The following is a 112,555-nucleotide window of genomic DNA, read 5'->3' as shown; positions in this document are numbered from 1 at the left end:
CGGGCATGGCGGCCATGACGATGCCGATGGTGGACATCCGCCAGCGCCCGGCCATGCTGGAGCGCACCTCCAGGCCGACGAGCTTCTCGGACTCCTCGGAGAAGGCGTCGGTGAGGGACTGCGAGCGGCCCATGGTGCGGCCGAGCAGGATGCCGCTGACCGAGAGGGACTCGGTGACGGTCGCGGCCATGGCGGCCATCTGCTTCTGCCGCTGCATGGTGATCTTCTTGCGCTCGTGCCCGACCCGCCGGCTGATCCACACGAACACGGGCAGCAGCAGGAGGGAGACCACGGTCAGCCGCCAGTCGAGCGCGAGCATCGCGACGACGGATGCGATCACGGCGGTCAGGTTCGACACGAGCGAGGTCGCCGTCGAGGTGACGGTGGCCTGCATGCCGCCGATGTCGTTGGCTATCCGGGACTGCACCTCGCCGGTGCGGGTGCGGGTGAAGAAGGCCAGCGGCATCCGCTGGAGCTGGGCGTAGACGGCGGTGCGCAGGTCGTGCATGACGCGCTGCCCGACGGTGGTGGAGATCAGCGTCTGGAGCACGCCGAAGACGCTGGTCACGACCGCCGTGAGGATCATGCCGAGCGCGAGCAGGCTGAGCAGCCCGGTCCGGCCCTGGGGGATCGCGACGTCCAGGATCTCCTTGAGCAGGAACGGCGATGCCACACCGACCAGCGAGGACGCGGCGACGAGTGCTCCGACCACGGCGAGCCGGCCGCGGTAGGGGCGGAACAGGGCGAGGATGCGGCGCAGCTCGCGGGGGCGCTCAGCCGGGGCCGGGCGGGTGGGGTCGAGGGCTTCGTTCGATGGGATCCACTTCGGTTCGTCGTGGGGCATGGGCCTCCTTACAGGCGGGACTGTGATGAGCTTAGCTCATTGTTACCTACGCTCACAATGAATCCGGTCCTGATACTGTTCCCAGTATGAGCACCGGTTCCGAGACCGACACCCGCGATTCCACCGACGGCGTCCTCGCCGAGCAGCTGCTGCGCCTCACGCGCCGCCTCCACCGCATCCAGAAGCGCCACATGGAGCCGCTCGGGATCACCCCCGCCCAGGGCCGTCTGCTGCGCCTCGTCTCGCACTACGGCGGCGACCAGCCGCCCCGAATGGCCGACCTGGCAACGCGCCTTGAGGTCGTACCGCGTGCCGTCACCACCCTCGTGGACGGTCTGGAGGGCGCCGACTGCGTGCGCCGCGTGCCCGACCCCGCGAACCGCCGCGTGATCCGGATCGAGCTCACCGAAACCGGTCGCGCCACGCTGCGCCGTCTGCGCAACGCGCGGACCGACGCCGCAGAGGAGATCCTTGCTCCATTGACCGCCGGACAGCGCGAGGTGCTCGGCGGCCTGCTGAACGCGCTGGCCGACGCTCCCGCGGAGCGCCGCTGCTGAGACGGGAGGGGCGGGCGCCGGCACCGGCGCCCGTGCCGCACCGCGACCGACAAGGGGCTGCTCATGCCGCTGCTCGAACCGAAGCCGGGAGCCCTGCGCCCGCGCGGCATGCGCGCCCCCGCCCCCGACCGGATCCCCGACCGGCTGGCCGGCGGCACCCCGCCCGCCCTGCGCGCCGAACTGAGCGAGCTGCTCGGCGCCGATAAGGTGCTGTGGAAGGTCTCCGACCTGGTCCGCTACGCCGCCGACGCCTCCCCGTACCGGTTCGTCCCGCAGGTCGTGGTGGTCGCCGAGGACATCGACGACGTCTCCGCGGTCCTCTCGTACGCCCACGGGAAGCAGCGCGAGGTGGTCTTCCGGGCCGCGGGGACCTCCCTGAACGGCCAGGCGCAGGGCGAGGACATCCTCGTCGACGTGCGCCGCCACTGGGCCGGGATCGAGGTCCTGGAGGAGGGCCGGCGCGCCCGGATCCGGCCCGGCACCACCGTCTTCCGGGCCAATGCCGCCCTGGCCCGGCACGGCCGGATCCTGGGGCCCGACCCGGCCAGCGCCGTCGCCTGCACCCTCGGCGGGGTCGTCGCCAACAACTCGTCCGGCATGACGGCCGGGACGACGAGGAACTCGTACCGCACCCTGTCCTCCCTCACCCTGGTCCTGCCGACCGGCACCGTCGTGGACACGGCCGACCCGCTCGCGGACGAGGAGCTGGCCCGCGCGGAACCGGGCCTGTGCCACGGGCTGATGGAGCTCAAGCGGGAGATCGAGGCGGATCCGGCCCTCGTCGCCCGGATCCGGGCCAAGTACGAGATCAAGAACACCACCGGCTACCGTCTCGACGCCTACCTGGACGGCACCACGCCCGTCGAGATCCTGCGCGGGCTGATGGTCGGCTCGGAGGGCACGCTCGGCTTCATCGCCGAGGTCGTCTTCGACACCCTCCCCCTGGACCGGGAGCTCACGAGCGCGCTGCTCTTCTTCCCGTCCCTGCCCGCCGCGGCCGCCGCCGTACCGCTCTTCAACGACGCGGGCGCCCTCGCCGTCGAGCTGATGGACGGCAACACCCTGCGCGCCTCGGTCAGCGTCGCGGGCGTGCCCGCCGACTGGGCGGAGCTGCCCAAGGACACCGCCGCGCTGCTGGTGGAGTTCCGGGCCCCGGACGCGGCGGGCCGCGCCGAGTACGAGCGCCGCGCGGCCGCGGTGCTGCCCGCGCTGGAGCTGGTGGCGCCGGTCGCGTCGATCACCAACGCCTTCACCGGCGACCCGGCCGCCATCGCCGGGTACTGGAAGGCCCGCAAGGCCTTCGTCACCGCCGTCGGCGGGGCCCGCCCGCCCGGCACCACCCTGATCACCGAGGACTTCGCGGTGCCGCCGTCGCGGCTGGCGGAGGCCTGCGAGGCCCTGCTCGCGCTCCAGGCGGAGCACGGCTTCGACGCGGCCGTCGCCGGCCACGCGGCCCACGGCAACCTGCACTTCCTGCTCGCCTTCGACGCCGCCGAGCCCGCCGACGTCGACCGGTACGCGGCCTTCATGGACGCCTTCTGCCACCTCACCGTGGAGCGGTTCGACGGCTCCCTGAAGGCCGAGCACTCCACCGGCCGCAACATGGCCCCCTTCCTGGAACTGGAGTGGGGGCCCGCGGCGGCCGACCTGATGTGGCGCACCAAGCGGCTCGTCGACCCCGACTCGGTGCTGGCCCCGCGCATCCTCCTCGACCGCGACCCGCGGGCCCACCTGCGCGGCCTGAAGACGATCCCGAGGGTGGAGGACGTGGCCGACCCCTGCATCGAGTGCGGGTTCTGCGAACCGACCTGCCCCAGCGGGGACCTGACGACCACTCCGCGCCAGCGGATCGTGCTGCGCCGCGAGATGACGCGCCAGCAGCCGGACTCGCCCGTGCTCGCCGAACTGCTCGACTCCTACGGCTACGACGCCGTCGACACCTGCGCGGGCGACTCCACCTGCGGGCTCGCCTGCCCGGTCGGGATCGACACCGGCGCGCTGATGCGGGACTTCCGCCACCGGCGGCACGGTGCGCGCGAGGAGCGTGCCGCCGAGCTGGCCGCCCGGCGGTTCCGTACCGTCGAGGCCGGGGCCCGGCTGGCCGTGGCCGCCTCCGAGAAGATCACGCACGCCCTGGGTGACCGGGTGCTGAGCGCCGTCACGGGGGCGGCGCGCAGAGCCGTACGCCCCGATCTGGTGCCCCAGTGGCTCCCGCAGCTCCCCGGGGCCGCCGCGCGGCGGCTGCCGGAGACCCGGCGGGTGGGCGCGGCCGCCGTGTACTACCCGGCCTGCGTCAACCGGATCTTCGGCGGGTCCCCGGGGGACTCCGGCCCGTCGCTGCCGGAGGCGGTGGTGGCCGTGTCGGAGCGGGCCGGCAAACCGGTGTGGATCCCCCGCGACGTCACCGGGACCTGCTGCGCGACGATCTGGCACTCCAAGGGCTACGAGGCCGGCAACCGGCTGATGGCCAACCGGATCGTCGAGGCCGCCTGGGGCTGGACGGCCGGGGGCCGGCTCCCCCTGGTGGTGGACGCGTCCTCCTGCACCCTGGGCCTCGCGCACGAGGTGGTCCCCTTCCTGACCCCGGACAACCTCGCCCTCCACGCCGAGCTGCGGATCGTCGACTCCGTCGTCTGGGCGGCGGAGGAGCTGCTGCCGCACCTGGACGTACGCCGTACCGTCGGCTCGGCGGTCCTCCACCCGACCTGTTCCACGCGGCACCTGGGCGACGAGGCGCAGCTGCGCGCCGTGGCCGAGGCCTGCGCCGCGGAGGTGGTGGTCCCGGACGACGCGGGCTGCTGCGCCTTCGCGGGCGACCGGGGGATGCTGCACCCGGAGCTGACGGCCTCGGCGACGGCCCGGGAGGCCGCGGAGGTGACGGCACGGCAGTTCGACGCGCACCTGTCGGCGAACCGGATGTGCGAGGTGGGCATGGACCGGGCCACGGGCCGCCACTACCACTCGGCGCTGATCGAGCTGGAGCGCGCGACGCGCCCCTGAACGCGCCCGGCGCACAAGGAGGCGCGTGCGCCGGAACAGGCGCTGTACGCGCGCCCCCGGGCCGGAAAATCGATTGCCCCGGCCCGGCCCGGAGGACGAACCTTGCGCGGGTTGCAGTCATCGACCAGTTCGTGGGGCGTCATGCAGATCAGCGATCTTCCCTATCCGGATCCCGGGGTACCCGACGCCCGCTCCGGGCCCCGTTTCCTCTGGTGGCTGGGCCGGGGACAGCTCGGAGGCCAGGCCCGGAGCCTGGCCTGGGGGCTGGTGCACTTCTGCGGGATCGCCGGACTCCCGTACACGGTCGGCCTGGGCGTCGAGGCGGTCGTGGACCGCGACGGCGCCGGGCTGCTGCTGGCCGGCGGGCTGCTCCTGCTCTTCGGCGCGGCCATCTCGGTCGGCGACGCCATGCTCCACCGCACCGCCGTCACCAACTGGATCACCGCGGCCGCGCGGGTGCAGCAGCTCCTCGCCCGGAAGACCGCCGAACTGGGCTCCGCACTGACCCGGCGGGTCGCGGCGGGAGAAGTCACGACGGTTTCGACGGGTGACGTCGAGAAGATCGGATGGTTCGTCGAGGCGGTGTCCCGCTTCCTCGCCGCCGCCTTCGCGGTCGTCGCGATCTGCGTGGGCCTGCTCTTCTACGCGCCGGCCATCGGCGTGGTCGTCGCGGCGGGCGTACCGGTGCTCGCCCTGTCGGTGCTGCCGCTGTTGCCGCGTGCCACGCGGCGCGCGGACCTCCAGCGTGAGAAGGCAGGCAAGGCCACCGAGCTGGCCTCCGACACCGTGGCGGGCCTGCGGGTACTGCGCGGGATCGGCGGCGAGGAACTGTTCCTGGGCCGGTACCGGGAGGCCTCCCAGGAGGTCCGCGAGGCGGCCGTGCGCAGCGCCCGGATGTGGGCCCTGATCTCCGCGATCCAGGTGCTGCTGCCGGGCGCCCTGCTGATCACCGTGGTCTGGTACGGCGCGCTGCTCGTGCGGGACGGCCGGCTGGCGGTCGGCGAACTCGTCGCGGCCTTCAGTGCCGTGGCCACGATGCTCTACCCGCTGCGGCACTTCGAGGAGATCGCGCAGGCGTACTCCTTCTCGCGGCCCTCCGCCGCGCGGGCGGCCCGCGTGCTGTCGCTGACGCGTACGGAGGACGGGGCGGAGGGTGCCGCCGCCGGGGAGGCGGCCGCCGCTCCGGCGGCGGGCGGGGACCTGTACGACCCGGGCACGGGGCTGCTGGCCCCGGCCGGGCGGTTCACGGCGGTCGTGTGCGGGGACCCGGACCTGGCGGGACGGCTCGCGGAGCGGCTCGGCGGGCACCCCGTGGACGGTGCGGGCGGGGCGGCCCCGGTGCTGCTGGGCGGGGTCGCGCTGGACGGACTCGCGCTGGACGCGGCGCGCGGGCTGGTCCTCGTGCAGGACAAGGATCCGGTGCTGCTGTCCGGGACGCTGCGGGAGCTGTTCGACGTACCGGCCTCCGGGGCGGTCACGGCGGAGGCCGCGCTGGCCGCCGCCCAGTGCGGCGACGTCCTGGACGCCCTGCTCCAGTCGGTTCCCGACGGCGTGCAGGACCCGATGGACGCGCGGATCACCGAGCGCGGACGGTCCCTGTCGGGCGGGCAGCGCCAGCGCCTCGCGCTGGCCAGGTCCCTGGTCGCCGACCCGGAGGTGCTCGTACTGGACGAGCCGACGTCGGCGGTGGACTCGCACACCGAGGCGCGGATCGCCCGGGGCGTCGCGGAGCTGCGCGCCGGGCGCACGACGGTGGTACTGGCTTCCTCGCCGCTGCTGCTGGACCGCGCGGACCGGGTCGTCCTGGTCCACGAGGGCCGGGCGCTGGCGGCGGGCACCCACCGGGAGCTGCTGCGCGGCGAGCCCCGCTACCGGGCGGTCGTCACCCGGGAGACGGAAGAGGAACAGCGGTCGGCCGCGTCCGGCGCGGGCGTACCGGCCGAGGAACTCACAGGGATCGAGGAATCCGCATGATCGGCGTGGTGCCGCCGCAACACGATCCGGCGGCCCCCGAGACGGCCGCCACCCTGCCGGTGGGCACGTCGGCGACCGTACGGGGCTATGTGCGCGGGCTGCTGCGGCGGCACCGGCGGGCGTTCGTGGTGCTGGTGACGGTCAACGCGGTCGCGGTGGTCGCCTCCATGGCCGGCCCGTACCTGCTGGGGCGGGTCGTGGACGACCTGTCGGCGGGGGCGCGCGAGCTGCATCTCGGGCGGGTGGCTCTGCTGTTCGCGCTGGCGCTGGCCGTGCAGACCTGCTTCGTGCGGCTGGTGCGGCTGCGCGGGGCGATGCTCGGCGAGGAGATGCTGGCCGATCTGCGCGAGGACTTCCTGGTCCGGTCCGTGGGACTGCCGCCCGGGGTCCTGGAGCGGGCCGGCACCGGGGACCTGCTGTCGCGGATCACCACCGACATCGACCGGCTGGCCAACGCGATGCGCGAGGCCGTGCCGCAGCTGGCGATCGGCGTGGTGTGGGCCGGGCTGCTCTACGGCGCCCTCGCGGTCACCGCGCCGCCGCTGGCGCTGGCCGCGCTGGTGGCGCTGCCGGTGCTGGTCCTCGGGTGCCGCTGGTACTTCCGTCGGGCTCCCTCGGCGTACCGCTCGGAGGCCGCCGGGTACGCGGCGGTCTCGGCCGTGCTGACCGAGACCGTCGACGCCGGGCGCACGGTCGAGGCGCACCGTCTGGGCGGGCGCCGGATCGAGCTGTCGGAACGGCGGATCAAGGAGTGGACGGCGTGGGAGCGGTACACGCTGTTCCTGCGGACGGTCCTGTTCCCCGTCGTCAACGTCACCTTCGTGACGATCCTCGGCGCGGTGCTGATGATCGGCGGGTACTGCGTGCTGCGGGGCTGGATGTCGGTGGGCCAGCTGACCACGGGGGCGCTGCTGGCACAGATGATGGTCGATCCGATCGGCCTGATCCTGCGCTGGTACGACGAGCTGCAGATCGCCCAGGTGTCGCTGGCGCGGCTGGTGGGCGTGCGGGAGATCGAGCCGGACGCGGGTGACCGGGCGGTGGCCCCGCAGGGCCGGGACGTGCGGGCGGAGGAGGTCCGTTTCGGCTACCGGGAGGGCGTGGACGTCCTGCACCGGGTGTCGATGTCCGTGCCGCCGGGGACCCGGATGGCGCTGGTGGGGCCTTCGGGCGCGGGCAAGTCCACGCTGGGCCGGCTGCTGGCGGGCGTCTACGCGCCGCGGACGGGCGAGGTCACGCTCGGCGGGGCACGGCTGTCGCGGATGCCGGCGGAGCGGGTGCGCGAGCACGTGGCGCTGGTCAACCAGGAGCACCACGTGTTCGTGGGGACCCTGCGTGACAACCTGCGCCTGGCCCGGACGGGCGCGGAGGACGCCGAGCTGTGGGCGGCGCTGGGCGCGGTGGACGCGGACGGCTGGGCGCGGGCCCTTGAATCGGGGCTGGACACCGAGGTGGGCTCCGGCGGGAGCGCGCTGACTCCGGCGCAGGCCCAGCAGGTCGCGCTGGCCCGGCTGGTGCTGGCGGATCCGCACACGCTGGTGCTGGACGAGGCGACCTCGCTGCTGGACCCGCGTGCGGCACGGCACCTGGAGCGTTCGCTGGCGCGGGTGCTGGACGGCAGGACGGTCATCGCGATCGCGCACCGGCTGCACACCGCGCACGACGCCGACGTGATCGCGGTGGTGGAGGGCGGCCGGATCAGTGAACTCGGCTCGCACGACGAGCTGGTGGCGGCCGACGGGGCGTACGCGGCCCTGTGGCGGTCCTGGCACGGCTGACGCTCCCCGCCGGACGGAAGGATCCGCCCCGTCAGCGGCCCCGCCCGGGGCCGCTGACGGGGCGGATCCCTGCGGGCGGGCGGGGGCTCAGATGAAGCCGAGGGCCGCCGCGCCGCCCATGCCGCCGAGGAGCATGAAGACCGGCATGAGCACCTTGAGCTCGACCCAGCTGCCGGCGCGGAAGCGCATCATCTTCGGCGGGCCCACCGCGTACCAGCGCTTCCCGGCGATGGGCAGGGGCCACAGGATCGGGCAGCCGGAGACCGTCAGCGCGTCGCCGATGTCGTGGACCAGCGCGCCGAGCATGATCGGCAGGCCGAGCCAGAGATACTCCTGGCCCGCGCCGGTGAACAGCCAGCCCGCGCCGTTGCCCGGCTCGTCGAGCACCCCGGCGAGGATCCACGCGCTGGTCGCGCCGAGCAGCCAGACCAGGACGTCGCTGGACATCCGGGCGGCCCGCCACAGCAGTCCTTCGACGGCCAGCACCAGGTGCACGAAGAGCAGCGCCAGTACGCCCCAGCGGTCGAAGCCGACCGCGACGGCCGAGGATCCGGCGCCTATGAGGACGGCCCAGAGCCAGGTGTGGGTCAGGGTGCGGTGGCCGCCGCTGCGGCGGGCGTCGCGCGGGGAGCGGGTCGCCTTGTAGACGGCGTAGGAGATCTTGTCGACCACCTCGCACAGGCCCCGGGAAAGGGGACCGAAGGCGCGCGAGATCGTCGCCGACTTGTGGTCGAGGTCGGGGGCGAGGGCCGCGCCGGCGCAGATGAGGGCGCCGACGACCAGTACGGGCCACGGCATCGGGTGTCCGAACGCCGCCGCGGCCGCGCCCACCCCCAGCCAGGCCGCCGCTCCGGACAGTGAGTGCGCCGGACCCATCATGCTCGTTTCCCGCCCCGGTCCTGTCGTGGTGGGCCCTGTGGAGGGATTCGGTCGGGCCGCCTCGACGGCCCAGCGTACCGGCGATGATCTTCGTTCTGTCCGCCGGTTCCCTCTTCCGGGGGGAATCCAGGCAAGATGGGGGGCGTGACCCTCATTGATCAGCTCCCGCCGACCGCCGACCCCGACGCCCTCTTCGAGGCCTTCTCCTCGTGGGCGGAGGACCAGGGCATCACCCTGTACCCGGCGCAGGAGGAGGCGCTGATCGAGGTCGTCTCCGGCGCGAACGTGGTCCTGTCCACCCCGACCGGCTCCGGCAAGAGCCTCGTCGCGGCCGGAGCGCACTTCACCGCGCTGGCCCAGGACAAGGTCACCTTCTACACCGCGCCCATCAAGGCGCTGGTGTCGGAGAAGTTCTTCGACCTGTGCAAGCTCTTCGGCACCGAGAACGTCGGCATGCTGACCGGCGACGCGTCCGTGAACGCCGACGCCCCGGTGATCTGCTGCACCGCCGAGGTCCTGGCCTCCATCGCCCTGCGCGACGGCAAGTACGCCGACATCGGCCAGGTCGTGATGGACGAGTTCCACTTCTACGCGGAGCCCGACCGCGGCTGGGCCTGGCAGATCCCGCTGCTCGAACTGCCCCAGGCGCAGTTCGTCCTGATGTCGGCGACCCTCGGCGACGTGAAGCGGTTCGAGGACGACCTGACCCGCCGGACCGGCCGCCCGACCTCGGTGGTCCGCTCCGCGACCCGGCCCGTCCCGCTCTCGTACGAGTACGTGACCACGCCGATCACCGACACCATCACGGAGCTGCTGGAGACCCGGCAGGCGCCGGTCTACATCGTGCACTTCACCCAGGCCCAGGCGGTCGAGCGGGCGCAGTCGCTGATGAGCATCAACATGTGCACCCGCGAGGAGAAGGACAAGATCGCGGAGCTGATCGGCAACTTCCGCTTCACCACCAAGTTCGGCCAGAACCTCTCCCGCTACGTCCGCCACGGCATCGGCGTCCATCACGCGGGCATGCTGCCCAAGTACCGGCGCCTCGTCGAGAAGCTGGCCCAAGCGGGCCTGCTGAAGGTCATCTGCGGCACCGACACCCTCGGCGTCGGCGTCAACGTCCCGATCCGCACGGTGCTGTTCACCGCGCTCACCAAGTACGACGGCAACCGCGTCCGCACGCTGCGCGCGCGGGAGTTCCACCAGATCGCCGGCCGGGCCGGCCGGGCCGGGTTCGACACCGCCGGCTTCGTGGTCGCGCAGGCGCCCGAGCACGTCATCGAGAACGAGAAGGCCCTCGCGAAGGCCGGCGACGACCCTAAGAAGCGCCGCAAGGTGGTCCGCAAGAAGGCCCCCGAGGGCTTCGTGGCCTGGTCGGACACCACCTTCGAGAAGCTGATCGCCGCCGACCCGGAGCCGCTGACCTCGCGCTTCAAGGTCACCAACATCATGCTGCTCTCCGTGATCGCCCGGCCGGGCGACGCCTTCAAGGCGATGCGCCACCTCCTGGAGGACAACCACGAGCCGCGCAAGGCCCAGCTGCGCCACATCCGCCGGGCCATCGCGATCTACCGCTCGCTGCTGGACGGCGGTGTCGTCGAGAAGCTCGACACCCCGGACGCCGAGGGCCGCACGATCCGGCTGACCGTCGACCTCCAGCAGGACTTCGCGCTGAACCAGCCGCTGTCGACCTTCGCGCTGGCCGCCTTCGACCTGCTGGACCCGGAGTCCCCCTCCTACGCCCTGGACATGGTCTCCGTCGTCGAGTCCACCCTGGACGACCCGCGCCAGATCCTGGCGGCCCAGCAGAACAAGGAGCGGGGCATCGCGGTCGGTGCGATGAAGGCCGACGGGATCGAGTACGAGGAGCGGATGGAGCGCCTCCAGGAGGTGACCTATCCCAAGCCCCTCGAAGAGCTGCTCGTCCACGCCTACGACGTCTACAGCAAGAGCCACCCGTGGGTCCGGGACCACCCCGTCTCCCCGAAGTCGATCATCCGCGACATGTACGAGCGCGCGATGACCTTCACCGAGTTCACCTCCTTCTACGAGCTGGCCCGTACCGAGGGGATCGTGCTGCGCTACCTGGCGAGCGCGTACAAGGCGCTGGACCACACCATCCCGGACGACCTGAAGTCCGAGGACCTCGAGGACCTCATCGCCTGGCTGGGCGAGCTGGTCCGCCAGGTCGACTCCAGCCTCCTCGACGAGTGGGAGCAGCTGGCGAACCCGGAGGTGGAGACGGCGGAGCAGGCCCAGGAAAAGGCCGACCAGGTCAAGCCGGTCACGGCCAACTCCCGCGCCTTCCGCGTGCTGGTCCGCAACGCGATGTTCCGCCGGGTCGAGCTGGCGGCCTTGGACCACGTCGACCAGCTGGGCGAGCTGGACGCCGAGTCCGGCTGGGACGCCGACGCCTGGGGCGAGGCCATGGACGCGTACTGGGACGAGTACGACGACCTCGGCACCGGCCCCGACGCGCGCGGCCCGAAGCTGCTCCAGATCGAGGAGGACCCGGCGCACGGCCTGTGGCGCGTCCGCCAGACCTTCGCCGACCCGAACGGCGACCATGGCTGGGGCATCAGCGCCGAGGTCGACCTCGCCGCGTCCGACGAGGAGGGCCGGGCCGTCATCCGGGTCACCTCGGTCGGCGAGCTCGGCGAGCTCTGACCGGAACCCGCAAGCCACCGCGGGCGGCCCCGCCCGGCCCGCCGGACCCGACAGTGGAGAACCTGTGATGACGAACCCCGCCGAGAGACTGGTCGATCTGCTCGACCTGGAGCAGATCGAGGTCAACATCTTCCGGGGGGCGAGCCCCCAGGAATCCCTCCAGCGCGTGTTCGGCGGGCAGGTCGCCGGCCAGGCGCTGGTGGCCGCCGGCCGGACCACCGAGAGCGACCGGCCGGTCCACTCCCTGCACTCGTACTTCCTGCGCCCGGGCATCCCCGGGGTGCCGATCGTGTACCAGGTGGAGCGGGTCCGTGACGGGCGCTCCTTCACCACGCGCCGGGTCACCGCCGTCCAGCAGGGCAAGACCATCTTCAACCTGACCGCCTCCTTCCATCACCCGGAGGAGGGCAGCATCGAGCACCAGCTGCCTCCCCGCCTCGACTTCCCGCACCCGGACACGCTCCCGAAGGTCGCGGACGAGATCCGCGAGCACCTGGGCACCCTGCCCGAGGCGCTGGAGCGGATGGCCCGCCGCCAGCCCTTCGACATCCGGTACGTGGACCGGCTCCGCTGGACCCCCGAGGAGCTCAAGGACGCCGATCCGCGCAGCGCGGTGTGGATGCGGGCGGTCGGCCCGCTGGGCGACGACCCGCTCGTGCACACCTGTGCCCTCACCTACGCCAGTGACATGACCCTCCTCGACGCCGTGCGCATCCCCGTGGAGCCGCTGTGGGGCATGCGCGGTTTCGACATGGCCTCGCTGGACCACGCCATGTGGTTCCACCGGCCGTTCCGGGCCGACGAGTGGTTCCTGTACGACCAGGAATCGCCGATCGCCCACGGCGGACGCGGGCTCGCCCGCGGCCGCATCTACGACGTCGAGGGCAGGCTGCTGGTCTCCGTGGTGCAGGAGGGCCTCTTCCGCCCCTACCCGGCCGAGAAGGCCCGGCCCGCCGTCTCGCCCCAGTGACTCCCGCGGCGCCCGCGGCATCCCGGGTGCCGTGTGCGCCGTACGCCCGCTCCCGCTTCCCCGTCCCCCTCACCGAAGAGCTGATCGCACCGATGCCCACCCCGGCCCTCCCCTGCCCCTGCGGGCTGCCCGCCTCCTACGCGGACTGCTGCGGCCGCTTCCACTCCGGCGCCCGGCAGGCGCCCACCGCCGAGCTGCTGATGCGTTCCCGCTTCAGCGCCTTCGCGGTCGGCGACACCGCCTACCTCATGCGCTCCTGGCACCCGTCGACCCGCCCGGGCCGGCTCGACCTGGATCCGGACCAGCGATGGGAGCGCCTGGAGATCCTCGCCACCGAACGCGGCGGGATGTTCGAGACGGAGGGGGCGGTGGAGTTCCGCGCCCACTACCGCGAGGGCGGCCACACCGGCTCGCTGCACGAGCACAGCTCCTTCTCCCGCGAGGGCGGGGCCTGGGTCTACGTGGGCCCCCTCTCCCCCGTCGCGTTCGACTGACCGCGCGCGCCGGCCAGGGCGGAGTCCAGGCCGGCGCGGTAGCCGCGGACCTCCTCCGGCGGCTCCGCCAGCAGCAGCCGCCGGGCCACGGCCTCGGCCGCCGCAACCCGGGGGTGGCCGTAGGGCGGTGGCGGGGCGAGGGCGGCGAGCACGATCCGCTCCGCCGGGTCGGGCACGGCCGCCCGCACCTCCTCCTCCGGGAGCACGGACGCCAGTACGGCCGCCCGCTCCCAGGGATCCGCGGTCCGTCTCAGCAGCAGCCCCACGTGCCTCCCCCGCCACCTGCGCGGCCGCAGGTCCGCCCCGGCCGCCATCAGCTCCCGGTCCCCCGGGGGCGCGGCCCCGCTCAGCATCCCGGGCTCCCTGGCGGCGAACTCCCGCAGCTCCGCGGCCAGGTAGAGCCAGACGACGGCCCGGTAGCGGTTGATCCGGTAGCCGACGGGCGTGAGGTGCCCGCAGCGCGCGAGCCGGGTGAACCGGCTCGGCCCCACCTCCAGCACCCGCGCCCCCGCGTCCGCGCCGGCCGTGGTCTCGACCCGCGCGCGCAGCTCCCGCGGGAACCCCTCCCCCGCCCTGACCCGGTCCAGCTCGGCGCGGGTGAAGCGGGCGGCGCCGCTCCCCGACCGGGGGCCCGGCCGTACCAGCCCCAGCTGTACTGCCCGGGCGAACTCGCCCCGGCTCAGCCCCAGTTCCCCGGCCGCGCGGATCCCGCTGAGCGGCGCGCACGCCTGCATGTCCACCTTCATCACAGTCCTCCCCCACGAGTGGCGATCACTCCGTGTGAAGACCGTAACCAAGTGTGACGAAGCCCCGCGAGGCCTGTGGATAACTCGCGGACCGGGACGGAAACCTGGGCGCGGTCACCCCCCGGTGATCCGCCGCTCCGCGACGCCCAGGTGCTCCCCGACCCGGTTGACCAGCAGCGTCATCTCGTAGGCCACCTGCACGATGTCGGCCTCGGCGGCGCTCAGCGCGCACAGGCAGCTGCCGGAGCCGGCCGCCACCACGAAGAGGAACCCCTCGTCGTACTCGACCATCGTCTGGCGCACCTCGCCCGCCCGGAAGTGCCGTCCCGAGCCCTTCGCGAGGCTCTGCAACCCGGCGGCGACGGCGGCCAGGTGCTCCGCGTCCTCCCGCGCCAGCCCCGCGCTGGCGGCCGTCACCAGCCCGTCGTTCGAGAGCACCACCGCGTGCCGGACCTGCTGGACCCTGCGCGTCAGATCGTCCAGCAGCCAGTCGAGCTGCTTGTCCAGTGCCATTTCCAGCCCCTCCCCGTTGACCCGGCCGACGTGGCCGCGCCCCACCCCGCTCGGTCGTGCCGCAAGCCTTCCCCACCAGGGCCTTTCCGGCAAGGAGGATGGACGCATGGCACGGAAGATGACTCAAGAGGAATGGCGGGCCTTCGGACGGCACTCCACACACACCTCGACCCCGTCCGCGGCCGGCGAGGACGGAAGCCCGCACACCGCTCCCATCTGGTCCGTTCCCGACCGGCGCCCTGTCGTCTTCACCACCGGCGAGAAGGCCGTCAAGGGGCGGAATCCGGCCCCGGCCTACGGCCCGACGGCGTCGAGCAGCCGGGCGGTGTGCACCCGGCCGGCGTACTCCACCAACCTGATCAGCACTTCCTTCCCCGAGTCCTTGTCCCGCGCGTCACACAGCACCACCGGGGTCCCCTGCTCCAGGTCCAGCGCCCGCGACACCTCGTCCGAGGCGTAACCGCGCGCCCCGCTGAAGCAGTTGACGGCCACCACGAAGGGGATCCGGCGGTGCTCGAAGTAGTCCACCGCCGGGAAGCAGTCCTCCAGCCGCCGGGTGTCGGCGAGGACGACCGCCCCGAGCGCGCCCTGCGACAGCTCGTCCCACAGGAACCAGAACCGGTCCTGGCCCGGCGTCCCGAACAGGTAGAGCGACAAGCCCGCCCGGATGGTGATCCTGCCGAAGTCCATGGCCACGGTGGTCGTGGTCTTCTGGTCCACCCCGCCCGTGTCGTCGACCAGTTCGCCCGCCTCGCTCAGCAGCTCCTCCGTGCGCAGGGGCCTGATCTCGCTGACCGCGCCGACGAGCGTGGTCTTGCCGACCCCGAAGCCGCCGGCCACGAGGATCTTCAGGGCGAGCGCGGCGAGTTCCTCCTCGGCCGCGGCGCCCGCGCCGGAACCCCCGGGACCCGTCGTGCCGTTGTCGTGCAGTCCCATCACAGTGCTCGCAATCCCTCGATGACTTCCCGCAGAATCCGCTCGTCCGGCAGCTGCGCGGGCGGCACCGGCCCGCTGACCCGCACGTGCCCCGCCTCCAGCAGGTCGCCCAGCAGCACCCGCACCACGCCCACCGGCAGGTCCGCCTCGGCGGCGAGCTCCGCGACCGACTGGGTCTCGGAGCGGCAGAGCCCGAGCAGGGTCCGGTGCTCCGGGCCCAGCAGGGCCTCGTCCCCCGCCCCGGCCGCCTCCGGGTCCACCACGACCAGGGCGATCAGGTCGAACCGGACCCCGTGCGGGCCCGGCTTCGTACGCCCTCCGGTCATGGCGTACGGGCGGACCAGCGGGCCCGCGTCGGCGTCGTACCACTGGCCCTCCATGCGCCGGACCGCCGTCCTCACCCGGCGGCCGGCGGGCGGACCGCGAACCGGGGCGGCGTGTAGAGGTGCTCGCCGACCCGCTTGACCAGCCGGGCCATCTCGTAGGCGATCAGCCCGATGTCGGCGCCGGCGGTACTGAGGACGGCCAGGCAGGAACCGTCCCCGGCCGCCGCGACGAAGAGGAACCCCTCGTCCATCTCGACCATCGTCTGGCGCACGCTCCCGGCGTGGAAGTGCCGGCCCGCGCCCTTGGCGAGGCTGTGGAAGCCGGAGGCGACCGCCGCCAGGTGCTCGGCGTCCTCCCGGCCCAGGGCGCTGGAGGAGCCCACCGCCAGCCCGTCGTTGGACAGCACCACGGCGTGGCGGACCTCCCGGACCCGCATGACGAGCTCGTCCAGCAGCCAGTCCAGTTCGCCGGATCTGCGGATGCCGTCGAGGGCGGTCCTGTGGTGTTCGATCATCACACTTCTCCTTCGCTGCCTGCGTGGGGGGAATCGTCCTGGGAGCCGCGCGCCCACCCGGCCCGGTACGCGGCCATCCGGTCGCGCGCCTGCTCCGGGCTGCGCTCCGGGGGGGCCGCCGGGGGCCGCGCACCGGCCGGGGCCCGGGCGGCGGCGGGGGCCTCGCGCAGCTGCGGGACCAGGCTGGCCTGGCGTACGCGGCGCGGCAGTTCGGTCACCGAGGCGGCCGGAGCGGCCGGCCCCGGAGCCGCTGCCGTCACCGGGGCGGCCGGTGCGGTACGGATGACCGTGCCGCCGGGGCCGCGCGGCCGCAGCGGCGCCACAGGGGCGGGCAACGGGGCCGGCCGCGGTCCGGTACCGGGCGCGGGCGCGGGCGTGGTCACGGGCGCGGGCGCGGGCGTGGGCGTGGTCACGGGCTCGGAATCGGGCGCGGGCACGGATTCGGGCGCGGGCACGGATTCGGGCGCGGGCACGGATTCGGGCGCGGAGCCGAACGGATGCTCCGGCTCCGTCCTGTCGGCGGACGGGGCCTCGATCGCCCCTTGGAGGAGGGAGTTGGGCAGCAGCACCACGGCGGTGGTGCCCCCGTAGGGGGAGGGCCGCAGGTGAACCTGGATCCCGTGGCGAGCCGAGAGCCTGCTGACCACGAAGAGGCCGAGCCGGTCGCTGTCGAACAGGTCGAGGTCCTCGCAGTGCTCGATCCGGCGGTTGGCCTCCGCGAGCGCCTCGCGGCCCATGCCGAGTCCGCGGTCCTCGACCTCCAGGACGTAGCCGGCGCCGACGGGTTCGCCGCTGACGCGGACCCTGGTGTGCGGCGGGGAGAACTGGGTGGCGTTCTCGATCAGTTCGGCGAGGAGGTGGGTGAGGTCGGCCACGGATCCGCCGCTGACGGCCGCCTCGGCGAGCCGGCGGACCTCCACGCGCGGGTAGTCCTCGATCTCCGAGACGGCGGCGCGCACGACGTTGGTCAGCGGCACCGGCATCCGCCACGCCCGGCCAGGGGCCGCGCCCGAGAGGATGATCAGGCTTTCGGCGTGGCGCCGCATCCGGGTGGTGAGGTGGTCGAGGCGGAAGAGGTCGCCGAGTTCGCCCGGGTCGTCGGCGCGGCGCTCCATCGAGTCGAGGAGGTCGAGCTGCTTGTGCACCAGCACCTGGCTGCGCCGGGCGAGGTTGACGAAGACGCCGCTCACCCCGCCGGCGAGTTCGGCGCGCTCGACGGCGGCGCTGAGGGCGGCCCGGTGGACGGTCGACAGGGCCTCCCCGACCTGGGTGATCTCGTCCTCGGCGGGCGGCCCGAACGGGGCCTCGGCCTCGACGTCGATGCCCGCGGCCCGCCCGGCCCGCAGCCGTTCCATGGCTTGCGGGAGCTTGCGGTGGGCGATCTCCAGCGCGGTGTTGCGCAGCGACACCAGCTCCACCACGAGGGCGCGGCCGATCCGTACGGAGATCACCAGCGAGGCCGCGACCGCCACCAGGCCCAGCAGCACCGCGGCGCCGGCCGGGCCGAACGCGCCTTCGGCGAGCGGGTCGGCGCGTCCGGCGGACCGGGCGTGCGCGGCCTGCCGCACTTCGCGCATCGAGCCGCTCACGGCCGCGTGGGCGGTGTCCCAGCCGGCCGGCGCCCCGTGCACCTCGCGCGCCGCCGAGGCGGCCGCCGAAGCCGCGGGGGCGGAGGTCGCGGCGGCGGGGACGGGGTTGGCGGCGGCCGGTGCGGGGGCCGCCGCCAGGGCCCTGTCCTCGGCGGCGGTGAGCTCGGCGTACGGGGTGCCCTTCGAGACGGCCTCCCAGACGGACCGCTGGGCCGCCGGCAGGTCCCGCGAGGCGGCGGCGGTGAGGGTGCGGCGGGTCTCCACGGCGCCGGCCAGGCGGCGCAGCGCTTCGGCGGTGCGGGGGCCGGGGAGGGCGAGCAGGGCGTCCTCCCGGGACAGCAGCTCGCCGGCCCGGGCGAATTCCAGCAGCACCCGCGCGTCGGGGCCGAGTTCGGCGTCGGACCCCCCGGAGAGGGCTCCCTCGGCGGCGAGGGCGGAGTCGGCCACGCGGGTGTAGGTCTCGTACGCGCCCTCCGGGGTGGCGCGGCGGGCGGCGATGTCCTTGCGGGCGGGGCGGAGCGCCTCCGCGGCGGCGACGAACGCGCCGAGCCGGGCGACGGTGTCGGTGCGGTAGTCGCCGGAGTCGGCGACGGTGTGCCGGTCGCCGAGGCGCAGCCGGCGTACGGCTTCGTCGGTGCGGCGGGCCTGCTGGTCGAGGGCGGAGGCCTCGCCGGAGGCGGGGTCGGCGAGGAAGCGTACGGCGGCCCGGCGCTCGGCCTGGATCTCGGTGAGGGCGGCGGCGACGGGGGTGCGTATCTCGGCGTCGACCTGGCGGACCCTGCTGAGCCGGGCCATGTCCTGGGCGGTGCTGACGGTGGCGAAGCCCCAGAGGGCGAGCAGGGAGACGACCGGGACCATCAGCAGGGAGACGATCTTCGCCCGGACGGTGGCGGGCCGCAGCCGGTCCCACGGACCGCCGGGCCGGCCGCCGTCGGCGCCCGCGACGGGGGCGGGCCCGGGGTGGCGGGATTCGGGTCCGCGCGGTCCCGGCGGTTCCGGTGGCTCCGCCGCGGGGGGACCGGCGTGTGCGCGGCGGCCTCGGGACGCGGGCCCGGGGTGCCGTGGCGGCGCTGCTTCCGGTCTTCTGCGGGGTCTGCGCATGGGCTCCTCGTTCCGGGGCGGTACGGATCCTCAGGGGGCGGCGGGGGTCAGCGCGGGGTGAGGGGGCCTTCACCGGGCCGCCGTGCTGCTGCTCCGGCGGCGGCCGGGGTGAAGCCGGGACCGGCACCGGGACCCGCCACGGAGCCGGGCCCCCGGCCGGCCGCCGCGGGAACCCCCGGCGCGGAGGCCGAGACCGACGCCGCCCGCTCGTCCGCCGTCGGGGAGAGCGCCACGAAGGCGGCGGTGATGAAGAGGTAGGAGCCGAGCCCGACCGCGAGCGGGAAGATGAACTGCATGGCGGTGGCTCCGGGCAGGGCCGCGTCCGAGGGGGTGACGCGCACGGAGACGGCGGTCATTCCGGTGTAGTGCATGCTGCTGACGGCGGCGCCCATGACGAGGGAGGCCACGGCGACGGCCAGCGGCGACTTGATGTTGAGGGCGGCCCACAGCGCGGCCGTGGCGGCGACGACCGCGATGGCGACCGAGAGGCCGACGGTGAGCGGGTCGTACTCGATCCGGCCGTGCAGGCGCAGGGCGGCCATGCCGAGGTAGTGCATGCTCGCGACCCCGAGTCCGGTGGTCAGGCCGCCGAGGACGAGGGAGCGGCCGCGGTCCTTGCCGTAGCCGACGGCGAAGACCCCGGCGCCCACGACGAGCATGGCGACGAGCAGGCTCAGCAGGGTCATCGGCACGTTGTAGTGGATCTCGGTGCCGGTGACGTCGAAGCCGAGCATGGCGATGAAGTGCATCGTCCAGATGCCGGTGCCGATGGCCGAGGCCGCGGTGAGGAGCCAGTTGCGGCGGGAGGCGCCGGTCGCGGCGAGCGCGCGGACGGTGCAGCGCAGGCCGAGGGCGGCGCCGATCGATGCCATCACGTATGACAGCGCGGGTGTCAGCCAGCCATAGGCGGCGTGGTCCAGGTGTCCCATGGCCACGGGACGCTAGTGCGGGTGAGGGCGCGAACAAGGGGCGCATTTCGAAAGACGCTGTAACTGCTGGAATATGACAGAGAGACGTTCATCTCCGATCACACCGCGCGCCACCTTGCACACGGTCCGCAGCGACCAGGACGGTGCGGGATCATGTGCGCATGAGCCGTATGAGTCGTACGAACGAAGACCACACGCGTGTGCAGGAGTTCTTCGGGGCGCGCGCAGCCGCCTGGGACGGCAAGTTCCCGGAGGACGGGCCCGCCTTCGCGACGGCCGTGGCGGAGTTCGGCGTGGGGCCCGGGGACCGGGTGCTCGACGCGGGCTGCGGTACCGGCCGGGCGCTGGTCCCGCTCCGCGCGGCCGTCGGGCCGTCCGGAACCGTGCTCGGCGTGGACCTGACCGAGGAGATGCTGGCCGAGGCGCGGCGGGCCGGACGCGACCGCGAGGGGACCCTGCTGCGCGCCGACGTGGCCCGGCTGCCGTTGCGCGACGGGGCGCTGGACGCGGTCTTCGCCGCCGGGCTGATCGCCCACCTGCCCGAGCCCGCCGAGAACCTGCGCGAGCTCGCACGCGTGGTCCGCCCGGGCGGCCTGCTCGCGCTCTTCCACCCGATCGGGCGAGCCGCGCTCGCCGCGCGCCACGGCCGCGAGCTGACGCCGGACGACCTGCGGGCCGAGCACAACCTCGGCCCGCTGCTGTCCGGTGCCGGCTGGCGGATGACCTCGTACGCCGACGAGGACACCCGCTTCCTGGTCCTGGCCGTGCGCGGCTGAGCGGGCCGCACGGGCCCCGGCCGGGAACCTTTCGTACGTCGGCCCGCGCGCCCGCACCCGCCCGGCCCCGGGGGTTACGTCGGGGGCTGGGCCTCGGCTCCGGCCGGGCGGCGCGGGTGCGGCACGGGGCAGCCGCCGGCGCCGGGCACGGGGAAGGTGCCGAGCTCGCCGACGTCGTAGCCCCCGCGGTAGCCCTTGATCTCCGGGTTCTGGCGGGCGTAGTGCGGGGCGGTGCGCGGGGGCAGCAGCCGTACCGCCCGGCCGCGCAGCCGCAGCGCCCCCCGCACCAGCCGCCGCAGGCCGGGGCGCGGGGTCTCGTACCGGAAGGCGTCCAGCAGGGGCTCGTCGAGCAGGGCGAGGCTCGCGCCGCGCACGGCGGGGGCGAGCGGCGCCGGGTACCAGGAGGCCATCAGGTCGAGGGTGGAGTCGGCGACCTCGCGGCCCCCCTCGTCCCAGCCGAAGTGGGCTTGCTCGTACGCGTCCAGGGTGCTCTCGAACTCCTCGTAGGAGCCCGGGATGTCCGTGATGCCCATGTGCCGGCCGAGGGTGGCGTAGTAGTTGGCGCAGGCCCGGCGCTCGTGGTGGGTCAGCGGGCGCCAGCCGTAGGCGTCGAGCCAGCGTGCCGGAATCACCACGAACGTGGACAGGACGTAGCGCATGTCGTCGTCGGAGATGTCGTAGCTGCGGTGCATCTGGTTGACGCGGCGGATCGCGGTGCGCGCGGTGTCGCTCTCGAAGCCGTGCTCCACGACCGCGTCGAGGAGCAGCGAGGTGTCGTCGTACCGCTTCTGGGCGCGCTCGGTGAACTCCGCGGTCTCGGCGAGGAGGGCCCCGATGGAGGGGACGGCGTAGGTCCTGAAGAGTGCGAGCTCCAGGGCGCGGGTGAAGTCCCAGGGGAACTCGTAGGTGGCGGTGAGCCGGTAGATGGCGAGGAAGTCCTTGTCGGGGTCGAGCCGGAGGATTTCCCTCAGCCGGTCGTAACGCTGCACCGGTCTCCCTTTCTGTGGCGGGTCCCCAACTCTACGTGCAGGTAGCGGGCTTGGAAATCGATCCCCGTCGGGTCTCGACGTGCGAGTTACCCGCTGGTTAAGGTGCGCCGACGAGAACGCGATCGGGAGGCACCGGGAGGCCACGTGTCCGATGAGGAGGACGGGGGCTCGCTGTACGTGCTGACGGCCGTGCTGCTGACCCCCGCGCAGTTTCCGGCGGTGCTCGGGGACGACTTCCCCGAGGCGTGCGCGCAGCTGGGCGTGGAGCCGGTCGCCGACGGGTACGGGCTGGTCCTGGGCCAGGACGAGGAGGGCGCGCGCTGGACGGTCGTCGTGGACGACGTCTCGCTCGTGGCCACGGCCATCGCCTCCTGGGACTGCGGCATGGAGTACGACCTGTCGCCCGACGAGCACACGATCGTGGTCTCGCTGGCGGGCTGGCCGCTGGAGCTGACGGTGTCCACGGCGGGCATCCCGGAGCCGCACGACCCGGAACAGGGCGCGGACGGCACGGGGCGGGTACCGCTGGCGCCGCCCTCGGCGGAGGTCTGGGGGCCGGTGCAGCGGCGCCTGGGCGCGGACCAGATCGCCCGGGAGTGGACCGACTGGCGCGAGCGCCTCGCGGAGGACGGCGGGGCGGCGGCAGCCGCGCACCCCGGGCTCGCGCGGGCGCTGGGTGAGGCTTCCCGGTACGAGCGGGAGACACCGCCGCCGGGGCGGGTCCGGTCGGCCTTCGCGGGCGAGGGCGTACGGACCCTGCGGGCCGACGGGCCCGGCTGGTCGCTGGTGGCCCGGACGGGCGGCCCGGCCTTCGTCCTGCTGGACGAGGAACCGGGCGGGGTGCTGGCCGTCCCCCGCGACGGGGACGCCGAACTGCCGGAGCTGTCCGGCCTGCTGGCGGCACTGGACGGCGTGGCGGTACGGCCCGCCTGAGCACACGGAGTGCGGACGAGTGGACGACGGAACACGGGGGAACGGGATGGCGGAGTCTCAGGAGCCGGTCGAGCAGGTCGCGCCGGCGGAGTCGGTGGAATCGATGGAGCCGGTGGAGTCGCGGCCGGTGGGTGTGGTCGTGGGCGGCCGGGCGGAGGTCGTCGACGACGACTGGGGGCGCGAGCGGGCGGTGATCCGGCTGGACGCCGGGCGGTTCGGCCCCGAAGCCCTGTACGGGCTGGAGGACTTCTCCCACGTCGAGGTGGTGTACCACTTCGACCGGGTGCCGGTGGAGAAGGTCGAGACGGGCGCCCGGCACCCCCGGGGGAACCAGGACTGGCCGCTGGTCGGGATCTTCGCCCAGCGCGGCAAGAACCGCCCCAACCGCATCGGCCTGTCACGGTGCAGGGTGCTCGGGGTCGACGGCCTGGACGTGCACGTGGAGGGCCTGGACGCGGTGGACGGCACCCCCGTGCTCGACCTGAAGCCGTACATGACGGAGTTCGCCCCCCGCGGCGAAACCCGCCAGCCGGAATGGGCGACGGCCCTGATGCGGGACTACTACTAGTCCACGCACGGGTCCACTACCGGTCCGCCACCCGGCCCTGGCGCAGGTCGGGCTGCGTCGGGTCCTGCGCCACGCGCGAGCGACGCTCGACCGTGAGGCCGCCCCAGGCGACCGGACTGGTGCTTCCGCCTTGGCCAACGCTCGGACCCGGCCGCGTGTTCCCGGCCGGGTTCCGGCACTTACTGGCCGACACGGCGCTTGCCGGGGTCCGGGAGCCGCATGACGATGGGGCCCTCCGCGTACGCGGCTCCACGACCCCTCGGGAGGGTGACATGGGCGATCCGTCGTTGGCGCTGCCGGGCGGGGCCGATCCCGTCGAGCACACGCGTGTCCTGCGGCGGGCGCACGAGGCCTTCACCCGCCACGGGCGGGTCGAACCGCCGGTCCGGGCCGTGATCGCGCAGTCCTGGCGGAGGTGCGCCCGGGCGCGGGTCAGTCCGGAGTGCGCGCCCCGGCAGGCCCGGGCGGAAGCGGAACTGCCGGCCTACCGCGAGCAGCATCCGCTGGCCCGGGTGATGCCGCTGTTCCGGGATCTGGTGGGGGCGTTCGCGGCGCACGGGGCCCATCTGCTCGCGGTGTGCGACGCCGGCGGCGAGTTGCTCTGGGTCGAGGGGGAGGCGGCCACCCTGCGCCGCGCCGAGCGGCTCGGCTTCGTTCCGGGCACGCGCTGGGCGGAGTCGGCGATGGGGACCAACGCGCCCGGCACGGCGGTCGCCGTCGGGGAGCCCGTGCAGGTCTTCGGGGCCGAGCACTTCAGCCGCCTGGTCCACCCCTGGACGTGCGCCGCGGCCCCGGTGCGGGACCCCGGCACGGGCCGGGTGCTCGGGGCGGTCGACATCACCGGCGGCGACGGGCTGGCCCACCCCCATTCGCTGGCGTTCGTCCAGGCGGTGGCGCGGGCGGCCGAAGCCCAGCTGGCGCTGCTGGCACCGCAGCCGCCGGCCTCCCGCGACACCCTCGCCGCCCTCGGACGGGACGAGGCGCTGCTGGTGCTCGGCGGCCGGCGCATCCCGCTGGGGCGGCGCCACAGTGAGATCGTGACGCTGCTCGCGCACCACCCCGAGGGGCTGTCCGGGGAGGAGCTGGCCATCGCCCTGTACGAGGAGGAGTCGGTGGCGGCGGTGACGCTGCGGGCGGAGATGTCCCGGCTGCGCGCCGTGCTCGGTGCCGGGAACCTGCGCTCCCGCCCGTACCGGACCGCCGCTCCCCTGGAAGCCGATTTCACCGCCGTGACCCGGCACTTGGCGGCGGGAGCCGTCTCGGCCGCCCTCACCCGCTATCCGGGCCCGCTGCTGCCGGCCTCCTCCGCGCCCGGCATCGTCCGGCTGCGGCGGCGGATCGAGGAGCAGGCGCGGGCCGCGGTGATCGCCCGGGCGGACCCGGGGCTGCTGGCCGACTGGGTGTGCAGCCCGTGGGGCGCGGAGGACCCGGCGGTGTGGCGGGCGCTGGCCGGGGCCCTGCCGCCGCAGGGCCGGCCGGCCGCGCTGGCGCGCGTACGCTCCCTCGACGAGGAGCTCGGCGCGGGCCGTGCAACGTACCCGCAACCTGCCCGCCCCTAGCCTCCTCGCCGAGCGCTGTCCGACGGCGGACGGCGCCCGGCAAGGGGAGGACACCCATGGCCCGTTACGCGGCACCCGGTACCGAGGGCGCGCTCATGTCGTACGCGTCCCGCTACGGCCACTTCATCGGCGGGGAGTACGTGGAGCCGGCCCGCGGCCGGTACTTCGAGAACCCCTCCCCCGTCACCGGGCGGCCCTTCACCGAGGTCGCGCGCGGTACGGCCGAGGACGTGGAACGGGCCCTGGACGCCGCGCACGCGGCGGCTCCGGCCTGGGGCCGCACGTCGCCGACCGAACGCTCAGCGGTCCTCCTGCGCATCGCGGACCGCATGGAACAGAACCTGGAGGCGCTGGCGGTCGCGGAGACCTGGGAGAACGGCAAGCCGGTCCGTGAGACCCTGGCGGCGGACCTGCCGCTGGCCATCGACCAGTTCCGCTACTTCGCGGGCGCCCTGCGCGCCCAGGAGGGCGCGCTCAGCCAACTCGACGAGGACACGGTGGCGTACCACTTCCACGAGCCGCTGGGCGTGGTCGGCCAGATCATCCCGTGGAACTTCCCGATCCTGATGGCCGTGTGGAAGCTGGCCCCGGCGCTGGCGGCGGGCAACGCGGTGGTCCTCAAGCCGGCCGAGCAGACCCCGGCGTCCGTCCACTACTGGCTGAGCCTGGTCGCCGACCTGCTCCCGCCCGGCGTGGTGAACATCGTCAACGGCTTCGGCGAGGAGGCCGGCAAGCCGCTGGCGTCGAGCCCGCGCGTGGCGAAGGTCGCCTTCACCGGGGAGACCTCCACGGGCCGCCTGATCATGCAGTACGCGGCGGAGCACCTCAAGCCGGTGACGCTGGAACTCGGCGGCAAGAGCCCGAACCTCTTCTTCGACGACATCTGGGCGACGGACGACGACCTGCGCGACAAGGCCCTGGAAGGCTTCACGATGTTCGCCCTGAACCAGGGCGAGGTGTGTACCAGCCCGTCGCGCGCGCTGATCGAGCGCGGCCGGTACGGCGACTTCCTGGACGCGGCGGTGGCCCGCACCGAACTCATCGTCCCGGGCCACCCCCTGGACACCGACACGATGATCGGCGCCCAGGCCTCGGAGGAGCAGCTGCGCAAGGTCCTCTCGTACGTGGAGATCGGCCAGCGGGAGGGCGCGAAGATCCTCACGGGCGGCGGCCGCATCGACCACGGCGGAGAACTGGGGGGCGGCTTCTACGTGGAGCCGACCATCTTCGAGGGCGACAACCGGATGCGGATCTTCCAGGAGGAGATCTTCGGCCCGGTGGTGTCGGTGACCTCGTTCCAGGACTTCGACGACGCCATCCGCATCGCCAACGACACGGCGTACGGCCTGGGCGCGGGCGTCTGGAGCCGCGACATCAACACCGCCTACCGCGCGGGCCGCGCCATCCAGGCGGGCCGCGTCTGGACGAACTGCTACCACGCCTACCCGGCCCACGCCGCCTTCGGCGGCTACAAGCAGTCGGGCATCGGCCGGGAGACCCACAAGATGATGCTGGAGCACTACCAGCAGACGAAGAACCTCCTGGTCAGCTACTCGCCGAAGAAGCTCGGCTTCTTCTGAGCGCCTTAGAGGGTGTCTCATGTGGCAACCCTTGACCGTGCGGAGTTTGACGAGTTGACGCCACCCTGGTCCGCGGCTGAGCCGGACGGCGGTATGGCGCGGATGAGCGGCTCGAGGGCGAGGCTGTCGCACATGTTCGCGTCGAACACGGCGGGTTCATCAGGAACCAGACGCTCCGGTTAGATCAGCACCCACGACTAAAATCGTGCCGCACGAACATCAAGTCGCCTGAGAGATTCTCTGAGCCTTGACTGGTGCGGCCGACCTGGCGGCCATCTCGATCTTCGCGCGGTAAGCCGCACGGGCTTCCTCGTCGATCCGCTTCTCGTGTTCGGGGCTCACCCCGGTCCGGCCGTCGAGGCCCTCGCGGAGGATGTCGGCGTGCCCGGCATGCCGGTTGGACTCGCCGAGGACGTGGACCATGACGGCGAACAGGTTCGTGTTGGGAGCGGGGTCCGGCCACCACGGCACGTGGCCGGGGGCGTCGAGGGGAAGCTCGTTGATCGTCGCGTCCGAGTGTTCCCACGTGCGCCGGTAGAATCCGATGATTTGATCGCGGGTCTCGTCCTCGGTCGCCCACTGATCGCTGCCGTCGTAGTCCTGCCACCGGCACAGCGGTTCCGGGGAAGGTCGGTCGAAGACCTCGCCGAAGTACCTGGCCTCGACGGTGGCCACGTGTTTGACCAGGCCGAGGAGGTTGGTCCCGGTCGCCGTCAAAGGTCGGCGGGCGTCGTATTCGGACAAGCCGTCGAGTTTCCAGAGCAGCGCCTCGCGGTCCCGCCGCAGTCTCACGTGCAGGTTGTCCTTCGCGAATTCATCGATCATGCGGCTTGAGCCTTCCATGGGTTGTTCGTGGTCTCAAGATCCTGTACGTGGTCCGCGACGGGCGGCAGAGCCGAGGTGGGCCGGTGCCAGGTGAGGATCCAGCCGGCGGTGAGCGCCGCCGCGCCGCCTGCCAGGGCGATCGCGCGGCCTGTTCCGATGCCTGCGGCCACCGAGCCGAAGCAGGCCGGTCCGACGCCCTGAAGCGTCATGCCGCCGGAGCCGAGCAGGCCGAAGGCCTGGCCCTGGCCATCCTGCGGCAGGGCGTCCAGGAACGGCCGTTGCAGGCCGAGACCGTAGGCAAATCCGAAGCCGCAGAGCAGCAGCAGACAGGACGAGACACCCACTCCGGGCTCGGCGGCGAAGCCGACAAGCGGCAGTCCCATCAGCGCAGTCAACGGGACTACCAGTCGCTCCCGGGTGGGTGGCCGTAGCAGTCGACCCACCAGCAGGTCACCGACGAGCATGCCGACCGGCAGACAGCCCATCAGCACGGCGTACCAGCCGGGCGCGAAGTGGTGTCCTCCCGCGTAGGCGACGATCAGGGCTTCCGCGCCCGCTACTAACGCGGGTGGCAGCCACTGGGCCAGCATCAGTCGTCGCACCCTGTGTCCGCGCCGCAACAGCAGGCCGGTGCCGTGCAGGCTGGCCCGGACGGCCCCGCCACCACCCCGGGCGCTGCCGGGTGTGCCGCCGAACTCTCCCGGCTGCAGCCGGGGTAGCCGGATGCGGAGGGCGAGCGCGCAGCCCAGGTAGAGGACGGCGCCTACCGCGAGCGCCCGGTGCGGGCCGAGTACCGCGACGGCCGCACCTCCCAGCGCCAGACCGAACAATTGCGCGCCGGAGGCAGCGATGTTGTTCAGTGAACGGCCCAGTACATAGGCGTCGCCCTCCAGCCACTGCGCGACCAGCCGGCTCGACGCGCCGCTGAACACCGGTGTGGCGAGGGTGACGAGCGCCACGACAGCGAGGCTTGCCGCGATCGGCATCCGCACCAGGGCGAGCAGTAGGGCGGCGGCGCACTTCAAGGCGTAGCCGCCGGCGATGAGCGCGCGGGGCGGCAGTCGGTCGGCCAGTGAGCCCAGCAGCAGCGAGCCGAACAGCTGCGGGAGGAAGCCGATGCCGAAGGCCAGTGCGCTCAGCAGCGGGGAGCCGGTGGCCGAGAAGACCAGCACCGAGAACGTGGTGATCCGCAGCGAGTCCGCGGTGATCGCGACGGTGCGGGTCGAGAAGAGCAGCCGGAATCGCGGCTCGGCCAGCACCTCCCGGTAGGTGGCCCGGTGGTTGCCCGGCGCGGGTTCGGCGGTTGGGATCATGACGCCCAACCTCGCCGTGCGCCCACGCCACTCACCAATGATTCGTCGCTGGACGAATCGGAACGGACGTCCCGCGGTAGCATCGCAGGGTGCTCCGCTTCGAAGTCTCCGTCGAGGACCTGCTGCGCAGCCGCTTCGCGCTGTCGCCCGCGATGGACCTGTGCTTCCTGCTGCGCTCGCTCGCCGGCCAGGACCGGCCGCTGCCGCGAGCCTGGGCCACCAGGCTCCTGCCGGCCTTCGGACGGCTTCGCCGCGAGAGCGAACTGGACGCCGCCCTCGCCCTGCACACGCCGCAATCCGGACCGAACTTCGTCGCCCCGCCGCCGCGCGGCCTCAACCAGACCTGGGCAGACGACCTGGCTGTGATCCGAGCCACACCACTGGAAGCGGCCCGCCGCGAATTCGCCGCCACCGCGACCGGACCGTCCGCCCGTGATCCCCGCGTACGCGCAGTGCTGGACTCGACGGACGCCGTCGCCAGGATCGCCGAGGCGATCGACCAGGCCTGGCACGAACTGCTCGCCCCGGACTGGCCGCAACTGCGCGCGATCTGTGAGCGCGACGCTATACACCGGGTGGGCGTGATCGGAGAACACGGATGGGTCACGACCATCGAGAGCCTGCACCCGAGCATCGCCTGGCAAGCCGGCGGTATCGAGATCGGCCACTTCCCTCAAGTCGGACCAGTCCGCCTCGCCGGCGACGGGCTCCTGCTGATCCCTTCGGTCTTCGTTGCGAATATCGCCGCCCACCTGGAAGACCCCTGGCCCAGGACCTTGATCTATCCTGCCCGCGGCACCGCCGCCCTGTGGGGCGAACAGGAGACCGTCCCCCAACCGGACGCGCTGACCGCTCTGGTCGGCCGGGCCCGAGCCCGGCTGCTGTTGGCTCTGCACGCCCCTGCCAGCACCAGCCACCTCGCCCGAAGCCTCGCCATGGCACCCGGCGCGGTAGGAGACCACCTCGCCATCCTGCGCGGCGCGGGCCTGCTCGTTCGCGCCCGGTCCGGACGGTCGGTGCTCTACCGGCGCACCCCGCTCGGCGAGGCACTGATCGCCGGTTCGGACTGAAGGCGCGCAGTCCACGGAGGGGGCCGGATCCGATCCCGGGGTGGAGTAGGCCAAATCTTGCTCAAGGCCGGGCCTGCGCCCGGGCCTGGGAGGCGTCTAGCTTGTCCCGACATGAGTGTCGATCGTGGCTGTGGGTCAGAGGTGCCTGTCGCGCGTCGCCGACTGGTGCGTGCGGGGTTGCGCGGGGCGGTGGCGTTAGGGGCGGGGCTGAGGTCCTGGACGAAGCGGTCCTGGGCAGCATCGCGTACGGGGTGCTGGAACTGGGCGTCCCGTTGATCGTCGTCCTGGGTCATCAGGGGTGCGGAGCGGTCGCCGCTGCAGTCCACGCCGAGGCTGGCGGCGCGCTCCCGGCGCACATCCGCTACCTGGCAGAGCGGATCCGGCCGGCGATCGATCACGGGCTTGAGGGCGAGGCCCGGATCGACGCGGCGGTCACCGAGAACGTGCGCCGGGTCCGGGCGCGCCTTACCGCTGAGCCGGACCTCGCCGCTCGGGTCGCTGACGGTTGCCTGGCCATTGTCGGTGCACGCTACGAGCTGACCAGCCAGCTGGTGCGCAAGGTGCCCTGATCAGCCATGGTCGGTGAACATCCCGGCGGACCCGCGCCAGCTAGACTTGCAGAGTTATGCAATTTACTAGTTCTGGATATGGTGGACGGGGGTTGCGGTGTGGCCGGGTTCGAGGAAGCGGCGCTGGAACGGGTCCGTGTGGCGCGGGCTCGTCTCCAGGCTGCGCACGAGGCTGACGATGCCTTCGAGGAGGCACAGGCCGCGGAGGAGCTGGAGGACGCGCTGCGCGTGGCCCATGATCACGGCGTGGCCACCGATGCCGGGGACAGCCGATGAACCTCGCGGTGCCTTCGGCGGGTCTGGGGTGTCGGTGATGGCCAGGCACCCCCGCGGGCAGACGGCTGTCGAGACACGCAGGCACGTGTGGACGGTGCCGCTGGTGCCGGGTTCCGTGCGGGCCGCGCGCGAGCGCAGCGAACGCTCTCTGGTCCTCTTCGGGCTGGAGAGCTCCTCGGCGCTCTTCGGGGCCGTGCTCTTGGTGGTCAGCGAGCTCGTGACCAACGCCGTCCGGCACGCTCAGCACTCACCGGACGCAGAAGTCACCCTCCACATGACCGAGCACCTGCTTGTGGCCTCCGTCGGGGACCTGGACTCGCGCCCGATAACGCTGGCCGATGCCGGCCGGGCCGCCGGGCAGGGGCTGCGCACGGTGGCTGACCTGGCGCGGACGTTCGGTGGTGACGTCCGTATCGAGCCTTCTTCCGGTGGGTGCGGCAAGACGGTTGTCGTGCGCTTCATCCTTCCGGAAGGCACGCCGTGACCAGCAGCAGTAGAGAGGCCGTCGAGTTGTACGAGATCACTTACCTCGGCACCGGCCCTGAGCCGGAGGTCCGCACGGTCGAGGCCGGCGAGGTCGCGGCCGTCATCGAGTACGCAGGCGAGCACGGCATGCAGGTTCTCGTCCGTCCGCGCCGCGGCCCGGTCGGGGAGCCGGGCACCGGGAAGGAAGACGCATCATGACGGACAACCCGCCAGAGAAGGACACGGCTGCGGAGCACGAGAAGTGGAAGGAGAAGGGCGTCGCGATGCGGGCCTTCTTCTACATCTTCGGCACGCATGTGTTCGCCGGGTTCATCTGGTTGCTGTTCTACCTGGGCCAGCACGCCCAGAAGTGAGACCGGGACCGAACTGGGATCCAGGCGCGCCTGGCAGTGCAGGTTCGGCATACGAGAGAGCGGCCGTCTTCCGGTGTCAGAAGCGCGTTGAACCCGCACTAACGGAAGACGGCCGCCGCATGTGGGGCGCGGGCCCTGCAGGGCCGGCACCGTGGGGCACCATCAGGTGTGGCGGCCGGCCTTGAGGTCGGCCAGGAGTTCGGCCTGGCCTTCCAGGACGCCGGAGAGGATGCCGCGGGCGACCCGCAGGAGCTCAGCGATCTGGGGATGGGTCAGGCTGTAGTGGACGTTCGAGCCTTCGCGGCGGGTGATCACCAGGTTGGCCTTGCGCAGGACGGCGAGCTGCTGGGAGAGGCTCGCGGCCTCGACCCCTACCTCGGGCAGCATCTCGGCGACCGCGTGCTCGCGTTCGGACAGGAGCTCCAGGACGCGGATGCGCACCGGGTGCCCCAGCGTTTTGAAGAACTCCGCCTTCAGCTGGTACAGCGGCGTGCTCACCTGGGTACCTCTGTCCTGACTGCCCATCTCAACACCCGGAACCGTTCCTTCGTAGGGGCATCCGTTCACCCCTCTTCATACTTCGTGACCTCTACAATTGCAGATCCCTGCAATTCATGGGCCCGGCGGGGTGCCTCCGTGACATGCGACATGCCGCTCATGATGCAGGTGCCCTTCGCCGTTCTCGTGGAGGGTGGTGCTGTTCTCAGGTGAGGGCGGGTTCCTCGGGCGACTGCGGGGTGGGCCAGTCGTCGGTGGTCCACTGCTTGACCGTCCCGCAAGCTCCGTGGGCGGCCAGCGCGGCGGCGAGGTCGCAGTGGACGGGCACGGGCGGGCAGGTCGCATCGGGGACGAGCGAGCCGTCGGCGGGGATCGCGGCGAGCTCGAGTCGGCGTCCGCTCTCGCCGAGGCGGCGGGCGGCCTGGGCGACGGCGATCTGCCCGCCGGACGACCAACCCAGCAGACCGGTCAGGTCCAGGATGACCGGGCCGGTGCCACGGGCGAGCGCCCAGCCGATCGCGCCGGCGAACCGGTCGGTGGCGTCCGCACCGAGATACCCGGCCAGGGACAACACGCCCAGGTCCTGACGGGTGGTGTAGCGCCATTCAATCGTCATCGTCAGCTCCTCGACATCACAAGGGAAGGGTGATCCAGATGGCCTTGCCACGCCCGTCCGCATCCGCCCGCACGACAGCGGTGCCGCCGAGCTCCATCGTCATCTCCACCACCATGGCCAGGCCGCTGCCGGGCGCGGTGCCGAGCGCACCGAACAGAGCGGGCTGATAGGGGTGATGGTCGTGGACGGCGAACGCAAAGGCGCCGGGGCCGTGGGCGTAGGTCACGGTGATCATCGGTGAGGCCACCGCGGCGTGACGCACGGCGTTGGTGACCAACTCGGCCACGATCAGCAGGGCCGGTCCCACGCTCGGATGGCGAAGGCCCACCCCGCATTCCACGAGGACCAGCTCGGTGGTCTCCCGGGCGATACGCACGGCGGAGCCCATGGCCGGCACGTCCAGCACGTGCCGGTAGGGCATCGCCTCGACCTGAACACTCACTGGCCCGCCCCCGAGACCGTACGGGCCAGACGGAAGCCGGACACGGACTGCGGGTGCAGGCGCAGCAGGGTGTCGTGCGGACCGTGGGCCCAGCCGGGCAGGGTGCGCCGGTAGTGGGCGGCTTCGTCGGGGTCGGCGATGACGTCAGCTGGCCCGTGAGCGCTGACCGTCCAGCCGGTGCCGGCCGGGCTGGGGATCTCGTCCACCTGGTAGGTCAGCAGCGCCCGGCCGGGAATCGTGGCGGCCTGTACGGGGGCTCGGACGACGAGGCGTCCGTACTCCATGACGTGTGCGGCGGGCCGTACGACGGCCACCTCCCGCTGGACGTAGACGAGCCGGCCCTGGGCGGAGCCTTCGAGGAGCCACAGGGCCTCGGTGCCGGAGACCTCGATCATGCGGCGGTCGGCGGGGGCGGTCATCGTGCGGCCTTCCGGATGCGGTGCGGTCGGTGATGCGGACGGGGCAGCAGTCCCGCCTGCTCCAGGTACTTACGGGCGCCGGCGATCGCCTCTGGAGTGGTGGCGTACTCGCGGCCCTCCAGGCGCAGCAGCTCGAGGGCGCCCACGGCGTCCAGGGCCTGGCGCTGGCCGGGCCGGATACCGGAGGTCATCACGGCGATGCCGCGCCGGTTCAGCTTCTCCACCGCGTCCTTCAGGACGAGGGCGCCGGTGGCGTCGAGGGTGGTCACCCGCGCCATCCGGAGGATGACCACCTTCACGTCGGCGACCTCGGAGAGTTCGAGGAGGAAGCGGTGGGCGCCGGCGAAGAAGAGCGGTCCGTCGATGCGGTAGGCCACGATGTGCTCGGCGAGCAGGGCGTGCTCTTCGTCCCTGTGCTCGCCGGGCAGGTCGGGGCGGAAGTCGACCTGCTCCATACGGGCCTGGCTCGCCACCGCCTTCAAGGCGAGGGCTCCGGCGACGACGAGGCCGATGATCACGGCGTACACGAGGTCGAGGATCAGGGTGGCGGCGGCGGTCAGGACGAGGACGACGGCGTCGGAGCGGGTCGCCTTGGCCATCGCGCGCAGCGAGCCGACCTCCACCATGCGAATCGCCGTCGCCAACAGCACGCCCGCCAGCGCCGCGAGCGGGATCTTCGAGACGAGGGGGGCGGCGGCGAACACGATCACGGCGAGGACCGCGGCGTGGGTGAGCGCGGCCAGCCGGGAGGAGGCGCCCGTACGGACGTTGACCGCGGTCCGGGCGATGGCGGCGGTGGCGGGCACGCCGCCGAACAGCGGGGCCGCGAGGTTGGCGATGCCCTGCCCGAACAGTTCCTTGTCCGGGTCGTGCCGCTGCCCCACCGTCATCCCGTCCGCCACCGTCGCGGACAGCAGAGACTCCAGCGCGGCGAGGGCCGCGACCGCGACCGCCGGCGCCAGCAGCGACCCGAACGCGGAAGCATCGAGGAAGGCCAGAGACGGGGCGGGCAGCCCGGAGGGAAGGTCACCGATCGGGGCCGCCGCGTCCAGGTGGAAGAGCTGCGCAACCGCCGTGGCGGCAATGACCGCAACGATCGAAAACGGGACCGTCGGCTTCCACCGGGCGCCGGCCAGCATCACCGCCGCGACACCCACGGAGAGGCCGATCGCCGTCCAGTTCGGGAAGGCCACGAACTCCACGAACGCCCGCCAGGCCACGATCAGGACCTTCTCGCCCTCCGGCTTCTCGACGCCGAGCGCGTTGGGTATCTGTTGGAGGCCGATCACGCACGCGATCCCCAGGGTGAAGCCCTCCACCACCGGTGCCGGCACGTACCGCATGTACTGCCCGGCCCGCAGCAGCGCGAGACCGACCAGCAGGACACCGGCCATCAGACCTACGGTGAGGACGCCGCCGGGTCCGTACTCGGCGACGATCGGCACCAGGACCACGGTCATCGCACCGGTCGGCCCGGACACTTGGAGGTTCGACCCGCCGAACAAGGCGGCGAGCGCACCCGCGACCACGGCGGTGGCCAGCCCCGCCTCCGCGCCCAGACCGGAGGAGACCCCGAACCCGAGCGCGAGGGGAAGGGCGACGATCGCCACGGTCAGGCCGGCCAGCAGGTCCCGGCGGGGGCTGCGGGCCATCACCGCGTAGTCCGCCCGGGCGGGCAGGACGGAGCGGACCCGGCCCAGCACGGCCGTCACCGCAGTGTTCACGCTCACGAGGCCGCAACCTCGGACTCGCGCAGTTCCTCCAGCAGCACGCTCTGCCCCGTCAGGACCTCGGTCAGGATCCGCCGCGCCGCCAGCATCAGCTGCGCCACGTCCCCGCCCGCCAGCTCGTAGACGACCGTCGCGCCGTTACGGGTCGAGGTGACGATCCCCGACCGGCGCAGGACCGCGAGCTGCTGGGACAGGGCGGAGGGCTCGACCTCGATCGCGGCCAGCAAGTCCCGCACCAGCATCGGCCCGTCCTGCAGCAGCTCCAGAACCCTTATCCGCACCGGATGCCCGAGCATCCGAAAGAACTCGGCCTTGGCCTGATACAGCGGAACCGGCACGGTCTCGCACCCTTCTCACCACCCCCGAACGGGGCAAACGCCTGGTGCTGCGCCCGCGGCTACCTACGAGCACAGCATATGCAGCATCTATGAAATTGCAGACTTTTGCAATTCAACGATTCTGCGACCCACCGCCGGACTGCGGGGCGACATGGGGGTCACCGGGCGGCTACGCGTGACACCCCCCGCCTGGCATGTAGCGACTTGCAGACTTTTGCAATTTGTTATTATGGCTACTCCATCGCGCGGGTGCCCGTCGGTCGGCCAACCGGTCCACCCCAGGGTGCCCCCGCTTCCCGACGTCCAGAAACCTGCGTGAATGAGCGACAACCTGCCTCCGTGTCCGAAGTGCTCCAGTGAGTACACCTACGAGATGAACGCTCTGATGGTCTGCCCGGAGTGCGGCCACGAATGGGTACCTGCCGAGAGCGCTGAAGGCGACGTCGGCGCCACCGGGGAGCGGGTGGTCAAGGACGCCGTCGGCAACGTGCTGTGCGACGGCGACAGCGTGACCGTCGTCAAAGCGCTGAAGGTCAAGGGCAGCCCCTCGGGCATCAAGGCGGGCACCAAGGTCCGCAACATCCGCTTGATCGACGGCGTCGACGGCCACGACATCGACTGCCGGATCGAGGGCTTCGGAGCCATGCAGCTCAAGTCGAGCGTGGTCAAGAAGGCCTGACCCGCGCATCGCGCATACAAGATTGCCGTCTCGGCCGCCTGGAGCACAGAGCGCACTTCCCCGCCCCCTCGGCGGGCCTGGTGACGAGCACCCCCGTAGTCGGCATAGGAGCGGGTCATGCAGCGGGGGGTGCCGTGCAGGGTCTCGGTGTCGACCCGGACGCCGAGCGCTTCACGGAACTGGGCGGCGGCGCGTCCGACGCGGGTGTCGCCGGGGCCGTTCCATCCTGCGCATCGACGCCGGCCTCCACACTCAGCACCGGTGGCAGCGACGGCAGGCAACCCCGACCAGCCAGCACCGGACCGGTCCCCTGTTCCGGTCACGGCCACGCCGGCCATGGTGTCGGGCTCGGTTCAGCAGCCGCCGGTGGAGACGGTCGCTGCGCCGATGATGATGGCGGCGGGGGCGGCGCAGCAGCTGCCACCGCTCTCCCCGGCGGCATCCGGCTCGTCGAAGAGGCCCGCCCCGCCGCACACGCCCGTTTCGGGGAGGGTGAGTTCGACGCGTTCGGCGGCGTCGCGGTCCCCGGCGAGTGCGGCGGCGATGGAACGCACCTGCTCGTAGCCGGTCATGGCGAGGAAGGTGGGGGCGCGGCCGTAGGACTTCATGCCGACGAGGTAGACGTCCTTCTCCGGGTGGGAGAGCTCGTTCACGCCGTGCGGGTAGACGGTGCCGCAGGAGTGCTGGTTGGGGTCGATCAGCGGGGCGAGCTCGGTGAGGGCCTGGAGGCGTTCGTCGAGGCCGAGACGGAGCTCGTTCAGGAAGGACAGGTCGGGGCGCGGGGACAGGTCGGGGGCGCGGGCCGGTAGGTGCTGCAACCGCATCTGGGGGATCTGGCATCGGCGTTTGTAGTGGGATCGGCGGGCTTGGGCCTGGCTTCGTCGTCGGAAGCGTGACCAGCGCAGATGGTGCTCGTTGGTCCGGTGTCGGGGCCCGACGAGGTGGCCCATGAGCCGGCGGATCTCCGGGACGCTCAGGGGTATGAGCTCCTGTTCGTCGTCAGCGTCGCCCCTTTTGCTGCCTCACGGGCGCGAAGCGCGGTCAGGTAGGCGAGAGCGGCCATGGCCAGGGTGATGTGCCGGTACCAGGCACGGTAGAGGCGGACCTGGTAGTGGCCCAGGCCGCACTCCATCTTCGCCGCCTGGAACGACTCCTCGATCGCCCACCGCGCGGCGGCCACCTTGACCAGGTCCTTCAGCCGGGTGCCGACGGGGCCGTAGCAGACGTAGTGGGCGATCTTGCTCGGGTCGCTGACGGAGCGGCGTGCGAGGACCCAGTGTCCGAAGCCGTTCTCCCACACGGGCTGGATCGCTACTCGGGCCCAGTCGTAGATCCGCTCGTCGTCGGAGCCCTGGCCTCCGGCGGCAGTGTCGCGGTCAGCTCGTCCACTCGGACTTCGGCCCAGCCCGCGGTGATCACGGTGTCGTTGACCTTGGTGGCGAGCACGTGCGCGATGCGGCGTTCCTCCAGCCAGTACCTGAGGTGCTTGACCTGGCCGTACGCCTCGTCCGCGGTCACCCAGGAGAACGGGACGCGGGCGTCGATCGCGCGCTGCAACATCCATTTGAAGTGCTCGTTCTTCGTCGCGAACGGCACCTCGTCCCCGATGCCGGCGGTTCTGTAGCGTTCCCGGTCATCGGTCCAGGACACGGGCAGATAGACCTCGCGGTCGATCAACGCGCGCCCCTTGGAGGAGGCGTAGGCCAAGAACTTGCCGATCTGGCAGTTCTCGGTGCGGCCGGCGGTACCGCTGTTTTTGCGTTGGACACCGGCCGACTGGGTGGAGCCAGAGGCGTGCGGTGGCCCAGGCGACCGGCAGCCGGTACGAGGTGAAGATCACGAGAAGGACACTGACCGTGTTGTACGGCTGCGTGTTGGTAGCGGGCACTGGGTTCTCCCGGCGAAACCTAGAAGGGTGGCTGAACGGTGCTCAGGGGCGGTTTCGGAGCGGTCGCCCTCTCGGGTAGCGGCAAGCTCGTCACCACGAATTGATTGAGGATGTCGTCGCGGTCCATGAAGATGATCTGGCTCCGCCTGGAGGCATCCAGGACATTGGCCAGCCAGTTCCTCGCAGCCTTTGTGATCTCCCCGCCGGCCACGATGAAGGCGTGGTCGACCAGCACCCGCCGGTTGGTCTCGGGGTCGAAAATCTCGTGGGCGAGCATCATGAGAGCCTGTTGATGGATCTCGGCGACGTTGGCGTTGCCCGCGCGGGACTTGCCCATCGCGTCCAGCTTTCCGCGTTTCACCTGGATGCCGAAGTACGGGAAGCGCTGGGTCGGCAGGGTGTAGCGCATCCAGATGTCCTTGCCGTACTCCAGCGCCTTGTCCCGGTGGCCGGCCGCCGTGATCCGGTGGAACCCCAGTTGCCGGAACATCGGCAGCAGCACCTGCTCAATGAGTTCGTCCTCGCTACACGTATCCAGGAACGCTGCGAGGGCCGAGCGCCGCTGCATCTCCGCGGCGCTGAGAGGCCGGTGTGGATTCTTGGCTAGTACCGAGACGGTGTTCGTCCCGACGTGCCGCAGGTAGCAGTGCTTGTCCTCTCCGTAGAAGGCTTCGAAACCCTCCCGCATCAAGGCGTCATTCAGCTGTCGCAAGGCATTGGGCCTGTCTAGCCCTTCGTTCAGCGCGTCCGCCGGGTTCATGAGGTGATCGATCACCTTGCAGAAGGCCTCCGGCGGGTGCGCCGGCCCCTCGTGCGGTTCGGCCAGCAGTTCTTCCAGCACGTCGGCCACCCACCGGTGCCGAGTCGAACCGTCGTGCTGCCAGTCCATGTCCAACTCGCCGAAAAACTCGGTGATGTACGAACTCGTCCTGTACGGAAAGCACTTCGGCGGCCCACCGTCAGCGGGATCCGATGACCCGAGATTCCCGCAGATGAGATCTCCCAGCGACTCGAGCATCCGCCTCCTGAACCTCACAGCACCCCTCCCACCCCACACAGGGCCCGTCCCGCAAGTGCGGCAGACCATCACTCTGCCCGCTGCCGCCGACACCCCGCGCTCGTCGTCGCACTCTGATCGTCGCGTTTGCCCGCAGGGTGGGCTATCAGGTACCTCGACCGACGGGACACGGTCCCGCGGCCCACCCTGCCCCTCACCGCACTCCACCTCGCCCGTGCACAGGGCCAGCTGGAGACAGACCAGAAGCTCTTGAGCTCGTGCGGTTGTCAGTGGCCCCTGTCACGATCGAAGCGGCGGCCCATCGCGGCCGCGTGGCGAGCTGAGGTCAGCATGCCCAACCGGTACGTGCGACTCACAGGGTTCGACCAACGACTGGATCTGACGGAACCGGACCTCGGAGTGGTCGGCGGCGCAGCCCTGCTCGAACAACTACTCAACGACCGTCGGTTGCCCGTACCGCTCCGCGGCCTCACGTGCGCGGAGGTATGCGAAAGGCGGGGCTTCGTCGAGCCGATGTCGGTGTACCGCCGGCTGGGTAAGGTCGTCGCTGCCCACATGCGAAAGCGACGCCGAGGACCGGCACTACGCCGGCGGAGAGCCTGACGAGCACAAGGCGTACAAGGACCGGGCGGTCCGGGCCGCGGAGGAAGGCGGGCACACTGCCGTCCAGGAACGATCGAGCAAGGACCGCGCAGTCCGCAGCGACGTCCTGATCCGTGGTGCGGACGGAGTACTCCTCGGGTTCGAGTCACAACTGTCCCCGCGCAACCCGCGTGAGATTCAGGCACGAGACGTGGCGGCCCGACGGGCTGGCGTGCTGGACGCTTGGCAGACGGACAGTCAGATCATGGCGCGGGATACGACAGTGCCGTGGTTGCGTACTGACCGGGTTCCCCTGGAACTGATCATGAAGCGGAACTCCCCCATCCCGTTCCGAGGTGGTATCCGGCGCATCGAGCTCGCCCAAGTGCGACGAGCGGTTCCCGGGACCGTGCCCGAAGAAGCGGACCGGGAAATGCGGAGGCTGGCATCCGACCACGCGACCTGCGGAACGCCCCTTCGACGAATTCATCCGAGATACCGCCTCCGGCCTTTACGTACGAGCGATCGTCAAGGTGAAACGGACGGCGTACGAGTTCTGGACCCCCACTGCCGATCACACTGCGTACCTCGACGCGACATCGGGCGAACCGCCCGCCCCATTGCCAAGGCAACGACAGGTCCGGCGCCCCATGGAGGACGGCGACCCCACGTGCCGCGTCCGGCCAGCGGCCACGCCCGACCACGAGGCCACGCCACTCCCCTACATCCCCGCACCCCGTTTGCCTGAGTCCGTAGCGAGCACGGGGCCTGCGGTGACGGAGCACCGCCGATCGCCTACCGGAACAAGTGCGGGGCAGGGGTACAGCCATGCGGGGCGCCCGCGCGCTTCTCTCCCGCCGGATGGCTCTGCGACGACCACCGGCCGTAGCCGACAAGAAAGGCCACCTGCGGGAGTCTCCTCGTTAGGCCACTCGCAGTGGTTTCGTCCGTGGCCTTCTGCCTGAGCCGGCCTCGAGCCTCGCAAGCTCGAACTGACTACGCAGACCCGGTGGTCACTCGTCTTCATCCTCGGTCAAGTGCTCCATGAGTCGCTCCAGGCTCTCCGTTGAGAGGGCCGGAGCCCGTTGCAGCCAGCGATCAAGCCACTCCGCATCCGTCATCATGCCTGGTCAGCCGCCTTTCGCATCTACGGACTCTCATCAAACTCCGCACACGCCGCCTTCGGCGGCTACAAGCAGTCGGGCATCGGCCGGGAGACCCACAAGATGATGCTGGAGCACTACCAGCAGACGAAGAACCTCCTGGTCAGCTACTCGCCGAAGAAGCTCGGGTTCTTCTAGGACGGAAGGACTTCCGATCCGAAGGTGACGGGACGTCGCGGCCGACCGGGGCAAGCAGCCCGTCCCGTCCGGCTCGCACACCTGTCAGACCGGTGTGCGAGCCTCTGGTCCGGACCAGTACCGGAAGTCAGGCCGCGGCGAGCTCCTGCTCGCGGGCAGGCGTCGTGACCTTGGGTTTCCTGTTCGGCAGGGAGAGCCGGAAGACCTTGTGCCACGCGGAGTACACCTGCTTGGGCAGCGGCCCGGTGACGTACTCCAGCTCGTACTTCTCGAACAAGGCGCGCACCTTCACCGCGACCTCGGCGTACCGGTTGCTCGGCAGGTCCGGGAACAGGTGGTGCTCGATCTGGTGCGACAGGTTGCCGGTCATGAAGTGCATGGCCTTGCTGCCGCTGATGTTCGCCGAGCCCATCATCTGGCGCAGGTACCACTGGCCGCGCGTCTCGCCCTCGATCGACCGGCGCTCGAAGACCTGCACGCCCTCGGGGAAGTGCCCGCACATGATCACCGAGTGGGACCAGATGTTGCGGACCAGGTTCGCGGTGAACGTGGCGGCGAGCGTGGTGAGGAACGACGGGCCCGAAAGGAGCGGGTGGATCACGTAGTCCTTGAGCACCTGCTTGCGGATCTTGCGGCCCACGGCCCTGGCCCGCGCGCGGAACTCCGGGTTCTTGCGGCGGCTCTTGTGCAGGTTCCTGCCGAGTTCCAGGTCGTAGGCGGCGATGCCGTACTCGAAGAAGCAGGCGTTGATGAAGTTCCACAGCGGCTGGCCGAGGTGGAACGGGTGCCACTTCTGGTCCTCGTCGACGCGCATGATGCCGTAGCCGAGGTCGTTGTCCTTGCCGATCACGTTCGTGTACCTGTGGTGCAGCTCGTTGTGCGAGTGCTTCCACTGCTCGGCCGGCGAGACGTGGTCCCAGTCCCAGGTGGTGGAGTGGATCTTCGGGTCCCGCATCCAGTCCCACTGGCCGTGCAGGACGTTGTGGCCGATCTCCATGTTCTCCATGATCTTCGCCACGGACAGGCCGGCGGTGCCGATCAGCCACGCGGGCGGGAAGAACGAGAACAGCAGGACGCCCCTGCTGACCAGCTCGAGTTTGCGCTGTGCCGAGATGACCTTGCGGATGTAGGCGGCGTCCTTCTCCCCGCGGCCGGCGATCACCTCGTCGCGGATCGCGTCCAGCTCGCGGCCGAGCTCCTCGATCTGCTCCGCGGTCAGGTGGGCGGTGGGGTCGATGGCGGTCAAGGTGCTCCTACCGTTCGATGTCGCAGGGGCCCGCAGCGGCGGACACGCAGGTCTGGATGAGGACGCCGGGGCCGGCTTCGGTGATCTCGCCGGTGCGCAGGTCGCGGACGGCGCCCGCCCTGAGCGGCGTGACGCAGCCGAAGCAGATGCCCATCCGGCACCCGGACGGCATGAGCACGCCGGCCTCCTCGCCGACGTCCAGCAACGGCGTGGCGCCGTCCGCGTCGACGGTCTTGTCGCTGGCGGCGAACGTGACCTCGCCACCGTCGCCGGTGACGACGACGGTGGGGCGGAAGCGTTCGGTGTGCAGGCGCTCCGGGACGCCGTGCGCGGTCCAGTGGTCCTCGGCGGCGTCGAGCAGGCCCGCGGGCCCGCACGCCCAGGTCTCGCGTTCGGCCCAGTCGGGGACGAGTTCTCCCAGACGGGCGATGTCGAGCATGCCGTCCGTGTCGGTGTGCAGCTCGGTGAGACGCAGCTTCTTGTCCGCGACCAGGTCGTGCAGGTCGTTGCGGAAGATCACGTCGTGCGGCTGCGGTGCGGAGTGGACCATGACGACGTCGTCGAGCTCGGTGTCGCGCAGCATGCCCATCACCGGCGTGATGCCGCTGCCGGCCGTCAGGTAGAGCACCTTGGCGGGCTTGGCCTCCGGCAGCACGAAGTCGCCGGTCGCCTGGTCGAGCTGGATCAGCGTGCCCGGTTGCGCCCTGTGGACCAGGTGGCTGCTGACCTTGCCTTCCGGGATGGCCTTCACGGTGATCGTGATCCGGCCGTCCCTGCGGTTCGTCGGCGACGTGACCGAATAGGCACGCCACAGGCGCACCCCGTCGACGTCGACCCCGATCCGCACGTACTGGCCGGCCGTGTGGCCGCGCCAGCCCCGTCCCGGCCTGATCACGATGGTCGCGGCGTCACCCGTCTCGGGGTGCACGGCCTCGATGCGCCCCCGCAGGTCACCGCCCGCACGCAGCGGGCTGACCAGGTCGAGGTAGTCCGACGGCAGCACCGGCGTCGTGACCATCTCCAGCAGCTTCCATGCCCTGCTGCGGAGGGCTGCACTCGTCATGACCCCAGCTTGATGTGCTTCAGGGGGTAAAGTCCTGTCCACAAGACGTGAATCTGATCGGTTGAATTATTCGCAGGGAACAAAAACGTGAGCCATGCTGTCCGGAGGGCCAGTGAACTGGTCCTGGATGAGACGACGGTCACCGCGCTGCGGGCCGTGCTGAAGACCACCGCCGACGAGGTCGTCCAGGCGATCATCGACGAGGTCCCGCCCTACGCCAACGCCCTTTCGGGCCGCATGGGCGCCACCATCCGCCGAGCCGTCCGCACCGCCCTGGGCCTCTACCTCGACCTCGCCAGCGGGAACGCCACGGGCGGCGACGCCGGGGACGCGGCCTACGAGCTGGGCCGCGGCGAGGTCCGCGACGGCCGTTCGATGGACGCCCTGCTCAGCGCCTACCGGGTCGGCGCCCGCGTGGCCTGGCGGGGCCTGGCCGCAGGTGCCGTACCCGCAGGTCTGCCCGCCGCTCAGGTCGCCAAGTTCGCCGAGCTGACCTTCGCCTACATCGACGAGCTCTCCGCCGCGAGCGCCGCGGGCCACGCCGACGAGCTGGCCGCGCGGGGCCGGGCCCACGAGCGCCACCTGGAACAACTGGCCCGCGATCTCCTCGCCGGCGCGAGCCCGGACATGCTCCTCGCCGCTGCCGGGCGGGCCGGGTGGCAGCCGCCGGTTTCGCTGACCGCGGTCCTGCTGCCCGCCGCCCAGGCCCGGCCGGCCTACCGCACGCTCGACCCGGGCACCCTTGTCCTCGACGATCTGCCGGACGCCTCCGGCGTGCTGCTCGTCCCCGATGCCGACCGGGCACATCTCCTGAGGCAGCTGCCCGACCGCAGCGCCGTGGTCGGCCCGGCCCGGCCGTGGACGCGTGCGTCCGCCTCGTACGCACGAGCCGTACGCGCCCGCTCCCTCTCCGGCGACATCCGCGACACCGAGGACCACCTGCCCGAGCTGGTACTGAGCGCCGACGCGGACGCGTTCGCCGACCTGCGTGCCCGGGCCCTCGCACCGTTGCGGGCCTTGCCGGCCGCGACCGCGCGGCGGCTCGAGGAGACGTTGCGGGCGTGGCTGCTGCACCAGGGCAGGCGGGACGAGGTGGCGGCGGCTCTGTTCGTCCATCCCCAGACCGTCCGGTACCGGATGGCGCAGCTGCGGGAGCTGTTTCCGGATCTCGGGTCGCCGCACCGTGTTCTCGAACTGACGCTGGCGGTCGGTCTCCGGGTGGGCTGACGTGTTCTCGCCCAAGCGCCTCGGCCTCTTCCAGCCCCCCGGGGAACGGCGCCTGAGCCGGGCCCGTACCCGTCAGAGGCGGGAGGGCAGGTAGCCCAGCTGTACGGCCCGGACGCCGGCCTGGAAGCGGCTGCGGGCGCCGAGGCGGGGAGAGCAGGCCGGTGGTCAGGCGGCGGCCGGGCCGGGTGGAGATGCCGATGCTGTTGGCGATCGACTCGTCGGTGCGGCCCTCCGCCATCAGGCGCACGACCTCGGTCTGCTGGCGGGTCAGTTCGCCGGAGGAGCGCTGGGGCGCGGCGCCGAAGGGTTCCGCGGAGTCCCAGCCCAGGTCGAACAGGCGGCACATCAGGGAGATCACGCCGGGGTCCGTGATGGCCAGGGCGCCGTCGGCGGTGCTGTCGGAGTCGGAGGCGATCAGGGCCGGGCACCGGTCGATGATGATCATGCGGTTGGCCAGGGCGGCACCGTTCGGATGTAATCGCACCCGCACGACCACCGAGGAGACCCGTATGACCGACCGCACGCCCGAACCCGTACTGATGGCCGACCCCCGCGTCGCGGCCATCCCGGTCACCGGCTCCGACGAGCCGCTCGTCGACCTGCGCACCCTCTCCGGTCTGCGCATGGACACCCGCAAGGCCGACCCCGCCGGGCACTACGCCCATGTGCGGCAGGGCGTGGCCGACCGGCTCGTGCGCGCCGCCGGCCTGCTCCCCGCCGGGATATCACTCCTCTTCGTCGAGGGCTACCGGCCGCCGGACCTCCAGCAGCACTACTTCACCGCGTACCGCGAGCGGCTGCGCGAGCTGCGGCCCGACCTGGACGAAGCCGGCCGGCACCTCGCCGCCAGCCGGTGCGTGTCACCCCCGGAGATCGCACCCCACTCGGCCGGATCCGCCATCGACCTGACCCTGTGCACCGAGGACGGCCGCGAACTGCCCATGGGCACGCGCGTCAACGCCTCCCCCGAGGCGTCCGCAGCGGGGACACCGAGCCGCCCCACCGCGGCGGACACCTGGTGCTGGCCGTGGGCGCGGACCGGAACACGGTCACGATCCACAACCCGTCGGGCTGGCACGGCACCTCGCAGGAGTTCGTCGACGTCCCCTGGCCGGTGATGCACCGCTACTACGCGCGCCGCGGCGTCCTGCTCGGCCGCCCGGCCGCCTGACCTGCACGCCCTCCCCCTCGACGCGGCGCCGGGAACCGGCGTTCCACGACCCGTTCGGGGGCAGGCCGGGTCGGCGGGGTTCGCGGGTGCGGCGGGCTGGACAGGATCGACACATGTATCCCGTGAAGACCGTCCTGACGGCCGCTGCCGCAGCGTTCCTCGCCCTCGTCTCCCCCGCCGCCGCGGTCCCCGACGCCTCCGCCGCCGCGCGACGCCCCTGCGACGCCGCCCCGACCTGCTACGTCGACGTGGCGGTCGCCCAGGTCTGGGTCAGCCCCGAACAGGTCCGTCCCGTGGACGCCCGGGCGACCACCAATCCCGCTGACGTCCGCGGCTGGCTGGCCGGCATGTCCCTGGACGAGCGGCGTGAGGTCGCCGGGGAGACCCAGGCCCTCCACGGCATCCGGGTGACCGTCGACCGCAGCGAGTGGCGCGGCGGCCTGCTCTGGGACCACGTGTGGGTGCACGGCCAGCCCACCCCCAGGGACCAGGCGGGACGGGGCGCCTACCCCGGCTGGATCCCCGACCGGCAACTGACCTCGGAGCACCGGCGCCCGCCGGGCGGAACGCACGAGGAACGCGTCGCCCGCCCCACGGCCCGGGGCTTCGCCACCGCCCGGGCCGCGCTCGACGGCCGCGGATCCGGGCAGGCCGGCGAGTACTCGTACAACACCTCCTTCCCGGTGGAGGCCGGTCCGCTGCCCGGGGTCGTCACCGCCCACTCCCCCGGCGGTGGCCGGGTGTTCTTCCGGGCCGGCGACCTGGCGCGGGTGCCGTCCGCGCCGAGCGGCACGGACGTGGTCGCCGCCGCGCGCGCCTTCCTGGGCCTGCCCTACCTGTGGTCCGGTACCTCCGGATTCGGCTACGACTGCTCCGGCCTCACCGGCCAGGTCTACTCCGCGCTCGGCGTGACGATCCCCAGGGACGCCCAACCGCAGTTCGACGCGGGCGGCGGGCAGGTGCCCGCCGGCTCGGCGGCGGGGGTGCGGATCACCGGTACGGAGGATCTCCGCCCCGGCGACATCGTCGCCTTCCGGCCCGCCACCGGCACCGGGGTCACCCACGTCGGCATCTACTCGGGGACGCGGAACGGCGAACCCATGATGATCAACTCGCCTCGGACGGGCGACCCCGTCAGGGAGGAGCCCATCGGTTCCACCGGCCGCGTCTACGTCGGCGCCACCCGCTTCCTCACGCGCTGACGCCCGTACGGCACTCCCCCGATCAGCCTTCGACGCCGGTGGTGGTGTGGGCGGCGCCGACGGGCTTGGATTCGGGGGAGCCGCGCTGGCGGAGGTAGATGGACAGGACGACCATGGCGGCGACGGCGAGGAGCTCGGACTGCCAGTTCTGCAGGGTCCGGCTCCAGAAATCGGGGGTGACCACGTACCCGGCCCAGCTGACGGGATCCTCCAGCCGGCGGAGCTGCCCGTCGTTGTAGGCGGCGGTACCGCTGATGGACTGCGCCACCCAGGACAGGATGAACAGCGTGCCCATGACGGTGCCCAGGGAGCGGGCGTAGAGGGTCTGGCGCCAGTCCTTGGTGCCCGCCCAGCGGGGCGAGTCCGGGCGTGCGTGGTCGCCCATGAGCTGCTCCTCCTCGCTTTCGTTGCCCGCTTCGTGGACCTTCTTCGACTCCGGGGAGCCGCGCTGGACGAGGTAGACGGTGCCGAAGATGTAGAGGAAGAACTGCAGGAACTCCGACTGCCAGTTCTCGGTGACGTCCACGGCGAAGTCCGAGGACGTCAGGTACTCGGCGAAGCCGAGCGGCTGGAGGCCGTCGACCGTCATCTGTTCGTTGAACTCGGCGCGCCCCGCGATGGCCTGGCAGGCGAGCACCACCAGGAAGGCGGTGCCGAAGGCGAGCGTCAGGCTGTTCTCCCGCCAGAACCCCCTGCGCGTTTCGCGGCTGTCGGTCATCGCTGGAGCACCCCGACGGTCATGAAGTAGCCGAGCCCGCAGAGGATGACCAACAGGGTGGTGACGAAGAGGATCCGCACGGGTCACGCCCCCTTGATCAGGCAGTCGTAGGGCTGGTCGGGCCGCGGTGCGCAACCCGCGGCCACGACCTTCCAGCCGGCGGTGAACAGCGACAGGAACAGGGTGTCGCCCGCCATGCGCACCATCGCCTGCCGCCCGTACGCCTCGACGCCCCGGACGCCTCGCGTCCTGGGCAACTCCTGCGAGGCGAACGCCGTCGGGCAGGTCTTCTGCTCGTCCTGCTCCAGCTGCCGACGGGTCTGCGGGGCCAGCAGCTCGCAGGCCCGTACGCGGTCGCCGGACGCGACGGCGGCTTCGAAGGCGGCTCCCGCCGCGGCCGCGGCGTCCTGCCGTGCCCCCGGGGCCCCGCACCCGGCCGCCGCGAGCATCGCAGCGGCCGCCAGGAGCGGTCCGCACCAGGGGCGCCCGGCCGGCCGGTACCGTGACCGGGTCACTTCGAGTCGGCGCTGGGAACGGCCAGCGGGTCGCGCGGCGCCCGCTTCTTCCCGGCCTCCAGCTCGGCACCCAGTTCCGTGAGCCTGTTGCGGCCCATCGCCTTGCGGACATCCGGGAACCAGTCCTGTTCCTCCTCCTCGACGTGGTGGCGGACCTGTTCCATGAGCACGGTCATCTTCGCCTTGAACCGCTCGTCAGCCGGATCCATGTCCTTGATCTCCGACAGCATCCACACCACCGCATGGTGCTCCTCGATGCTCTCCAGGATGTGGTCCTTCGTGTCCGGCGCGGCCTCGCGGGCGGCGGGGTAGAAGTACTTCTCCTCGATCCACGCGTGGACGGTGAGCTCTTCGACCACCTCGTCGGCGATCCGGCGGCGTTCGGCCGTGTCGTCGTCGGAGGTCTTCTCGAACCGCTTGAACAGCTTCTCGACCGTCTTGTGGTCCTCGCGCAGCAGCACGATCGCATCCATGCGGACGTCCCCCGTCAGGTGTGGACGCGGCTGTTGGCGCCGTCATGGCCGTCGGCCTGGTCGTCGTCGAACCAGTAGTCGCCGGCCGCCAGGTACCGGAAGGAGTGGCCGCTGCGGGCGGGCAGGACGACGGTCGCCGCGCGCATGCCGTCGCCCCGGACCTGCAGGGGGTGCGCGGCGGGGTTCCAGTGGTTGAAGTCCCCCACGACGCTGACCGGACCGTCCGGGCTGTCGGCGGGAAGGACGAAGGTGACCTGGGTGCGGCCCTTGAGCTGCTTGCGTTCGAGCACCGGGGACGACTCCTGACGGGTGGGGGCTGGCAGAGGCCCATGCACCGTCGCACGGTGTTCGTCACCGGAGCCCCGCACACGCCGCCGGACAGCGGGCCCGTCACTCACCTGGAGGCCGTGTCACGCACGGACACCTGCCTGGCCGAGGGGGTGACCTCCTCCAGGAAGAGCTGCCCGGAGGTGCAGAACGCGACCGCCTCCGGCCCGCGGGAAGCGATGTACTACACGCTCGCGGTCCTCGCCTGCGGCCATGGCCCCGCCGGCGGGGGCCCCGGGGAGGGCCGCGAACGGGCTGATCGCCACCGTCTGGGACCCCGTCTCCGAGCAGCCGCGGTTCAAGACCGCCGCGGCCGCCTCAGTCCGAAGGAACGTCCTCGAAGGTGATCTCGCAGCTGGGGCGGAGCTCGGCCGACATGTTCCGTTCCATCATGCGCAGGGCCGCGTCGGCGAGGCCGGCGTCGATGTGGGCGACCGCGTCGAGGGCCACGACGACGTCGAGGTGCCGGATGTGGGCGTCCAGGGCCGAGTACAGCACGCACTGCTCGGTCACCTGCCCGCACAGCACGACCCGCTGGACGCCGAGCTGGCCCAGCAGGTACGCGAGGGGCGTTTCGTAGAACACCGAATGCCGTGCCTTGACGACGAACAGGGCGTCCTCGTCCGGTGCGATCGGCTTCACCAGGTCGGCGTTGTGGCCGGCCAGGGCGGCGTCGAGGATCTCGCCGTGGTGGGAGCGCCAGCGGCCGAAGTTGTCGTTCACGTAGACGACCGGTGCCCGGGACTCCCGCGCCCGTTCGAGGAGCGCCTCGACGCCCGGAAGGGCTTCGCGGACGGACTTCACCAGCACCTCGGCGTCCTCGTGCTCGTAGGTGTTGAGCATGTCGATCACGATGAGTGCCGTCCGGCCCATGTCGCCGCCTTCCGTCACGCCGGGCGCCTGCCCGCACGGGCAGGTGTCAACCGTGTCGCCTCCCCGGTACCGGGTAGGGGCCCGGTGCGGGGTGCGGTCCTGGCCCCATGGCCGCGACGGGGGCCGCATCCCGCCCTCCCACGGCTGGGCGAGTGCCGGCGCACGGGCCGGGTAGGATTTCAGGACCTGGTACGCCACCGTCCTCACCGCGGTCGCCCTGGACGCGGGGCCGTCGAGCGCGCCGGGCTGGACCTCCTGCGCAGCGGCCGCCCGTGACCCGGGCTGCGCGACTACAGGTTCCGGAGCGCGGGCAGGAGTTTCGCCTCGGCCCAGTCCAGGAAGGGAGCCTGCCGGTCGCCGCCGATCTGGACGAGGGCGACCTCGGTGAATCCCGCCTCGGCGTAGGGGCGTACCGCCTCGACGAACGCGTCCACGTCGTCACCGCACGGAACGGACTCGGCCACGTCCTCGGGCCGGGTGTACCGGGAAGCCTGCTCGAAGCCCGCGGGGCCGGGGAGCTCTCCGTTGACCCGCCAGCCGCCCAGCGCCCAGCGGAACTGGTCGTGGGCGCGGGCCACCGCCGCGTCACGGTCGGTGTCGTAGCTGACGGGCAGCTGTCCGACACGGGGTTTGCCCGCGCCGCCGTGGGCGTCGAACTCCCGGAGGAGTTCCGCCTTCGGTTCGGTCGCGATCACGAGGTCGCCGTGCCGGCCGGCCAGCGCGCACGAGCGGGGACCCGAGACGGCGATGCCGATCGGGGGCAGCTCCTCGGGGAGGTCCCAGAGCTTGGCGTTCTCGACGTCGTAGTGGGCGCCGTGGCAGCTCACGTACCCGCCTTCGAACAGCTGCCGGATGATGCCGACGGCTTCCTCCAGCATCTCCAGGCGGACGTGCGCGGCGGGCCATCCGGCGCCGACGATGTGCTCGTTGAGGTTCTCGCCGGAGCCCAGTCCCAGACGGAACCGGCCCTGGGACAGGATCTGCACGGTCGCGGCCTTCTGCGCGACGACCGCGGGGTGGTAGCGGAACGTCGGGCAGGTCACGTACGTCATGAGCGGGATCCGGGAGGTGGCTTGCGCGGCCGCCCCGAGCACGCTCCACGCGTAGGGGGCGTGGCCCTGGGACTCCAGCCAGGGGAAGGAGTGGTCCGAGATGACGGAGAAGTCGAAACCCGCCCGCTCCGCTCCCACCACGTGGGAGACGAGTTCGAGCGGTCCGGCCTGCTCGGTCATCATCGTGTACCCGATGCGTACCGGCATGAGTGCGCGTCCTTCCTGTCGCTCGTGCGGGGCTGACCCGGGTGTGGGCCTCGTCCGGCCGAGGGTTCTCCTCCCTGCCGCCAGGTCGGCTTCCCGCCGGCTACGCGGCGCCTGCCCGGCCCACCACGCTTCAACCCCGCGAGCGCGGAGGGCGGGATACGGCCCGGCCATCGGGGTAGCCGCAGCGCGTGGACACCACGACCTCCCACGACCGGCCGCGCCTCGTCGACCCGGGAGCAGCCCGGTCGCGGTCTGCGCGACGGTTCAGAGCGCGGGCGGGAACCGGTCCCAGGCCCGGTGGCCGGCGAGGGCCTCCAACGCCGCCTCCACGGCCGCCTCGGCGTCCTCGCTCACGATGAGGCCGGGACCGTCCGGTGCGATGCCGGCGGATTCGAGGAGCTCCGGGACCCCGTTCCAGCCGCCGACGGCCTTGCCGTGCCGGTACGCCTCGGTGAGCAGCAGCAGTACGCGGGGGTCGGGCCCCTCGGCCGCCGCCCCGGCCTTCGCGTCGCGGGCGCCGTAGGCGTCGTCGCCCGGTGCGGGCGCCCCCGCGAACAGCAGGGCGTCGAATTCGACGGAGCGGGCGGTGGCGAAGGTCCGCTGGACCGCGATGGGATCGCCGGCCTTGTCGAGCGTGCCGCCGGCCGGGGCGACGACGAGGGGCACCACGCCCGCGTCCAGGACGGCCTGCCGGGCGGCCCGTACGCCGTCCGGGTCGGCCGTTCCGTCGGTGACGATCCCGATCACCCGGCCGTCGGCCGGCCAGGTGCCGCCCAACTGCGACAGTGCCGGACTGGCGTCCGCCGCGACGAGCGGAACCGTTGCTTCGGGAGCGGGCAGGCCGAGGCCCGCGGCGACCCGCTCGCACAGCTGGGGGTCGATGTTCGCCAGCACCCTGAGGGTGCGTTCCTTGACGGCCTGCTCGAAGCACTTGTTCAGCTCGAAGGTGTAGGCGGCGATGATGTGCTCGCGCTCCGGCGCGGTCATGCTCAGCCAGAAGAGCCGCGGCTGGGTGAAATGGTCGGAGAAGGAGGCGGGCGCCTCGCGGACCTTGCCGGCCTCCGGCACCGTGACCGGCGCCTCTGCGTAGGCAGCCGCGTCCGCGCCCGCCTGGAAGGGGCAGCCGCCGTCCAGGCTGTTGGGGCGGTACGGCGCGACGCCCGTGTGCACGGCGGTCTGGTGCATGCCGTCGCGGAGCATGTCGTTGACGGGGGCGTGCGGCCGGTTGACCGGGAGCTGCCCGAAGTTCGGCCCGCCCAGCCTGCTGATCTGGGTGTCGAGGTAGGAGAACAGCCGGCCGGCGAGCAGCGGGTCGTCCGTGACGTCGATGCCGGGAACCAGGTGCCCGGGGTGGAAGGCGACCTGCTCGGTCTCGGCGAAGTAGTTCTTGGTGTTGGCGTTCAGGGTCATCAGGCCGATGGGCTGCACCGGAGCCCGTTCCTCGGGCACGAGCTTGGTGGGGTCGAGGAGGTCTATCCCCTCGAACGTCTGCTCCGGGGTGTCGGGAAACACCTGGATGCCCAGTTCCCACTGCGGATGGGCGCCGGCTTCGATGGCGTCGTAGAGGTCCCGCCGGTGGAAGTCGGGGTCCATGCCGCAGATGAGCTGGGCCTCCTCCCAGACCAGGGAGTGCACGCCCAGCTTCGGCTTCCAGTGGAACTTCACCAGCGCGGTCTCCCCGGCCGCGTTGACCAGGCGGAAGGTGTGGACCCCGAAGCCCTCCATCATCCGGTAGGAGCGCGGAATGCCGCGGTCGGACATGTTCCACAGGGTGTGGTGGGTGGCCTCGGTGTGCAGGGAGACGAAGTCCCAGAAGGTGTCGTGGGCGCTCTGCGCCTGCGGGACCTCCCGGTCCGGATGCGGTTTGGCCGCGTGGACGATGTCGGGGAACTTCACGGCGTCCTGGATGAAGAAGACCGGGATGTTGTTGCCGACCAGGTCGTACGTGCCCTCGTCCGTGTAGAACTTGGTCGCGAACCCGCGGGTGTCGCGCACCGTGTCCGCCGAACCGCGGGAGCCGAGCACCGTGGAGAAGCGGACGAAGACGGGTGTCTCCACGTCCTTCGCCAGGAAGGCGGCCTTGCAGACCTCGCCGGCGGTGCCGTAGCCCTGGAAGACGCCGTGGGCGGCGGCGCCCCGGGCGTGCACCACCCGCTCGGGGATCCGTTCGTGGTCGAAGTGCGTGATCTTCTCGCGCAGGTGGTGGTCCTGGATCAGGACGGGTCCGCGCGCTCCGGCCTTCAGGGAGTGGTCGGTGTCGTACGGCCGCGCCCCTTGGGCCGTGGTCAGGTACGCGCCGCTCTGCGCCCTGCGGGCCTGGTCCGCCCCGGTGGCCTGCCCGGTCGGGCTCACCGTCTCGGGGCCGGTCTGGTCGGGCTTGGGCGGGAGCGGGTGCTCCGGCTGCGTGGGCTCCGCCATGGACGGGGACACCGGCCCCGGCTTCCCCGGCAGGCCGTCGCCCGGCTCGGGGTGCCCGCCGGAGTGGTTGGTGGTCATCGCTTCTCCTCCTCGGACGGAGACGGAGCCCGGGTGGTCCCCACCCTCAGGACTCTCGGCATCTGCACGCCGCGCCTACCCGCTGTTCCGGGATGAACCCTCCCGGCGCGCCGCGGTCGCGGGGGGGGGGGCGGATTCGGAGTGCAGGCGGCGGACGTGCGCGGATGTGCGCGGATGTGCAAAGCACGGGATCGCGGGTAGGCGCAGCCCATGATCGCCCCAGTGCCCCTGTCGGCCTCCGCTTTCCCGTCCCTCTTCGTGATCCTCGCCGGCGTGGTCGTCGTCGTGGTGCTGATCGGCGCGTTCTGGTACGGCGCCCGACGCGCGGCGGCCCGGACGGACCCCGGTGCGCGCCCGTCCGAGCAGGGCCCCGCGGCCCGTGCCCGACGCGGCTCCTGGCGGACGCCCGACGACACCGACCCCGCAGGCGACCCCCGGCAGCGCCCGTGAACCTTCGCGACCGAACAGGAGACAGCCGTGCCGAGTACCGCCCTGACGTACAGAGACCCCCTGCCGCACCTCATCGCCCTTCCGGGCGTGTACCGGCCCCAGGCCGACACCCTGCTGCTCGCCGGCGCCCTCGCCCGCGAGCCCCTGCGCCCGGGTGCCGAGGTCATCGAGATCGGGACCGGCACCGGCGCGCTCGCCCTGCGGGCGGCGGCCATGGGCGCCGAGGTCACCGCGGTCGACATCGCGTGGCCCGCCGTGCTGGCCGCCCGGCTGAACGGATGGCGCCAGCGCCTGAGGCTGCGCATCCTGCACGGCGACTTCGCGGCCCGGACCCGGGGGCGGCGCTTCGACCTGGTCCTGGCCAACCCGCCGTACGTCCCGAGCCCCGACACCCGGCTGCCCACCCGGGGGGACCGGCGCGCCTGGGACGCGGGGAGGGACGGGCGGGCCGTCATCGACCGGATCTGCGCGGCCGTGCCGACCCTGCTGCGGCCCGGAGGTGTTCTGCTGATGGTCCACTCGGGGATGTGCGGGGCGCAGGAGACCCTCCGGCTCCTGTCCCGGCACGGAATGTCCGCGCAGGTCACCGAGCGGGCCTGGGTGCCCTGGGGGCCGGTGCTGCGCTCGCGCAGGGCCTGGCTCCAGGAGCAGGGCCTGGCGGAGGACGGCGACGAGCAGGAGGAGCTGGTGATCGTCCGTGCCCAGCACCTCTGAAGGAACCCCGGCGGCCCGCCCGGGCCCGCAGGGGCCCACCGGGCCGGCCCCGACCGCCCGGCTCGCCCGGCGGGTGGCCGTGGAGCGCTCCGGGTCCGCGGACCGCTGTGGGCCGGTCCTGGTCGAGGGCCCGGTGGAGGTCGTCCTCGACGACGGGACGACCGCGCGGTCGGACCGGTTCATGGTCGCCGTGTGCACCTGCCGCCGCAGCCGTACGTACCCGTGGTGCGACACCAGTCACCGCCCCCGGGAGCGCGCCACCCCGGCGCCCGAGGACAGGAACGAGCCATGACCGCACCCGCTGACACCGCCCGCCGGGCCCCCGCGGCCGCGAGCGCTCCCGTGCTGGCCGAGGGGCGCGGGCCGCTGTCCCGTGCCGTGGTGGGCGCCCTGCGCAGCGGCCGGCCTCCCTCCCACACCACCGCGGAGGTCCTGAAGGCCGACCCCTGGGGCGAGGACCTCCAGCTCGCCCTCTACCTGCTGTACGAACTGCACTACCTCGGCTTCGCGGGCGTTGACGAGGCTCTGGAATGGGATCCGGACCTGCTGCGGCTGCGCCGCTCCCTGGAGGACCGTTTCAGCCATGCGCTGCGGACGGACACCGCGGGCTCCCCCGGGACCGTGGCGGAGGCGTTCGGCCCCCTCCTGGTCGAACCGGTGGACCTCGGCGGCAGCCTCAGCCACTACCTGGAGACCGAGGGCGAGCTGTGGCAGCTGCGCGAGTACGCGGCCCTGCGCTCCCTGTACCACCTGAAGGAAGCCGATCCGCACGCCTGGGTGATCCCCCGGCTCCGCGGCCGGGCCAAGGCGGCCATGGTCGCCATCGAATACGACGAGTTCGGCGCCGGCCGCGCCGAGCGGATCCACGCCCGCCTCTTCGCCGACCTCATGGGCGACCTCGGCCTCGACACCACGTACGGCCACTACCTGGAGCAGGCACCGGCGGCCCTGCTCGCCACCGTCAACCTGATGTCCCTCCTGGGACTCCACCGGGCCCTGCGCGGGGCGCTCGTCGGACACTTCGCGTGCGTCGAGGTGACGTCGTCGCCCGGCTCGCGGCGGCTCGCCAGGGCCATGCGCAGGTGCGGTGCGGGGCCTGCGGCCGAGCACTTCTACGCCGAGCACGTGGAGGCCGACGCCGTCCACGAACAGGTCGTACGCCACGAGGTCATCGGCGGCCTCCTGGCCGACGAACCGGAGCTGGAGGCGGACGTCGCGTTCGGCTGCGCCGCGACCGTCCTCCTGGAGGACCGCCTGGCCGCGCACGTCCGGCACGAGTGGACCCGGGGCCGCTCGGCCCTGCGCACGCCCCTGGCCGGGCCGCCGCCCGCCCGGCGCGCACCGCGGTACCCGCCCTCGTCGGCGTCCGGCGCCACCTCCCCGGACCTGTCCGGCCGATCGGGTTGATCCGCGTGACGGGCCGGGCGGGCGGCGGGCCGGGCGGGGGTCAGGCCGGGACGCCCTCCAGGCGGTTCCAGCCGTGCAGGCCTGCCTCCGCCAGCAGGTCCGGGTGGTCGCCGACGACGACCGGGTGGCCGACGAGGCGGAGCAGCCCCAGGTCCGAGACGTGGTCGCCGTAGGCGTGGCACTCCTCGGGGCCGATGCCGTGCTCGGACAGGAGTTCGCGGGCGGCCTTCGCCTTGGCGTCGCCGATCATCGTCGTCAGCACTTCCCCGGTGTACACCCCGTCCTGGATCTCCGGGCGCGTGCACAGCACCGCGTCGGCGCCGACGTGGGCGGCGACCGGGTCCAGGGCGGCGGGGAAGGAACCGGAGACGAGTACGGTGGCCAGCCCGTGCTCCCGGTGGGCCGTCTGCGCCGCGAGGACGTCCTGGTGGAAGAAGCCGCCGCGTCGCAGGTGCTCGGCGAACCACGCCCGGCCGACGGCCTCGGTCTGCTCGACCCGGTGGCCGGCGAAGCGGCGGTAGAAGAGCCGGTTGCCCTGTTCCCTGGGCATGCCGGGGCGCAGGAGGTCGAGGGAGTCCTGGTGGAGCTTCCGCTGTTCCTGCGGGGTGTGTCCGACGGCCTTCAGGAAGAAGTCGTAGAAGTCGAACATGGTCTTGACGGTGGTGAGCGTCTCGTCGACGTCGAAGAACGCGACGGCGCGCGTGGTCGTCGGCAGTGCCGTGGTCACGGAGAACTCCGGGTGTGAAGGGGGAAGAGGGAGGGGGGAGGAAGGAAGGGGAGGGGTCAGCCCAGGGTCAGGCGTACCTCCGCCACCCTCTCGTCCTGCTGGACGGCGCTCATCAGGAACGCCCCCGGGCCGTCCTCTTCCCTGTATACGGCGGTCAGACGCACCTCGTCGTCCAGTTCCGCGAACTTCAGGAAGCGGCCGTGGAGCCGGAGCACCCGTGCGGTGGTGCGCTCCGGGCCGAGCAGCAGGGCGCACTGGCGCGCCGCCTCGCTGAAGACCATGGCCGGGACGTGGTCGTACGGGTGGTCGTACATGCTGCGGTTGTCGAACGTACGGGGGCTGAGCAGGGCGGTGAGGGCGGCGGGGTCCAGCCGTACTGCGTCGAGGACGGCGTTGGCCGGGTCGAGCCGGCGCACCCGGGCCGGGTCGACCGGTGCTCCGTCGGGCTCGGCGGGCAGGGTGAACGCCGTGGGGACGGTGGTGCCCCGCTGCATGCGGCGCAGCGAGTGGTACTGGTCGGTGGGCGTGCAGTTGACGTCCATGGTGAGCCGGCCCAGGGCCCGGCCGTCGAGCACGAGGTCCATGGCGAAGGCCAGCCGGCGGAGCCGTCCGCCGCGCCGGGCGCGGTCGGTGACTTCCGCGTCCATGCGCAGCTCCCCGGGCCGGTCGCCGCAGCGGAGGGCCTCCGGGTCGGTGATGTCGAGCGTCCAGGACGTGACCATGAACGTGGTGTCGCGCGGCACCTCCTCGTGCAGGTGCGCGGCGTAGGTGACCGCCTGGCGGCAGCTCTCCAGGACGAGCAGCGCGTCGTGGAAGCCGCGTCCGGGTCCGTGGTCGCGGAAGTACGCGTGGGAGAGCGGGAGTTGCGCGGCGGCCGCGAAGGTCCCCTCGCCGGTGGCGACGGAATCGGTGAGGAACACCTCGGACAGGGCCCAGCGGTGGACGAGCGAGCGGGACACGGTCCGGTCGTAGACGGGTGTGGCTGTGGGGGTTCCCACGGTGGTGGCTTCCTTTCGTGTCAGGAGCGTTCGGAGGGCAGCGGCGCTGCCGTTCGGCGGGGTGAGGGCGTGGTGGCGGCGCGCTCCTTGCGCTCCGCCGCCACGCCGAGGCCGGCGAGGAGGAGTCCGGCGAGGGTGACGAGGGCCCCGGCCCAGTTGAGGGCGGGGTAGCCGAGGCCGGCGGCGATGATCCTGCCGCCGAGCAGGGGTCCGGCGGCGTTGGCCAGGTTGAAGGCGGCGATGTTCGACGCCGAGGCGAGCGTGGGGGCGCCGTCGGCCTTGGCCATGATCCGCATCTGGAGCGGGGCGATGGTGGCGAAGGTGGCCGCGCCGAAGAGGAAGACGGTCACGCAGGTGGCCGCCTTGTCGTGCACCGTGAAGGTGAACGCGCCGAGCACGAGGGTGAGCAGGGCCAGCGCGCCGCACATGGCGCTCCTGGGGGCGCGGTCCGCGATCCGGCCGCTGACCAGGTTGCCCACGAACATGCCGACGCCGAAGAGCACCATGATGAGGGTGACGGCGTCGTCGGTGAAGCCGGTGACCCGGGTGACCATTTCGGCGATGTAGGTGTACGAGGTCATGACGCCGCCGAAGCCGAGCACGGTGGTGAGCAGGACCAGCACCACCTGCGGGCGGCGCAGCACGGTCAGTTCGGAGCGCAGCCCCGTGCCCTCGGGCGCCGGGGTGCGGGGCACGAGCGAGGCGATGCCCGCGAGGCCCACGGCGGCGAAGATCGCGACCATCCAGAACGCCCAGCGCCAGCCGAAGTGCTGGCCGATGAACGTGCCCGCCGGGACGCCGAGGATCGTGGAGAGGGTGAGTCCCGCGGCGACCATCGACACCGCGCGGCCCTTGCGGTCCTCGGGGACGAGGTCGGCGGCGACGACCATCGCGACGCCGAAGAACGCGCCGTGGGCGAGGGCGGACAGCACTCGGCCCGCCATGAGCAGGCCGTAGCCGGGGGCGAGGGCGGAGAGGACCGTTCCGGCGAGGAAGAGCAGCATGAGCCGGATCAGCAGGCTCCGGCGTTCGGTGCGGGCGCACAGCACGGTGAGGCCGGGGGCGCCGACGACGACGCCGAGCGCGTACCCGGACACCAGGAGTCCCGCGGTGGGGATGGAGACGGAGAGGTCGGCTCCGATGTCGGGGAGGATCCCCGCGATGATGAACTCGGCGACGCCGATGGCGAAGCCGCTGAGTGACAGGGCGATGACGGCTATGGGCACGGGTGTGCTCCCGGGTCGGGCTGCGGCGAACTGGCGAAACGGGCGGGACTGCGGGGCGGGCGGGGCCGGGGCCGTGGCCCGCCGGCCGCGGTCAGGGCTGGATGTCTCCCGGCAGGCTGCGGTCGCCGGCGATCGCCCGCATGTGCCAGTACGGGTAGGGCGCGGGGCGGTCGCTCGCCGCGTCCAGCCGCTGCCGCTCCTCGGCGGTGAGCTCCCACTCGACGGTGCCGAGGTTGTCCTGGAGCTGGCCGGGGCGGCTGGCGCCGAACACCACGGACGTCACGCCGGGCTTGCTCAGCACCCAGTTGAGGGCGACCTGGGCGATCGAGACGCCGCGCTCGCGGGCGATGCCGTCGAGCACCTCCACCACGTCGTAGGCCTGCTCGCGATCGGTGAGCGGCGCGATGGAGGCGGGGCCCTCGTGGGCCAGCCGGAAGTCCGGGGAGACGTCCTGCCCGCGCCGGTACTTGCCGGTGAAGAACCCTCCGGCCAGCGGGCTCCAGACGGTGATGCCCACGCCCTGGTCGGCCGCGGCGGGCACGATCTCGTGCTCCAGCTCGCGGGCCCCCAGGTTGTAGTAGCCCTGGTAGGCGGCGAAGCGGGCGAGGTTGCGGTGGTCGGAGATGTCGAGCGCCTTCATCAGCTGCCAGCCGGGGAAGTTCGAGCAGCCGATGTAGCGCAGCTTCCCGGCGCGCACCAGGTCGTCGAGGGCCCCGAGGGTCTCCTCCAGGGAGGTCCGGGGGTCGGTGCCGTGGAGGTAGAGCACGTCGATGTAGTCGGTGCCGAGGCGGCGGAGGCTGGCCTCCACGGCGCGCACCAGGTGGTGGCGGGAGGAGCCGGCCGCGTTGACGTCGTCGGGGTCGGTGCTGAAGCGGGCCTTGGTGGCGATGACGGCCTTGTCCCGGCGGTCCTTGAGGGCCAGGCCGAGCAGTTCCTCGCACTCGCCGTCCCGGTAGACGTCGGCGGTGTCGAAGAAGTTGACGCCCGCGTCGTGGCAGGCGTGGACGAGGCGTACCGCGTCGTCGCCCGCGTTGACGCCGAACTGGGACCAGTTCGCGCCGGGCAGCCCGCCGAACGCGCCGGGGGTGCCGAGGGTGGCCGCCCCGAAGGACAGCTCGGAGACCTGGAGGCCGGTCCGGCCGAGGTAGCGGTAGCGCATGGGGAAAGTACGTCCTTACGTGGTGGTGGCGCGGTGGATCGAGGGGGTGGCGGCGGGGGCGGGGGTGCCTCAGCCGTCGGCGTGCGGGTGCAGCAGGACGGCGCAGCCGACCGAGCCGTCCGGGCCGACCGAGGTGACGAGGGCGGCCCGTTCGCCGCGGGTGTCGAGGTGGGGGTCGTGCCAGCGGGCGACGACGGCTGCGAGCTGGAGCGCGGCGCTCGCGCCGTGGGTCTCGCCGAGCACCTCCCCGACGCGCAGCAGGTGCCGGCCGCCGGGCCTGTCGGGTCCGTCGGGTCCGTCGAGTGCCGCGCGCAGGGCGCGTCGCTCCACGTCCGCCCAGCCCCGCCGGCCGGCCGCCCCGGGTGCGACGACGGCGATGTCGGCGGGCGCGACGCCGCTGCGGGCGAGGGCGTCCCGTACGCAGGTGGTGAGGCGGCGGGCGACGGCGAGGGGGCCGCCCGCGGCGAAACCGGTCCCGACGGCCATGAGGAGGGCGAGGGGGCTGTCGCCGCCGGCGCCGTCCCGGACGGTCCGCAGGGAGAACACCGCGGCGCCTTCGCCGAGGGCGGTTCCGGCCGTGAGCGCTCCCGTCCGGTGCCACGCCCAGGCGCTGTGGGGCGACAGCTCCTCCACGCCTCCGCTCAGCATGCGGCGGGCGTGGCCGGCGACGAGGGCGTTGCGGGCGAAGCGCAGTGCGTGCAGGGAGGCCAGCGGGCCTCCGGAGACGGTGGCGTTCGCGTCGGTGAGCCCGTGGCGGATGGCCGTGCGTCCGGCCACCGCGTTCATCAGGGTGCCCGGGAAGGCCGACGGGTTCACCATGTAGGGGCGTTCCCGGACGAAGGTGTCCCGGTTGAAGCGGCCGATGCCGCCGCTGCTGCCGATGGCGCTGCCGAGGACCACGCCGGTCCCGGAGCGGTCGTCGAGCGGTTCGAGCGCCAGGGTGCAGGCGGCCATGCCCAGGTGTTCGGCGCGTGTGAGGCGGCTCAGCCCCTTGGTGCCGAGGAGCTCGCCGGCGTCGAAGTCCGCCGGGCGCAGGGTGAGCGGCGGGTAGTCCTCCGCCTCGTGGGAGGCGGGCCGCGGGCCGCCGCCCGCCTCGCCGCGCCGCAGGGCGTCGGCGAGGGGGCCGAGTCCCGGGCCGGCCGCGCTGATCACGCCGGCGGTGTCCAGGGCCAGGGGGACCACGGTCCGCGGGGTGACGGTGGGACGTCGCTGGTCGTCCACGATGCTCATCCGGTGAACTCTCCGAAGATCGTCACGGCGTTGTTCCCGCCGAAGGCGAAGCCGTGGTTCTGTACGATGCGCGGCCGGGCGGCCCGGCCCCGCCCCTGGACGCAGTCGAGTCCGGGTCCCAGTGCCGGGTCCACCCGGCGGAGCGTGGCGCTCGGCGGGAGGAAGCCTTCGGACAGGGCCGCGCAGCACACCAGGGCCCCGAAGCCGGCGGCCGCTCCCATGGTGTGTCCGAGCATGGACTTGATCGAGCTGATCGGCGGGGGGCCGTCGGTGAACACCTCGCGCACGGCGGCCGTCTCCGTGGAGTCGTTCGCCTTGGTGCCGGTGCCGTGCGCGCAGATGTAGTCCACGTCGCCGGGCTTGATGCCGGCGTTGTGGTGGGCGCGCCGGATGCACTCGGCGATGGAGGCGGCGTCCGGGTTGGTCATGTGGGCGGCGTCGCAGGTCATGCCGTACCCGAGGATCTCGGCGTAGATCCGGGCCCCGCGTGCCAGCGCCGTTTCGAGGGGTTCGAGGAGCAGGGCCGCGCCGCCCTCCGCCGTGACGATGCCGTCGCGGTGTTCGTCGAAGGGGCGGGGGACGTCCGCGGCGAGGGCCCCGAGGCGGTGGAAGCCGGCGTGGGTGGCCCGGTTGGAGGCGTCGGCTCCGCCGCACAGGGCGGCGTCCGCCTCTCCCGTGCGGACCAGGTCGTAGCCGTAGCCGATGGCGTAGTTGCCCGCGGCGCAGGCGGTGCCGAGGGTGACGGACTCGCCGCTCAGGTCGAGTTCGGCGCTGACGGCGGCGGCGATCCGTCCGGCGTCGGCCTGGCCGGCGAGCACCGGGTCGAGCGCGGCGAGGCCGTCGTCGACCCATTGCCGGGTCAGTCCTTCCAGGACCAGGGACTCGCCGTTGGTCGTCCCGAAGCAGCTCGCCGTGTTCGACGCGCAGAGTACGGCCGGGTCCACCCCGGCGTCCGTGACCGCCATCCGCGCGGCGGCCGCGGCGAAGCGGCCGCTGCGGCCCCATCGCGCGGGGTCGGTTCCCCGCAGGTGCATCTCCGCGTGGAATCCGCGCACTTCACCGGCGAGGACCCGGTCGAAGCCGGTGCCGTCGAACTGGGCGATGGGGCCGATGCCGCTGCGCCCGGCCCGGATCGCCGCGGTGAGGGCCCGGGCGCCGAGCCCGAGGCTGCTCACCGCGCCGAGCCCGGTGACGACGACCCGGCGCCCGGTGGCGGAGGCCTCGTCAGACACTCAGCGCCTCCGGGGTGCTGTGCTTGGCGACCAGGCGGTAGGCGGTCGGCAGTTCGTCGAGCTCGACGAGTTCCTCCTGCGGGATCTGGATGCCGAGGTCGCGCTCGAAGCGCGAGTAGATCTCGATGATCAGCAGCGAGTCCGCGTCGAAGTCGTCGGCGAAGCTGCTCTCGTCGGTCAGCGCGTCGATGTCCGCTTCGAGGACGTCCGCCACGATGGCCCGTACCTGTGCGCGCCGGTCCTCGGATATCGCCGTGTCACTCATCTGACTGCCCTTCGGTTCGCTGGTGTGGGGGGCCGTAGCCCGGAGTTCTGCACGTCTCCGGTGCGGCCTGAACCAGCCAAACCCAGGCCTGGAGGCAGCGGCAAGCACTCCGAAAGTGACATGGGTGGTGCCTCCGCCAGGGTGCGGCCGTATGCCCATGGGGGTGTTCAGGACCGGCTGGGGGGATTTCCGGCCGGTTTTTGCCCGCGCTTTCATCGGGGCGCCCGAGGGTCCGGCCGTGAAGACGATTCGACGTGCGGACAGGTGGTGCGAGGGATGAGACCGACCGAGCCGGTGGGCATCGTGACGGCCGGGCTGTGGCTGCCCGAGGGGCGGTCCCGCGCCTCGGACGCGGTCGCCGCGGGACGGTTGCGCCGGCGCGACGCGGCGGACCTGGGCCATGAGAGCGTTCCGGACGCGGGGGCCGTCGCCCCGCCCGACGCAGCGGTCCTCGCGGCCCGCGGGGTGCTCGACTCGGCGGGCGTGGAAGCGGGCGAGCTGGAGGTGCTCGCGCACGCGTGGATGTACCACCAGGGGCACGACCTGTGGTCGCCCGCGCACTACGTCGCCCGCCGTCTCGACGCCCTGCGGGCGCTGCCGGTGGGCATCCAGCAGGTGTGCAACGGCGGCGCGGCCGCCATGGGGCTGGTGATGGCGTGGCTCGCCTCGCCGGACCCGGATCCCCCGGCGCGGCCGCGGCTGGGCCTGGTGACGACGGGAGACCGCTTCGCCGAGCCCGGCTTCGACCGCTGGGGAGGCGACTTCGGGGTGGCGTACGGCGACGCGGGTACGGCCGTGCTGCTGCGCCGGCCCGCGGCGGACGGTGACGTGCTGCTGCTGCGGTCGGTCGCGACGGTCGCGGACCCCCTGCTGGAGGAGATGCACCGGGGCGCGGACCCCTTCTCGCCGGTCGCCCGCGGACACCGCGACCGGGTCGACATGCGCGCCACCAAGCGGGCCTACCTGAGCGCCCACGGAGTGCTGCCGTTCACCACGTCCAACCGGCGGGCGATCCGCACGGTCGTCTCGCAGGCGCTGGCCGACGGCGGCATGGACGGGCGCGACCCGCGCCTGACCCATGTCGTGCTGCCCCGGTTCGGCGCGAAGACGCTGGCCGAGTCGTGGATCCCGGTCCTGGAGGAGCAGGTGGGCGGGGCCCGGCTGCTCGACCCCGGGCGGGAGACGGGGCACCTGGGCGCCGGCGACGCGGTCGCGGGGATCGCCGAGCTGACGGCCCGGGGCCTGCCCGCGCCCGGGGCCCGCGCCCTCGTCTTCAGCGCGGGGGCCGGCTTCACCTGGTCGTGCCTGCTGGTGGAGTCCCCGGCGCGATGACCTTCGCGCCGTTTCACGACGCCGGGCACGCGCCCGGTGTTCCGGAAGGAGAGCAACACATGTCACGTTCCGTCTTCGTCACCGGAGGCAACAGGGGTATCGGGCTCGCCGTGGCGCGGGCCCTGGCCGCCGACGGGGACCGGGTGGCGGTCGGCCACCGCACCGGGACACCGCCGGACGGGCTCTGGGGGGTGCGCTGCGACGTGACCGACGACGCCTCGGTCAAGGCCGCGTTCGCCGCCGTCGCGGAGCGGCAGGGTCCCGTGGAGGTGCTGGTGGCCAACGCGGGGATCACCCGGGACACCCTGCTGCTCCGCATGGACGACGCCGCGTTCGACGAGGTGGTGGAGACGAACCTGAAGGGTGTGTTCCGTACGGTGCGGGCGGCGGCGGGCGGCATGCTCGCCGCCCGCCGGGGCCGGATCGTACTGATGTCGTCCGCGCTGGGGTTCCTGGGCTCTCCCGGTCAGACCAACTACGCGGCGACGAAGACCGCGCTGCTGGGCTTCGCCCGCTCGCTCGCCTGGGAGCTGGGCCCGCGCGGCATCACGGTGAACCTGGTGGCGCCGGGGATCATCGACACGGACATGACGAGCGGGCTGACCGAGCGGCGGATGAAGGAGTGCATGGCGATGACTCCGCTGCGCCGGCCGGGTACGCCCGAGGAGGTCGCCGCGGCGGTCCGCTTCCTCGCCTCGGAGCAGGCCGGTTACGTGACCGGCGCGGTCCTGCCCGTGGGCGGCGGCATCGGCATGGGCATCTGACCCCGCCGCGCCGCCGCCGCGACCCCTAGCTCAGAACGGCCTGCGGCACGGCGTGCGGGGCGCGGGCACGGAGTACGGCGTCCGGGAGGCGGCGGACGTCCCGCACGCCGCGGGGGGCGGTCACGGGTGGAGCGATCAGGCCGCGCTCCACCGCCTTGTTGGCCGCCTCCACCCGCGATCCCGCGTCGAGCTTGTCGAAGATGTTGCGCATGTGGCGTTTCACCGTCCCTTCGGCGATGTCGAGCCGGCGTGCGATGCGGTAGTTGCTCAGTCCGCCGGCGGCCAGCTCCATGACCTGCGTCTCTCGGACCGAGAGCGGCGCGATGTCCGCGGCCGCGGGGGCGGCCAGGCTCCGGGCGGAGAGCGAGATGGTGACCCGGCTGCCGCCGGCGCAGACGTCGCGCACGGCGCCGGCCAGCGACTGGTGGCTCACGGTCTTGTGGAGGAACCCCCGGATGCCCAGCGGCAGCAGCGCCTGGACCAGCCCGGGGTCGTCGTGCATGGTCAGCACCAGGATCTGCGTCTCCGGCGCTACCCGGCGCAGGTGCCGGACGGTGGCGGCAGGGTCGTGGTTGCCGGGCATCTCGATGTCCAGCAGGAGTACGCGGGGCCGGAGTTCGGCGGCCAGGCGTACGGTCTCGGCGGCGTCGCCGGCCACCCCTGCGACCTCGAAGTCCTCCTCCGTGTCGAGGAGTTCCGCCAGCGCGTCACGCAGCAGGGTGTGGTCGTCGGCTATCAGGATGCGAATGAGTTCCATGTCTCCCCCGGGTGCGGCCCGTGGCCGCCGGTCAGCGGCACCCACAGCAGCAGCCGGGTGCCCTTTCGCGGAGCGCTGAGCAGCAGGCAGCGCCCGCCCATCTGCGCCACCCGCTCGCGCATGGCCGTCAGTCCGCCCCGGTGGCCGCCGGCGGTGTCCTGGCGGAAGCCCCGGCCGTCGTCGGCGGCCCGGACCGCGACGCGGTGGCCCGAGATCCGTACGCCGATCGTGACGGCCCGCGGATCGGCGTGGGTGAAGGAGTTGCGCAGGAACTCCCCGACGACGAGGACGATCTCGCGGCGGAGGGCGGGCGGCACGCGGGACCCGTCGCCCTCCACCGTCAGGCGGAGCGGAAGTCGGTCCAGGTTGAGCCGGTCCGCCTGGCGGCGCAGCGATTCCTCCAGGCCGTCCCGCCCGGTGGCCCCGGCGTCGCGCAGTCCGGCGACCAGGCCTCGGGTGAGGGCGGTGGCCTCCCGCAGGGCGTCGTGGACCGCGGCGAGGTGCCGCTCGACGTCCGGATCGTCCGGGCCCGCCGTCCGGGTCTTGACCCGGTGGAGCTCCAGGTGGCGGAGGGCCAGGGCGAGGCTGCCTCCGAGGTGGTCGTGGACGTCGCGGGCCATCCGGCCGCAGCAGTCGTCGCCGGGCGCCGGCCGGCGCTCCTGCAGTTCCACAGGACGTAAGCGGTCCGGGTGCCCGCGCGTCGCGGGGCCGGCGGCCGCGTCGAGGACGGGGGCGCCTTCCGCGCGTTCCGCGCCGTCCGAGCAGTCCGCCGCGCCGTGTTCGCCGCCGTGGTCCGGCACAGAGATGTCTGCCACGCAAGCCTCCCCCATCGGGCCCCCGTACCGGCCGGCCGACTGCTGTCGGCTGCCGAGGCCCATTCGCCCGTTCATCTCAGCTAACGGTCCGACCGTAGGTGCGGCCCTGCGGGCTGTCAACTAGGATTGGCCGCCGTCACCCTGCTGGTTCACGCTGGCGGACGAGAAGGAGCGTTGATGCCCTCTTTGGCAGACAAGGTCGACAAACTCTTCAGGACCATCCGCACCAACGGCCGCGAGTACACGTACGACGAGGTCGCCCGCGGCTGCAGCGAACTGAGCGGCGGCACGTTCTCCAAGACGTACGTCTGGCAGCTGCGCACCGGACAGCGCGACAACCCGACCAAGCGGCACCTGGAGGCGCTGGCGGCGTTCTTCCGCGTGCCCGCCGCGTACTTCTTCGACGACGGCACCGCCGAGCGGGTCGACGCGCAGCTCGCCCTCGCCTCGGCCATGGGCAACGCCGAGGTGCGGGACATCGCGCTGCGGGCGATGAGCATGGACGACTCCGGCCGCAAGCACCTGGCGCGCATCATCCGGGAGGTCAGCCTGCTGCACTCGGCGGCCTCGCGCGGACAGTCGGGCCGGGGCGGCGGGACGGCCGACGATCCGGAGGGCAGAGACACCGGCGGCCCGGCGGGTGCCGGGGAATAGACCGCCCATGCGATTCCCACAGCGGCTCCGGCGCCGCGGCGACCTCCGGGCGCTGCGCCGGGAGAGCCGGCAGCGGCTGGCCTCCTTCGGGCTGCCCGGGTCCTACGACCTCATGACCCTGTGCGACCACCTCAGCGGTTCCCGGGGCCGGCCCATCCACCTGCTGCCCATGCCCCTGGGCACGTCCGGCCCGTGCGGACTGTGGCTGGCCTTCGCGGACGCCGACTACGTCGTCTACGAGCAGCACACCAGCCGACACCACCAGGAGCACATCATCGCCCACGAGCTCGCGCACATGGTGTGCGGCCACCGCAGCGACACCGCCGAATCGGACGCCGTCACCACCCTCTTCCCGGACCTCGACCCCTCCTTGGTGCAGGACCTGCTGTGCCGCGACACCTACTCCGACAGCCAGGAACGGGAGGCCGAGGTGATGGCGTTCCTCCTCGGCGAGGGACTGCGCTCGCAGCCCGGCACGGCCGCCGCCGAGGCGGACGGGGTGCTCGGCCGGATCCAGGGCTCCCTCGACTGGCGCCGCCGGGGCCGGGCATGAACAGTCTCCGCTACCCGCTGGGCGCACTGATCTGCTGGTTCGCGTTCGCCCGCACCCTCCCGCCGGTCCTGCGGCGCGGACGGGAACCGGCGCTCGTCGCCCTGTGCGCGTCCTTCGGCTGCCAGGGCATGTACCTCGCCATGTCCACGCCCGCCCACCTGACCGGAAAGCTCTTCGGCACGGTCACCTGGTACAACGTGTCCGTCCAGATGTGGATCATCGCGGCGATCGCCTGCCAGCAGGTGCTGCTCATCCACTGGCTGCACCCGAGGGAGGAGGCCCGCGCCCGAGCGCGCCGCCGGCTGGCCCTGCTGGCCTGCGTACCGCTCGCCATGGCCGTCCTCTTCGAGCTCGCCCTGCTGCACGGCCACCCCCGGAACACGTTCGCGCACCCGCGCGAACAGCCGTACTTCGTGGCCTACCAGGTCGTCTACCTCACGGCCTTCACCCTCGGGAAGGCCGTGGTGGCGAAGGCGTGCCGGTTCTACGCCCGGCTCACCGAGGACGTCTGGCTCCGGCGCGGTCTGCGGACGGCGGCGGTCGGCGCGTGCCTCGACCTCGTCTACTCCCTGGGGCGGTTCGCGGACATCTTCCTCGTGCACCGCGGCTGGGACCCGGCCGCCGCGGCAGGGGTCATCCGGACCTGTCTGACGGTGGGGCTGACCCTGAACACCATCGGGTGGACGGCGCCGCTGTGGGGCCCGCGCGTGGAGGCGGTACGGGCCTGGTGGGCCGACTACCAGCGCTTCCGCCGGCTGCGCCCGCTCTGGTACGCCCTGTACCGGGCCCACCCCGAGACGTCCCTGCAACCGGCTCCCCGCAGCGACCTGTTCGCCCTGTGGGACCTGCGCTTCCGCCTGCACCGGCGGGTGATCGAGATCCGGGACGGCTGTCTGGCCCTGGGCGGGCGGGTCTCCCCCGGGCTGGCCCCCGCCCCGGGCCCCGACGGGACCGAGGAGGAGCGTGCGGGGTGGGAGGCGGCGCGCATCGCCGCCGCCCTCGCCGCGCGTGCCGGGCGGGGCGGCGGGGAGTACCGGGGGGAAGCCGCCGCGCCCGTGGCGGTGAGCCCGGACGACCTGGACTTCAACGCCGATGTGCGGTGGCTCGTCCAGGTCTCCCGGGCCTTCGCCCTCATGCCCGCCGCCCGGCCGGAGTCCGACAGCGTGGCGGCCGCCGCCCCGTGACCGTCCTCAGCCCGCGAACGCCGTGGGAGGCAGGCCCTGTCCGGCGCCGGGCACGACGAAGACGCTGCCCGCCAGCGGTTCGTCGTGCTCGGGAGCGCGCCGTGCCGTGGTGACGTAGAGGTCGGTCAGGTCCGTCCCGCCGAAGCCGCACGCCGTGGTGAGCGCGGCGGGGAAACGGATCTCCCGGTCGAGCGTGCCCCCGGGCGTGTAGCGGCGGACCGCCCCGCCGCGGAAGAGGGCCACCCACACCCCGCCGTCGGTGTCGACGCACAGGCCGTCGGGCACACCCGCCGTGCCGGTCAGTTCGGCGAACGGGCGCGGGGCGGAGGCCTCCCCCGTGGACAGGTCGTAGTCGAGCACGTCGATGCGGCACGTGGGGGTGTCGACGAAGTACATCCGCCCGCCGTCCGGGCTCCAGGCGATGCCGTTGCTCAGGCTGGTCCCCGACAGCGCACGGTGCGTGGCGCCCCCCGGGGAGACGCGGCCCAGCCAGCCCGGGGCGGACGGGCCGGCGATGGTTCCGACCCAGAGGCGGCCCCGCGCGTCGACGCCCGCGTCGTTGCCCCGTACCCCTTCGGCCGACCAGTCGGCCAGGGGGCGCAGCGTCCCGTCGGGCTCGCTCACCGCCACGCCGTCGCGCATGCTCAGCACCAGGCCGCCGCCCGCCCGGGGCTTGGCGGCGGCGACGGGCTGTTCGAAGCGGAGGACCGCCGCGGCTCCGCCGGAGGGGCTCAGCCGGTGCACCTCGCAGCGGTTCATGTCGACCCACAGCAGCGTTCCGTCGGCCGCGTCCCAGGTCGGGCATTCGGCGAAGGCCGCCACCGCGCGCAGCGCCACCTCCACGCTCACCGCACGCCCCCCGCCCGGCCGGCGCCCTCCGGTGCCGACCACACGGCCTCGGCCGCGTCCAGCAGGACCGCCGCACCGTCACCGTCGAGCACGTCGGCGACGGGGAGCCCCAGATGCCGGAGCCTGCGTACGTTGTCCCGGCCGCGGGTGGCGATGCCCGCGACGGGGGCGCCGCCGAGGGCTTCGACCATGCGGATCTCCGTCTCCAGGTCGGCGAGCGGCAGATGGTCCCAGTGGTAGCGCGAGGCGCGCCGGGCGTCGTGCGCGAAGATGACCGCGTCGGGCTGCGAGCCCTGGAGGATCGCGGTGGCCAGACCGCCGAACGCCGGGTGCATCACGGACGCCTGGCCCTTGATGATCAGCAGGTCGTGGCGGGGGTCGGCCTGCTGGACCAGGTGCTCGACGAGCCCCGCCGCCTGGAACACCGGTGTCCGGTCGATGATCGCGCCTTCGGTGCATCCGGCGAGCAGACACGTCTGGCCGGTTCCCACGTAGCCGGAGTCGGTCCCGCGGGAAAGGGCTTCCCGGTGCATCTGGAGAGCGGTGGTGCGCTTTCCCACGACGCAGTCGCTGCCGGCGACGTGAATCAGTTTGGCGCGTCGCCTGGGAACCCGTCCGGAATATTTGGGCAGTACGTCATAAGGGCGTCTCACGTCGACAATGCGCTGCCCTTCCGAGAGCATCCCGGCGAGTTCCGTTTCGAGCAGCTGGACATGGAGACAGGAAATGACGTGCAGACCGCCGCGGACGGCGGTGCGTATCTCGTCCCACCAGAGTTCCGGCAGGTCGCCCGGATCCCTCGGCGTGTGGAGGAGTTTCCCGTCGACCGTTTCGCCGAAATCGGATTCGGTCAGCGCCACCACGAGGGCCTGGGGGCCGTATTTCACGGCCTCCGCGACGGATCCGACGACCGGGATGTCGGTGCCCGGCAGCACGGACGCCGAGGTCGGGTGGGGGTGGGAGCGGTCGACGACCGCGACGGGGCGGAGCACCGTACTGTGCCGGATCACCCCCTGGACGGTCTTCCCCTCGGGATGGGCGAACACCCCGTCGGCGAACAGAACGGCGGGTAAGGGCAGTTGTGAGAATTCGGAAAGAAGCACCGTGTCATCCTAACTACCGCAACCCGGCGGCCACTCCGGTCAAATGCCTTGCCTCCGAGTGGAGTTCGTCACGGAACGGGTCGCTCAGTGCCGCGACCGTCCCGTCCGGCCGTACGAGAACGGCACACGGGCGAGTCAGCCTCAGCAGGGAGTGGCCGATCTCGTCCGCATCGGAAATCACCGTGACCCTGAGGCTGTCGTGGGCCTTCCGGAAGATGTCGGCCACTCCCGTGACGTCCCTGCGGTGCCTGCCCGTTCCGGGGAACAGCAGCAGCAGCGGCGCCGGGTCTCCCAGCTCGTCGCGCAGCCAGCGCCCGCGCCCGGCGTCGAGCGGTACGTCCGGCAGCCGCATCCCGGTCCGCAGGTGGCCGGCCTGCCGCCGCGGGCCCGGATGGGCGAACGACAGCTGGGCCTGGCGCGGTACGACGACGCGGTTCAGGACACCGCTGCGCCCCGCGGCGCCCAGCGCCGCGTCCCGGGCACGCGCGCGCCAGCCGCTCATCGTCCACATGCGCGTCTGCAGGTCGGTGTCGCCGACCACGGCCCGCGCGACCGTGAGCCGCTCCTCCTCCCACTGTGCGAGCGTCTCCTCGCCCCACCGGCCCTCGTGCACCCCTGCCAGCCTCCAGGCCAGCGAAGCGGCGTCCTCGATACCGGTGTTCAGCCCCTGGCCGCCCGCCGGGCTGTGGATGTGCGCGGCGTCGCCCGCCAGCAGGACCCGGCCGGACCGCAGCCGGTCGGCCACCTTGCGGTGCACCCGGAACACGCCGGTGCGCTGCTCGCCGAGCAGCTCGATCGGCACCGGGCAGCGTTCCGAGGCCGCGCGCTGCACGGCGTCCCGGGGGTCGTCCACGGGCTGGTCGGGGGCCGCGCTCACGAACGTCCGGTACATGCCGCCCGGCAGCCCCACCACCACGAGCACTCCGGCGGCGGACATGAAGTAGTGGACCTCGTCGTGGGCCAGCGAGGTGCGGACCGGCCCGTCGGTGAGCAGGAACTGCTGCGGGTACGAGCTGCCCCGGAAGGGCACGCCCAGGACCTCGCGGACCCTGCTGTGCGCGCCGTCGCAGCCGACGAGCCAGGCGAAGCGTTCCGTCACCCGGCCCCCCGCCGTCTCCAGCTCGGCGCTCACCCCGGCGGCGTCCTGGGTGAAGGAGGTCAGGGAGGTCCCGAACTCGATCGTCCCGCCCAGCTCCCGGAAGGTGTCCCGCAGGACCGCCTCGGTCTCCTGCTGCGGGATCGACAGGGCGTACGGGTAGCGGGTGCGGCGCATCCCGCCGAAGGCCAGCCGGGCCACGCGCTCGCCCTGGGAGTGGTAGTTCTGCGCGCGCAGCACCACGCCGCGCCGGTGCAGTTCGTCCGCGGCGCCGAAGCGGGCCAGGGCCTCGATGCCCCGTGGCCACAGGGCGATCGCCTTGGAGTGGGGGTTGGGGCGCTCGGAGCGGTCGACGACGCGCACCGGCACGCCCCGCCGGAGGAGTTCGATCCCCGTCACGAGCCCCACCGGGCCCGCTCCGACGACGAGCACCTGCGGTGATTCGGTCATGATCCCACCTTCTGTACGGATGTCTCTTTAGGCGCAGCCATGCGCTTCTTGCGGGGCAGAGCCGCCGGACGCGGCCCGCGCGCGTGCTTGTATTCCAGCCGTTGAACGGCGATGCGCACGGTGTCGCCGGCGGACTGACGGAGGTGCTGGCAGCAGTGGCCGGCCAGATCTGCTTCTCGGTGCTCGGGGCTCTCGGAGTCTCCGCGGGCACCACCCCTCAAACCCTGCGCGGCCCGATGGTGAACAAGGTGATGGCCCTGCTCCTGCTGCGGGCGGGGCAGGTGGTGGAGGTCGACGCCTTCGTCGACGAGCTGTGGGAGGAGCGGCCCCCGCGCTGGGCCGTCAGCACCCTGCGCACGCACGTCTACCACCTGCGCCGCCAGCTCGACGAACTCCTGGGGCCCGCGTCCCGGCAGCTGCTGCGCACCGGCCGGTCCGGCTACCTCCTGGACATCGACCCCGAGCAACTGGACGCCACTCGGTTCACGCGGCTCTTCCGGGAGAGCGAGCGGCTGCTCGCCCGGGACCGGGTGGACGAGGCCGCCGCCGCCTGCGACGCGGGGCTGGCGCTGTGGCGGGGCCGCGCCCTGGCCACGGTCCGCCCGGGGCGGGTCCTGGCCGGTCACGTCCAGTACCTGGAGGAGTTGCGCGTACGGGCCCACCAGGTGCGCGTCGAGGCGGAGATGCGCCGCGGCCGTCACACCCACCTCGTACCCGAACTGCGCGACCTGGTCGCCTCGCACCCCTTCAACGAGTGGTTCCACCACTCGCTGATCGAGTCCCTGCGGGAGTCCGGCCGACGCGGTGAGGCGCTCAGCGCCTTCCAGGAGCTCAGGACCATGCTCCGGGACGAGCTGGGTCTCGAACCCGCCGACGCTCCGGTGTGGAGCGTGCCGGCGTGACCGGGTCGCGCGCCTTCCCCCCATGGGCCCCTCCTTCGTCTGCCTGAGGGCCCATGCTGGGGCGCCGCCATGAAAGCCGGATAAAAGCGGGCGGAGGAACTGCCGGATGGACGGGAAGTGCCACTTTGGAGGCACGGGCGGCCCCTCCCCGAGGAGTACGGGGACCCCGGCCCTGGCGGTGCGCCCCGCGCGGGGCGTGATCGCCGTACTGCGCCTGCCGGGCGCGCGGGAGGACGGGGGCGGGGAGGACATGCACCCCGAGGAGCGGGCCCTGATGCGGGGAACCCCGCCGGCCCGCCGCCGGGACTTCGCGGCGGGGCGCGCCGCGGCCGCCGACGCGCTGCGGCTGCTGGGCCGGTCGGGGCCGGTGCTGCGCGAAGGCCGGCGCCCCCGGTTCCCGGCGGGGGTGCGGGGGTCCATCAGCCACTGCCGGGGCGCGGTCGCCACGTGCCTGGCGACCGCCCGGCCGGACGTGTCCGCCGTGGGGGTGGACGTCGAACGCGTCGGCCGCCTCCCCCCGGAGGCGGCCGGACTCGTGTGCACACCGCGGGAGCGCGACCTGGTGGCCGGCGGCGACCCGGGCGGACGGCTCCTCACGGTGGTGTTCTCGGCGAAGGAGGCCTTCTACAAGGCGGCCACCGCCCTGGGCCTCCCCCGCGAGCCGGTCTTCCACGACCTGGAGGTCTCCCCGGTCCCCGGGCCCGGGAACGGCACCGGGCTGTGCCTGACCCCCGTGCCCGGGCTCCTCCCCGACGGATGCACCGTCGGGGGGCAGGTCCGGTCCGTGGGCCCGTACGTGTGGACGACCGTGCTGCTCCGCGCCGGCGGCGGGCCCCGGTGATCCGGTCGGCGAGGGCGTCAGGCGGGCTTCTCCGCCGCCTTGTCGGCCGGGGCCGGGTCCGCGTCCTGGGGCTGTGACCCGGCGGGCGGCTCCGGGACGGGCGGGGTGCGGACCAGGAGCGCGATCAGCACGGTCAGTCCGCCGAGTACGGCGCCGACGCCGAATCCCCACCGGACGCCCGTGGCCAGGGCTCCGGTGGCGTCGGCGCCGTCGGCAGCCGCCGTGGCGGCGTGTCCCGACATGACGCTGATGACCAGGGCCGTTCCGGCGGCGGCCGCGACCTGCTGGAGCGAGCCCAGGATGGCGGAGCCGTGGGGGTAGAGGTGCGGCGGCAGTACGGACAGGCCCGAGGTGAAGACGGGGGTGAAGACGAACGCCATGCCGACGCTCAGGGCCACGTGGAGGGCGAGCACCAGCCAGGGAGAGGTCCCCTCGCCCGTGAGGGCGAACAGTGCGAGGCAGAGCGCCGTGAGCACGGCTCCGGGCACGACCAGGCGCGGTGCGCCGAGCCGGTCGTAGAGCTTGCCGACCTGCGGTCCGAGCAGGCCCATGGTCAGGCCGCCGGGGATGAGGAGCAGCCCGGTCTGCAGCGAGGTCAGGCCGCACACCTCCTGCAGGTAGATCGGCAGGAGGATGAACGCGCCCATGAGGCCCATGAAGGACAGGCACATCAGGGCGAGCGCCACGGAGAAGTGCCGGAAGGTCAGGGCGCGGAGGTCGAGCAGCGGCGTGGACGAGCGCTGCAGCGCCAGCTGCCGCCAGGCGAACAGGGCCACCAGCACCGCGCCCACCACGGTCGTGACCGCCGGGGACACGGGGGCCTGGGAGGCGGCCCCGGCGCCGAGCTCGCTCAGGCCGTAGACCAGGGCGCCGAAGCCCGCCGCCGCCAGCGGGACGGACACCCAGTCGATCGGGCCGGCCTGCGGCTCGCCGACGTTGACCAGGGTGCGCCGGCCGAAGACGGCCATGGCTCCCGCGATGGGCAGTACGGCCAGGAACAGCAGGCGCCAGCTCCCCAGTTGCAGCAGCACGCCGGAGACGGCGGGGCCGAGGGCGGGGGCGACGGAGATGACGAGGGTGATGTTGCCCATGACGCGGCCGCGGTCGTGCGGGGGCACGAGGGTCATCAGCGTCGTCATGAGCAGCGGCATCATGACGGCGGTGCCACTGGCCTGGACGACGCGGGCGGCCAGCAGTACGGGGAAGGCGGGCGCGGCGGCGGCCAGGGCCGTTCCGGCGAGGAACAGCGCCATGGCGAGGCCGAAGGCGGTCCGGGTCGTCACGCGCTGGAGGAACCACCCCGTCACCGGGATGACGACGGCCATGGTCAGCATGAAGGCCGTGGACAGCCACCCGGCGGCCGCCGCGGTGACGTCGAACTCGCGCATGAGCCTCGGGATGGCGTTGACCATGATCGTCTCGTTGAGGAAGACGACGAACGTGGACAGCACGAGGACCCGCAGCACGGCGGTGACCCGGGCGGGCGGGTGGGCGGGCGTTGCGGGGAGTGCGGGGGGTACTGGCATGGTGCCTTCCGTCGTGTGAGCGTCCTGCGCGCGTGGCCTGTCACGAAGACAGACCTCGCCACCGGGAGGAACTCATCGGTGTTCCCCGATCCTGTCCGTACCGGGGTCAGGGCTCAAACCATTTTGTCGGACCGGACCGGGCCGCACGTCACTCCGGATGGTTCCGGATGTCCCGCCCGCGGGGCGCCCGGCCGTCAGGGCGCGGTCTCGAACTTCGGGGCCTTCAGGCCCTTCAGGCAGTCCGTGTCCGGTGCGGCGGGGTCGTCGAAGAAGGAGACGGTGATCTCCTGGGCGCACTTCGACGTCGCGAACACCACGTGGGGTTCGTAGGGGATCGTGAAGGCGTGGGCCTTGCTCAGGGTCCGGGCCACGTACGCACCGTTGCTCGCCGCGGTCTGGGCGTCGAACGCGCCCGAGAGCACGAGGGCGGGGATGTCACTCGTCGTGACGTCGCGGATGGAGCCGGGCGCCGCGGGGGCCTTCCAGACGTCGCAGTCGGGGCGGAGGAAGGTGAGCCCCGGTGCCTGGGCCTGTACCGAGGCCGGGAAGGACGGGAAGGCCTCCTCGCCCGCTCGGAGCGCTTGGGCTTCGGTCTCGTAGGGCGTCCACTCGCTGCAGAAGACTCCGTAGACGAGCCCGTGCGACAGCCGTCCGATGGCCTGGGGGCTGTACTTGCCGCTCGCCCACTGTTCGGCGATCCGCTGGGGCTTGCCGTTGGCCAGTTCGTCGAGTGCCCGCGGTACCTGGGGGGCCACGTGCGTGGCGGCGGTCATCCAGTTCACCAGGGCGCCGCCGTCCAGGACGACCTTCACCTGCTTCTTGCCGTCGGGCAGTGTGACGGTGGTGGTGACCGGCTTGGCCTCCAGTTCACGGACGAGGCGTTCGAAGGTGGCCGCCAGGTCGGGGTAGCGGCTGTTGCAGGCCGGGTCGTCCGCGCAGGCCTTGAAGAGGCCTCCGAAGCCCTGCTTGGCCGCCTGCCAGGTCACGGCCGAACCTCCGGTGGAGGGCGGCAGGATGCCGTCGATGCCCACGGACCGGATGCCCTCGGGGTGCAGGCGCATGTGGACGAGGGCCAGTTGCGTGCCATAGGAGATGCCGAAGACGTTCCACTCCTTGAGCCCGAGCGTCTTGCGCAGGTCCGCGAGGTCGGCGGAGCTCTCGATGTCGTTGTAGGCGCTGAGGTCCGCGCCGCTCGCCGCCAACTTGTCGCGGCAGGCCTTCGTGGCCGCGACGTGCTCGCGCTCGGTGGACGGCGCGTCGTAGACGAGCCCGGTCGCGCGCGCGTTGAACTCGTCGATGTTGCGGCAGGTGAGCGCCGGGTCGGCCGAGTACGTTCCGCGCTGGGACATGAAGATCACGTCGCGGTCGCGGTTCAGACCGCCGTCGACCGCCATCTTCGCCTCTCCGACCGCGTCGTCGCCGGGCCCGCCGGCGAGCCAGACGATCGGGTCGGGTTTCGGTTCGGCGGCCTTCGCCGCGACGACCGCGACGCCGAGGGTGATATTCCGGCTGTCCGGCTTCGTGCGGTTCTCGGGCACGGTGAGCGTTCCGCAGCGCGCCCCGTCGAGTTCGGCGACCGGGTCCGCCGTCTTGGGGCAGGGCCCGGGTTCGAAGCGGGCGTCGCCCACGGTCCGGGCGACCGTCCCGATCGCCGGCCCGTCGTCCGCGCCCGTGCCGGATTGCGCTTGGGCGGGCGCCGCGAGCAGGCCCGTGACGAGGACACCGGCGGCCACGGCGGCCGACCTGGCGTGCAGCCGTCGCGCGGTGCGGCGACGGGGCGTGGGGTTGAGAGGCATCTGCCCTCCCGGTCACTTCGTGGTGATGGTGAACGGGGCCGGCGTGAGGTCGGCCACGCAGCCGGTGTCGGGTGCGGTCGGACGTGCGAGGAACGAGGCGAGCACCTGCTGCGCGCACTTCGACTGCGGGACCACCCAGTGCCCGATCCCGGGGATCAGCACGGAGGTGGAGCGGGACAGGGTGCGGGAGGCGTCCTTCGCGTAGCTCGCCCCGGTCTTCATGTCGAACGTCCCGGAGATGACGAGCGAGGGCACCGAACTGACGGTGGCCACCCGGTGTTCGGCCGCGTTGTCGGCGACGTTCCAGACCTTGCACACGTCGTACTGGAAGGGGAGTTGCGGTGTCTGGGCCAGGACCGTTTCCGGCCAGCCGGGGAAGGCCTCGCGCCCGGCGGCCAGCACGTCGGGCTCCGAGGTGCCCGGTACCCACTCGCCGCACGCCACCGACTCCGTGAGTCCGTGCGCGGTCTGGCCGACGGCCGCGACGGAGTCCCTCGCGCGGCCCTGGGCGAAGCGCTCCGGGTTGCCCCGGCCGAGCTCCTCGATCGCGGCCGGGAGGTCGACGGGCTTGACGTTGAAGCCGACCATCATGTTGAGCAGGGTGCCTCCGTCGAGGACGACCTTCACCGGGTTCCCGCCGCCCGGCGGACGGGCGTCCGGCGTCAGGGGGTTCGCCTCCAGCTTGGCCACCTGTTCGTCCAGGGTCTTGCGGAGGTCGGGGTAGCGGCTCTTGCAGGCGGATTGGGCCGCGCAGGCGTCGAAGACGGCGTCGAGTCCTTCCCGGGCGCTGCTCCAGCCCCACGGCAGGATCGTGACCTGCGGGGGGCTGAGCGAGTCGATGGCCAGGGAGCGGATCCCCTGGGGGTGCAGCCGCAGGTAGGTGAGGCCCAGGTTGGAGCCGTACGAGTACCCGTACACGTTCCACTGCGCGATGCCGAGGGCCGTGCGCAGGTCGGCGAAGTCGGCGGCGTTCTCGGTGCTGTTGTAGGCGCTCAGGTCGGTCCCGTCGGCCGTCAGGCGGTCCCGGCACTCCTTGACCGCCTTCAGCATCAGCTGCTTGGCCTCCGGCGCGTCCCAGCCGAAGGCGACGGCCTCCGCGTTGGACCGGTCGATCTCCGGGCAGGCCAGGTTCGGCTGGTCGTAGAGGTTGCCGCGCTGGGCCATGACGATCAGTTCGCGGTCCTTGTTCAGACCGGAGTCGATCAGGAAGGGGATGTCGTCGAAGGTGTCGCCGCCGGGGCCGCCCGCCATGAACACCACCGGGTCCGGGGCGGGCTTCGCCGAGGCGGCCTTGATGACCGCCACGGCCAGCTTGATGGTCCGGCCGCCGGGGCGGGCCCGGTTCTCGGGGACTTCCAGGTACCCGCACCGTGCCGTGCTCAGCGCCTCGATCGGCTCGGGCGTCCTGGGGCAGGGGCCGGGCACGAACCGTGCGGACGGCGCCGCCGAGCCGGTCCCTGCGGGCTGCGCCGGTGCCGCGGCGGCGGTGCCCTGCGCCGGTCCGAACGCCGACAGGCAGGCGAGGGCGGCCGCGGCGGCCGCCGCGTTGAGGGTGTGCTTCGCCATACCGATCCCGCTCCTCGGCCGACTTCCCCGAGCTGCCCGGCTGGTCCGTGCCCAGCGGTGCGGACGGAACGCATGCGAGTCAACGCTACCGCCGGGTCGGGACCCCCGCACATCAGCGGTGCGTCACCGGTCCTGGACGCGCCGGAACGGGTGCTCGGCCTCCAGCTGGAAGGCGATCTCCAGCAGCTTGCGCTCGCCGCCGGGGCGGGCGGAGAACATGACGCCCACGGGCAGTCCGTCCTGCGTCGTGGTCGGCGCGGGGAGCGAGACCGAAGGGGTGCCGACGACGTTGTCGACCGGTGTGAAGGCCACGTACGCGAGGATCCGCTCGATCAGCGTCGGATAGGGAACGGCCGGGCTGAGGTGGCCGATCGCCGGCGTGGTGTGGGCGAGGACGGGGGTGAGGACGAGGTCGAGCCCGCGGAAGGCGGCCGCGTACGCCTCCTTGGTCCGCTTCAGCCTGCGCAGTACCCCGGGGGTGCGCCGCCAGTTCTCCAGGTACGTCTGGCGCAGCCCCCTGCTGAGAGCGTCCATGCGGTCGCGGTCGAAGTCCGTGCCGAGGGTGCGGCCCGTGGCGCCTATGAGGAAGGACAGCATTCCCCAGTAGGTGAGGAAGTCGTCGGTGAAGGCGGGGTCGATGGCCATCTCCACCGGCTCCACGGTGTGCCCGAGCCCCTGGAGCACCGCCGCCGTACGGGCGACCGCCTCCCGGGTGGCGTCGTCGGACCGGACGCCGTTCGGCGAGTCCGCCAGGAAGCCGATGCGCAGCCGCTGCCCCGAGGGGCCTTCGGCCAGGCCCACGGGCGGCAGCGCGGGGTTGCGCCAGTACGTCTCGGCGGCGGAGAGGAAGGCGGCGGCGTCGCGCACGGAGCGGCTCACGATGCCGTCGCAGACGAGGTCGAGGGGGAGCCGGCGGCTCTGGTCGTTCGGCACGACCCGGCCGCGGGTCGGCTTGAGGCCGACGAGGCCGCAGCAGGCGGCGGGTATCCGGATCGAGCCGCCGCCGTCGTTGGCGTGCGCGAGGGGCACGGCTCCGGCGGCGACGAGGGCCGCCGCCCCGCCCGAGGAGCCGCCGGCGGAGCGGCCCGTGTGCCAGGGGTTGCGGACCGGTTCGGCGTCCTCGTACTCGGTGCTGGGGCTGAAGCCGAACTCGGGCAGCCGGGTCTTGCCGAGCACGGTGACGCCGCTGCTCAGCAGCTGCCGGGCGAAGGGCGCGTGCCGCCGCGCCGGGCCGGGCCGGAAGGCGGTGCTGCCGTGGCCGGTGGGCAGCCCCCGGTAGTCGGTGTTGTCCTTGACGAAGGTCGGCACGCCCGCGAAGGCGCCGGTGCCCGCCGCGCCCGTGGGAGCGGCGGGGTCCGTGTACGCCTGGACGGCGTTGAGCCGGTCCTCGACCGCGCGGACCCGTTCCCGGGCGTCCCGGGCGGCCTCGGCGGCGGAGACCTCGCCCCGCCGGATCGCGGCGGCGAGGCCGACGCCGTCGTGCTCGCCCAAGGCGTCGTCCCGGAACGCGTGCACCCTGGTCCGGTCGCCGGTCCGGTCGTCGAAAGTGGTCACCGCTGATCAGCCCCCGCCGTGTGAGTGGTCGCCCGCCATCATTCCCTACCGAGAAGTAACACGGGAGGGGTTCAGCGGGTTCGGCACGCGGTCACCGGCCGGGCGGCTCCTCTTCCGTGCCCGGCAGGTACGCGATGCACTCCACGTCGATCTGGTCCGCGAAGGCCATCAGTACGCCGGCCAGGCCGAGGGTGGTCCTCGGATCGAGCGGGGCCCCGCCCTGGTACACGGTGTACAGCCACTCCCCCGCGAGGTTCCGCAGCAGCCCGGTGACCTCCTCGGCGGGGATCAGCACCCGGCCGTCCGGTACGGAGACCAGGGGGATGGACGCGTGCACGGCGGCGCCTCCCTCGCTCCCGCGCCGGGTGGCGCGCCTCAGCTGCCGGGTTCGGCGGCCGCGATGGCGGCCAGGGCGGAGCCGGGATCGCTCTCGACCGCGAGGTCGCCCAGGGTGACGACGCCCACCAGTTCCCCGTCCTCCGTCTGCACGGGCAGCCGGCGCAGCGCGTTCCGGCGCATGAGGGCGACCGCCTGGTGGACGTCGTCGCCCGGCCGGACGGTGAGCGGCTCGGTGGTGCAGATGTCGCGCACGGTCGTCTCGGCCGGGTCCCGGTTCTCGGCCATGCCCCGGATGACGAGGTCCCGGTCGGTCACGATGCCGTGGAGCCGGCCCTCGTCGACGACGAGGACGTCCCCGATGCCGGCGTCCCGCATCACCCGTGCGGCCTCCGCCAGGGAGGTCAGCTTCCCGACGGTCACCGGGTTCGAGGTCATCACCTCGTGGACGCTTCGGGTCATGGGTCCTCCCGCTGCTGGAAGCGGCTCCTGCCGGGCGCCTACCCACCCCGGCGGGCGCTACGCACGCCCCCGCGCCCGATCACCCGCCGGCCTCGCGGCGACCACCTCGACGGCGCCGATGCGCGGGACCGGGACCCGCCGCGGGTCGTCGCCGAGAACGGCCAGGTCGGCGCGTTTGCCCGGGGTGAGGGTGCCCGCGACGTGCTCCCAGTGGCAGGCGCGGGCCGCGGCGACGGTGGAGGCGTACAAGGCCTCCCCGACGGTGACGGCCTCGTCCGGGCCGGTCCGCCTGCCGGACTCCGAGGCGCGTCGCCGAAGCCTGTGCGCAGGCCGAGGCCGAGGGCCCGGGGGATCCCGTCGGCCTCGTGCGCGGCGGCCGGGCGGAGCCGGTCGGCGGAGACCATAAGCTGGGCGCGCATCGGCAACAGGCCCTGTTCCCAGGTGAGTTGCCAGGTGCCGAGCTCCACCGGGCTGTGGCCGAAGGAAGGCCACGGCCTCGTCAAGGCCGACGATCCGGCCGCGCCGGACGCCCGGTTCGCGGGCGTCCGGGCGGTCCGGGTCCATGGCCAGGAAGCGGGCGCTGGTGAAACTGGTGGAGAGCGAGACTCCCCCGGGTCAGGCGTCCGCGGACTCGGCGAGGGAGCGGGGGCGCAGATCGGTCCAGTGGGTGTCGACGAAGTCCAGGCAGGCGTCCCGGGTGTCCTCGCCGAAGACGGGCGTCCATCCGCCGGGCACTGCTGCGAAGGAGGGCCAGAGCGAGTGCTGGCCCTCGTCGTTCACCAGGACGAGGAAGCTGCCTTCGGCGTCGTCGAACGGATTGGTGCTCACGGTCGGTGCCTCCCCGGAACGTTCTGATTAGGTTAGGCTCACCTGATTGCGATGAGCTTAGACGTTCCCCTTGCCGCTCACAAGGAGACCTCGATGCGCCCCACGGATGCGGTGGACGGCCCCTCGGAGGGCGCCCGGAGCCCCTTCGCCTCGTACGGACTTACCGGCGTTCCCGGCGGCGCGGAGTTCTGGTCCGCCGTGGACACGGCGGGCCCGCCCACGTCGGTGCCGGCCGACGGCGGCGGCTGGACGACCCTGTTCCTGTGGCGCGGCTCCCCGGCCGACGTGGTCTTCGAAAGCTGGTCGCAACCCGTGCCGCTGCGCCGGTGGGCCGGCACGGACTGCTGGTACGCCGAGGTGTGGATGCCCGAACGGCTGCGCGTGACCTACTGGTTCCTCGCGGACGGCTCCGCGTACGCCGACCCCTCCAACCCGGTCGGCGCGGGCGGCGACCGGTCCATCGCCGCGACCCCGGACGCCCCGGCCCAGCCGCACTGGCCCGACCTCGGGCCGGACGCCGTGCTGCCGCTGCCCCCCGCCAGGATCCGCTGGGTCCCCGGGGGGACCGGCGGGCGGCGCACCGTACGCCTCCATCCGGCGGGCGGCGGCGGCCCGTTGGTGCTGCTGCTCGACGGGGACGACTGGCTGTACCTGCACCCGGCGACGGCCGCCTTCGACTCGGCCGTGGCCGCCGGCGCGGCGCCCCCCGTCACGCTCGCCTTCCTCCCGGTCAGGGACCGGGAGGCCGAGTTCGCGTGCAGTCCGCGCCTGTGGGAGGCGGTCCGGGACGAACTGCTGCCGCTGGTGGCGGAATCCGGGGTGCCGGCGGACCCGGACCGGCTGGTGGTCGCGGGGCAGAGCCTCGGCGGGCTCAGCGCCGTGTACGCGGCGCTGGAGTTCCCCGAGCTGGTGTCGCGCGTGGCCTGCCAGTCGGGGTCGTTCTGGTGGACGCCCGGCGCGACGGGCTCGGCGGACCCGCTGGGCGGGCCGGTCGGCGGTGCCGTCGCCGCGCGGCTGCGCGAGCGCCCCGACCTGTCCGGGCTGCGGGTCGCCTTCGACGTCGGGGAGCACGAGACGCGGATGCTGCCGCACTGCGCGCTGACCGAGACGCTGGCCGCGCGGGCCGGCGCGGCCGTACGCGTCTCGCGTTCGGCCTCGGCGCACGACCGGGCGGGGTGGCGCCACGCCCTCCTCCGCGACGTCGTCTGGGCGCTCGGCTGATCCCGGGAGGCGGGGTCAACGGGCCACGGCCCGGCAGTAGTCGGCGTCGCCGGCCAGCAGGTTGCGGTGGGTGTCCTCGGCGGTGATGACGCCACCGTCCAGGACGAGGACCCGGTCGGCGGCGTCCAGGAGCGGGGGGCTGCTGGTGATCACGACCGTGGTGCGGCCCCGGCGCAGCTCCGCGACGCCCCGCGCGATGAGCTGTTCGGTGACCGCGTCGACGGCCGTCGTCGGGTCGTGCAGGACCAGGATCTCGCTGTCGGCGGCCAGCGCCCGGGCCAGGGAGAGGCGTTGGCGCTGCCCGCCGGAGAGGTTCGCGCCGCGGTCGCGGACGGGGTGGTCGAGCCCCTCCCGGTGCAGGGCGACGACATCGGCCAGCATCGACGCCCCGACGGCCTCGGGGACCGTGCCGCTGGTGCCCGAGGGGTCGATGTTCGTACGGAGGGTGCCCGCGAAGATCTCCCCGTCGTACGGGTTCACCAGCAGGTGCTCGCGTACCGCCTCCACGGACAGGCCGGCGACGTCCCGGCCGCCGAGCCGGACCGCTCCCCCGTACGCGCCGGGCGGCACCCGCAGGGCCAGTACCGAGGCGAGGTCGGCCGCGGCGCGCGGCTGGTAGGCGGCGATCGCCACGAACTCGCCTGCCGGAACCCGGAACCGCAGCCCGCGCAGGGAGCCGTGGCGGACACCGTCGACCTCCAGGTCCGCGCCCGGGGCCGGGCGCCCGGTCCCCGGCGCGGCCACCGGGGGGGCGGCCGCCAGCAGGGCCATGCGCTCGGCGGAGGCCCGCGCCGTCATCACGTACTTCGGCATGTCCGAGAACAGCTTGAGCGGTTCCATGATGAACTGCGCCAGGCCCACGGCCATGACGAGCTCGCCGATGGTGATCCTGCCCTCGAAGGCCAGCCATCCGGCGGTGAGGGTCACCGCGGCGGCGAGGACCGCGTTCAGGGCCAGCGCGGTGCCCGCGTACGCGCCGTTGACCCGGGCGACGGTGACCGCCTGCCGCTTCGCCTCGGTGCTGACCTTCCGGTACGAGCGGAACGCCGCGTGGTTGCCGCCGAACCCGTGCAGCGGGCGCAGGCCGGTGATCAGGTCGGCGACCTTCGCGCCCGCCCGCGCCACCCGGGCCTGCTGTTCGCGGGTACTGGAGCCGATCCGCTTGGACAGCACGCTCAGCACCGACAGGATCGCCACGGTGCCGGCGATCACCAGCAGGCCGAGCCGGAGGTCGGCCAGGCCCAGGGCGGCGGCCGCGACCAGGACCGCCACGAGCGAGCTGATCAGCAGGGGCACCACCTCGATGATGTCGGCGGTCTGGTCGGCGTCCTCGGTGGCGAGGGTCAGCACCTCGCCGGACTTCAGGCCGGTGTCCCTGGCCACCGGCTGGAGTCCGCAGTCCGCGACGCGGACCCGCCAGCGGTGCGCCTCGGTGGTGTTGGCCTTCTGCAGGACGCGCATGCCGAACCGCCACGACAGCGACACGGTCGTGATGATCACGGCCAGTGCGGCGATCGACAGGACGAGCGCGCCCGGGCTCCGCTCCCGCAGCGCGAGCTCGACGATCAGGCCGAGCGCGATGGGGAAGGCGGTCTCGCCCGCCTGGTAGAGGCCCATGAGGAGGGTGCCCCGGGCCATCGCGCCGCGGTTGCGGCGCAGCGCGGTGCGCAGGATGTCGGAGCCCGTGCGCGGCTCCCGCGTGTCAGGAGCGTTCATCGAGGTGGCGGGCAATCGCTTCCGGGGTGCGCAGGGTGAACAGGTCTCGGATGGTGATGACGGGACCGTACTCGCGGCGGAGCAGCCCGATCAGCCGCACCGCCAGCATGGAGTGCCCTCCGAGGGACACGAAGTCGCCCACCGCGCTCACCTCGTCGTCGTCCAGGTCCAGGGCCTCCGCGAAGTATTCGCAGACCACGGTCTCGGTCCCGGGGCGCGGGGCCCGTTCCCCCGCCGTGGTGAGGGCGCCGAGCGGCCTGGCCTCCGGCAGCGCCTTGGTGTCGGCCTTCCCGTTGACGGTCAGCGGTATGCCCCCGACCCGCGCGTAGTGGGTCGGGCGCAGGAAGTCCGGCAGCGCGGCGCACACCTCGGCGGCGACCGCCGCCAGGTCGGCGCCGTCCTCCAGGACGAGGTACGCGGCCAGCCGGCGGGATCCGCCGGCCTGCGGATCGGGCTGGGCGACGGCGGCCGCGAACCGGACCGCCGGGTGGGCGGTGAACGCGGCCTCGACCTCGCCCGGTTCGACCCGGTGGCCCCGGATCTTGACCTGCTCGTCGGTGCGGCCGAGGTAGGCGAGGTTCCCGTCGGGCCGCCGCAGCACCAGGTCGCCGGTGCGGTACATCCGCTCGCCCGGCGCCCCGAACGGGCAGGCCACGAACCGGTGCGCGGTCTGGCCGGGCCGGCCGAGGTAGCCGCGGGCGATACCGGTGCCCGACACGTACAGCTCGCCGGGCACTCCGTCCGGCAGCGGCCGCAGCCAGGGGTCGAGCACGTAGACGTCGGTGTTGTCGATGGCCACGCCCACCACCGGGTCCTGGCATTCGAAGGTGCCGACGCCCAGGGTGTTGATGGTGTACTCGGTGGGCCCGTACAGGTTGTAGCCGGCGGTCCCGCCGGTGTCTGCGAGCCGCTGCCACAGGGCCGGTGTGACGGCCTCGCCGCCCAGCAGCACCAGCGCGGGGCGGCGCTCCGGGTCGTCGAGGAGGCCCTCGGCCACCAGCTGCTGGGCGTAGGTCGGGGTGACGTTGACGACGTCGATGCCGTGTTCGAGGCAGTACGCGGTCAGCCGGGGGGCGTCGCGGCGCAGTTCCTCGTCGCAGACGTGCACTTCGTGTCCGTCGGCGAGCCACAGGAGCTCCTCCCACGACATGTCGAAGGCGAAGGACACGGTGTGGGCGATGCGGAAGGTGCGGTGCCCGTGTTCGGCGAGCACGGGCTCGAAGATCCGGCGCTGGTGGTTGGCCAGCATGTTGGTGAGCCCGGCGTACTCGGTGACGACTCCCTTGGGCCGCCCGGTCGATCCGGAGGTGTAGATCGTGTACGCGGGGTGCCGCAGCCGGTACGGGTCCCCGGGGGCGAACGTCACGAGCGGTTCGGCCTCCGGGAGCGGCCGGTCCAGCTCGATCAGTTCGCCGCCCAGCCGGGGGGCGACGGCGCTGACGGTGAGGATCGCGTCGGGGCGGGCGTCCGCGACGATGGCGGCGATCCGCTCGTCGGGGTGGTCCAGCTCCAGCGGTACGTACGCGGCCCCGGTGCGCAGCACCGCGAACAGCGCCACGATCGAGTCGAGGGAGCGCGGGACGGCGATGCCCACGGTCTTCTCGGGGCCGATGCCGCGCCGGGCGAGGACTCCGGCGACCTCGCGGCTGCGGTCGCGGAGCCGGCCGAAGGTCATGTCGCGGCCGTGGGCGACGAGCGCGATCCGCTCCGGGTCCCGGTCCGCCGCGCGGTCGAAGCGGTCGACGACGGTGTCCGTGCCGATGTCCGTGCGTACGCCCGCCACGGGCTCGGGGCCCAGTCCCGGCAGCGAGCCGAGGGGTCCGGTCGCGCGGGCCAGGTCGTCGAGGACGCGCAGGTAGTCGTCGAGGAGGCGGCGGGCGGCCGGTGTGTCGTGGTCGCGGTACTCCAGCTTGACCGTGAGCCGTTCTCCCGGGGTGACGACCCAGGTGAACGGGTAGTGGGTGGAGTCGTCGGCGCGCACCGCGGTGATGCCGTGCCGGGTGTTCATCGCGGCGAAGGCGTCCATGTCCAGGAAGTTCTGGAGCACGAACAGGTTGTCGAAGAGGGTGTCGTGGCCGCCGGCCCGCTGGATCTCGCCGAGTCCCAGGTGCTCGTGCTCCATCGCGGCGACCCGGGCGGCCTGTACGTCCGACAGGTACTCCCCCGCCGTCGCGCCCGGCCGGGGCCGGGTCCACACGGGCACGGTGTTGAGGAGCACGCCGACGACGCCGGACAGGCCCTCGCCCTCGCGGCCGGACACGGTCACGCCGAACACGGCGTCGGCGCGGCCCGTGCGCGCTCCGAGCAGCAGGCCGAACGCGCCGGTCAGCACCGTGTTCAGGGTGACGCCGTGGGCCCGGGCGGCTTCCCGCAGCCGCTGCGAGCGCTCGGCGGAGAGCGTGTCGACGAGGGTGCGGGGCAGGCCGTCCGCGAGGGCCGGTGCCGCTCCGGCGAGCAGGGTCGGGCCCGGGAGGCCGGCCAGGTGCTCCGCCCAGAACCGTTCCGCCGGGGCGGGGTCCTTCGCGGCGAGCGCCCGGGCGTACTCCTCGAAGCCCGGCGCGGCGGGAGCGGGTGGTGTGAGGGTCCCGGCGAGGGCGGCCTCGTAGGCGTCGAACAGGTCGCGCAGCACGGTCTCGCGGGACCAGCCGTCCCACAGCAGCAGGTGGTAGCTGAGCAGCAGGCCGTCGCGCCCGCCGGGCAGGCGCACCACGGTCAGCCGGAGCAGCGGCGGCTCGCCCGGGTCGAATCCCGTGTCGCGGTCCCGGGCGAGCAGGGCCTCGACCTCCGTGTCCGTCGTGAGGGCGAGCGTGCGGACGGGGGCGCGCCGGCCCGCCGCGAGGAGCTGGACCGGGTTGCCGTCGTCGTCGGTGCCGAAGCCGGCGCCGACGACCGGGTGGCGTGCCATCACCCAGGCCATGGCGTCGGCCAGGGCCCCGGTGTCCAGGGGGCGGTCGAAGGTGAACCAGCTCTGTGCGACGTAGTGTCCGGCCGGGCCGCCCAGCTGGGCCTGGAAGAACAGGCCGCGCTGGAGGGGGGTGACGGGCGCCGTGCGCCCGTCCGCGCCGGCGGCCTCCACGAGGAGTTCCAGGGCGTCGAGCCAGTGCCCGGTGATCTCGTCGGGGACGCCGTCGGCGAGGGTGAACTCGGCGTGCAGGCCGCCGGTGGCCGCGTCGGTCCAGGCGTTGACCTCCACGGCGTACGGGCTGCCCTGTTCGCCGCCGGTGATGCGCGGTGCCTGCGACTCGCAGCCCCGGCCGAGGTAGTTGAGCAGGACCTGCGGGGTGCCGGCGGCGGCCAGCAGCGGGGCCGTCTGCGGGTCGAGGTGGCGCAGCCGTCCGTAGGCGAGGTGTGCCGCCTCGTCGGGCCGGCGTTCGGCGGCCTCGCGGGCCGCGGCGAGGGGGTCGGTGCGGGCGGTGAGCCGGACGGGGGCGATGGAGGTGAACCAGCCGATGGTGCGGGTGTAGTCGTGGTGGGGCAGCACCGGGTGCCGGCCGTGCCGCTCCAGGTCGACCGCGAGGTCGGTGGGGGCGGGCTGGACGCGGGTCAGCGCGGTGCGCAGGGCGCCGCACAGCAGTTCGGTGAGGTCGGTGCCGAGGGCGGCGGGGGCGGTGCGGGTGAGGAAGCCGGCGGCGGCGGGCGGGAGCACGGCCGTGGTCACCCGCGTCCGGCCGGGCGGTCCGGCGGGCAGCAGCGGCGGGGCCTGGAGGGTGTGGATCCAGTGCCCGGGACCGGGGGTGCCGGGGTCGCCCGTGCCGGGGGCGGCTCCGTGGGCCAGGGCCCGCGCGTACTCGGCGTAGGAGGTGGTCGGCGGGGCGGGCGGGGTGCCGCGCAGGGCGGCGGCCAGGTCGTCCAGCAGGATGAGCCAGGACACGGCGTCGACGGCGAGGTGGTGCGCGGTGACCACCAGGGTCCGGCCGGGCTCCAGCCAGGTGAAGGCGACGACGTTCCCGGCGGCGGGGTCGAGGCGTCCGGCGGCCTCGTTCGCGGCGGTCGCCGCGTCGGCCGTGTCCGTCCGTACGACCTCCACGGCGCGGGCGGGTCCGGTGCTCAGCGCCCACACCCCGTGTCCGGTGCTCAGCCGCAGCCGCAGCACCGGGTGCGCGGCGACCACTGCGTTCGCGGCGCGCTCGGCGTCGGCGAAGCCGGTGCCCTCGGGTGCGGCGAGGGTCCTGGCCTGGGCGAACCGGGCGAGGGAGCCGCCCAGTTCCCGTTGGCGCAGGATGATCGGCGTGGGGACGAGGGGGCCTGCGTCCTGCACGGCGGCGGGCGCGGGTTCGGGTGCGGCCGGGGTTCGCGGGGTGCCGGCCGCCAGGTGTTCGGCGAGCGCCCGCGGGGTCCGGAGCAGGAACACGTCCCGGGGCGTGACCGGGTGGCCCAGCGCCCTGGCCCGGTTGACGACGGTGATGGCGAGGATGCTGTCGCCGCCGGCCCGGAAGAAGTCGCTGTCGGCGTCGACGGCGGTGCCGGGCAGGGTGTCGCCGAAGACGGCGACCAGGTCGGCCAGGGCGGGGCCGGCCGGGGCCGCGGGGAGGTCCGGCTGCCGTGCGGCCCGTTCGGTCAGGGCAGCGCGGTCCAGTTTGCCGTTGACCGTCAGCGGCAGGGCGTGGGCCGTCAGGACCCGGGCGGGCACCATGTGGGCGGGCAGCCGCGCCGAGAGCGCGGCGGTGAGGGCGTCGGGGCCGCCCGGGAGCGGGCCGACGACGTGGGCGACGAGGTGGTCGCCGGCCGCGGTGACGGCCGCGTCGGTCACCCCGTCGAGTTCCCTGATCTCGGACTCGACCTCGCCGAGTTCGATGCGGAAGCCCTTGAGCTGGACCTGGTCGTCGGCGCGGCCGGCGAACTCCAGCCCGCCGTCGAGGGTGCGGCGGGCGAGGTCGCCCGTGTGGTACATGCGGGAGCCGTCGCCGGCGAACGGGTCGGCCACGAAGCGGCCCGCCGTGAGCCCCGGGCGGCCCAGGTAGCCGAGCGCGACCTGATCGCCGGCCACGTACACGGCGCCCACCCGGCCGGGCGGCACCGGCCGGAGCCGGTCGTCGAGCAGGTGGGCGACCAGGCCGGGGAGCGGGGTCCCGATCGGGCTCGCGCCGTCGCCGCCGGCGGGCCGGCCGAAGTCCGCGTCGGTCAGGCGCCGGTGGGTGACGTGGACGGTGGTCTCGGTGATCCCGTACATGTTGACCAGTTCGGGCGAGTCCGTGCCGTGCCGCTCGGCCCAGCCGCGCAGCGGTCCGAGGTCCAGCGGCTCCCCTCCGAAGACGATCCGGCGCAGTGCGGTGGCCGGGGAGCCGGCCCGCCGGTCGGCCTCGGTGAACTGGCGGAAGGCCGAGGGGGTCTGGTTGAGGACGGTCACCCCCCGCTCGCGGACCAGCCGGTGGAAGTCGGCCGGGGAGCGGGTCAGGCCGTAGTCCGGTACGAGCAGTTCACCGCCGTGGGCGAGCGCGCCCCACAGTTCCCAGACCGCGAAGTCGAAGGCGTACGAGTGGAACTGCACCCAGACGTCGTCCGGTGAGGGGTCCATGTCGTGCCAGGTGTTCGCCAGCAGGGCCACCACGCTGGAGTGGGTGACGACGACCCCCTTGGGCCTGCCGGTGGAGCCGGAGGTGTAGATCACGTACGCGGGATCGTGCGGGCCCGCCCCCGCGGGTTCGCCGGCGGCGGTCTCCGCCGCCGGCTCCTCCCCCTGCACCAGCAGCCGGGCCGGCACGCCCGCCCGGGCCAGCAGCCGGGTGAAGCGCTCCCGCTGCCCGGGCTCGACCAGCACGGCCCGCGGGGCGGAGTCGGCGAGGACGAACTCCAGGCGTTCGTCGGGGTGGGCGAGGTCCAGCGGTACGTACGCGCCGCCCGCGCCGACGACGGCGAGCAGGGCGACGACCTGCTCCACGGAGCGCGGTACGGCGACGGCGACCCGTACGCCCGGTCCGACGCCGGCGGCGCGCAGTACGGCGGCCAGTTCCCGCTTCGCGTCCGCCAGTTCGCCGTAGGTCAGGGAGCGGGTGGCGCCGTCCAGGGCGCAGTGGGTGACGGCGGTCGCCGCCGGGTCCCGGCGGGCGGCGGCGTCGAAGAGCGCGCCGAGGGTCGTGCGGGCGGTCGCGGCGGGGAGCCGGGTCCCGTCGGCGGTGCCCAGGCCGGCGACGAGGGCACCGGGGCGGGTGAGCAGGGTGGTGAGGGTGCGGTTGAAGGTGTCCAGGAGCGTGCGGGCGCCGTCCTCCGGCAGCAGTGCGCGGTCGTGGATCAGGTTGAAGCGCGGGCGGCCTTCGGCGGAGCGCTCCACCACCAGGGTGAGGGGGTAGTGCGGGGCGCCCTCGTTCACGACGGCGGTGACGGCGAGGGTGTCGCCGGGGCCGCCGAGGGCGGCCGGATCGGCGGCGACGTCGAAGACGACCAGGGTGTCGAAGAGCGGGCCGGCGCCCGCCCGCCGGGTGATGCGCGCCAGGGAGACGTGCTGGTGCGCCAGCACCGCGCTCTGGTGTGCGCGCACGGAGTCCAGGAGTTCGCGGGCCGTGGTGTCGGCGGTCCACCGGGCGCGCACGGGGACGGTGTTGATGAACAGGCCGACCATGTCCTCGATGCCGGGCAGGCCGGCGTCGCGACCGGAGACCGTGGAGCCGAACACCACGTCCGTGCCGTGCAGGAGGCCGCCCAGGGTGAGCGCCCAGGCGCTGTGCACGGCGGCGCTCAGCGGGACGCCGGCCGAGCGGGCGGCCGCCTCGGGGTCTCCGTACGCGTCCGCGGCGGCGTCGGCGAACCGGTCGGAGGGGGTGTGCCCTTCGGCGACCAGTGAGGGGCCGGGCAGGGCGGCGAGCTGTTCGCCCCACACCCGGTCGCTCTCGTCCTGGTCGCGCCCGGCCAGCCAGCGCACGTAGTCGGTGAAGCCGCCGCGCGGGTGCACGCTGCCCGGTGCGTGGTACTCGGCCAGCAGGGCCCGGAGCATCGGCGGCACGGACCAGCCGTCGGCGACGAGGTGGTGCACGGTCTGCACCAGGACGCCGCGTGCGGGGCCCGTGCGGATGAGCGTGTACCGCATCAGCGGGCCGGTGGCCAGGTCGAAGCCGGCCCGGCGGTCCCGCTCGGCGTACGCGCTGATCTCCTCGGCGGTGGCGGCGGGGCGGTCCAGGGTGGTGAACGGGGCGTGGACGCCGCTTTCCAGTACGGAGACCACCCGGCCGTCGGCGAGGTCCGTGAAGCGGGCGGCCAGGTTCGGGAAGAGCGCGAGCAGCCGGGTGGCGGCCGCCGCGAGCCGGCCGGGGTCGACCTCTCCCTCCAGGGTCAGCAGCTGCTGCTCGACGTAGCTGCCCGGGGAGTCGTCGTCGAAGACGGAGTGGAAGTACAGGCCTTCCTGGAGCGGGGTCAGCGGCAGTACGTCCCGCAGGGCGGGCCCGTCGAGGCCGTCCACGTCGTCCTGGGTGAGCGGCACCAGGGGGAAGTCGCCGGGCGAGCGGCCGCCCAGGCCGAGCGGGGCCAGGCCGGCCAGTCCGGTGAGGGCCTCCCGGAACCAGCCGGTGAGGGTTTCGACGTCCTCGTCGGTGAACATCCCCTCGGGCCAGGTGACGGTGGTGGCGAGCTCGTAGCCGCCGGCCGGGTCCGGTTGGGCGACGGCGTTGAACTCCAGGGCGCGCGGCAGCCGCATCCGCGGGTCGCGCCGCTCGCCCAACTGGCTCGTCGTCCCGGCGAGTTCCCAGTCACCGGGGGTTCCGGCGCCGGACCGGCCCAGGTAGTTGAACAGCACCTGGGGGGCGGGGGCGTCGAAGGCCGTGCCGGCGAGGTGGCGCAGGACGCCGTAGGAGAGGCCGTTGCCGGGGACCCGGGCGAGGTCGTCCTTGACCGCCTTGAGCGCGGCGGCCAGGTATTCGGGCGCGGTGGGGTCGGCGGCGGATCCCGGGTCCACGGTCACGGGGAAGAGGGTGGTGAACCAGCCCACGGTGCGCGACAGTTCGGGCTCGAAGCCGGCGGTGTCCGCCAGCAGGCCGCCTTCGCGTCCATGGCCCTCCAGTTCGATGTGCGCGTACGTCTGGTCCTGCCCGAGCCGGCGGCGGAAGCGGGCCAGGGTGACGGCGAGCGCGGTGAGCAGTACGGCACGCGGGCCCGTGTGGAACCGCGCGGGGACCGTGCCGAGCAGGGCGGCCGTGACGCCGGGGCCGACGGTGACGGTCGCCGCCCGCTCCCGTGCGACGGTGTCGGCTGCGGACAGGGCGCGCCGGCCGAGCGGTGCGTCCGGTGCGGGCAGCGGCCGCCGGTAGTGGTCCCGGTCGGCGCCGAAGTCGGCGCGCTCCAGCAGCTGGGTCCAGCGACGGAACGACGTGGCCACCGGGGGGAGTTCGACCGGGCCGCCCGCGGCGGTCTGCCGCCAGGCCGCGGCGAGGTCGTCGCGCAGGATCCGCCAGGACACCCCGTCGATCACCAGGTGGTGGACGACCAGGACCAGTTGGCGTTCCGCGCGGCGCCAGACGGCGCGCAGCATCACCCCGCCCTCGGGGTCCAGTCCGGCGGTGGCGAGCGCCACGCACGCGTCGAGGGGCCGGTCGCTCTCCTCCCACCGGGCGCGGACCGGGTCGGCCCCGGGGACGTCGAAGCTCCAGCGGTCGCCGCGTACCAGGCGGGCGCGCAGCATGTCGTGCCGCCGCAGCACGGCGGTCAGGATCCGGTCGAGGGCTTCGGCGGTGAGCGCCGCGGGGGTGTCGAGCACCACCGACTGGACGAAGCCGTCGATCGCGTCGGTGGTCCCGCCGAGCCACCGCACGATCGGCGATCCGGTCACGGGGCCGGTGGGCGTGTCACCGTCGTCCACGGGGGCCGCGACCGCCCGGCCGGCCACCGCCGCCAGGTCCCCGACGACGCCGTGGGTGAAGATCTGCCGGGCCGTGACGTGCAGTCCGGCGTCCCGCAGGGCGCTCAGCAGGGAGATCGCCAGGAGGCTGTCCCCGCCGAGCCGGAAGAAGTCCTGGTCGACGCCGACCTCGTCGAGCCGGAGCACGGCGGCGACCGCCGCGCAGACCAGGCGTTCGTTCTCGGTGGCGGGTGCGAGCAGCGGGCCGGATCCGGTCTCGGGTTCCGGCAGCGCGTCCCGGTCGATCTTGCCGTTTGCGGTGAGGGGGAACTCCTTCAGCACGACGACGTGCGCGGGGACCATGTACTCCACCATGTGCGCGGCGGCCCAGTCCCTGACCTCGCCGGCCCGCAGGTGTTCGCTTCCGGCGGCCGGGATGACGTACCCGACGAGGTGGGTGGCGCCGGCCGCGTTCTTCCGCGCGACGACGCAGGTGTGTCGGACTTCGGGGTGTTCGGCGAGGCCGGCCTCGACGTCCTCGGTCTCCAGCCGCATGCCCCGGATCTTGACCTGGTTGTCGGCCCGGCCGAGGAAGTCCAGCGAGCCGTCCGGGGCGTAGCGCGCGAGGTCGCCGGTCCGGTAGAGGCGGGAGCCGTCCGCGGCGAAGGGGTTGGCGACGAAGCGGGAGGCGGTGAGGCCGGGGGCGCCCGCGTAGCCGCGGCCGAGGAGGAAGCCGCCCACGTACAGTTCGCCGCCGACGCCGACGGGGACGGGACGCAGTTCCTCGTCGAGGACGTACAGCTGGGTGTTGGGGTTGGCCTTGCCGATGGAGGTGGTGAGGCGTTCGGCGGCGCCCCGGTAGACGACGTGGGAGACGCCGATCGTCGTCTCGGCCGGGCCGTAGCCGTGGTACATGGGTATGCCGAGCCGGGCGCGGAAGCGTTCGTACAGCTCGGGGGTGAGCACCTCGCCGCCGCACCAGACGTGCCGCAGGCTGTCGAGCCGCCCGGAGTCGCCCGCGATCTCCAGGAGCACGTCCAGCATGGAGGACACGAGGTAGGTGAAGGTGACGCGCTGCTCGGCGATGACGCCGAGCAGGTGGTGGGGGTCGCGTTCGCCTCCGGGCCGCAGGACCACCAGGCGGCCGCCGGTGACGAGCGGCAGGAAGATCTCGTTGACGGAGATGTCGAAGGACAGCGGGGCCTTGAACAGTGACGCGTCGTCGGGGCCGAAGCCCAGGACCTCCCGGCTCTGCCAGAGCAGCCGCTCGCTGATCGCCTCGTGCCGGATCATCGCGCCCTTGGGCCGGCCGGTCGATCCCGACGTGAAGATCACGTAGGCGAGGGCGGCGCCGGGGACGGGGGCGGCGGGCCCGTCGGCTGGGTGGGAGGCGAACTGCCAGTCGCCGAGGTCGACGGCCACGGCCTCCGGTTCGGCGGGGTCGTGTTCGCCGGAGTCGTTGAGCTGGAGCACCACGCCGGCGTCCTGGATGACGGCGGCTCTGCGGGCGGCCGGCCACTGCGGGTCGAGGGGCACGAACGCGGCCCCGGCCTGGAGCACGCCGAGCAGGGCGATCACCATGTCGGCGGAGCGGGGCAGGGAGATGCCGACGGCCTGTTCGGCGGTGACGCCGTGCTCGGTCAGGTGGTGGGCCAGCTGGGCGGCCAGTTCCGCGGCCCGGCCGTAGGTCAGCGTCCGGTGCCCGTCCACGACGGCGACGGCGTCCGGCCTCCTCCGGGCCTGCTCGCGGAACAGCTCCACGACGGTCGGGCGGGCCCGCTCTGCGCCGGTGTCGTTCCACGAGGCCAGGACCGCGGCCCGCTCCGCCGCGCCGCCCGGGCCGATGGTGCCGAGGGGGCGGGCCGGGAAGTCGGCCAGGTCGTCCAGGGCCCGCTGCGCGTCGGCCGGTCCGACGCCTTCGGGGACGGCGATGCTCCGGCCGTCCGCGCCGACCTCCCAGCCGGCCGGCGCGGCACCGCCGCGGCCGGCCAGGGCGAGGACGTCGGTGAACGGGGTGCTCGGGGTGAGCGCCGTGCCGTCGGGGCCGCGGCCCGTCGCCCAGTACGACAGCCCGATGGCGCAGGCCGTGGCGATGGTCCTGTCGCCGTGGTCGCCCTGGTCGCCGGCCCGCCGGCGCACACCGGCCAGCCGGGTGGGAGAAAGCCGCACGAGACGAGCGGTCGGTTCGGTCATCAAAGACTCAACGCCCCTTCGGTTGCCTTGCGGCGGCCCACCGGATCAGGTGGGCCGGCTTCCCTCTCGCCAGGCCCGCCACAGGCCCGCGTACCGGCCGCCCAGGGCCACCAGTTCCTCGTGGGTTCCCTGTTCGGCGACCCGTCCCGCGTCCAGTACGGCGATCCGGTCCGCGGCCATCGCCTGCGTCAGCCGGTGCGCCACGAACAGGGTGGTCCGGCCGGCGCAGGCGGCGCGCACGGCCCGTTCCAGTCCGGCCGCGCCCTCGCTGCCCGCCTCGGCCGTGGACTCGTCGAGCACCACCACGGGCGTACGGCCGAGCACCAGCCGGGCGAGGGCGATCCGGGCGACCAGGGTGGCGTCCGGGCGCTCACCGCCCTCGCCGACCGCGGTGTCCAGCCCCTCGGGCAGGGCACCGGCCCACTCGGCGGCGCCGGCCGTGCGCAGGGCGTCCGCCAGTTCGGCGTCGGACGCCCCCGGCGCGGCGAGGCGCAGGTCGTCGGCGAGCGTCCCGGAGAAGACGTGCGTCTCCTGGGTCAGGATGCTCACCAGGGCCCGGGCCCCCGCCTCGTCGAGGTCGGCGAGGTCGGTCGGGCCGATGTGCACCGAGCCGGTCTGCGGGGTCCCGATGCCCGCGACGAGGGCGGCGAGGGTCGACTTGCCCGCGCCCGTCGCGCCGACCAGGGCGAGCGAGCCGCCCGCCGGGATCGCCAGGTCGACGTCCCGCAGCACCGGCTCCTCGGCGCCGGGGTAGGTGAAGGTCAGCCCCTTGACCGTGACGGGGTGGGCGCCGGCCTCCGCGGGTGCGACCGCGGGCGCACCCACCAGCCGGTCCGGTGCGCCTTCGCCGAGCACTCCGACCAGCCGGGTCAGGCTCGCGCCGGACTTCTGAGCCTCGTCGAAGGTGAACATGATGGAGCCGAGCGGGGTGAAGAGCCGGTGGAACACGAGGGGGGCCGCCGCCACCTCGCCCAGGGTCGCGGCGCCGGCCTCCAGCAGGGCGTACCCCACCACGATGATCAGCACCAGTCCGATGAACTCGGCGCGGTTCTCCCTGCCGACGAAGCGGCCGAAGAGCCGGAACACCTCGATGCCGAGCTCGCGCACCCGCCAGGACTCGGCGGTGACCTTCTCGCGGACGGCGTCTTCGAGCCGGTAGGCCCGGACCGTGTCGATGCCGTCCAGACCGCTGATCAGGGCCTGTGCCCGGTCGGCCTGGACGGCGCGCTGCCTGCGGTAGAGGGGGGCGGAGCGGGGCAGGTACCAGCGCAGGGCGAGCGCGTACGCGGGCAGCGCGCCGGCGCCGGCCAGGCCGAGCCGCCAGTCCAGGCCGAACATGCCGGCCGTGGCGATGACGACGAGCACGCCGGCGGAGAACACCGTGGGCACGGCCGAGCGGATGCCCCGGGACAGCACGGCGACGTCGTCGCCGACCCGGGAGAGGACGTCGCCCCGGCCGACCTGCTCGATCCGGGCGCTGGGCATGCCCAGGACCGCGCGGACGGCGCCCTCGCGCAGCCGGGCGAGCAGGTCCGCGCCGAGCCGTCCGACCAGGTACGTGGAGAGGGCGGCGGCGACCGCGCCGAGCAGGGCGGCGGCTGCCATCACCGCGCCGGTGCGGAACAGGACCGAGCGCGGTCCGCCGGCGGCCGCGGCGTCGACCACCCGGCCGAGCAGCAGCAGCGGGAGCACCTGGAGCGCGGCCCCCGCCACCGTGGTGAGCACGGTGGCGGAGGTCAGCCAGGGCCTCTCGCGGCAGTGCGCCGCGACCCAGCGGGCGGCCTCGCGGCCCGTCGTCGTGCGCAGGGCCGACGGGGCGGGGCGGGTTCCGGTGGTGCTCACGCCTAGCCGGCCGACTTGACGAGTTCGTCGATCGCGTAGGGCAGGGAGAGCAGCGTGCCCTGGGACATGGCGGCGCCGACGGCGGGTCCCTCGCTGTCGAGGAGGTAGGACACCTTTCCGTTCTTGACGGCCTTCAGGTTGGCGAACAGCTCGGACTTCTTCAGGGCTTCCTGGTCCGCCTTGTCGTTGATCACGAAGATGCGGTCGACGTCGATCAGGTCCATCCGCTCCGGGGAGAGCACGGTGAAGAACTTGCCGCCCGCGATCTTGTCGATCTCGGTCTGCCCCTTGTAGCCGATGCCCGTCACCAGCCGTCCGCGTACGTCGGTGGTGGTGAACGGCGCCGCCGCGTCCTTGTACCAGGACAGCGCCACGGCCGTCTGGTTCGCGAATTCGGGGTGGGCCCCGCGGGCCGCGTCGAGCCGGTCCTGGATGCCCTTCACGCGTGCGGCGCCCTGCCGCTCCTGGCCGAGGGCTTTGGCGATGTGGACGGCGTTGTCCTGCCAGGGGGCGCTGAACGGCTCCTTCTCGGCCTTGGTACGGCCCACCGTGGGGGCGATCTTGGAGAGCTTGTCGTAGGCGGCCCGGTCGATCTCGGAGTAGACGGCGATGATCAGGTCCGGGCGCAGGGCGGCGATCTTCTCGTAGTTGGGGGCGGTGTCGCCGTTGTTCATGACGACCTCGGGGCGGGTGTCGCCCCACTTGTCCTTGACCCAGGGCCACTGGGTGTTGACGTCGGGGCTGGTGCCCGGCGGGTTGGGGTACTGGTCGACCATGCCCACGGGCTTGATGCCGAACGCCAGGACGGCCTGGTCGTCGGTGTAGCCGACGGAGACGACCCGGCGGGGGGCCTTGGCGACCTCGGTGGTGCCGAAGGCGTGCTCGACGGTGACCGGGAAGGCGCCGGTCGCGGCGGCGGGGGCGTCGCCGCCCTTGTCGGCGGCCGGGCCGGAGCCGCATCCGGCGAGGAGGGCGGCCGCGAGGGCCGCTGCGGACAGGGCGGCGGCAGGGCGCCGCCGCGGGTTCGTACGTGGTGCCGTTCGCTGGAGGGGCATCCGCGATCCCTTGCTCTCGTGCCGTCCGTTGCATTGCCGCCCGGGGGCAGCCAAACCCTAGCGCTCCAACTAAGGGCAGCCTAGCCTTAGTTGGCCCCGTATCTATGTCCGAGCGGGGCCGCGCCGTACGTGCGCGCGGCCTATCGGGACGATCAGCGGGCGGTCGCCCACCGGGTCGTCGATGACCTCCGCGCGCAGGCCGAACGCCTCGTACAGCAGGGCGGTGGTGACGATCTCGCGCGGGTGGCCCTGCGCCAGGACCGAACCCGCCTTCATCACCACGAGGTTGTCGCTGTAGCGGATGGCGAGGTTGAGGTCGTGGAGCACCATGACCACCGTGCGGCCGCCCTCGTGCAGGTCGTCCACCAGGTCGAGCACGTCGACGGCGTGGGCGAGGTCGAGGTAGGTGGTCGGCTCGTCGAGCAGCAGCAGGTCGGTGCCCTGGGCCAGCGTCATGGAGATCCAGACGCGCTGGCGCTGCCCGCCGGACAGGGTGTCCACCGGGCGGTCGGCCAGGTCGGACACCCCGGTCATGGCCAGCGCCCGCTCCACCACGGCGGCGTCGTCCGAGGACCACTGCCGAAGCCAGCCCTGGTGCGGGTGCCGGCCCCGGGTGACCAGGTCGGACACGGTCAGCCCCTCCGGCGCGACCGGTGCCTGCGGCAGCAGGCCGAGCTTCTTCGCCACGTCCCTGGTGCGGAGCCGGCCGATGTCCTCCCCGTCCAGCACCACGGTCCCGCCGGTCGGCTTCAGCAGCCGCGACAGGGTCCGCAGCAGGGTCGACTTCCCGCAGCCGTTGGGTCCGATGATGGTGGTGACCACCCCCGGCGGGATCACCACGTCGAGGTCCTCGATGACGGTCCGGCCGCCGTACCCGACCGTGACGCCCCTGGCTGCCAGCCGGGAGGCGCCACCGGCCCCGGAAGCGCCCCCGGTGTCGTGCTCTGCGGCCACGAGTCCCCCTGTTCCGTGTGTGCCCGAATGTGTGACGGCTAGGACAGGCCCTGGCGGAGGTTGGCCCGCACCAGCAGGTATACGAGGAAGGGACCGCCGATCGCGGCCGTGACCACGCCGACGGGAAGGGTGACGGGCAGCGCCGTACGGGCGACCAGGTCCGCCCCGATCAGCAGCAGGGCCCCCACCAGCCCGGAGGCCGCCAACGGCGGTGTCGGGCACCTCGCCAGACGCATCGCCGCCTGCGGCGCCACCAGCGCGACGAACGGAACCGGGCCCGCCGCGCTCACCGCGACACCGGCCAGCAGCACCGCGCACAGCAGCAGCACGGCCCGTACGGCCGAGTAGCGCACCCCGAGCCCGGCGGCGACCTCGTCACCCAGGTGCAGCGGCTTGAACTGGAACGCCGCGCACGCCACGACGCCCAGCAGCACGAGCGTGCACCAGAGCGCCACCCGGACCTCGCCCCACGAGCGGCCGTCCAGCGAGCCGATCAGCCACGCCTGCGCGCGGGCCACGTCCCTGATGTCGGCCGTGACCAGCAGCCAGGTCGTGACCGCCTCCGTCACGGCGCTCACCGAGATGCCGACCAGGATCAGCCGGAATCCGTCGACCCCGCGCCGCCACGCCAGGAAGTAGACCAGCAGGCCCGCGCCGAGCCCGCCCGCGAGCGCCGCCGCGGACAGGCCCACGGCGTCGGCGACGGCCGCGGCGGCCCCGCCGGAGACCGTGACCAGGAAGACCGCCACCATGCCGGCGCCCCCGGTGATCCCCAGGATGTCCGGGCTGGCCAGCGGGTTGCGCGCGACGGACTGGGTGATCGCCCCGGACACCCCCACGGCGACGCCCACGACCAGCCCGGCCAGCGCCCTCGGCATCCGCAGGTCCATGATCACGAACTGGTCGACCCGCTCGCCGCCGCCGAGGACGGTGGCGACCACCTGCGGCAGGGCGATGGGGAACTCCCCGACGCCGATGGACAGGCAGGCCAGCAGGAAGACCGCCGCGGCCAGCAGCACGGTGGCCGCCGCGATCCAGGGCCGCCAGACGAACGACACCCGGCCGAGCCGCACCCCCGGCGCCACCACTGCCCTCATGTCCGCCCCGTTCACGCGCTCTTGAACTTTCCGCGCCACACCAGCACCGCGAAGAACGGCGCCCCGAGCAGGGCCACCAGGACCCCCGCGTCCAGCTCGCCGGGCCGCACCACCAGACGTCCCGCGATGTCGCAGACCAGCAGGACGATCGCGCCGAGCAGGCCCGCGTACGGCACCAGCCGGCGGTAGTCCGGACCGGTCAGGTACCGGGCCACGTGGGCCACCATCAGGCCGAGGAACGCGATGGGGCCGCAGGCCGCCGTCGCCGCGCCCGCCAGCAGGGTGATCGCGACGATGCCGGCGCTCCGGACCAGCGTGGTGTTCACGCCGAGCCCCCGCGCCACGTCGTCCCCCAGGTTCAGCAGGTTGACCGCGGGCAGGGTGGCCAGGGCCAGTACCAGCCCGGCGGCGACGAACGCCGCCACCGGCCCGATGACAGCGAAGCCGACCCCGGACACGGAGCCCGCGTTCCAGAACCGCAGCGCGTTCAGCGAGGCCTGGTCCGACAGCGCGACCGCTGTGGTCATCGCCGCGAGGAACACCGTGACCCCCTGCCCCGCCAGTGCCAGGGTCAGCGGATTGCCGGCCCCCCGCCCGATGCTCGCCAGCCCGAACACGACGGCCCCTGCGACCGCCGCCCCCAGGAAGGCGAACCAGACGTACTGGAACGGGCTGGTGAATCCGAACTCCGCGATCACCGTCACCACGGCGAACGAGGCGCCCGAGTTCACCCCCAGCAGCCCCGTGTCGGCGATCGGGTTGCGCGTGTACCCCTGGATCAGCGCCCCGCCGGCCCCCAGGGCGGTTCCGGCCACGATCGCGAGGACCGTCCGGGGCACCCGTACGGTCTGCACGATGAGCCTGATCTCGGTCAGCCTCCGGTCGGCTTCCTGCCCCGCGAACAGCCCCTGCCACACCTCCGCGGGAGTGAGCGCGCGGGCGCCCACGGCCAGCGACACCACGGCCGCCACGAGCAGGACCGCCACCAGCGTGCCCGGCCCCGCCGCCCGCCGCCGGCGCGGCGCCCGGGGCGCGCCCCCGGGCGCGGGGCGCTCCATCGCGCTCGTCGTGCCCATCTCCGAGTAGGCCACCTTCCGCTAGCGGGCGGTGCTGCCGGTGCCGTCCGCGACGGTCCGGGCCGTGCCGGAGCCGGGTCCCGGTCCGGGGCTGCGGCCCAGGAGGGAGCCGAGGATCTCGCCGACCCTGACGGCGGTGTTGGACAGCAGGGAGGAGGTGATGCCGTGCGTGTGTTCGGTTCCGCCCTGCACGTAGATGCCGCAGCGCACGCCGGGGTCGGTGCCGATGCGGTAGTCGCGTTCGACGCGCAAGCGCCCCTCGTCGTCGCGCAGGCAGCGGCCGGCGACCTCGCCGAGGAGGCCGAGGGGGTCGGCGGGCCGGTAGCCGGTGGCGAAGACCACGGCGTCAGCGTCCAGGGGGGTCTCCTCGCCGGTGACGAGCGACCGCACGGTGGCCCGCACCCCGGCCGCGGGGTCCTCCTTCACCTCCGTCAGCCGGGAGACGTTGAGGAAGCGCAGGCGTTCGGTCCCGAGGACCTTCTCCTGGTACATCTGCCGGTACAGGTCGTCGATCAGGTCGATGTCCACCACGGAGTAGTTGGTGTTGCGGTGGTAGTCCATCAGGCCGCGCTTGACGTCCTCGGGGGCGGTGAAGAACTCGTCGACCGCCTCCGGGTCGAAGATCCGGTTGGCGAAGCCGCTGTCGTCGGCGGGACTGTAGCCGTAGCGGGTGAAGACGGCGCAGACCTCGGCACCGGGGAAGCGGCGGTGCAGGTAGGCCACGTTCTCCGCGGCGCTCTGCCCCGCGCCCACGACGATGAACCGGGAGGGCGCGGACCCGGCCATCTCCTCGACCCTGGTCAGGAGTTCGGAGGTGTGCCAGACGTGTTCCGTGCGTTCCACGCCCTCCGGCATCAAGGGGCGCAGCCCGGTGCCGATGACGAGGTTGCGCGCCCGGTGCAGGGCGAGGCCCTCCCCCGAGCGGACGGTGACGTCGAGGTGTTCCACGACCCCGTCGCCGGATAGGACGGGGGTCACGCCCACGACCTCGTGGCCGTAGCAGACCATGTCGTCGACCTGGGCCGCGGCCCATTCCAGGTAGTCGTGGAACTCCACCCGCAGGGGGAAGAGGCTCTTGTGGTTGATGAAGTCGACCAGCCGGCCCCTGCTCTTGAGGTAGCACAGGAAGCTGAACTCGCTGGCCGGGTTCCGCAGGGTCACCAGGTCCTTGAGGAAGGACACCTGCATGGTGGCGTCGTCGATGAGCATGCCGCGGTGCCAGCCGAAGCGCGGCTGGACCTCGAAGAACTGGGCGGTGATCGCGTCCTGTCTGCCGACGCGTGCGTTGTGCTCGCTGAGCGCGATCGCCATGGCCACGTTGGACGGTCCGAAGCCGATGCCTACGAGGTCGTGGATCAGAGGGGCGTCGCCGGGACGAGCCTGTGCCATGTCACTCCCATCGTGCGGGGGCGGCCGCAGCGCCGCGCGGCGGCCGTTGGTCGAGCAATGGGGAAATACGGGACGCGGGACCGCCGGCCAAGGCCCCGGCCCGAAACTTAGGTAAGGCTAAGCTGATTCTCTTGGGGCTGTCGAGGGGCCGGAGCGGGCCGGCGGGAGCACACGGAAGCCAACACGCCCCCCAATGCGCCCCGTTGCGCGCTTAGGCAAGCCTTGCTTAACTGACCGGCGGCCAACCCCCTGCGCTGAGGAGGAACTCCATGCGGGTCGTCATGTTCGGCTACCAGACCTGGGGGCACCGCACCCTGCAAGCCCTCCTGGACTCCGAGCACGACGTGGTACTGGTCGTCACGCATCCCAAGAGCGAGCACGTCTACGAGAAGATCTGGAGCGACTCCGTCGCCGACCTCGCCGAGGAGCACGGCGTCCCGGTACTGCTGCGCAACCGCCCCGACGACGACGAGCTGTTCGAGCGCCTCCGGACCGCCGACCCGGACGTCATCGTCGCCAACAACTGGCGGACCTGGATCCCCCCGCGCGTCTTCGGCCTGCCCCGCCACGGCACGCTGAACGTGCACGACTCGCTGCTCCCGAAGTACGCCGGGTTCTCCCCGCTGATCTGGGCCCTGATCAACGGGGAGACCGAAGTGGGCGTCACCGCGCACATGATGAACGACGAGCTCGACGCCGGCGACATCGTGCGGCAGGAGGCGGTCCCGGTCGGACCTGCGGACACCGCCACCGACCTCTTCCACAAGACCGTCGACCTGATCGCCCCGGTCACCATCGGCGCGCTCGGGCTGATCGCCTCCGGGCAGCGGGAGTTCACCCGCCAGGACCGCTCGCAGGCGAGCTTCTTCCACAAGCGCTCCGTCGAGGACGGCCGGATCGACTGGACCTGGCCCGCGGAGACCCTCGAACGCCTGGTCCGCGCCCAGTCCGACCCGTACCCCAGCGCCTTCACCTTCCACAGGGGCCGGCGCGTCGAGGTCCTGGCCGCCGCGGTCTCCCGCGCCCGGTACGGCGGCACGCCCGGCCGGATCTTCTACCGCGAGGACGACGGCGTGGTGATCGTCGCCGGCGCCGACGCCGCCACCGGCCGCAACCACGGCCTGGCCGTCACGCGCGTACGGACCGAGGACGGACGCGAGCTGCCCGCGACCGAGTACTTCACCTCCATGGGCGGCTACCTGACCCGGACACCGTGAGCCCCCGGGGGTCCGGCCGGCGGTTCCAGCGCATCCGGGACCACGGCAGGCACAGCTCGTCCGCACCGGTGACCTCGCACGGTACGAGGTCGCCGATGCGGGCGGCCTCGCGGTGGCGGGCGTAGACGGAGTCGACGTAGCGGTGCCCGGTGTCGGCCGCGACGAAGACGACGGTCCGCTCCGGGGCGCGCCCCAGTTCGTGGCGGGCCGCCAGGTAGCCGGCGCCGGTGGACAGCCCCGCGAAGACCGCGTGCCGGCGCAGCAGGTCGACTCCGCCGGCGAGGGCCGCGTCGAAGGAGATCCAGTGCAGGGTGTCGTACAGCTCGTGCGCCACGTTGCCGAAGGGGATGGAGCTGCCGATGCCCGCGATGATGATCTCGGGGTCGCTGACGTGCTCCGCGCCGAAGGTGACGCTGCCGTAGGGCTGTACGCCGGCCAGCTCCACGTCCGCGCCGCCGCCCTGGCCCGCGCGGAGGTAGCGGGCGAGGGCGCCGGTGGAGGCGCCCGAGCCGACCCCGCCGACGAGGGTGAGCGGGCCGTCGCCGACCGCCTCCCTGATCCGGTCGGCGACGGCCCGGTAGCCGAGGTAGTGGACGTCGTCGTGGTACTGCCGCATCCAGTGGTACTCGGGGTATTCGGCGAGGATCTCGTGGATCCGCTCGACCCGCCGCTTCTGGTCCAGCTTGAGGTCGCTGCACGGCTCCATCCGCTCCAGCGTCGCGCCGAGCACGGCGAGCTGGACGCCGAGGGTGCGGTCCACCGTCGTCGAGCCGACGATGTGGCAGCGCATGCCGTACCGGTGGCAGGCGAGGGCGAGGGCGTACGCGTAGATCCCGCTGGAGCTGTCCAGCAGGGTGTCGCCGCGCCGCACGGCGCCGGTGTCCAGCAGGTGGCGCACCGCCGCGAGGGCGGAGACCGCCTTCATCGTCTCAAAGCGCAGGCAGACGAGCCGGTCGTCGAGCCGTACCAGGTCCGGCCGGCCGACCGCCTCCGCGATGTGCTGGTCCATTCGGGATCTCCTCGGTGGTGGTGAAGGTCCGGGTGGCGGGGATGCCGTGGGCGTCCAGGGCGCGCAGGCAGGAGCGCACGCGGTGCCGCAGGCCGGGTGCGGCCGGGTCGAGCAGCAGGCCCGCCACGGCCCCGCTGTGCGCGATCTGCACGCCCGCCGCCCCGACCCGCCGGGCGATAGCGGTGAGCGCCTCGAACTCCGGGTGGGCCAGCACGCGCTGGCCGGTCCGGGCGCTGGCGGTGGCGACCTCGCCGAGCAGCCGTACGTCGCCGGTGGCGACCGCCCGGCGCAGCAGCGCGCGCAGCCGCTCGAAGGCCCGTACCTCGTCCGCGCCGGCCTCGGCGGGCGGGCGTACGGGCAGGGACAGGGTGTCCACGGGCGCGCCCCCGCCGAGGGCGCAGCCCACCACGACCAGCGGCGGCAGGGCCGGGCCGAGGACCTCCAGGACGCGGCCCTCGCGCTGGGCGAAGAGCACCGGCCGGCCGTCCAGCATCAGCGGGTCGCAGGCCAGTTCCGCGCGTACGGCCAGCCCGGCGACCGTGTCCGGCGGCAGCCGCAGCCCGTACCCGTCGGCGACCGCGCGCACGGCGGCGATCACGTCACTGGTGGAGCTGCCCATGCCCAGGCCCACCGGGACGCCGCCGGTGAGCCGCAACTCGCCGCCGCAGGGCGGCCTCCCGGACCGCCGCGCGCACTCCGCGACCGCGAGGGCGGCGGCCCGGGCGGCCTTGGTCCGGCCGGCGGGTACGACGGTGAGGGCCCCCGGGTCCGTCCCGGGCCGGGGGTGGAACCGGGCACGGCTGCCGGGGCCGGCCATGGGGAGGGTGACCAGGCCCGCGCAGCGGCGTCCGGCGCCGTCGAGGAAGACGCCCTGGAGGATCTCGCCGTGGTGGCAGGGGGCGCGCCCGCTGCCCGCGCGGAGGGCACCGGGAGCGGCGACGGTACGGGCGGGCGCGGTACGGGTGGCGGGGATCATGCGCGGTCCGCCGTCCGGTAGCGGTACAGGACGGTCTCCCCGGCACTGAACTGGGAGAAGGGAAACGGTTCTGCGGACAGGGCCGTCACCCCGGACCCGAGGAAGGCCCGGGCCACCGCGCTGCCGCTCTGCGCGTAGACGACCAGCGGGACGCCCCGGGACCGGCAGCGCTCCAGGATGGTGTCGAACGAGCCGTTGCCCAGGGTCATCCCGGTGGCGACGACGGCGTCGGCTCGCTCCAGCACCTCGTGCATGTCGTCGGTGACGGGGTCGCCCCACTGGGTGGCCTTCAGGTTGAAGTCGCAGGGCAGCGGTACGCCCCCGCGCTCGCGGATCGCCGCGACCAGCGGGTTGACCACCCCGATCAGGCCGACGGAGGCGCCCTCCTCGATGTCGAGCAGGCCCGCGATGGCCGCGTCCCTGGCCCCGGCCCGGACCTCCGGGGCACCGGCGGGCAGGACGACCGGTTCGGCGTCGCCCGCGCCGGCGGCCGCGGCGTGCGGGCGCACCCCGCCGAGGTAGGCGTCGAGCGCGGCGGTCCGCAGCGGACGCGGGGCCTCGCGCAGCAGGACGTCGAGCGGGGCGCCTGAGTAGTCGCGGCAGAGCGCGGGGTCGATCTGCCCGGCCTCGAAGGCGCAGCCGCCGAAGGAGGCGCCGGCGCGGACCAGGACGTACTGGTTGAGGTAGGTCGTGTCGCCGCCGGCCAGCCGGGTGCCGTGGTGGATCCAGAAGACGCTGGTGGCCGTGAGCTCGGAGGGGAGCGGGCCGTGCGAGCCCGCGAGGACGGCCTCGGTGAGGGCGTCGACGGTGGTGCGGGTACTGGTGGTGCCGTGCATGGGTGTCCTCTTCAGGGTGCGGGTCGGGGTGTCGCGGGGAGGGGGCCCCGGTAGCCGACGGCGGGGTTGCCGAGGGCGTCGGTGGTGAGTTCGGCGTCCACCTCGAAGACCTCGGCGAGCCGTTCGCGGGTCAGTACGGCGGCGGGGGTGCCCGAGGCGGCCAGGCGGCCGTGGTGCAGGAGCAGCAGCCGGTCGCAGTACCGGGCGGCGAGCGACAGGTCGTGCAGGGCGATGAGGACGGTCCGGCCGGTGCCGGTGAGCAGCTCCATCAGTTCCAGCTGGTGGCGGACGTCGAGGTGGTTGGTGGGCTCGTCCAGGAGCAGCCCGTACGGCTGCTGGGCCAGCGCGCGGGCGATGTGCGCGCGTTGCCGCTCGCCGCCCGACAGGGCCCGCCAGGACCGTCCGGCGAGCCCGGTGAGCCCGACGCGTTCCAGTGCGGCGGCGACCACCGTCCGGTCGCGGGCGTCGGGTCCGCGCCAGCGGTCGCGGAACGGGGTCCGCCCGAGGCCGACGACGTCGGCGACCGTCAGGTCGCTGTCGGCGGCCGCGTCCTGCCCGACGAAGGCGACGTGGCGGGCGGTCCGGCGCGCGCTCCAGTCCCGTACGCACTCGCCGTCGTACCGGACGGTGCCCGCGTCGGGGGTGCGCAGCCCGGCGAGGCAGCGGAGCAGCGAGGACTTGCCGGAGCCGTTGGGGCCCAGCAGGCCGACCGTCTCCCCTGGGGCGACGTCCAGGCTGACGCCGCGTACGACGGGCGTGCCCGCCACGGACCAGTCCAGCCCTTCTGCGCCGATCCTCACAGCTCCCCCCTCCTGCGCAGGACGAGGAGGAAGAGCGGTACGCCGAGCAGGGCGGTGATCACGCCGACGGGCACCTCGCGGGGTGCGAAGGCGATCCGGGCCAGCGCGTCCGTCCACACCAGGAACACCGCGCCGGCCAGAGCCGCGTACGGCAGCAGCACCCGGTGCCGCGGGCCGGCGAGGAACCGCACCCCGTGGGGGACGATCAGGCCGACGAAGCCGATGGCGCCGACGGTGGCCACGGCCACGGCGGTCAGCACGGCGGTGACCACGAGCAGCAGCAGCCGGGTGCGCCGTACGCCGATGCCGAGGGAGGCGGCGGTGTCGCCGCCGAAGGCGAGCCCGTCGAGGGCGTTCGAGCAGAGCCAGGCGGCCGCCAGGCCCAGCGGGGTGACGGCCGCGCAGACCGCGACGGTGTCCCAGCGGGCCGGCGCCATCGAGCCGAGCAGCCAGTGGGTGACGGCCCGCGTGGTGTCCGCGTCCGCCGAGGCCATCAGGACCAGCGAGGTGAGCGCGGTGAAGAGCTGGCCGACGACCACACCGGTCAGCACGATGCGGACCGAGTCCAGTCCGGTGCGCCGGAGCAGCAGCAGGAGCGCGCCGAAGGAGAGGAGCGCGCCGGCGAGCGCCCCGCCGGTGACCCCGAGCGCGCCCGCGCCCACCCCGAGCACGACGACGGCGACGGCTCCCGCCGAGGCGCCGGAGGAGACGCCCAGCAGGTAGGGGTCGGCCAGGGCGTTGCGGGTGACGGCCTGGAGGACCGCGCCGCAGACGGCCAGCGAGGCGCCCACGAGGGCGGCCATCAGCACGCGCGGCAGCCGCAGGTCCCAGACGAGGGAGTCCAGCAGCGGGGGCAGCGGCTCCACGGCCAGACCGAGCCGGGACCCGAGGACCCGGGCGAGGCCGCTCCAGCCGACGTCGGCGGTGCCGGTGCGCACGGCCGCCGCCAGGGAGCCCGCCAGGACGGCGGCGGCGGCGGGGCCGCGGACGGCACCGAGGGTGCGGCGCCCACGGCGCGGCCCCGCGGAGGCCGGCCCGGACCGGGCGGCGCCGGAGCCGGAGCCCGCGCCGGCCGCGTCCGGCACCGCCGGCCCGCGCCCCGCCCGCTCGCGGGCCTCCGGGAGCAGCGGGTCCGCCACGGGCCGGGGGCCGGCCGGGAGCAGCAGGTCCGCCGGGCCGCCGTGCCCGCCCGGGTCAGCGGACATGTCCGAGGTCCTTCATCCCGGCGGCCAGCAGCCCGAGGGCGTGCACCGACCGCACGGAGGGGTCGAGTTCGATGCCCGGTACCTCGATGATGCGGCCGTCGCGGACCGCGCCCAGCCGGGACACCACCGGGTGCTGCGCCATCACGGCGCGCTTCTCGGCGGCGCTGTCGCCGGGGCGCCCCCGCTCCGAGAGGTCGCCGATCACGATGAAGTCGGGGTCCCGTTCGGCGACTTCCTCCCAGGAGACCTCCGGCCAGTCCCCGTCGACGTCGTCGAAGGCGTTCCTGGCGCCGACGATCCGGCTCATCTCGCCGGGCAGGCCGCTCTTCCCGGCGACGTACGGCATGCCGTTGAAGACGGAGTACAGGTAGACCACGGTGGGCCGGTCCGCGCCCTGCGGGGCCTTGGCGCCGGTCTCCGCCGCCCTGGCGACGGCGGCCCGCTGGCCGGCGGCCAGCCTGCCCGCGCGCTCTTCGGCGCCGAAGACGCGGCCGAGGTTCTCGTAGTCGGAGAAGAGCAGTTCGAAGGGGGACTTCCCGGCGGGGTTCCGCTCGGGGCAGTCCACGGCGCTGACGAAGGCGGGGACCTTGAGGGCGGCCAGCTCCTCGCGGGTTCCGGCGCGGTCCGCGGTGAAGAGGTCGGCGGATCCGGCGACGACGAAGTCGGGGGTGGCCGCGCGCAGTTGCTCGCCCGTGGCGATCTTGGGGGCGATGACCGGGATCTTGGCGTAGGCGGCCTCGTACTGCGGGGGGATCTTCGTCTTGAGGTTGGCGGTTCCGGCCATCCGGTCCTGGAGGCCCAGTTCGAGGAGGGTCTCGGTGGAGGCCTGGTCGAGGGCGACGGCCCGCTTCGGGGGTGCGGCGAAGGCCAGCGGGCTGCCGCAGCTGGTCACCGATGCCGCTCCGGCAGCGGGCGCGGGGGCCGCCGCACCGGAGCCGCCGCCGCCCGCAGTGGAGCAGCCGGCGGTGGCGAGGGCGAGGGTGGCGAGGGTGAGGGCGATGCCGGGGCGGGCGGGGTGGCGCATGGGTTCTCCGGTCTGGGGGCGGGGGCGGGCGTTGTCGTGCACCGGGCAGAAGTGCCGCGATGGAAGGGTACTGTAATGGCAATCATTTTCATTAACCACCTCGGGGGTGGTTCCCCGAACCGCCTCCCCGCCTTCCAGGAGCACCCGCCCCGTGGCCACCACACCCGCACCGACCGCCGCCAAGTCCCCTCCCCCGCCCCCTCGTTCGATCCTGCGCGAACCCGCCTTCCTGCGGCTCTGGGCGGGCACCACCGCCTCCGGCCTCGCGACCTGGGCCCTGCCCTTCGTCCTCGGGCTCGCCGTGCTCCACCGCGATCTCGGAGCCGCCGGCCTCGGACTGGTCCTCGCCGCGCGCACCGCCGGATTCCTCGCCGCCGTCGCCGTGGGCGGCGTACTGGCAGACCGGCACTCGCGCCGTGCGGTCGTCCTCTGGTCGGCCCTCGCGGCGGGGGCCGCCGCGCCCCTGCTCGCCGCCGGACTCGGCCGCTCCCTCGTGCTGATGACGGCCGCCGCCGCCCTCGCCGGTGCCGGACAGGGCGCCTGCCGACCGGCGTTCCAGGCACTCGTCGCCGAGACCGTCGACCCGGAGCGGCGGCAGCAGGCCAACGCCGCCATGACCCTCGCGGTGCGCGCCTCCACGCTCGCCGGCCCCGCCCTGACGGCGCTGCTCGCCGCCTTCCTCGACGTGCGGACGCTGCTCCTCGGCATCGGGCTGCTCTGGCTGGCCGCCGCACTCGTCCCCGCCCGGGGCGCCGCCTCCCCGGCCCCGGCGGCCGGTCCCGCACCGCGCGCCGGCTTCCGCGCGGAGTTCGCGGAGGGGATACGCGAGGCGCGCCGGCACCCCTGGTTCCCGGCCGGACTCGCCGCCCTCGTCTGCGTCATCTCGCTCGGCTACTCCGCCACCAGCGTCGCCCTGCCGCTGATCAGCCGGGACCGCTACGGCACCGAGTGGGTGCTGGCCGCGGCCATGACCGCCTACACGGTGGGCGCGCTCGCCGGAGCGCTGCTCATGGCCCGGCGGCGGCCGCGCTCGCAGGGCTGGGCCGCCTTCGCCGGGCTGGCGGCGTACGGGTTCGCGCCGCTGAGCCTCGTACTGCCCGTGCACCCGGCGGTGGTCGTCGCCGCGTACGCGGTCGCCGGGACCGGGATAGAGCTGTTCAACGTGCCCTGGTTCACGGCCACCCAGCGCGAGGTGGCCCCGGACAAGCTGGCCCGGGTCTCCTCGCTGGACTTCCTCGTGTCCTACGGCCTGGCTCCGGTCGGGCTGGCCCTGATCGCCCCCGCCATCGACGCCTTCGGGGTCACGGCCGTCCTCGCGGTCTGCGCCGCCGCCTGCTTCCTCGTACCGGCGGCGGCCGCCCTGGTGCCCACCGCCCGCCACTTCGCCCGCACGGCCCCGGCGGCGCGCGGCTGACCGCACCGGCCGGGGGGTTCCCCGACACCCGCTACCCGAGGGCGGCACGGGTGTCATCCCGCAATGTTCCGGATCCCCCGGCCGCATGGCCGTCGCCACGTTCCCGAGCGCCAGTCCACCCGGCCGCCGGGGCGCTCAGACCGCCCGGCTGCCGCACCCTTCGCACCGGGAGGCCCCGTTGACCGCGCAGCACCCCACCCGCAGGAGCATCCTCAAGCGGACGAAGGACCGGCCGGAGCCCTCCGCCGCCCTGCCCGTGCGAAGGCGCGTCGAGCGGCGCGGGACGGGCGGTGGCCGGAACACCGCGCCCGGCCGCGGGGTCGGGGTGGCCGTGCTCACGGCCGCCGGCTCGCGGCCGGTACGGTTCCGGCATGGACGTTTCCGCAACGAGTTCGAATCCCGAACGCACGAGCCCTGCGGCCCGGGTCATGGACGCCGCGCGTGCGCAGCTGGCGAAGCTGGGGGCCGCTGGGCTGTCCCTGGAGGCCGTGGCACACGAGAGCGGTCTTGCCGTCACCGATGTGGAAGCCGTCTTCCCGCACCGGGACGACCTGCTGACCGCCCTGGTCATCGACGCGTACAACGCGTCCGGCGCCGCGATGGAGCGGGCCGACGGGGCGGCCGCGGCCGAGGGGGCCCCGACGGGCGCGCGGCTGCTCGCGGCCGCGCGGGCGCTGCGGCAGTGGGCGTTCGAGAACCCGGCCGAGTTCACCCTGATCTACGGCTCGCCCGTACCCGGTTACCACGCGCCGCAGGACACGGTCCCGCCGGCCTCGCGTACGCCGGCGGTGCTCGCCG

The 112,555-nt window shown here is 73.4% G+C and carries 98 protein-coding genes and 4 pseudogenes (2 of these 102 only partly in view); 37 read left to right on the top strand and 65 right to left on the bottom strand.

Going from position 1 to position 112,555, the window contains the following annotated elements; all coding sequences use genetic code 11:
- A protein-coding gene (locus tag ACZ597_RS09990) for an ABC transporter ATP-binding protein (RefSeq protein ID WP_471327443.1) crosses the window boundary here: on the bottom strand, window positions 1-844 show its beginning. Its footprint begins 1,046 nt before the window's first position; 844 of the gene's 1,890 nt are visible here — the first part of the coding sequence; it begins with the start codon at window positions 842-844; its stop codon lies off the left edge, out of view.
- A gap of 86 nt (window positions 845-930) precedes the next feature.
- Between ACZ597_RS09990 and ACZ597_RS09985 the strand changes: the two genes are divergently transcribed.
- The 4 genes from ACZ597_RS09985 (at window position 931) to ACZ597_RS09970 (ending at window position 8,153) form a co-directional block, all read left to right on the top strand.
- The gene (locus tag ACZ597_RS09985) at window positions 931-1,401 is read left to right on the top strand and encodes a MarR family winged helix-turn-helix transcriptional regulator (RefSeq protein ID WP_471327440.1); all 471 of its coding nucleotides are present in this window, start codon (window positions 931-933) and stop codon (window positions 1,399-1,401) included.
- Window positions 1,402-1,464: 63 nt separating this feature from the next.
- Window positions 1,465-4,401, top strand: a complete 2,937-nt coding sequence (locus ACZ597_RS09980; RefSeq protein ID WP_471327437.1) for an FAD-binding and (Fe-S)-binding domain-containing protein — start codon at window positions 1,465-1,467, stop codon at window positions 4,399-4,401.
- Between the two features lie 141 nt (window positions 4,402-4,542).
- Window positions 4,543-6,375, top strand: a complete 1,833-nt coding sequence (locus tag ACZ597_RS09975) for an ABC transporter transmembrane domain-containing protein (RefSeq protein ID WP_471327434.1) — start codon at window positions 4,543-4,545, stop codon at window positions 6,373-6,375.
- Window positions 6,372-8,153: an ABC transporter ATP-binding protein gene (locus tag ACZ597_RS09970; protein ID WP_471327431.1), complete on the top strand. Its 1,782-nt coding sequence runs from the start codon at window positions 6,372-6,374 to the stop codon at window positions 8,151-8,153. The genes ACZ597_RS09975 and ACZ597_RS09970 overlap by 4 nt, the downstream gene beginning before the upstream one ends.
- An 87-nt stretch (window positions 8,154-8,240) precedes the next feature.
- Here ACZ597_RS09970 and ACZ597_RS09965 read toward each other — a convergent pair whose 3' ends face one another.
- The gene (locus ACZ597_RS09965; RefSeq protein WP_471327428.1) at window positions 8,241-9,032 is read right to left on the bottom strand and encodes a metal-dependent hydrolase; all 792 of its coding nucleotides are present in this window, start codon (window positions 9,030-9,032) and stop codon (window positions 8,241-8,243) included.
- 144 nt (window positions 9,033-9,176) lie between these two features.
- On the opposite strand from ACZ597_RS09965, the gene ACZ597_RS09960 reads away from it, so the two are divergent.
- From ACZ597_RS09960 to ACZ597_RS09950, 3 genes are all read left to right on the top strand, one after another.
- The gene (locus tag ACZ597_RS09960) at window positions 9,177-11,699 is read left to right on the top strand and encodes a DEAD/DEAH box helicase (RefSeq protein ID WP_471327426.1); all 2,523 of its coding nucleotides are present in this window, start codon (window positions 9,177-9,179) and stop codon (window positions 11,697-11,699) included.
- A gap of 67 nt (window positions 11,700-11,766) precedes the next feature.
- Window positions 11,767-12,669, top strand: a complete 903-nt coding sequence (locus ACZ597_RS09955; RefSeq protein ID WP_471327423.1) for an acyl-CoA thioesterase — start codon at window positions 11,767-11,769, stop codon at window positions 12,667-12,669.
- Between the two features lie 92 nt (window positions 12,670-12,761).
- Window positions 12,762-13,163: a YchJ family protein gene (locus ACZ597_RS09950; protein WP_471327959.1), complete on the top strand. Its 402-nt coding sequence runs from the start codon at window positions 12,762-12,764 to the stop codon at window positions 13,161-13,163.
- Here ACZ597_RS09950 and ACZ597_RS09945 read toward each other — a convergent pair.
- The 7 genes from ACZ597_RS09945 to ACZ597_RS09915 all read right to left on the bottom strand — a co-directional run bounded on the left by ACZ597_RS09945 (window position 13,127) and on the right by ACZ597_RS09915 (window position 19,818).
- Window positions 13,127-13,909 carry a DUF6397 family protein gene (locus ACZ597_RS09945; RefSeq protein ID WP_471327421.1) on the bottom strand — a complete coding sequence of 261 codons (783 nt, stop codon included), beginning with the start codon at window positions 13,907-13,909 and terminating at the stop codon, window positions 13,127-13,129. The genes ACZ597_RS09950 and ACZ597_RS09945 overlap by 37 nt on opposite strands.
- A 114-nt stretch (window positions 13,910-14,023) precedes the next feature.
- Entirely contained in the window at window positions 14,024-14,422 is a 399-nt protein-coding gene (locus ACZ597_RS09940; protein WP_042800536.1) for a roadblock/LC7 domain-containing protein, read from the bottom strand.
- Window positions 14,423-14,716: 294 nt separating this feature from the next.
- Window positions 14,717-15,358: a GTP-binding protein gene (locus tag ACZ597_RS09935; RefSeq protein WP_471327420.1), complete on the bottom strand. Its 642-nt coding sequence runs from the start codon at window positions 15,356-15,358 to the stop codon at window positions 14,717-14,719.
- Window positions 15,358-15,738 (bottom strand): DUF742 domain-containing protein, encoded by a 381-nt coding sequence (locus tag ACZ597_RS09930; RefSeq protein WP_471327417.1) that lies wholly within the window; start codon window positions 15,736-15,738, stop codon window positions 15,358-15,360. Before ACZ597_RS09930 ends, ACZ597_RS09935 begins: the two co-directional genes overlap by 1 nt.
- A gap of 17 nt (window positions 15,739-15,755) precedes the next feature.
- Window positions 15,756-16,199: a roadblock/LC7 domain-containing protein gene (locus ACZ597_RS09925; RefSeq protein WP_471327415.1), complete on the bottom strand. Its 444-nt coding sequence runs from the start codon at window positions 16,197-16,199 to the stop codon at window positions 15,756-15,758.
- Complete coding sequence (locus tag ACZ597_RS09920) at window positions 16,199-18,889, bottom strand: sensor histidine kinase (protein ID WP_471327413.1); 2,691 nt, start codon at window positions 18,887-18,889, stop codon at window positions 16,199-16,201. Before ACZ597_RS09920 ends, ACZ597_RS09925 begins: the two co-directional genes overlap by 1 nt.
- Window positions 18,890-18,936: 47 nt before the next feature.
- On the bottom strand, window positions 18,937-19,818 hold the full coding sequence (locus tag ACZ597_RS09915; protein WP_471327410.1) for an MHYT domain-containing protein: 882 nt from the start codon (window positions 19,816-19,818) through the stop codon (window positions 18,937-18,939).
- Between the two features lie 170 nt (window positions 19,819-19,988).
- Here ACZ597_RS09915 and ACZ597_RS09910 point away from each other — a divergent pair, with 170 nt between their 5' ends.
- Window positions 19,989-20,594: a class I SAM-dependent methyltransferase gene (locus ACZ597_RS09910; protein ID WP_471327958.1), complete on the top strand. Its 606-nt coding sequence runs from the start codon at window positions 19,989-19,991 to the stop codon at window positions 20,592-20,594.
- A 74-nt stretch (window positions 20,595-20,668) separates the two neighbouring features.
- On the opposite strand, the gene ACZ597_RS09905 is transcribed toward ACZ597_RS09910, so the two are convergent.
- Entirely contained in the window at window positions 20,669-21,583 is a 915-nt protein-coding gene (locus tag ACZ597_RS09905) for an oxygenase MpaB family protein (protein ID WP_471327407.1), read from the bottom strand.
- A 144-nt stretch (window positions 21,584-21,727) separates the two neighbouring features.
- Between ACZ597_RS09905 and ACZ597_RS09900 the strand changes: the two genes are divergently transcribed.
- The 4 genes from ACZ597_RS09900 (at window position 21,728) to exaC (ending at window position 26,223) form a co-directional block, all read left to right on the top strand.
- Window positions 21,728-22,516, top strand: a complete 789-nt coding sequence (locus ACZ597_RS09900) for a hypothetical protein (protein WP_471327405.1) — start codon at window positions 21,728-21,730, stop codon at window positions 22,514-22,516.
- A 103-nt stretch (window positions 22,517-22,619) separates the two neighbouring features.
- Window positions 22,620-23,084, top strand: a complete 465-nt coding sequence (locus ACZ597_RS09895; protein WP_471327956.1) for an SAM-dependent methyltransferase — start codon at window positions 22,620-22,622, stop codon at window positions 23,082-23,084.
- Between the two features lie 272 nt (window positions 23,085-23,356).
- Window positions 23,357-24,643 carry a GAF domain-containing protein gene (locus ACZ597_RS09890; RefSeq protein WP_471327402.1) on the top strand — a complete coding sequence of 429 codons (1,287 nt, stop codon included), beginning with the start codon at window positions 23,357-23,359 and terminating at the stop codon, window positions 24,641-24,643.
- 56 nt (window positions 24,644-24,699) lie between these two features.
- Window positions 24,700-26,223 carry an acetaldehyde dehydrogenase ExaC gene (gene exaC / locus ACZ597_RS09885; RefSeq protein WP_471327398.1) on the top strand — a complete coding sequence of 508 codons (1,524 nt, stop codon included), beginning with the start codon at window positions 24,700-24,702 and terminating at the stop codon, window positions 26,221-26,223.
- A 219-nt stretch (window positions 26,224-26,442) separates the two neighbouring features.
- Here exaC and ACZ597_RS09880 read toward each other — a convergent pair whose 3' ends face one another.
- Window positions 26,443-27,048, bottom strand: coding sequence for a DinB family protein (locus ACZ597_RS09880; RefSeq protein ID WP_471327395.1), 606 nt, complete (start codon window positions 27,046-27,048; stop codon window positions 26,443-26,445).
- The gene (locus ACZ597_RS09875; protein ID WP_471327393.1) at window positions 27,045-28,361 is read right to left on the bottom strand and encodes an MFS transporter; all 1,317 of its coding nucleotides are present in this window, start codon (window positions 28,359-28,361) and stop codon (window positions 27,045-27,047) included. Before ACZ597_RS09875 ends, ACZ597_RS09880 begins: the two co-directional genes overlap by 4 nt.
- Before the next feature lie 89 nt (window positions 28,362-28,450).
- Here ACZ597_RS09875 and ACZ597_RS09870 point away from each other — a divergent pair, with 89 nt between their 5' ends.
- Entirely contained in the window at window positions 28,451-29,431 is a 981-nt protein-coding gene (locus tag ACZ597_RS09870) for an ArsR/SmtB family transcription factor (protein WP_471327390.1), read from the top strand.
- Window positions 29,432-29,625: 194 nt separating this feature from the next.
- A pseudogene (locus ACZ597_RS09865) lies at window positions 29,626-30,000 on the top strand (carbonic anhydrase); the annotation flags it as partial.
- A gap of 66 nt (window positions 30,001-30,066) precedes the next feature.
- Here the strand turns inward: ACZ597_RS09865 and ACZ597_RS09860 are convergent.
- Window positions 30,067-30,237: a hypothetical protein gene (locus ACZ597_RS09860; protein WP_386619311.1), complete on the bottom strand. Its 171-nt coding sequence runs from the start codon at window positions 30,235-30,237 to the stop codon at window positions 30,067-30,069.
- Window positions 30,238-30,379: 142 nt separating this feature from the next.
- On the opposite strand from ACZ597_RS09860, the gene ACZ597_RS09855 reads away from it, so the two are divergent.
- The 3 genes from ACZ597_RS09855 to ACZ597_RS09845 are packed head-to-tail and all read left to right on the top strand — an operon-like array spanning window position 30,380 to window position 31,115.
- Window positions 30,380-30,760 carry an ATP-binding protein gene (locus ACZ597_RS09855; protein WP_471327387.1) on the top strand — a complete coding sequence of 127 codons (381 nt, stop codon included), beginning with the start codon at window positions 30,380-30,382 and terminating at the stop codon, window positions 30,758-30,760.
- A complete protein-coding gene (locus ACZ597_RS09850; RefSeq protein WP_471327384.1) occupies window positions 30,757-30,960 on the top strand; it encodes a hypothetical protein in 204 nt (67 codons plus the stop codon). Before ACZ597_RS09855 ends, ACZ597_RS09850 begins: the two co-directional genes overlap by 4 nt.
- Window positions 30,957-31,115, top strand: coding sequence for a DUF6126 family protein (locus ACZ597_RS09845; protein ID WP_384885724.1), 159 nt, complete (start codon window positions 30,957-30,959; stop codon window positions 31,113-31,115). Before ACZ597_RS09850 ends, ACZ597_RS09845 begins: the two co-directional genes overlap by 4 nt.
- 162 nt (window positions 31,116-31,277) lie before the next feature.
- On the opposite strand, the gene ACZ597_RS09840 is transcribed toward ACZ597_RS09845, so the two are convergent.
- From ACZ597_RS09840 to ACZ597_RS09815, 6 genes are all read right to left on the bottom strand, one after another.
- The gene (locus ACZ597_RS09840) at window positions 31,278-31,613 is read right to left on the bottom strand and encodes an ArsR/SmtB family transcription factor (RefSeq protein WP_384885722.1); all 336 of its coding nucleotides are present in this window, start codon (window positions 31,611-31,613) and stop codon (window positions 31,278-31,280) included.
- A 205-nt stretch (window positions 31,614-31,818) separates the two neighbouring features.
- Window positions 31,819-32,229 carry an STAS domain-containing protein gene (locus ACZ597_RS09835; protein ID WP_471327380.1) on the bottom strand — a complete coding sequence of 137 codons (411 nt, stop codon included), beginning with the start codon at window positions 32,227-32,229 and terminating at the stop codon, window positions 31,819-31,821.
- A gap of 16 nt (window positions 32,230-32,245) precedes the next feature.
- Window positions 32,246-32,671, bottom strand: coding sequence for an ATP-binding protein (locus ACZ597_RS09830; RefSeq protein WP_471327377.1), 426 nt, complete (start codon window positions 32,669-32,671; stop codon window positions 32,246-32,248).
- Window positions 32,668-33,090, bottom strand: a complete 423-nt coding sequence (locus tag ACZ597_RS09825) for a pyridoxamine 5'-phosphate oxidase family protein (RefSeq protein ID WP_471327374.1) — start codon at window positions 33,088-33,090, stop codon at window positions 32,668-32,670. The genes ACZ597_RS09830 and ACZ597_RS09825 overlap by 4 nt, the downstream gene beginning before the upstream one ends.
- Entirely contained in the window at window positions 33,087-34,742 is a 1,656-nt protein-coding gene (locus tag ACZ597_RS09820; protein WP_471327954.1) for a SulP family inorganic anion transporter, read from the bottom strand. Before ACZ597_RS09820 ends, ACZ597_RS09825 begins: the two co-directional genes overlap by 4 nt.
- A gap of 74 nt (window positions 34,743-34,816) precedes the next feature.
- Complete coding sequence (locus ACZ597_RS09815; RefSeq protein WP_471327371.1) at window positions 34,817-35,158, bottom strand: ArsR/SmtB family transcription factor; 342 nt, start codon at window positions 35,156-35,158, stop codon at window positions 34,817-34,819.
- 319 nt (window positions 35,159-35,477) lie between these two features.
- Here ACZ597_RS09815 and ACZ597_RS09810 point away from each other — a divergent pair, with 319 nt between their 5' ends.
- On the top strand, window positions 35,478-35,837 hold the full coding sequence (locus tag ACZ597_RS09810) for a zinc ribbon domain-containing protein YjdM (RefSeq protein WP_285544680.1): 360 nt from the start codon (window positions 35,478-35,480) through the stop codon (window positions 35,835-35,837).
- 353 nt (window positions 35,838-36,190) lie between these two features.
- Here ACZ597_RS09810 and ACZ597_RS09805 read toward each other — a convergent pair.
- From ACZ597_RS09805 to ACZ597_RS09795, 3 genes and pseudogenes are all read right to left on the bottom strand, one after another.
- Window positions 36,191-36,616 (bottom strand): annotated as a pseudogene (locus ACZ597_RS09805) (flavoprotein); the annotation flags it as partial.
- A gap of 194 nt (window positions 36,617-36,810) precedes the next feature.
- Window positions 36,811-37,619 (bottom strand): annotated as a pseudogene (locus ACZ597_RS09800) (IS701 family transposase); the annotation flags it as partial.
- A gap of 125 nt (window positions 37,620-37,744) precedes the next feature.
- Window positions 37,745-38,743, bottom strand: a complete 999-nt coding sequence (locus ACZ597_RS09795) for a hypothetical protein (RefSeq protein ID WP_471327367.1) — start codon at window positions 38,741-38,743, stop codon at window positions 37,745-37,747.
- Window positions 38,744-40,491: 1,748 nt separating this feature from the next.
- On the opposite strand from ACZ597_RS09795, the pseudogene ACZ597_RS09790 reads away from it, so the two are divergent.
- Window positions 40,492-40,626, top strand: a pseudogene (locus ACZ597_RS09790) (aldehyde dehydrogenase family protein); the annotation flags it as partial.
- A 127-nt stretch (window positions 40,627-40,753) separates the two neighbouring features.
- Here the strand turns inward: ACZ597_RS09790 and ACZ597_RS09785 are convergent.
- Window positions 40,754-41,872, bottom strand: a complete 1,119-nt coding sequence (locus ACZ597_RS09785) for a fatty acid desaturase family protein (protein WP_471327364.1) — start codon at window positions 41,870-41,872, stop codon at window positions 40,754-40,756.
- 7 nt (window positions 41,873-41,879) lie between these two features.
- Complete coding sequence (locus ACZ597_RS09780) at window positions 41,880-42,935, bottom strand: ferredoxin reductase (RefSeq protein WP_471327361.1); 1,056 nt, start codon at window positions 42,933-42,935, stop codon at window positions 41,880-41,882.
- A gap of 87 nt (window positions 42,936-43,022) precedes the next feature.
- Between ACZ597_RS09780 and ACZ597_RS09775 the strand changes: the two genes are divergently transcribed.
- From ACZ597_RS09775 to ACZ597_RS09765, 3 genes are all read left to right on the top strand, one after another.
- Window positions 43,023-44,162, top strand: a complete 1,140-nt coding sequence (locus tag ACZ597_RS09775; protein ID WP_471327358.1) for a PucR family transcriptional regulator — start codon at window positions 43,023-43,025, stop codon at window positions 44,160-44,162.
- A gap of 197 nt (window positions 44,163-44,359) precedes the next feature.
- Entirely contained in the window at window positions 44,360-45,280 is a 921-nt protein-coding gene (locus tag ACZ597_RS09770) for a M15 family metallopeptidase domain-containing protein (RefSeq protein WP_471327356.1), read from the top strand.
- 166 nt (window positions 45,281-45,446) lie between these two features.
- Window positions 45,447-46,535, top strand: a complete 1,089-nt coding sequence (locus tag ACZ597_RS09765) for a C40 family peptidase (protein WP_471327353.1) — start codon at window positions 45,447-45,449, stop codon at window positions 46,533-46,535.
- A 22-nt stretch (window positions 46,536-46,557) separates the two neighbouring features.
- On the opposite strand, the gene ACZ597_RS09760 is transcribed toward ACZ597_RS09765, so the two are convergent.
- From ACZ597_RS09760 to ACZ597_RS09730, 7 genes are all read right to left on the bottom strand, one after another.
- Window positions 46,558-47,253: a DUF6766 family protein gene (locus ACZ597_RS09760; RefSeq protein WP_471327350.1), complete on the bottom strand. Its 696-nt coding sequence runs from the start codon at window positions 47,251-47,253 to the stop codon at window positions 46,558-46,560.
- A gap of 83 nt (window positions 47,254-47,336) precedes the next feature.
- Window positions 47,337-47,768, bottom strand: a complete 432-nt coding sequence (locus ACZ597_RS09755) for a hypothetical protein (protein ID WP_471327347.1) — start codon at window positions 47,766-47,768, stop codon at window positions 47,337-47,339.
- Window positions 47,765-48,241 (bottom strand): hemerythrin domain-containing protein, encoded by a 477-nt coding sequence (locus tag ACZ597_RS09750; protein WP_471327344.1) that lies wholly within the window; start codon window positions 48,239-48,241, stop codon window positions 47,765-47,767. The genes ACZ597_RS09755 and ACZ597_RS09750 overlap by 4 nt, the downstream gene beginning before the upstream one ends.
- A 14-nt stretch (window positions 48,242-48,255) precedes the next feature.
- Window positions 48,256-48,531, bottom strand: coding sequence for an isoamylase early set domain-containing protein (locus tag ACZ597_RS09745; protein WP_471327341.1), 276 nt, complete (start codon window positions 48,529-48,531; stop codon window positions 48,256-48,258).
- 355 nt (window positions 48,532-48,886) lie between these two features.
- Complete coding sequence (locus tag ACZ597_RS09740) at window positions 48,887-49,441, bottom strand: cysteine hydrolase family protein (RefSeq protein ID WP_471327953.1); 555 nt, start codon at window positions 49,439-49,441, stop codon at window positions 48,887-48,889.
- Window positions 49,442-49,731: 290 nt separating this feature from the next.
- Window positions 49,732-50,700 (bottom strand): LLM class F420-dependent oxidoreductase, encoded by a 969-nt coding sequence (locus ACZ597_RS09735; protein ID WP_471327338.1) that lies wholly within the window; start codon window positions 50,698-50,700, stop codon window positions 49,732-49,734.
- A 264-nt stretch (window positions 50,701-50,964) separates the two neighbouring features.
- Window positions 50,965-53,196 carry a catalase gene (locus ACZ597_RS09730; RefSeq protein WP_471327336.1) on the bottom strand — a complete coding sequence of 744 codons (2,232 nt, stop codon included), beginning with the start codon at window positions 53,194-53,196 and terminating at the stop codon, window positions 50,965-50,967.
- A 210-nt stretch (window positions 53,197-53,406) separates the two neighbouring features.
- Here ACZ597_RS09730 and ACZ597_RS09725 point away from each other — a divergent pair, with 210 nt between their 5' ends.
- Genes ACZ597_RS09725 through ACZ597_RS09710 form a run of 4 tightly spaced genes read left to right on the top strand, consistent with a single transcriptional unit; the run spans window position 53,407 to window position 55,767 of the window.
- Entirely contained in the window at window positions 53,407-53,646 is a 240-nt protein-coding gene (locus tag ACZ597_RS09725) for a DUF6479 family protein (RefSeq protein ID WP_471327333.1), read from the top strand.
- A gap of 27 nt (window positions 53,647-53,673) precedes the next feature.
- Complete coding sequence (locus tag ACZ597_RS09720) at window positions 53,674-54,360, top strand: HemK2/MTQ2 family protein methyltransferase (RefSeq protein ID WP_471327330.1); 687 nt, start codon at window positions 53,674-53,676, stop codon at window positions 54,358-54,360.
- Entirely contained in the window at window positions 54,344-54,652 is a 309-nt protein-coding gene (locus tag ACZ597_RS09715) for a CDGSH iron-sulfur domain-containing protein (RefSeq protein ID WP_471327327.1), read from the top strand. The genes ACZ597_RS09720 and ACZ597_RS09715 overlap by 17 nt, the downstream gene beginning before the upstream one ends.
- Window positions 54,649-55,767, top strand: coding sequence for an iron-containing redox enzyme family protein (locus ACZ597_RS09710; protein ID WP_471327325.1), 1,119 nt, complete (start codon window positions 54,649-54,651; stop codon window positions 55,765-55,767). The genes ACZ597_RS09715 and ACZ597_RS09710 overlap by 4 nt, the downstream gene beginning before the upstream one ends.
- A 40-nt stretch (window positions 55,768-55,807) precedes the next feature.
- Here ACZ597_RS09710 and ACZ597_RS09705 read toward each other — a convergent pair whose 3' ends face one another.
- The 7 genes from ACZ597_RS09705 to ACZ597_RS09675 form a co-directional block, all read right to left on the bottom strand.
- Window positions 55,808-56,494, bottom strand: a complete 687-nt coding sequence (locus tag ACZ597_RS09705; RefSeq protein WP_471327322.1) for an HAD family hydrolase — start codon at window positions 56,492-56,494, stop codon at window positions 55,808-55,810.
- A 56-nt stretch (window positions 56,495-56,550) separates the two neighbouring features.
- The gene (locus ACZ597_RS09700; protein WP_471327320.1) at window positions 56,551-57,492 is read right to left on the bottom strand and encodes an AfsA-related hotdog domain-containing protein; all 942 of its coding nucleotides are present in this window, start codon (window positions 57,490-57,492) and stop codon (window positions 56,551-56,553) included.
- 20 nt (window positions 57,493-57,512) lie between these two features.
- Window positions 57,513-58,718, bottom strand: coding sequence for an MFS transporter (locus ACZ597_RS09695; protein WP_471327317.1), 1,206 nt, complete (start codon window positions 58,716-58,718; stop codon window positions 57,513-57,515).
- A 91-nt stretch (window positions 58,719-58,809) separates the two neighbouring features.
- Window positions 58,810-59,877 carry an aldo/keto reductase gene (locus ACZ597_RS09690; protein ID WP_471327315.1) on the bottom strand — a complete coding sequence of 356 codons (1,068 nt, stop codon included), beginning with the start codon at window positions 59,875-59,877 and terminating at the stop codon, window positions 58,810-58,812.
- Window positions 59,878-59,946: 69 nt separating this feature from the next.
- Window positions 59,947-61,107 (bottom strand): beta-ketoacyl synthase N-terminal-like domain-containing protein, encoded by a 1,161-nt coding sequence (locus ACZ597_RS09685; protein ID WP_471327312.1) that lies wholly within the window; start codon window positions 61,105-61,107, stop codon window positions 59,947-59,949.
- Complete coding sequence (locus tag ACZ597_RS09680) at window positions 61,104-62,339, bottom strand: beta-ketoacyl-[acyl-carrier-protein] synthase family protein (protein WP_471327309.1); 1,236 nt, start codon at window positions 62,337-62,339, stop codon at window positions 61,104-61,106. The genes ACZ597_RS09685 and ACZ597_RS09680 overlap by 4 nt, the downstream gene beginning before the upstream one ends.
- The gene (locus ACZ597_RS09675) at window positions 62,332-62,604 is read right to left on the bottom strand and encodes an acyl carrier protein (RefSeq protein WP_471327306.1); all 273 of its coding nucleotides are present in this window, start codon (window positions 62,602-62,604) and stop codon (window positions 62,332-62,334) included. Before ACZ597_RS09675 ends, ACZ597_RS09680 begins: the two co-directional genes overlap by 8 nt.
- A gap of 276 nt (window positions 62,605-62,880) precedes the next feature.
- On the opposite strand from ACZ597_RS09675, the gene ACZ597_RS09670 reads away from it, so the two are divergent.
- Together ACZ597_RS09670 and fabG are read left to right on the top strand one after the other, a co-directional pair.
- Window positions 62,881-63,936 carry a beta-ketoacyl-[acyl-carrier-protein] synthase family protein gene (locus ACZ597_RS09670; RefSeq protein WP_471327304.1) on the top strand — a complete coding sequence of 352 codons (1,056 nt, stop codon included), beginning with the start codon at window positions 62,881-62,883 and terminating at the stop codon, window positions 63,934-63,936.
- Window positions 63,937-63,995: 59 nt separating this feature from the next.
- Entirely contained in the window at window positions 63,996-64,700 is a 705-nt protein-coding gene (fabG, locus tag ACZ597_RS09665; RefSeq protein WP_471327301.1) for a 3-oxoacyl-ACP reductase FabG, read from the top strand.
- 25 nt (window positions 64,701-64,725) lie between these two features.
- Here fabG and ACZ597_RS09660 read toward each other — a convergent pair whose 3' ends face one another.
- Together ACZ597_RS09660 and ACZ597_RS09655 are read right to left on the bottom strand one after the other, a co-directional pair.
- Complete coding sequence (locus tag ACZ597_RS09660) at window positions 64,726-65,457, bottom strand: response regulator (protein ID WP_471327299.1); 732 nt, start codon at window positions 65,455-65,457, stop codon at window positions 64,726-64,728.
- Entirely contained in the window at window positions 65,436-66,272 is an 837-nt protein-coding gene (locus tag ACZ597_RS09655; protein WP_471327297.1) for a sensor histidine kinase, read from the bottom strand. Before ACZ597_RS09655 ends, ACZ597_RS09660 begins: the two co-directional genes overlap by 22 nt.
- A gap of 177 nt (window positions 66,273-66,449) precedes the next feature.
- On the opposite strand from ACZ597_RS09655, the gene ACZ597_RS09650 reads away from it, so the two are divergent.
- From ACZ597_RS09650 to ACZ597_RS09640, 3 genes are read left to right on the top strand one after another with little or no spacing between them, the layout of a single operon-like run.
- Complete coding sequence (locus tag ACZ597_RS09650) at window positions 66,450-66,926, top strand: XRE family transcriptional regulator (protein WP_471327295.1); 477 nt, start codon at window positions 66,450-66,452, stop codon at window positions 66,924-66,926.
- Between the two features lie 7 nt (window positions 66,927-66,933).
- Entirely contained in the window at window positions 66,934-67,479 is a 546-nt protein-coding gene (locus ACZ597_RS09645; protein WP_471327293.1) for a toxin, read from the top strand.
- Entirely contained in the window at window positions 67,476-68,663 is a 1,188-nt protein-coding gene (locus ACZ597_RS09640; protein WP_471327291.1) for an MAB_1171c family putative transporter, read from the top strand. The genes ACZ597_RS09645 and ACZ597_RS09640 overlap by 4 nt, the downstream gene beginning before the upstream one ends.
- 6 nt (window positions 68,664-68,669) lie before the next feature.
- Here the strand turns inward: ACZ597_RS09640 and ACZ597_RS09635 are convergent, their stop codons facing one another.
- From ACZ597_RS09635 to ACZ597_RS09625, 3 genes are read right to left on the bottom strand one after another with little or no spacing between them, the layout of a single operon-like run.
- Window positions 68,670-69,512: an SMP-30/gluconolactonase/LRE family protein gene (locus tag ACZ597_RS09635; protein ID WP_471327288.1), complete on the bottom strand. Its 843-nt coding sequence runs from the start codon at window positions 69,510-69,512 to the stop codon at window positions 68,670-68,672.
- Entirely contained in the window at window positions 69,509-70,615 is a 1,107-nt protein-coding gene (locus ACZ597_RS09630) for a DUF1611 domain-containing protein (protein WP_471327285.1), read from the bottom strand. Before ACZ597_RS09630 ends, ACZ597_RS09635 begins: the two co-directional genes overlap by 4 nt.
- 13 nt (window positions 70,616-70,628) lie before the next feature.
- Complete coding sequence (locus ACZ597_RS09625; protein WP_471327282.1) at window positions 70,629-72,161, bottom strand: FAD-dependent oxidoreductase; 1,533 nt, start codon at window positions 72,159-72,161, stop codon at window positions 70,629-70,631.
- Window positions 72,162-72,262: 101 nt separating this feature from the next.
- Between ACZ597_RS09625 and ACZ597_RS09620 the strand changes: the two genes are divergently transcribed.
- Together ACZ597_RS09620 and ACZ597_RS09615 are read left to right on the top strand one after the other, a co-directional pair.
- Window positions 72,263-73,063 (top strand): AfsR/SARP family transcriptional regulator, encoded by an 801-nt coding sequence (locus ACZ597_RS09620; protein WP_471327279.1) that lies wholly within the window; start codon window positions 72,263-72,265, stop codon window positions 73,061-73,063.
- A gap of 106 nt (window positions 73,064-73,169) precedes the next feature.
- Window positions 73,170-73,904 carry a 4'-phosphopantetheinyl transferase superfamily protein gene (locus ACZ597_RS09615; RefSeq protein WP_471327276.1) on the top strand — a complete coding sequence of 245 codons (735 nt, stop codon included), beginning with the start codon at window positions 73,170-73,172 and terminating at the stop codon, window positions 73,902-73,904.
- A 17-nt stretch (window positions 73,905-73,921) separates the two neighbouring features.
- Here the strand turns inward: ACZ597_RS09615 and ACZ597_RS09610 are convergent, their stop codons facing one another.
- From ACZ597_RS09610 to ACZ597_RS09575, 8 genes are all read right to left on the bottom strand, one after another.
- The gene (locus ACZ597_RS09610) at window positions 73,922-75,430 is read right to left on the bottom strand and encodes a DHA2 family efflux MFS transporter permease subunit (RefSeq protein ID WP_471327274.1); all 1,509 of its coding nucleotides are present in this window, start codon (window positions 75,428-75,430) and stop codon (window positions 73,922-73,924) included.
- A 194-nt stretch (window positions 75,431-75,624) separates the two neighbouring features.
- Complete coding sequence (locus ACZ597_RS09605; RefSeq protein WP_471327272.1) at window positions 75,625-77,226, bottom strand: alpha/beta fold hydrolase; 1,602 nt, start codon at window positions 77,224-77,226, stop codon at window positions 75,625-75,627.
- Between the two features lie 12 nt (window positions 77,227-77,238).
- Complete coding sequence (locus ACZ597_RS09600) at window positions 77,239-78,792, bottom strand: alpha/beta fold hydrolase (protein WP_471327269.1); 1,554 nt, start codon at window positions 78,790-78,792, stop codon at window positions 77,239-77,241.
- Window positions 78,793-78,915: 123 nt separating this feature from the next.
- Entirely contained in the window at window positions 78,916-80,346 is a 1,431-nt protein-coding gene (locus tag ACZ597_RS09595) for an amidase (RefSeq protein WP_471327267.1), read from the bottom strand.
- Window positions 80,347-80,437: 91 nt separating this feature from the next.
- A complete protein-coding gene (locus ACZ597_RS09590) occupies window positions 80,438-80,683 on the bottom strand; it encodes a DUF6213 family protein (protein ID WP_471327264.1) in 246 nt (81 codons plus the stop codon).
- A gap of 38 nt (window positions 80,684-80,721) precedes the next feature.
- Window positions 80,722-81,144, bottom strand: a complete 423-nt coding sequence (locus tag ACZ597_RS09585) for a CBS domain-containing protein (RefSeq protein WP_471327262.1) — start codon at window positions 81,142-81,144, stop codon at window positions 80,722-80,724.
- 57 nt (window positions 81,145-81,201) lie between these two features.
- Window positions 81,202-81,708, bottom strand: coding sequence for an amidohydrolase family protein (locus tag ACZ597_RS09580; RefSeq protein WP_471327260.1), 507 nt, complete (start codon window positions 81,706-81,708; stop codon window positions 81,202-81,204).
- A 51-nt stretch (window positions 81,709-81,759) separates the two neighbouring features.
- A complete protein-coding gene (locus tag ACZ597_RS09575) occupies window positions 81,760-81,972 on the bottom strand; it encodes an MbtH family protein (protein ID WP_471327257.1) in 213 nt (70 codons plus the stop codon).
- Between the two features lie 93 nt (window positions 81,973-82,065).
- Between ACZ597_RS09575 and ACZ597_RS09570 the strand changes: the two genes are divergently transcribed.
- Window positions 82,066-83,193 carry an alpha/beta hydrolase-fold protein gene (locus ACZ597_RS09570; RefSeq protein WP_471327254.1) on the top strand — a complete coding sequence of 376 codons (1,128 nt, stop codon included), beginning with the start codon at window positions 82,066-82,068 and terminating at the stop codon, window positions 83,191-83,193.
- A 15-nt stretch (window positions 83,194-83,208) separates the two neighbouring features.
- Here the strand turns inward: ACZ597_RS09570 and ACZ597_RS09565 are convergent, their stop codons facing one another.
- The 8 genes from ACZ597_RS09565 to ACZ597_RS09530 form a co-directional block, all read right to left on the bottom strand.
- Window positions 83,209-84,909, bottom strand: coding sequence for an ABC transporter transmembrane domain-containing protein (locus tag ACZ597_RS09565; RefSeq protein ID WP_471327251.1), 1,701 nt, complete (start codon window positions 84,907-84,909; stop codon window positions 83,209-83,211).
- A complete protein-coding gene (locus ACZ597_RS09560; RefSeq protein WP_471327248.1) occupies window positions 84,896-95,863 on the bottom strand; it encodes an amino acid adenylation domain-containing protein in 10,968 nt (3,655 codons plus the stop codon). Before ACZ597_RS09560 ends, ACZ597_RS09565 begins: the two co-directional genes overlap by 14 nt.
- 45 nt (window positions 95,864-95,908) lie before the next feature.
- Window positions 95,909-97,705, bottom strand: coding sequence for an ABC transporter ATP-binding protein (locus ACZ597_RS09555; RefSeq protein WP_471327245.1), 1,797 nt, complete (start codon window positions 97,703-97,705; stop codon window positions 95,909-95,911).
- Window positions 97,706-97,707: 2 nt separating this feature from the next.
- On the bottom strand, window positions 97,708-98,760 hold the full coding sequence (locus ACZ597_RS09550; RefSeq protein WP_471327242.1) for an iron-siderophore ABC transporter substrate-binding protein: 1,053 nt from the start codon (window positions 98,758-98,760) through the stop codon (window positions 97,708-97,710).
- Between the two features lie 102 nt (window positions 98,761-98,862).
- Window positions 98,863-99,714, bottom strand: a complete 852-nt coding sequence (locus ACZ597_RS09545; RefSeq protein ID WP_471327239.1) for an ABC transporter ATP-binding protein — start codon at window positions 99,712-99,714, stop codon at window positions 98,863-98,865.
- Window positions 99,715-99,752: 38 nt separating this feature from the next.
- Complete coding sequence (locus ACZ597_RS09540; protein ID WP_471327236.1) at window positions 99,753-100,811, bottom strand: FecCD family ABC transporter permease; 1,059 nt, start codon at window positions 100,809-100,811, stop codon at window positions 99,753-99,755.
- Between the two features lie 11 nt (window positions 100,812-100,822).
- On the bottom strand, window positions 100,823-101,887 hold the full coding sequence (locus tag ACZ597_RS09535; RefSeq protein ID WP_471327233.1) for a FecCD family ABC transporter permease: 1,065 nt from the start codon (window positions 101,885-101,887) through the stop codon (window positions 100,823-100,825).
- Between the two features lie 21 nt (window positions 101,888-101,908).
- Window positions 101,909-103,276 carry a lysine N(6)-hydroxylase/L-ornithine N(5)-oxygenase family protein gene (locus tag ACZ597_RS09530; protein WP_471327230.1) on the bottom strand — a complete coding sequence of 456 codons (1,368 nt, stop codon included), beginning with the start codon at window positions 103,274-103,276 and terminating at the stop codon, window positions 101,909-101,911.
- A gap of 269 nt (window positions 103,277-103,545) precedes the next feature.
- On the opposite strand from ACZ597_RS09530, the gene ACZ597_RS09525 reads away from it, so the two are divergent.
- Window positions 103,546-104,493: a methionyl-tRNA formyltransferase gene (locus ACZ597_RS09525; protein WP_471327228.1), complete on the top strand. Its 948-nt coding sequence runs from the start codon at window positions 103,546-103,548 to the stop codon at window positions 104,491-104,493.
- Here the strand turns inward: ACZ597_RS09525 and ACZ597_RS09520 are convergent.
- From ACZ597_RS09520 to ACZ597_RS09495, 6 genes are read right to left on the bottom strand one after another with little or no spacing between them, the layout of a single operon-like run.
- Window positions 104,456-105,502: a pyridoxal-phosphate dependent enzyme gene (locus tag ACZ597_RS09520; protein WP_471327225.1), complete on the bottom strand. Its 1,047-nt coding sequence runs from the start codon at window positions 105,500-105,502 to the stop codon at window positions 104,456-104,458. The genes ACZ597_RS09525 and ACZ597_RS09520 overlap by 38 nt on opposite strands.
- On the bottom strand, window positions 105,423-106,478 hold the full coding sequence (locus ACZ597_RS09515; RefSeq protein ID WP_471327222.1) for a GHMP family kinase ATP-binding protein: 1,056 nt from the start codon (window positions 106,476-106,478) through the stop codon (window positions 105,423-105,425). Before ACZ597_RS09515 ends, ACZ597_RS09520 begins: the two co-directional genes overlap by 80 nt.
- The gene (locus ACZ597_RS09510) at window positions 106,475-107,314 is read right to left on the bottom strand and encodes a Rossmann-like domain-containing protein (protein WP_471327219.1); all 840 of its coding nucleotides are present in this window, start codon (window positions 107,312-107,314) and stop codon (window positions 106,475-106,477) included. The genes ACZ597_RS09515 and ACZ597_RS09510 overlap by 4 nt, the downstream gene beginning before the upstream one ends.
- Before the next feature lie 11 nt (window positions 107,315-107,325).
- A complete protein-coding gene (locus ACZ597_RS09505; RefSeq protein WP_471327216.1) occupies window positions 107,326-108,114 on the bottom strand; it encodes an ABC transporter ATP-binding protein in 789 nt (262 codons plus the stop codon).
- Window positions 108,111-109,319: a FecCD family ABC transporter permease gene (locus ACZ597_RS09500; protein ID WP_471327213.1), complete on the bottom strand. Its 1,209-nt coding sequence runs from the start codon at window positions 109,317-109,319 to the stop codon at window positions 108,111-108,113. The genes ACZ597_RS09505 and ACZ597_RS09500 overlap by 4 nt, the downstream gene beginning before the upstream one ends.
- Window positions 109,309-110,343 carry an ABC transporter substrate-binding protein gene (locus ACZ597_RS09495; RefSeq protein WP_471327210.1) on the bottom strand — a complete coding sequence of 345 codons (1,035 nt, stop codon included), beginning with the start codon at window positions 110,341-110,343 and terminating at the stop codon, window positions 109,309-109,311. Before ACZ597_RS09495 ends, ACZ597_RS09500 begins: the two co-directional genes overlap by 11 nt.
- A 151-nt stretch (window positions 110,344-110,494) precedes the next feature.
- Here ACZ597_RS09495 and ACZ597_RS09490 point away from each other — a divergent pair, with 151 nt between their 5' ends.
- Both ACZ597_RS09490 and ACZ597_RS09485 read left to right on the top strand, forming a co-directional pair.
- Entirely contained in the window at window positions 110,495-111,757 is a 1,263-nt protein-coding gene (locus ACZ597_RS09490; RefSeq protein ID WP_471327207.1) for an MFS transporter, read from the top strand.
- 371 nt (window positions 111,758-112,128) lie between these two features.
- Window positions 112,129-112,555: the 5' portion of a TetR-like C-terminal domain-containing protein gene (locus ACZ597_RS09485; RefSeq protein WP_471327204.1), read on the top strand. Its footprint extends 302 nt past the window's final position; only the first 427 of its 729 coding nucleotides appear in the window; the start codon lies at window positions 112,129-112,131; its stop codon lies beyond the right edge, outside the window.

It is taken from the genome of Streptomyces sp. NPDC040718, assembly GCF_055593565.1.
The sequence above is the reverse complement of the archived record's forward strand: the minus strand, read 5'-3'. Positions and strand labels throughout refer to the sequence as shown.

What these genes read in the sequence shown, in the direction of transcription:
- ACZ597_RS09985 (WP_471327440.1), top strand. Translation starts at nt 931, where the DNA reads ATGAGCACCGGTTCCGAGACCGACACCCGCGATTCCACCGACGGCGTC.
- ACZ597_RS09980 (WP_471327437.1), top strand. Translation starts at nt 1,465, where the DNA reads ATGCCGCTGCTCGAACCGAAGCCGGGAGCCCTGCGCCCGCGCGGCATG.
- ACZ597_RS09975 (WP_471327434.1), top strand. Translation starts at nt 4,543, where the DNA reads ATGCAGATCAGCGATCTTCCCTATCCGGATCCCGGGGTACCCGACGCC.
- ACZ597_RS09970 (WP_471327431.1), top strand. Translation starts at nt 6,372, where the DNA reads ATGATCGGCGTGGTGCCGCCGCAACACGATCCGGCGGCCCCCGAGACG.
- ACZ597_RS09965 (WP_471327428.1), bottom strand. Translation starts at nt 9,032, where the DNA reads ATGATGGGTCCGGCGCACTCACTGTCCGGAGCGGCGGCCTGGCTGGGG.
- ACZ597_RS09955 (WP_471327423.1), top strand. Translation starts at nt 11,767, where the DNA reads ATGACGAACCCCGCCGAGAGACTGGTCGATCTGCTCGACCTGGAGCAG.
- ACZ597_RS09950 (WP_471327959.1), top strand. Translation starts at nt 12,762, where the DNA reads ATGCCCACCCCGGCCCTCCCCTGCCCCTGCGGGCTGCCCGCCTCCTAC.
- ACZ597_RS09945 (WP_471327421.1), bottom strand. Translation starts at nt 13,909, where the DNA reads ATGAAGGTGGACATGCAGGCGTGCGCGCCGCTCAGCGGGATCCGCGCG.
- ACZ597_RS09940 (WP_042800536.1), bottom strand. Translation starts at nt 14,422, where the DNA reads ATGGCACTGGACAAGCAGCTCGACTGGCTGCTGGACGATCTGACGCGC.
- ACZ597_RS09935 (WP_471327420.1), bottom strand. Translation starts at nt 15,358, where the DNA reads ATGGGACTGCACGACAACGGCACGACGGGTCCCGGGGGTTCCGGCGCG.
- ACZ597_RS09930 (WP_471327417.1), bottom strand. Translation starts at nt 15,738, where the DNA reads ATGGAGGGCCAGTGGTACGACGCCGACGCGGGCCCGCTGGTCCGCCCG.
- ACZ597_RS09925 (WP_471327415.1), bottom strand. Translation starts at nt 16,199, where the DNA reads ATGATCGAACACCACAGGACCGCCCTCGACGGCATCCGCAGATCCGGC.
- ACZ597_RS09920 (WP_471327413.1), bottom strand. Translation starts at nt 18,889, where the DNA reads ATGCGCAGACCCCGCAGAAGACCGGAAGCAGCGCCGCCACGGCACCCC.
- ACZ597_RS09915 (WP_471327410.1), bottom strand. Translation starts at nt 19,818, where the DNA reads ATGGGACACCTGGACCACGCCGCCTATGGCTGGCTGACACCCGCGCTG.
- ACZ597_RS09910 (WP_471327958.1), top strand. Translation starts at nt 19,989, where the DNA reads ATGAGTCGTACGAACGAAGACCACACGCGTGTGCAGGAGTTCTTCGGG.
- ACZ597_RS09895 (WP_471327956.1), top strand. Translation starts at nt 22,620, where the DNA reads ATGGAGCCGGTGGAGTCGCGGCCGGTGGGTGTGGTCGTGGGCGGCCGG.
- ACZ597_RS09890 (WP_471327402.1), top strand. Translation starts at nt 23,357, where the DNA reads ATGGGCGATCCGTCGTTGGCGCTGCCGGGCGGGGCCGATCCCGTCGAG.
- exaC (WP_471327398.1), top strand. Translation starts at nt 24,700, where the DNA reads ATGGCCCGTTACGCGGCACCCGGTACCGAGGGCGCGCTCATGTCGTAC.
- ACZ597_RS09880 (WP_471327395.1), bottom strand. Translation starts at nt 27,048, where the DNA reads ATGATCGATGAATTCGCGAAGGACAACCTGCACGTGAGACTGCGGCGG.
- ACZ597_RS09875 (WP_471327393.1), bottom strand. Translation starts at nt 28,361, where the DNA reads ATGATCCCAACCGCCGAACCCGCGCCGGGCAACCACCGGGCCACCTAC.
- ACZ597_RS09860 (WP_386619311.1), bottom strand. Translation starts at nt 30,237, where the DNA reads ATGGGCCACGCGCAGCGCGTCCTCCAGCTCCTCCGCGGCCTGTGCCTC.
- ACZ597_RS09845 (WP_384885724.1), top strand. Translation starts at nt 30,957, where the DNA reads ATGACGGACAACCCGCCAGAGAAGGACACGGCTGCGGAGCACGAGAAG.
- ACZ597_RS09835 (WP_471327380.1), bottom strand. Translation starts at nt 32,229, where the DNA reads ATGACGATTGAATGGCGCTACACCACCCGTCAGGACCTGGGCGTGTTG.
- ACZ597_RS09825 (WP_471327374.1), bottom strand. Translation starts at nt 33,090, where the DNA reads ATGACCGCCCCCGCCGACCGCCGCATGATCGAGGTCTCCGGCACCGAG.
- ACZ597_RS09820 (WP_471327954.1), bottom strand. Translation starts at nt 34,742, where the DNA reads ATGGCCCGCAGCCCCCGCCGGGACCTGCTGGCCGGCCTGACCGTGGCG.
- ACZ597_RS09810 (WP_285544680.1), top strand. Translation starts at nt 35,478, where the DNA reads ATGAGCGACAACCTGCCTCCGTGTCCGAAGTGCTCCAGTGAGTACACC.
- ACZ597_RS09795 (WP_471327367.1), bottom strand. Translation starts at nt 38,743, where the DNA reads ATGCTCGAGTCGCTGGGAGATCTCATCTGCGGGAATCTCGGGTCATCG.
- ACZ597_RS09780 (WP_471327361.1), bottom strand. Translation starts at nt 42,935, where the DNA reads ATGACGAGTGCAGCCCTCCGCAGCAGGGCATGGAAGCTGCTGGAGATG.
- ACZ597_RS09770 (WP_471327356.1), top strand. Translation starts at nt 44,360, where the DNA reads ATGCTGTTGGCGATCGACTCGTCGGTGCGGCCCTCCGCCATCAGGCGC.
- ACZ597_RS09765 (WP_471327353.1), top strand. Translation starts at nt 45,447, where the DNA reads ATGTATCCCGTGAAGACCGTCCTGACGGCCGCTGCCGCAGCGTTCCTC.
- ACZ597_RS09760 (WP_471327350.1), bottom strand. Translation starts at nt 47,253, where the DNA reads ATGACCGACAGCCGCGAAACGCGCAGGGGGTTCTGGCGGGAGAACAGC.
- ACZ597_RS09750 (WP_471327344.1), bottom strand. Translation starts at nt 48,241, where the DNA reads ATGGATGCGATCGTGCTGCTGCGCGAGGACCACAAGACGGTCGAGAAG.
- ACZ597_RS09740 (WP_471327953.1), bottom strand. Translation starts at nt 49,441, where the DNA reads ATGGGCCGGACGGCACTCATCGTGATCGACATGCTCAACACCTACGAG.
- ACZ597_RS09735 (WP_471327338.1), bottom strand. Translation starts at nt 50,700, where the DNA reads ATGCCGGTACGCATCGGGTACACGATGATGACCGAGCAGGCCGGACCG.
- ACZ597_RS09730 (WP_471327336.1), bottom strand. Translation starts at nt 53,196, where the DNA reads ATGACCACCAACCACTCCGGCGGGCACCCCGAGCCGGGCGACGGCCTG.
- ACZ597_RS09725 (WP_471327333.1), top strand. Translation starts at nt 53,407, where the DNA reads ATGATCGCCCCAGTGCCCCTGTCGGCCTCCGCTTTCCCGTCCCTCTTC.
- ACZ597_RS09710 (WP_471327325.1), top strand. Translation starts at nt 54,649, where the DNA reads ATGACCGCACCCGCTGACACCGCCCGCCGGGCCCCCGCGGCCGCGAGC.
- ACZ597_RS09690 (WP_471327315.1), bottom strand. Translation starts at nt 59,877, where the DNA reads ATGCGCTACCGCTACCTCGGCCGGACCGGCCTCCAGGTCTCCGAGCTG.
- ACZ597_RS09685 (WP_471327312.1), bottom strand. Translation starts at nt 61,107, where the DNA reads ATGAGCATCGTGGACGACCAGCGACGTCCCACCGTCACCCCGCGGACC.
- ACZ597_RS09675 (WP_471327306.1), bottom strand. Translation starts at nt 62,604, where the DNA reads ATGAGTGACACGGCGATATCCGAGGACCGGCGCGCACAGGTACGGGCC.
- ACZ597_RS09670 (WP_471327304.1), top strand. Translation starts at nt 62,881, where the DNA reads ATGAGACCGACCGAGCCGGTGGGCATCGTGACGGCCGGGCTGTGGCTG.
- fabG (WP_471327301.1), top strand. Translation starts at nt 63,996, where the DNA reads ATGTCACGTTCCGTCTTCGTCACCGGAGGCAACAGGGGTATCGGGCTC.
- ACZ597_RS09660 (WP_471327299.1), bottom strand. Translation starts at nt 65,457, where the DNA reads ATGGAACTCATTCGCATCCTGATAGCCGACGACCACACCCTGCTGCGT.
- ACZ597_RS09650 (WP_471327295.1), top strand. Translation starts at nt 66,450, where the DNA reads ATGCCCTCTTTGGCAGACAAGGTCGACAAACTCTTCAGGACCATCCGC.
- ACZ597_RS09645 (WP_471327293.1), top strand. Translation starts at nt 66,934, where the DNA reads ATGCGATTCCCACAGCGGCTCCGGCGCCGCGGCGACCTCCGGGCGCTG.
- ACZ597_RS09640 (WP_471327291.1), top strand. Translation starts at nt 67,476, where the DNA reads ATGAACAGTCTCCGCTACCCGCTGGGCGCACTGATCTGCTGGTTCGCG.
- ACZ597_RS09625 (WP_471327282.1), bottom strand. Translation starts at nt 72,161, where the DNA reads ATGACCGAATCACCGCAGGTGCTCGTCGTCGGAGCGGGCCCGGTGGGG.
- ACZ597_RS09615 (WP_471327276.1), top strand. Translation starts at nt 73,170, where the DNA reads ATGGACGGGAAGTGCCACTTTGGAGGCACGGGCGGCCCCTCCCCGAGG.
- ACZ597_RS09610 (WP_471327274.1), bottom strand. Translation starts at nt 75,430, where the DNA reads ATGCCAGTACCCCCCGCACTCCCCGCAACGCCCGCCCACCCGCCCGCC.
- ACZ597_RS09605 (WP_471327272.1), bottom strand. Translation starts at nt 77,226, where the DNA reads ATGCCTCTCAACCCCACGCCCCGTCGCCGCACCGCGCGACGGCTGCAC.
- ACZ597_RS09600 (WP_471327269.1), bottom strand. Translation starts at nt 78,792, where the DNA reads ATGGCGAAGCACACCCTCAACGCGGCGGCCGCCGCGGCCGCCCTCGCC.
- ACZ597_RS09585 (WP_471327262.1), bottom strand. Translation starts at nt 81,144, where the DNA reads ATGACCCGAAGCGTCCACGAGGTGATGACCTCGAACCCGGTGACCGTC.
- ACZ597_RS09580 (WP_471327260.1), bottom strand. Translation starts at nt 81,708, where the DNA reads ATGGACCCGGACCGCCCGGACGCCCGCGAACCGGGCGTCCGGCGCGGC.
- ACZ597_RS09570 (WP_471327254.1), top strand. Translation starts at nt 82,066, where the DNA reads ATGCGCCCCACGGATGCGGTGGACGGCCCCTCGGAGGGCGCCCGGAGC.
- ACZ597_RS09565 (WP_471327251.1), bottom strand. Translation starts at nt 84,909, where the DNA reads ATGAACGCTCCTGACACGCGGGAGCCGCGCACGGGCTCCGACATCCTG.
- ACZ597_RS09560 (WP_471327248.1), bottom strand. Translation starts at nt 95,863, where the DNA reads ATGACCGAACCGACCGCTCGTCTCGTGCGGCTTTCTCCCACCCGGCTG.
- ACZ597_RS09550 (WP_471327242.1), bottom strand. Translation starts at nt 98,760, where the DNA reads ATGCCCCTCCAGCGAACGGCACCACGTACGAACCCGCGGCGGCGCCCT.
- ACZ597_RS09540 (WP_471327236.1), bottom strand. Translation starts at nt 100,811, where the DNA reads ATGAGGGCAGTGGTGGCGCCGGGGGTGCGGCTCGGCCGGGTGTCGTTC.
- ACZ597_RS09535 (WP_471327233.1), bottom strand. Translation starts at nt 101,887, where the DNA reads ATGGGCACGACGAGCGCGATGGAGCGCCCCGCGCCCGGGGGCGCGCCC.
- ACZ597_RS09530 (WP_471327230.1), bottom strand. Translation starts at nt 103,276, where the DNA reads ATGGCACAGGCTCGTCCCGGCGACGCCCCTCTGATCCACGACCTCGTA.
- ACZ597_RS09525 (WP_471327228.1), top strand. Translation starts at nt 103,546, where the DNA reads ATGCGGGTCGTCATGTTCGGCTACCAGACCTGGGGGCACCGCACCCTG.
- ACZ597_RS09520 (WP_471327225.1), bottom strand. Translation starts at nt 105,502, where the DNA reads ATGGACCAGCACATCGCGGAGGCGGTCGGCCGGCCGGACCTGGTACGG.
- ACZ597_RS09515 (WP_471327222.1), bottom strand. Translation starts at nt 106,478, where the DNA reads ATGATCCCCGCCACCCGTACCGCGCCCGCCCGTACCGTCGCCGCTCCC.
- ACZ597_RS09510 (WP_471327219.1), bottom strand. Translation starts at nt 107,314, where the DNA reads ATGCACGGCACCACCAGTACCCGCACCACCGTCGACGCCCTCACCGAG.
- ACZ597_RS09500 (WP_471327213.1), bottom strand. Translation starts at nt 109,319, where the DNA reads ATGTCCGCTGACCCGGGCGGGCACGGCGGCCCGGCGGACCTGCTGCTC.
- ACZ597_RS09495 (WP_471327210.1), bottom strand. Translation starts at nt 110,343, where the DNA reads ATGCGCCACCCCGCCCGCCCCGGCATCGCCCTCACCCTCGCCACCCTC.